90 protein-coding genes, 1 tRNA gene, 2 pseudogenes and 1 riboswitch (1 of these 94 running past the window's edge) are annotated in these 115343 nt (G+C 42.7%); of the genes and pseudogenes, 41 read left to right on the plus strand and 52 right to left on the minus strand.

Annotation, left to right across the window (positions count from 1 at the left end; genetic code table 11):
* The first annotated feature begins 145 nt into the window (after positions 1-145).
* Together IPM95_08980 and IPM95_08985 are read left to right on the plus strand one after the other, a co-directional pair.
* Positions 146-1654, plus strand: a complete 1509-nt coding sequence (locus tag IPM95_08980; protein ID MBK9329426.1) for a cellulase family glycosylhydrolase — start codon at positions 146-148, stop codon at positions 1652-1654.
* A 33-nt stretch (positions 1655-1687) separates the two neighbouring features.
* Positions 1688-2740 carry a helix-turn-helix transcriptional regulator gene (locus tag IPM95_08985; protein ID MBK9329427.1) on the plus strand — a complete coding sequence of 351 codons (1053 nt, stop codon included), beginning with the start codon at positions 1688-1690 and terminating at the stop codon, positions 2738-2740.
* Positions 2741-2803: 63 nt separating this feature from the next.
* On the opposite strand, the gene IPM95_08990 is transcribed toward IPM95_08985, so the two are convergent.
* Entirely contained in the window at positions 2804-4051 is a 1248-nt protein-coding gene (locus tag IPM95_08990) for a sterol desaturase family protein (protein ID MBK9329428.1), read from the minus strand.
* Between the two features lie 88 nt (positions 4052-4139).
* Between IPM95_08990 and IPM95_08995 the strand changes: the two genes are divergently transcribed.
* Positions 4140-4949 (plus strand): hypothetical protein, encoded by an 810-nt coding sequence (locus IPM95_08995; GenBank protein ID MBK9329429.1) that lies wholly within the window; start codon positions 4140-4142, stop codon positions 4947-4949.
* Here the strand turns inward: IPM95_08995 and obgE are convergent, their stop codons facing one another.
* The 3 genes from obgE to IPM95_09010 form a co-directional block, all read right to left on the minus strand.
* Positions 4950-5939, minus strand: coding sequence for a GTPase ObgE (gene obgE, locus IPM95_09000; protein MBK9329430.1), 990 nt, complete (start codon positions 5937-5939; stop codon positions 4950-4952).
* Positions 5940-6035: 96 nt separating this feature from the next.
* The gene (locus IPM95_09005) at positions 6036-6377 is read right to left on the minus strand and encodes a DM13 domain-containing protein (protein MBK9329431.1); all 342 of its coding nucleotides are present in this window, start codon (positions 6375-6377) and stop codon (positions 6036-6038) included.
* Between the two features lie 188 nt (positions 6378-6565).
* Entirely contained in the window at positions 6566-7144 is a 579-nt protein-coding gene (locus IPM95_09010; protein ID MBK9329432.1) for an adenylate kinase, read from the minus strand.
* Between the two features lie 178 nt (positions 7145-7322).
* Here IPM95_09010 and IPM95_09015 point away from each other — a divergent pair, with 178 nt between their 5' ends.
* Positions 7323-8144 (plus strand): universal stress protein, encoded by an 822-nt coding sequence (locus tag IPM95_09015; GenBank protein MBK9329433.1) that lies wholly within the window; start codon positions 7323-7325, stop codon positions 8142-8144.
* A 5-nt stretch (positions 8145-8149) separates the two neighbouring features.
* On the opposite strand, the gene serA is transcribed toward IPM95_09015, so the two are convergent.
* From serA to IPM95_09035, 4 genes are all read right to left on the minus strand, one after another.
* The gene (serA, locus tag IPM95_09020) at positions 8150-9382 is read right to left on the minus strand and encodes a phosphoglycerate dehydrogenase (protein ID MBK9329434.1); all 1233 of its coding nucleotides are present in this window, start codon (positions 9380-9382) and stop codon (positions 8150-8152) included.
* Positions 9383-9459: 77 nt separating this feature from the next.
* Positions 9460-9705 (minus strand): DUF2461 family protein, encoded by a 246-nt coding sequence (locus tag IPM95_09025; protein ID MBK9329435.1) that lies wholly within the window; start codon positions 9703-9705, stop codon positions 9460-9462.
* Positions 9663-10118, minus strand: a complete 456-nt coding sequence (locus IPM95_09030; protein ID MBK9329436.1) for a DUF2461 domain-containing protein — start codon at positions 10116-10118, stop codon at positions 9663-9665. Before IPM95_09030 ends, IPM95_09025 begins: the two co-directional genes overlap by 43 nt.
* Entirely contained in the window at positions 10105-10548 is a 444-nt protein-coding gene (locus IPM95_09035) for an Rrf2 family transcriptional regulator (GenBank protein ID MBK9329437.1), read from the minus strand. The genes IPM95_09030 and IPM95_09035 overlap by 14 nt, the downstream gene beginning before the upstream one ends.
* A gap of 157 nt (positions 10549-10705) precedes the next feature.
* Between IPM95_09035 and IPM95_09040 the strand changes: the two genes are divergently transcribed.
* Both IPM95_09040 and IPM95_09045 read left to right on the plus strand, forming a co-directional pair.
* Positions 10706-10981, plus strand: a complete 276-nt coding sequence (locus IPM95_09040) for a hypothetical protein (GenBank protein ID MBK9329438.1) — start codon at positions 10706-10708, stop codon at positions 10979-10981.
* Between the two features lie 80 nt (positions 10982-11061).
* Positions 11062-11823, plus strand: a complete 762-nt coding sequence (locus IPM95_09045) for an MBL fold metallo-hydrolase (protein MBK9329439.1) — start codon at positions 11062-11064, stop codon at positions 11821-11823.
* Here the strand turns inward: IPM95_09045 and IPM95_09050 are convergent, their stop codons facing one another.
* The 6 genes from IPM95_09050 to IPM95_09075 form a co-directional block, all read right to left on the minus strand.
* Complete coding sequence (locus IPM95_09050) at positions 11824-12228, minus strand: hypothetical protein (GenBank protein MBK9329440.1); 405 nt, start codon at positions 12226-12228, stop codon at positions 11824-11826.
* A gap of 104 nt (positions 12229-12332) precedes the next feature.
* The gene (locus tag IPM95_09055; GenBank protein ID MBK9329441.1) at positions 12333-12806 is read right to left on the minus strand and encodes a hypothetical protein; all 474 of its coding nucleotides are present in this window, start codon (positions 12804-12806) and stop codon (positions 12333-12335) included.
* A 5-nt stretch (positions 12807-12811) separates the two neighbouring features.
* Complete coding sequence (locus tag IPM95_09060) at positions 12812-14209, minus strand: redoxin domain-containing protein (GenBank protein MBK9329442.1); 1398 nt, start codon at positions 14207-14209, stop codon at positions 12812-12814.
* Between the two features lie 18 nt (positions 14210-14227).
* A complete protein-coding gene (locus tag IPM95_09065; protein MBK9329443.1) occupies positions 14228-16174 on the minus strand; it encodes a hypothetical protein in 1947 nt (648 codons plus the stop codon).
* 32 nt (positions 16175-16206) lie between these two features.
* On the minus strand, positions 16207-17964 hold the full coding sequence (locus IPM95_09070; GenBank protein MBK9329444.1) for a T9SS type A sorting domain-containing protein: 1758 nt from the start codon (positions 17962-17964) through the stop codon (positions 16207-16209).
* 93 nt (positions 17965-18057) lie between these two features.
* Positions 18058-19101: a hypothetical protein gene (locus IPM95_09075; GenBank protein ID MBK9329445.1), complete on the minus strand. Its 1044-nt coding sequence runs from the start codon at positions 19099-19101 to the stop codon at positions 18058-18060.
* Positions 19102-19239: 138 nt separating this feature from the next.
* Here IPM95_09075 and IPM95_09080 point away from each other — a divergent pair, with 138 nt between their 5' ends.
* Positions 19240-20889 (plus strand): NAD+ synthase, encoded by a 1650-nt coding sequence (locus IPM95_09080; GenBank protein MBK9329446.1) that lies wholly within the window; start codon positions 19240-19242, stop codon positions 20887-20889.
* Positions 20890-20892: 3 nt separating this feature from the next.
* On the opposite strand, the gene IPM95_09085 is transcribed toward IPM95_09080, so the two are convergent.
* Positions 20893-22092, minus strand: coding sequence for an acyltransferase (locus IPM95_09085; protein MBK9329447.1), 1200 nt, complete (start codon positions 22090-22092; stop codon positions 20893-20895).
* A 2-nt stretch (positions 22093-22094) separates the two neighbouring features.
* Positions 22095-23753 carry a hypothetical protein gene (locus IPM95_09090; GenBank protein ID MBK9329448.1) on the minus strand — a complete coding sequence of 553 codons (1659 nt, stop codon included), beginning with the start codon at positions 23751-23753 and terminating at the stop codon, positions 22095-22097.
* Positions 23754-23773: 20 nt separating this feature from the next.
* Here IPM95_09090 and IPM95_09095 point away from each other — a divergent pair, with 20 nt between their 5' ends.
* Positions 23774-24640: a hypothetical protein gene (locus IPM95_09095; protein MBK9329449.1), complete on the plus strand. Its 867-nt coding sequence runs from the start codon at positions 23774-23776 to the stop codon at positions 24638-24640.
* Between the two features lie 43 nt (positions 24641-24683).
* Here IPM95_09095 and IPM95_09100 read toward each other — a convergent pair whose 3' ends face one another.
* The 6 genes from IPM95_09100 to IPM95_09125 form a co-directional block, all read right to left on the minus strand.
* Positions 24684-27299, minus strand: a complete 2616-nt coding sequence (locus tag IPM95_09100; protein MBK9329450.1) for a zinc-dependent metalloprotease — start codon at positions 27297-27299, stop codon at positions 24684-24686.
* Positions 27300-27408: 109 nt separating this feature from the next.
* Entirely contained in the window at positions 27409-27744 is a 336-nt protein-coding gene (locus IPM95_09105; protein MBK9329451.1) for a heavy-metal-associated domain-containing protein, read from the minus strand.
* Between the two features lie 47 nt (positions 27745-27791).
* The gene (locus IPM95_09110) at positions 27792-28289 is read right to left on the minus strand and encodes a hypothetical protein (GenBank protein ID MBK9329452.1); all 498 of its coding nucleotides are present in this window, start codon (positions 28287-28289) and stop codon (positions 27792-27794) included.
* A 33-nt stretch (positions 28290-28322) separates the two neighbouring features.
* Positions 28323-29918: a TonB-dependent receptor gene (locus IPM95_09115; protein ID MBK9329453.1), complete on the minus strand. Its 1596-nt coding sequence runs from the start codon at positions 29916-29918 to the stop codon at positions 28323-28325.
* A complete protein-coding gene (locus IPM95_09120; GenBank protein MBK9329454.1) occupies positions 29915-30523 on the minus strand; it encodes a carboxypeptidase-like regulatory domain-containing protein in 609 nt (202 codons plus the stop codon). The genes IPM95_09115 and IPM95_09120 overlap by 4 nt, the downstream gene beginning before the upstream one ends.
* A 56-nt stretch (positions 30524-30579) precedes the next feature.
* Positions 30580-31017, minus strand: coding sequence for a hypothetical protein (locus tag IPM95_09125; protein ID MBK9329455.1), 438 nt, complete (start codon positions 31015-31017; stop codon positions 30580-30582).
* A gap of 123 nt (positions 31018-31140) precedes the next feature.
* Between IPM95_09125 and IPM95_09130 the strand changes: the two genes are divergently transcribed.
* Positions 31141-31632 (plus strand): 1-acyl-sn-glycerol-3-phosphate acyltransferase, encoded by a 492-nt coding sequence (locus tag IPM95_09130; protein MBK9329456.1) that lies wholly within the window; start codon positions 31141-31143, stop codon positions 31630-31632.
* Between the two features lie 30 nt (positions 31633-31662).
* The gene (locus tag IPM95_09135) at positions 31663-31959 is read left to right on the plus strand and encodes a hypothetical protein (protein ID MBK9329457.1); all 297 of its coding nucleotides are present in this window, start codon (positions 31663-31665) and stop codon (positions 31957-31959) included.
* Between the two features lie 27 nt (positions 31960-31986).
* Here the strand turns inward: IPM95_09135 and IPM95_09140 are convergent.
* From IPM95_09140 to lon, 5 genes and pseudogenes are all read right to left on the minus strand, one after another.
* Positions 31987-32378 (minus strand): annotated as a pseudogene (locus IPM95_09140) (DUF302 domain-containing protein).
* Between the two features lie 469 nt (positions 32379-32847).
* Positions 32848-34116, minus strand: a complete 1269-nt coding sequence (locus tag IPM95_09145; protein MBK9329458.1) for a glycosyltransferase family 1 protein — start codon at positions 34114-34116, stop codon at positions 32848-32850.
* Positions 34117-34118: 2 nt separating this feature from the next.
* Positions 34119-34736, minus strand: a complete 618-nt coding sequence (locus IPM95_09150) for a TetR/AcrR family transcriptional regulator (protein MBK9329459.1) — start codon at positions 34734-34736, stop codon at positions 34119-34121.
* Positions 34737-35193: 457 nt separating this feature from the next.
* The gene (chrA, locus tag IPM95_09155) at positions 35194-36513 is read right to left on the minus strand and encodes a chromate efflux transporter (protein ID MBK9329460.1); all 1320 of its coding nucleotides are present in this window, start codon (positions 36511-36513) and stop codon (positions 35194-35196) included.
* Between the two features lie 141 nt (positions 36514-36654).
* Positions 36655-39096: an endopeptidase La gene (gene lon, locus IPM95_09160; protein MBK9329461.1), complete on the minus strand. Its 2442-nt coding sequence runs from the start codon at positions 39094-39096 to the stop codon at positions 36655-36657.
* Between the two features lie 175 nt (positions 39097-39271).
* Here lon and IPM95_09165 point away from each other — a divergent pair.
* Positions 39272-39361, plus strand: a tRNA-Ser gene (locus tag IPM95_09165).
* 111 nt (positions 39362-39472) lie between these two features.
* Here IPM95_09165 and IPM95_09170 read toward each other — a convergent pair.
* The 5 genes from IPM95_09170 to IPM95_09190 form a co-directional block, all read right to left on the minus strand.
* Positions 39473-40621, minus strand: coding sequence for an acyl-CoA dehydrogenase (locus tag IPM95_09170; protein MBK9329462.1), 1149 nt, complete (start codon positions 40619-40621; stop codon positions 39473-39475).
* A 38-nt stretch (positions 40622-40659) separates the two neighbouring features.
* Complete coding sequence (locus IPM95_09175; GenBank protein MBK9329463.1) at positions 40660-41115, minus strand: adenylyltransferase/cytidyltransferase family protein; 456 nt, start codon at positions 41113-41115, stop codon at positions 40660-40662.
* Positions 41116-41149: 34 nt separating this feature from the next.
* Positions 41150-42157: a flippase-like domain-containing protein gene (locus IPM95_09180; GenBank protein MBK9329464.1), complete on the minus strand. Its 1008-nt coding sequence runs from the start codon at positions 42155-42157 to the stop codon at positions 41150-41152.
* Positions 42158-42246: 89 nt separating this feature from the next.
* Complete coding sequence (locus tag IPM95_09185) at positions 42247-42600, minus strand: aspartate 1-decarboxylase (protein MBK9329465.1); 354 nt, start codon at positions 42598-42600, stop codon at positions 42247-42249.
* Between the two features lie 99 nt (positions 42601-42699).
* Entirely contained in the window at positions 42700-43545 is an 846-nt protein-coding gene (locus IPM95_09190; protein MBK9329466.1) for a pantoate--beta-alanine ligase, read from the minus strand.
* Positions 43546-43757: 212 nt separating this feature from the next.
* Between IPM95_09190 and IPM95_09195 the strand changes: the two genes are divergently transcribed.
* The 6 genes from IPM95_09195 to IPM95_09220 all read left to right on the plus strand — a co-directional run bounded on the left by IPM95_09195 (position 43758) and on the right by IPM95_09220 (position 50716).
* The gene (locus IPM95_09195) at positions 43758-44564 is read left to right on the plus strand and encodes a glycogen/starch synthase (protein ID MBK9329467.1); all 807 of its coding nucleotides are present in this window, start codon (positions 43758-43760) and stop codon (positions 44562-44564) included.
* A 33-nt stretch (positions 44565-44597) separates the two neighbouring features.
* Entirely contained in the window at positions 44598-45989 is a 1392-nt protein-coding gene (locus tag IPM95_09200) for a DUF4270 family protein (GenBank protein MBK9329468.1), read from the plus strand.
* Positions 45990-46058: 69 nt separating this feature from the next.
* Complete coding sequence (gene glmS / locus IPM95_09205; protein MBK9329469.1) at positions 46059-47906, plus strand: glutamine--fructose-6-phosphate transaminase (isomerizing); 1848 nt, start codon at positions 46059-46061, stop codon at positions 47904-47906.
* Positions 47906-48379, plus strand: a complete 474-nt coding sequence (locus IPM95_09210) for a hypothetical protein (protein ID MBK9329470.1) — start codon at positions 47906-47908, stop codon at positions 48377-48379. Before glmS ends, IPM95_09210 begins: the two co-directional genes overlap by 1 nt.
* Positions 48380-48474: 95 nt before the next feature.
* Complete coding sequence (locus IPM95_09215; GenBank protein ID MBK9329471.1) at positions 48475-50283, plus strand: acyl-CoA dehydrogenase; 1809 nt, start codon at positions 48475-48477, stop codon at positions 50281-50283.
* Between the two features lie 100 nt (positions 50284-50383).
* Positions 50384-50716, plus strand: a complete 333-nt coding sequence (locus IPM95_09220) for a hypothetical protein (GenBank protein MBK9329472.1) — start codon at positions 50384-50386, stop codon at positions 50714-50716.
* A 90-nt stretch (positions 50717-50806) separates the two neighbouring features.
* Here the strand turns inward: IPM95_09220 and IPM95_09225 are convergent, their stop codons facing one another.
* A complete protein-coding gene (locus tag IPM95_09225; GenBank protein MBK9329473.1) occupies positions 50807-51298 on the minus strand; it encodes a GNAT family N-acetyltransferase in 492 nt (163 codons plus the stop codon).
* Between the two features lie 69 nt (positions 51299-51367).
* Positions 51368-51464, plus strand: a riboswitch (TPP riboswitch).
* Positions 51465-51529: 65 nt separating this feature from the next.
* On the opposite strand from IPM95_09225, the gene thiS reads away from it, so the two are divergent.
* The 6 genes from thiS (at position 51530) to thiE (ending at position 57074) form a co-directional block, all read left to right on the plus strand.
* A complete protein-coding gene (gene thiS / locus IPM95_09230; protein MBK9329474.1) occupies positions 51530-51733 on the plus strand; it encodes a sulfur carrier protein ThiS in 204 nt (67 codons plus the stop codon).
* A gap of 41 nt (positions 51734-51774) precedes the next feature.
* The gene (gene thiC, locus IPM95_09235; GenBank protein ID MBK9329475.1) at positions 51775-53634 is read left to right on the plus strand and encodes a phosphomethylpyrimidine synthase ThiC; all 1860 of its coding nucleotides are present in this window, start codon (positions 51775-51777) and stop codon (positions 53632-53634) included.
* Between the two features lie 211 nt (positions 53635-53845).
* A complete protein-coding gene (locus tag IPM95_09240; GenBank protein MBK9329476.1) occupies positions 53846-54973 on the plus strand; it encodes a hypothetical protein in 1128 nt (375 codons plus the stop codon).
* A 9-nt stretch (positions 54974-54982) separates the two neighbouring features.
* Complete coding sequence (locus IPM95_09245; protein MBK9329477.1) at positions 54983-55621, plus strand: thiamine phosphate synthase; 639 nt, start codon at positions 54983-54985, stop codon at positions 55619-55621.
* Positions 55618-56370 (plus strand): hydroxymethylpyrimidine/phosphomethylpyrimidine kinase, encoded by a 753-nt coding sequence (locus IPM95_09250; GenBank protein ID MBK9329478.1) that lies wholly within the window; start codon positions 55618-55620, stop codon positions 56368-56370. Before IPM95_09245 ends, IPM95_09250 begins: the two co-directional genes overlap by 4 nt.
* A gap of 83 nt (positions 56371-56453) precedes the next feature.
* A complete protein-coding gene (gene thiE, locus IPM95_09255) occupies positions 56454-57074 on the plus strand; it encodes a thiamine phosphate synthase (GenBank protein ID MBK9329479.1) in 621 nt (206 codons plus the stop codon).
* Here thiE and IPM95_09260 read toward each other — a convergent pair.
* The 5 genes from IPM95_09260 to IPM95_09280 are packed head-to-tail and all read right to left on the minus strand — an operon-like array spanning position 57049 to position 64530.
* Entirely contained in the window at positions 57049-58734 is a 1686-nt protein-coding gene (locus IPM95_09260; protein MBK9329480.1) for a hypothetical protein, read from the minus strand. The genes thiE and IPM95_09260 overlap by 26 nt on opposite strands.
* 4 nt (positions 58735-58738) lie before the next feature.
* On the minus strand, positions 58739-60373 hold the full coding sequence (locus IPM95_09265) for a hypothetical protein (GenBank protein ID MBK9329481.1): 1635 nt from the start codon (positions 60371-60373) through the stop codon (positions 58739-58741).
* Positions 60370-62010: a hypothetical protein gene (locus tag IPM95_09270; GenBank protein ID MBK9329482.1), complete on the minus strand. Its 1641-nt coding sequence runs from the start codon at positions 62008-62010 to the stop codon at positions 60370-60372. The genes IPM95_09265 and IPM95_09270 overlap by 4 nt, the downstream gene beginning before the upstream one ends.
* On the minus strand, positions 61997-63235 hold the full coding sequence (locus tag IPM95_09275) for an acyltransferase (protein MBK9329483.1): 1239 nt from the start codon (positions 63233-63235) through the stop codon (positions 61997-61999). The genes IPM95_09270 and IPM95_09275 overlap by 14 nt, the downstream gene beginning before the upstream one ends.
* A gap of 2 nt (positions 63236-63237) precedes the next feature.
* Positions 63238-64530, minus strand: a complete 1293-nt coding sequence (locus IPM95_09280; GenBank protein ID MBK9329484.1) for an acyltransferase — start codon at positions 64528-64530, stop codon at positions 63238-63240.
* A gap of 31 nt (positions 64531-64561) precedes the next feature.
* On the opposite strand from IPM95_09280, the gene IPM95_09285 reads away from it, so the two are divergent.
* Together IPM95_09285 and IPM95_09290 are read left to right on the plus strand one after the other, a co-directional pair.
* Positions 64562-66631 carry an NAD-dependent epimerase/dehydratase family protein gene (locus IPM95_09285; protein ID MBK9329485.1) on the plus strand — a complete coding sequence of 690 codons (2070 nt, stop codon included), beginning with the start codon at positions 64562-64564 and terminating at the stop codon, positions 66629-66631.
* Between the two features lie 18 nt (positions 66632-66649).
* Entirely contained in the window at positions 66650-67045 is a 396-nt protein-coding gene (locus IPM95_09290; GenBank protein MBK9329486.1) for a hypothetical protein, read from the plus strand.
* Between the two features lie 3 nt (positions 67046-67048).
* Here IPM95_09290 and IPM95_09295 read toward each other — a convergent pair whose 3' ends face one another.
* Positions 67049-67447: a lipocalin family protein gene (locus tag IPM95_09295; protein MBK9329487.1), complete on the minus strand. Its 399-nt coding sequence runs from the start codon at positions 67445-67447 to the stop codon at positions 67049-67051.
* A 109-nt stretch (positions 67448-67556) separates the two neighbouring features.
* Here IPM95_09295 and IPM95_09300 point away from each other — a divergent pair, with 109 nt between their 5' ends.
* Complete coding sequence (locus IPM95_09300) at positions 67557-68330, plus strand: thiazole synthase (GenBank protein MBK9329488.1); 774 nt, start codon at positions 67557-67559, stop codon at positions 68328-68330.
* A 20-nt stretch (positions 68331-68350) separates the two neighbouring features.
* Here IPM95_09300 and IPM95_09305 read toward each other — a convergent pair whose 3' ends face one another.
* Positions 68351-78316, minus strand: coding sequence for an autotransporter-associated beta strand repeat-containing protein (locus IPM95_09305; GenBank protein ID MBK9329489.1), 9966 nt, complete (start codon positions 78314-78316; stop codon positions 68351-68353).
* Between the two features lie 351 nt (positions 78317-78667).
* Positions 78668-82375: a lamin tail domain-containing protein gene (locus IPM95_09310; GenBank protein ID MBK9329490.1), complete on the minus strand. Its 3708-nt coding sequence runs from the start codon at positions 82373-82375 to the stop codon at positions 78668-78670.
* Positions 82376-82554: 179 nt separating this feature from the next.
* Between IPM95_09310 and thiH the strand changes: the two genes are divergently transcribed.
* The 4 genes from thiH (at position 82555) to IPM95_09330 (ending at position 86817) form a co-directional block, all read left to right on the plus strand.
* Entirely contained in the window at positions 82555-83667 is a 1113-nt protein-coding gene (gene thiH, locus IPM95_09315; GenBank protein ID MBK9329491.1) for a 2-iminoacetate synthase ThiH, read from the plus strand.
* A gap of 141 nt (positions 83668-83808) precedes the next feature.
* Positions 83809-84861 carry a type IX secretion system protein PorQ gene (gene porQ / locus IPM95_09320; protein MBK9329492.1) on the plus strand — a complete coding sequence of 351 codons (1053 nt, stop codon included), beginning with the start codon at positions 83809-83811 and terminating at the stop codon, positions 84859-84861.
* 86 nt (positions 84862-84947) lie between these two features.
* Positions 84948-85631 carry a (d)CMP kinase gene (locus IPM95_09325; GenBank protein MBK9329493.1) on the plus strand — a complete coding sequence of 228 codons (684 nt, stop codon included), beginning with the start codon at positions 84948-84950 and terminating at the stop codon, positions 85629-85631.
* Positions 85632-85731: 100 nt separating this feature from the next.
* Positions 85732-86817 (plus strand): fatty acid desaturase, encoded by a 1086-nt coding sequence (locus IPM95_09330; GenBank protein ID MBK9329494.1) that lies wholly within the window; start codon positions 85732-85734, stop codon positions 86815-86817.
* A 242-nt stretch (positions 86818-87059) separates the two neighbouring features.
* On the opposite strand, the gene IPM95_09335 is transcribed toward IPM95_09330, so the two are convergent.
* From IPM95_09335 to IPM95_09345, 3 genes are all read right to left on the minus strand, one after another.
* Positions 87060-87332: a hypothetical protein gene (locus IPM95_09335; protein ID MBK9329495.1), complete on the minus strand. Its 273-nt coding sequence runs from the start codon at positions 87330-87332 to the stop codon at positions 87060-87062.
* Positions 87333-87547: 215 nt separating this feature from the next.
* The gene (locus tag IPM95_09340; GenBank protein ID MBK9329496.1) at positions 87548-87847 is read right to left on the minus strand and encodes a type II toxin-antitoxin system RelE/ParE family toxin; all 300 of its coding nucleotides are present in this window, start codon (positions 87845-87847) and stop codon (positions 87548-87550) included.
* Entirely contained in the window at positions 87840-88091 is a 252-nt protein-coding gene (locus IPM95_09345) for a type II toxin-antitoxin system ParD family antitoxin (protein ID MBK9329497.1), read from the minus strand. The genes IPM95_09340 and IPM95_09345 overlap by 8 nt, the downstream gene beginning before the upstream one ends.
* A 166-nt stretch (positions 88092-88257) precedes the next feature.
* Between IPM95_09345 and IPM95_09350 the strand changes: the two are divergent.
* The 5 genes and pseudogenes from IPM95_09350 to IPM95_09370 all read left to right on the plus strand — a co-directional run bounded on the left by IPM95_09350 (position 88258) and on the right by IPM95_09370 (position 96987).
* A pseudogene (locus IPM95_09350) lies at positions 88258-89700 on the plus strand (IS1182 family transposase).
* Positions 89701-90380: 680 nt separating this feature from the next.
* Positions 90381-92270 carry a 30S ribosomal protein S1 gene (gene rpsA / locus IPM95_09355; GenBank protein MBK9329498.1) on the plus strand — a complete coding sequence of 630 codons (1890 nt, stop codon included), beginning with the start codon at positions 90381-90383 and terminating at the stop codon, positions 92268-92270.
* Positions 92271-92435: 165 nt separating this feature from the next.
* Positions 92436-94037: a phosphoenolpyruvate carboxykinase (ATP) gene (gene pckA / locus IPM95_09360; protein ID MBK9329499.1), complete on the plus strand. Its 1602-nt coding sequence runs from the start codon at positions 92436-92438 to the stop codon at positions 94035-94037.
* A gap of 426 nt (positions 94038-94463) precedes the next feature.
* Positions 94464-95045, plus strand: a complete 582-nt coding sequence (locus IPM95_09365) for a radical SAM protein (GenBank protein MBK9329500.1) — start codon at positions 94464-94466, stop codon at positions 95043-95045.
* A 61-nt stretch (positions 95046-95106) separates the two neighbouring features.
* The gene (locus IPM95_09370; protein MBK9329501.1) at positions 95107-96987 is read left to right on the plus strand and encodes an OmpA family protein; all 1881 of its coding nucleotides are present in this window, start codon (positions 95107-95109) and stop codon (positions 96985-96987) included.
* Here the strand turns inward: IPM95_09370 and kdsA are convergent.
* The 3 genes from kdsA to IPM95_09385 all read right to left on the minus strand — a co-directional run bounded on the left by kdsA (position 96984) and on the right by IPM95_09385 (position 99541).
* Positions 96984-97769, minus strand: a complete 786-nt coding sequence (kdsA, locus tag IPM95_09375; protein ID MBK9329502.1) for a 3-deoxy-8-phosphooctulonate synthase — start codon at positions 97767-97769, stop codon at positions 96984-96986. The two genes, IPM95_09370 and kdsA, sit on opposite strands and share 4 nt — an antisense overlap.
* A gap of 52 nt (positions 97770-97821) precedes the next feature.
* A complete protein-coding gene (locus IPM95_09380) occupies positions 97822-98223 on the minus strand; it encodes a GxxExxY protein (protein ID MBK9329503.1) in 402 nt (133 codons plus the stop codon).
* Positions 98224-98284: 61 nt separating this feature from the next.
* Positions 98285-99541: a replication-associated recombination protein A gene (locus tag IPM95_09385; GenBank protein MBK9329504.1), complete on the minus strand. Its 1257-nt coding sequence runs from the start codon at positions 99539-99541 to the stop codon at positions 98285-98287.
* A 71-nt stretch (positions 99542-99612) separates the two neighbouring features.
* On the opposite strand from IPM95_09385, the gene IPM95_09390 reads away from it, so the two are divergent.
* Positions 99613-100656, plus strand: coding sequence for a quinone-dependent dihydroorotate dehydrogenase (locus tag IPM95_09390; protein ID MBK9329505.1), 1044 nt, complete (start codon positions 99613-99615; stop codon positions 100654-100656).
* A 5-nt stretch (positions 100657-100661) separates the two neighbouring features.
* Here IPM95_09390 and IPM95_09395 read toward each other — a convergent pair whose 3' ends face one another.
* Together IPM95_09395 and IPM95_09400 are read right to left on the minus strand one after the other, a co-directional pair.
* Positions 100662-101423: a response regulator transcription factor gene (locus IPM95_09395; protein MBK9329506.1), complete on the minus strand. Its 762-nt coding sequence runs from the start codon at positions 101421-101423 to the stop codon at positions 100662-100664.
* A 26-nt stretch (positions 101424-101449) separates the two neighbouring features.
* Complete coding sequence (locus IPM95_09400; protein ID MBK9329507.1) at positions 101450-104575, minus strand: histidine kinase; 3126 nt, start codon at positions 104573-104575, stop codon at positions 101450-101452.
* 429 nt (positions 104576-105004) lie between these two features.
* On the opposite strand from IPM95_09400, the gene IPM95_09405 reads away from it, so the two are divergent.
* From IPM95_09405 to IPM95_09420, 4 genes are all read left to right on the plus strand, one after another.
* The gene (locus tag IPM95_09405; GenBank protein MBK9329508.1) at positions 105005-105589 is read left to right on the plus strand and encodes a TetR/AcrR family transcriptional regulator; all 585 of its coding nucleotides are present in this window, start codon (positions 105005-105007) and stop codon (positions 105587-105589) included.
* Between the two features lie 31 nt (positions 105590-105620).
* Positions 105621-108011 (plus strand): 3-hydroxyacyl-CoA dehydrogenase/enoyl-CoA hydratase family protein, encoded by a 2391-nt coding sequence (locus tag IPM95_09410; GenBank protein ID MBK9329509.1) that lies wholly within the window; start codon positions 105621-105623, stop codon positions 108009-108011.
* 31 nt (positions 108012-108042) lie between these two features.
* On the plus strand, positions 108043-109221 hold the full coding sequence (locus IPM95_09415; protein MBK9329510.1) for an acetyl-CoA C-acyltransferase: 1179 nt from the start codon (positions 108043-108045) through the stop codon (positions 109219-109221).
* A gap of 91 nt (positions 109222-109312) precedes the next feature.
* Complete coding sequence (locus tag IPM95_09420) at positions 109313-111100, plus strand: acyl-CoA dehydrogenase family protein (GenBank protein ID MBK9329511.1); 1788 nt, start codon at positions 109313-109315, stop codon at positions 111098-111100.
* A 108-nt stretch (positions 111101-111208) separates the two neighbouring features.
* On the opposite strand, the gene IPM95_09425 is transcribed toward IPM95_09420, so the two are convergent.
* Entirely contained in the window at positions 111209-111979 is a 771-nt protein-coding gene (locus tag IPM95_09425) for a response regulator transcription factor (protein ID MBK9329512.1), read from the minus strand.
* 77 nt (positions 111980-112056) lie between these two features.
* On the opposite strand from IPM95_09425, the gene IPM95_09430 reads away from it, so the two are divergent.
* The gene (locus IPM95_09430; protein MBK9329513.1) at positions 112057-114126 is read left to right on the plus strand and encodes a response regulator; all 2070 of its coding nucleotides are present in this window, start codon (positions 112057-112059) and stop codon (positions 114124-114126) included.
* 1 nt (position 114127) lies between these two features.
* Here IPM95_09430 and IPM95_09435 read toward each other — a convergent pair whose 3' ends face one another.
* Positions 114128-114916 carry a hypothetical protein gene (locus tag IPM95_09435; GenBank protein MBK9329514.1) on the minus strand — a complete coding sequence of 263 codons (789 nt, stop codon included), beginning with the start codon at positions 114914-114916 and terminating at the stop codon, positions 114128-114130.
* A gap of 66 nt (positions 114917-114982) precedes the next feature.
* On the minus strand, positions 114983-115343 hold the final stretch of the coding sequence (locus IPM95_09440) for a VIT1/CCC1 transporter family protein (protein ID MBK9329515.1). Its footprint extends 362 nt past the window's final position; 361 of the gene's 723 nt are visible here — the last part of the coding sequence; the start codon falls outside the window, past its right edge; its stop codon occupies positions 114983-114985.

The raw sequence follows: 115343 nt of genomic DNA on the forward strand, positions 1-115343 counted from the left end.
AAATTACATCCGTTTAGAAGTTCTTGCAATGTTGGATTGTGCAAAATGTTTAGCATTTTGCGCAATAATGAGACTATGTGTTAATAATTGTGTTGGTGTTTGTATGTTTATACTCAGACCTTTAAGACTGCTAAAATTGTAAAAAATGTATCATTTAAGACTTTCTCTTATTTCTCTAATTTCTCTTACTTTATTTCAGATTGGCTGTAAGAAAGATACTTTGAAGAATGAATCGAATGAATTGTTGCATGCAGAAAGGGGAAACAGAAAAGGCATTTTTGATCAGAAGGGAAGGTATGTTATTCTCAGAGGGGTGAATTATAACTGCTTGGGAGATTACTGGCAGGCTAATCCGGATGTGCCGCCCGTTAAGCACTATGCTGAACAGGACTTTAAAATGATGGCAGAGTATGGATTTAACTGCGTCAGACTATTATTTCACTGGAGCAGACTGGAACCCGAAAGAGGGAAGTACAATCAGGCGTATATCAATGAAATAAATACGGCAATAGAAGATGCCGCGAAATATAATATTTATGTTTTGCTGGACATGCATCAAGATGCCTGGGGCAAGTACATAGCGACACCTCCGATGGAACAGTGTTCTTACCCCAATAATGGCTGGGACGGCGCACCTGAGTGGGCAACCATTACGGATGGTGCTTCCACCTGTAAGGGAGATGGCAGCGGCGTTGGTGGCAGGGAAACCGCCCCGGCGGTATTTCATTCGTTTCAGAATTTTTTCGACAATAAGGACGGCATTCAGGACGCCTGCATCAAGGCCTGGACGGAGTTGGTAAAACAAACGGCTAAATATTCCAACGTAGTGGGATATGATTTACTGAACGAACCCAATTTAGGCTATAAGCCTATTCTGGAAGAGGCGGGGAAGCTGGGGAATTTCTACGGAAAAACAATCACCGCCATCCGTTCTGCTGAAAGGAGTGCAGGAGCGGATCAGCACATCATCTTTTTTGAAATGAGCGTTGCCTGGAATGGACAAGGTATCCCGTTTATTTCCCTGCCGAATTTTACGTCAGATAAGAATATAATCTTTGCACCGCATACATACTTTGAAGCGATAACCTATCTGCTTACAATAGAACAGGGCTATGATTTACTGACAACCCTGAGTAATCTCTACCAAACGGGAACATTCATCGGTGAGTACGGTTTTTTTGATAATGACATTAATGTGTCGGTAGCGAAACTGAAACGGTTTGCCATCAGGGAAGATAATAATTTCGGGGGTTCAACATACTGGCAATGGTGTCAGACAACCGGAGATCCTCATTCCATCAGCTGGGATGGAACAAGGTATGAAAACCTGAGCATGGCGCTGATAGAAACAGACAAGCAGGGCAATTACACAGGCAGGAAAAATAGCCCTATGCTGCAGGTCTTAAGTCGTCCTTATCCAAGGGCCATACACGGTAACCCTGCAAAATTGAGGTCTGATTCAGGGAATGGTACAATGTACCTGGAAGCCGAAACGCGGACAGAAGGCATTACCTCCCTTTGGATAAATAACCTGTTTGGAACACCAAAATTTGTGTTAAATAATGGTATATTGCAGCAATTAAAACCAATGAATGGTGGTTATATCGCTGAATTTAAGGTGCATGATACCTATTCTATCGAATTGCGCTATTGACCTGTTTTATTTTCATTCTAAATTTCTTTCAATGTGAAAATTAACATCTCCATTATTAAAGGTATCCTGAAATCTCTATTAAACAACAACATAGATATCCAAAAATATTCGTTTCTGGATACGGATGATCTGTTTGCACCCAAAAAAAACAACGAACAGTTGATTGACGGGCATATGCTGCTGCAGTTAATCACTGATATCAGAAGCGAATACGATTCACTGGAGGAATATTATCCTCTTTTTAAAGATATGCATGTGTTGGACATGGGTCTGCTGGGTCATTATCTTTTGTCCTGCAAGAACATATTTACCTCTTATGAGAAACTGATAGAGTATCAGTTGTTGTTTTCCAATTTTGTGGAGTTTAAATATAAAAGGGCAGATCAGGATATTTTGTGGAGTGTACAGATGCCGTATCAAATTTACAGGGAGAAATACGATATGGAGAGCTTGTCAGATTTTGAATTGTTCTTCCGTTTTAAGATTGTAGAGACCTTGTCCACCACCAAGGTGCTCCCTAAAAAGATTGAATTGTTCTACAATAAGAACAATTCAAAGGAACGCATTGATTTTTTTAGCGATACCTTCGGCTGTGAGGTTGTCTATACAAAGAGCCACAATATATTGCATTACGGAATATCAGACCTGAATCAGGATATACATTATCAGAATTACAATCTATATGTCAACCTGAAACCCCTGATGAATAAGAGCATGAAAGAGTTGTACAGTGAGAAAACCTATAAGAACACAATTAAGTCCATTCTGTTAAATAACGTCGATCTGTTTCCGCTTTCGATTCTTTTCGTAGCGAATAAGATGCATATGTCAACTCGTAAGCTGCAAACCATCTTAAACAGGGAAGAGACCAGTTTCTCCCAGATTGTAAATGAAGTGAAAGTGATTCTGGGTATTGAATATCTGAAGAGCGGCAAAAACATTAAAGAGATATCGGCAAGACTGGGTTATAAGGAACAAGGCTCCTTTACGAGACAGTTTAAACAGGTGACCAATATCAATCCGGTTGACTTTATGGGTTTAACCGCTGAGGAAAAATCCAGGTTGATTTCGAAGCTTTCCGCTTAAAAAGTGCAGAAAAATCTGCAGAAATCTTATCTTTTCTGATAATAGACGGTTCGTCACCCGATATTATTTCTTCACCGCCATTGTTTTCAGCAGATGTCTGTTGTGGGTGTTCATGGTGAACCATGCAATGAAATAGACCGTGATGATAAAGGAAGTAAACAACACGATATAAAACCAATTGTTGTAGTTGATATAGTAAAGTGAATTTAATCCGATAATTGCAAGCAGCAGCCGGAAGTATTCCGCATACTTCACCCATTGTTTTCGCTCCAACATGGCACTGCAGATGATGGTTGAAAGCATCAGTACAGCAAACGACAATACCCGAAAGAAAGCGGATAATTTTTCGAAGTGATATAAATATGCAGATAAGCCGATAATGATAAATGCAAACTGCACCAGAATGTAAATATTCAATCCTCTGCTTGCAGCCTGTACATCGTATTTGGGTTGTGATGTATCCGGTTCTGATACTGTCATCTGACCTCCTAGATAATCAGGTCTCCAGCCCGGCCGTGCGAAAATCAGTTTCAGTTTGTCTTTCATTCCTTTAAATTGTTTGCCCGACTGATACATTTCTACGTAGTAATGTACATTCGCCCAGGCCGGATTCCAGCTGTTCAGAGGTTTGGTAATACCATAGGTAGGTTCTTCTTCCTCTTCCTGAAACGTGCCAAACAGTTTATCCCAGATGATGAACATGCCGGCGTGATTCTTGTCGATGTATTTTGGATTGACACCATGGTGTACACGGTGATGTGCCGGTGAATTGAATACTGCTTCAAACCATTTCGGCATTCGCTTCACGGCTTTCGTGTGTATCCAGAACTGATAGAAAGAATTAAGGCTGGCCACAATGCCCAGTGTCAGGATATCCACTCCTAAAAAGGCAATCGGTAAAAAGAAAATAAAGGCCAGTAGGCTGTGTATCCACGATTGACGCAATGCAACAGTAAGGTTATATTCTTCGCTTTGATGATGCACGATATGTGCGCCCCAGAAAAGATTGATTTCATGCCCGAACCGATGCGCCCAGTAAAAACAAAGATCAAACAATACAAAAACAATGGCATAAGCCCAGAATCCCGAAAGATGCACCAGTGCAAAGTGTTCCTTTATCCAAACGTATGCACCGAGCATCAGTCCGGTTGTCAATAATTTAAACAACAAGTGGCTAACACCCACATTCAGGTTGGATAGTGCATCATTCAGCCGGTAATACTCCGGATGTGCTTTTCTGGTCGCAAAATATTCTACCAGAATCAAGAGTAAGAAGACAGGAATGGCTATTACCGTACTCAGGTGTTCCATATTTAATTTCTTATTTGATTTAAATTTAACTTAAGTTTGGTTGTTAAACAACGGAGATACCCTATTTTAACAATAGTTTATACAACCTATGGGCATACTGCAGAAAATAACAGACCTTATTAAGGCATACATTATCGCGAGGGCGTCAAAAGGTAAAATGATTGATATTGTGGAAGTGCGGACTAAAGAGATTGGGCTGACCAAGGTGGTTACCGAAACGGACATCCGTATACAAAATTCCTTTTTTTTACCCATTACGATTGTTTCCATTCAGACAGATTTACTGAATCGAGATGGATTAAAAGTAGGAAGGATGAGTTATACCCGTCCGAAAAAAATAAAAGGCAACAGTCATGAACTGCTGACCACAACATCGGAAATCAGCATCATCACTTCTATCTTTCAGGCTATTTCGCGCCTGCTGTCGCAGAATATCCTGATGCAGAGCGTTGGAAAGGCACAGGTCAAGGTTTTGTGGTGGATCGTTGAAATTCCGGTCAACGATTCTTTTGAAATTCATCCGGAAAAATTAAAAATCCTGAGAGAGGAAACGGAAGAGGAAAAAGCTGCCCGTAAACAACGGGAAGCGGAATGGAAGGAGAAATACCGCGAGATGAAAGAAACGGTAAGTGAACGCAGTGCCGAAAGAAAAGAGCGCCTCCTGAAACGCCGCTACGGTGCTGATTATATTCCCAAAGAAGAGCGGGACAAAGAAAAATACAAGAAAGAGGAAGAACATATCGGTTCGGCATCACCTGACCATATTGAAGTGAAACTGGATGAAACCGTCATAACAGAAATAGATGATTCTAAAACAGAATTGGAACATCCGGTTATTCCCAGTCCCGTAGAGGATATAGTTTCAGACACGGAAGAAAAAAAAGAGGATAATAAATAATTAAGCGTTCATCATCTTCCAAAGCATATCTTTCAGCGGCAGGATATTTTCGGAAGTAAGCGAAGAAAAGAAAACATGTGGAATCTTCTTGGGCAGTTCTTTCGCCAGCATCTTTTTCAGCTCATCGTCGAGCAGGTCGGATTTGGAGATGCCAATTACCCTGGGTTTATTGACCAATTCCTTATTATACAGTTTCAGTTCTTTTTCTAATATTTTGTATTCTTTTTTGATGTCGTTGCTGTCGGCGGGAATTACAAACAGCAGACAGGCATTGCGTTCTATGTGCCTTAAGAACCGGACACCCAGTCCTTTGCCGGCATGCGCACCTTCGATAATACCCGGAATATCCGCCATGATAAAGGAGCGGTTGTCGCGGTAAGCGACAACACCCAGATTGGGCACTAATGTGGTGAACGGGTAATTGGCGATTTCCGGCTTGGCGGCACTCACCACCGATAGCAGTGTGGATTTTCCGGCATTCGGGAAACCTACCAGGCCAACATCTGCCAATACTTTCAACTCCAGAATTTTCCACCCTTCGATGCCGGTTTCGCCCGGTTGTGCATAGCGTGGTGTCTGGTTAACAGCCGTTTTAAAGTGGTTGTTGCCTTGTCCGCCCCGTCCACCCGGCAGCCAGATGACTTCCTGGCCGTCTTCCAGGATTTCAAATTCTTTTTCGCCCGTCTCTGCATCTTTGGCTATAGTCCCGAGCGGTACTTCCAGTATGATATCTTCACCCTGTTTGCCGGAGCGCAGGCCGCCTTCTCCGCCGTTGCCGTTGTCGGCATGTATATGCTTTCTGTATTTTAAGTGTAATAGGGTCCAGAGTTGTTTATTGCCCCGTAAAACAATATGTCCTCCGCGCCCGCCGTCACCACCGTCCGGACCACCTTTGGGTACATATTTTTCCCTGCGGAAATGAACGGAACCTGCCCCGCCGTTGCCGGAACGGACAAAAAGTTTTACGTAGTCAATAAAATTGGAATCCATATTGGCATATCAATTTAAAGGAACAAAGATAGCTTTTAATAAAGACCGAAAAGGGCTTAGAATATAAAGAATTCATTATCAGTGCTGACTGAAGTTTTAAATCGTAAGTGCGTGACCGAATTTAACGTTGAAATCTGAGCACCAGACTATGATATAACTGTAAGATGCCGTATTATTAGTACGGTAATAGAAATTGCCATCGATTCCTTTTAAAGGTCCCAAATCCATATATCCACCGGATATCACATTGTCCAGATCATTCACCAGATACACATCCAGATTCGGACCATCATCAGTCTTAAAATTCTTAAATTCGTAAACAATTGAGTCTGATTTTGTCCAGACTAACAGCTGCCCTGTCGTAGGATGAGCATCAGATTCAAAAGTTCTTGTAGAGAGGAGTGTAAAACCTGTTGCATCAAACGGGTCTGTTACCACGGTGCTATTTGCATCTTTTTTGCAAGATGTTAAAACAAACGTTCCCAATAATAGAATGAGAGTTGAAACAAGAAATGATTTGCGCATGTTATTTCTTGTAAAAGTCAAGATAAAATTGACAAATATCAATAAGTAGATTGTTATTAAATGTTAGTTGATGTCGAGTTTTACACCAAAGGGGGCATATGTTAGATGCTATTCTTTACCACGGTCTTCAGTGCTTCGAAAATCTCATCAATAGTGCCGACACCATCCAGTTCGACTACCTTATCCGATTTTTTGTAGTGATCTGCGACCTGAGCAGTTTCTTTTAAGTATACTTTAAACCGATTGCGAATGATTTCATCGTCCAGGTCATCTGCCCTGCCGGAGGTCTTGCCCCGCTCCTTAATGCGTTTTACAATCTCATCTTCCGGAACATCCAGTGCCAAAACCAGCGAAATGGAGGTGTCTTTTAAATCCAATAATTTATCGAGCGCTTCCGCCTGTGGTTGTGTGCGGGGAAATCCGTCAAAGATGAAACCATCCACCTTTCCGGCATATTCATCCAGCTTATTGGATAGCATGCCGATGGTGACTTCATCCGGTACCAGCTCGCCCTTATCCATGTATTTTTTGGCTTCCAAGCCAAGTGGCGTTTCATTTTTCAGTTCAGAGCGAAACAGGTCGCCGGTGGAAATATGCAATAAATTAAATGCTTCTGCAATCTTCACCGCCTGTGTGCCCTTGCCGCTTCCCGGCGGACCAAATAAAATAAGATTGATCATTATAGTTAAAATTCTATGCTCAAAGATAACTAAAAGCAAACGCTCTGTTATTTCGATAAGATTAAGGAATTGTTTTATGAAATAAGCCTGAATTTTCATTAAAGCAGTTACAGTATGATAATAATCATTTGAAAAGGATAAAAAATGATATAACTTTACTTGTAAATAAAAATGGATTATGAAAACGATCTTAGTTCCTGTTGATTTTTCAGAAACGGCCAATAAAGCGCTGACCATAGCAAAAGATATAGCAAAGAAGACCAATGCGTCCCTGCATCTGGCTAATTTTTATTCCATACCGGTAGCGGACTATTCCTATCCGGATATCAGTATGCCGGGAGAAATCATGGAGCAGATAAGGATTGCTGCGCTGAAAGGTATGGAACTGCTGACAGACGGATTAAAGGAAGAAGGCGTACAGGCGGAGTCTACCGTTAAGATGGGATTGGCAACAGATGGGATAATAGATATCGCGGAGGAGTTAAATGTCGATTTGATTGTGATGGGCACCACCGGTGCCAGCGGAATATTGAATAAATTAATCGGCAGCAATGCTTCCAGCGTGATGCAACGTACGGAGAAGCCTATCATTTTAGTTCCTAAAGAATTTACGTTTAACGGAATTGCCCATATTGCCTATACGGACAGTCTGCATGAGGATGATACACCGGTGCTGAAACAATTGTTTGACTTTGCATCCGTTGTTGGTGCCGGGCAGGTGTGTATCGTCAATATCAATACAACCGGACATTATGAGCCGGTAGATGCTAAATTATACGATTCTATCAATAATGCATTCGGAACAGAAAAGATTAAATGGGATTTCATCGACGCAGACAACATCAAAGAAGGGTTAGACAGTTATATCGATAACCATCAGATAGATTTGGTGGCCATGTCTACTCATAAGAAAACATTAATGGAGCGTATCTTCAGCAAAAGCAATACCCGAATGATGGCATTGTATTCCAAAGTACCTGTACTGGTATTCCATAAATAAACTAATTAGTACAGGATTCTGGTCTTAATCGTATTGTTTACCTTTTTCAGGTCTTCCATCATTTCCAGATCTGCGTTGGCATCCACATCTAATACGACATAACCTATAGTCTCGTTCGTTTTCAGGTATTGTCCTAGAATGTTGACATTGTGTTTGGATAAGATAGAGTTCATCTCACTCAATACACCCGGAACATTATGATGGATGTGTAAGACACGTCTGGTGTTGTGTTGTATCGAAAGACTGATTTCAGGAACGGTTTTGGACCCGAGAGTGCTGCCGTTGTCCAGGAATCCCGTCAGCTTTACCGCCACTTCCGTGCCTATGTTTTCCTGGGCTTCCTGTGTGCTTCCGCCTACATGTGGCGTCAGTATCACATTGTCCAATCCTACTAACGGCGACTCAAACCCTTTGCCGTTTTGCTTGGGTTCCGAAGGAAAAACATCAATTGCGGCGCCGCCTACTTTTCCGCTGACAACCGCATTTCTTAATGCGTCTATATCGACCACCGTACCGCGTGCGAGATTTTGAAAGATCACGCCATCTTTCATCAGCGCAAATTCCTTCGCGCCTATCATATTTTTGGTTTGTGCCGTAGCCGGCACATGCAGTGAAATGATATCGGCTTTTTCCATCAACTCCTCTAATGTGTCAACGGAAGATGCATTGCCCAGCGGAAGTTTCGGCTCAACGTCGAAATAAATTACTTTCAATCCCATGCCTTCCGCCATTACAGATACCTGTGTTCCGATATGTCCGTAGCCGACGATGCCAATCGTTTTACCGCGCAGTTCATAGCTGCCTTTAGCTGTCTTCTGCCAGTTGTTTTCATGCATGTATTTGTTCTTTTCCGGAATACGGCGAAGCAGCATGATGGAATTTCCGATGATTAATTCAGCAACGGAGCGTGTATTGGAATAAGGGGAATTAAAAACAGGGATGCCCAGTTCAGTAGCTTTTTTCAAATCCACCTGGTTGGTGCCGATACAGAAACATCCGATGGTCATCAGTTTCTTTGCCTTTTCGAGCACCGGTGCGGTTAAGGTAGTTTTGGAACGAATGCCAATAATATGATACTGTTCAATACAATTCAGCAGCTCTTCTTCCGTCATGGCATCTTTAGAGCTGACGATGGAGGTGTATCCTTTCTTATGGAACTCATTGAAGGCGCTTTGATGTAATCCTTCGAGCAGGAGGATTTTAATTTTGTCTTTAGGAAATGAAACTTCTTTTGCCATAATCAAAAGTAGGGAAGTTTTAGGACTTTAAATGCTGTTAAACAGACGGAGCCGTTTATTTAAGGATTTATTAAAAGTTACTCAATCGCGGCATTCAGGAAATCGACAAAAGGTCTGGACAACAGGCAAAGTTCCGTACTTTTTCTGACCAGTTCATTCGACAGGAAAAAATCATCGTCTAGTTTTTTAAATACAGTAAAACCTTTCAGTTTGATGTATTCAATCGCTTCATTATGCTCGTCATACCCTTTGGGCGGTCGTTTCAGTTTGCTTTCGGCAGTTAAATCACCGAAGCTGTCTTTGAATTTTTTCGAATGGATGATTTTTTAAAATCTCCGAAATTATAATCAATTTCCTGTCTTATTTTCTGGAGGTCTTCCGGCAGGGGCATGTAATACCCTGCGCCGAAGAAACAGTTGCCCGGTTCAAGGTGGAGGTAGTAGCCGGCGTTGCTGCCACTTTTCCCGCTTTTGCTGAGATAGGCGCCCAGGTTGTTTTTGTACGGGCTTTTATCAGAAGAAAACCGCACATCGCGGTGAATGCGGAACAGGCATTTCTTGGGATCCAGCTGTGCAATGGACGAATCCTTCTTTCCCAACATGTTGATCCATCCGGCGATAAAATTCTTTATTTCATTCTGTGCATTTTCGTAACGCTTTCTGTTTGCTTCAAACCAGGGTTTGTTGTTGTTCTTCTTTAACTCTTTTAAGAATTTCAGCGTATCATTTGACAGCATGTTTCTTCAGTTTCAGTTCATTTTTAATCAGCACCTCGAGGGTGTCTTTTTTCAGCATCTCTACCGTTTCATTCCGGATGGCGAGAAACGCATGCCGGATACCGCACGTGATTTCATCCTTGCATTCATCACATTTTTCATAGTATTTATGGGTGACGCAGGGCAACAGGCCGATGGCTCCGTCAAAATATCGGATGATTTCCGCCAGGTTGACTTCCGAGGGGTGTTTAATCAGGTAATAACCTCCTCCTTTGCCTTTTTTGGAATTTAAGATTCCGGCGTTGCGCAAATCGAGCAGGATGGTTTCCAGGAATTTTTTCGGGATGTGTTCCTGCTCGGCTATCTCACTGATTAAAACCGGCTCCCTGGCCGGCTTTTTCGCGAGATACACAAGAGCGTTGATGGCGTATTTGGTTTTTTTAGAGAGCACGACAGTAATTCTTTGAGAGTGAATCTATTTCACCATGCAATTTACTAAAAATATACTTCTTTTAGTCTATATGCTGGGTATTCTTTTATTGTTGATATATCGGAGAATGTGTAAAAATTAATCGTGTTTATACCTGCTTACTTACTACTTTTGACCCATGAGTTTTAAGTACAACCTAACCACACTGACGAATCTTGAATCTATCTTTAAAGAAAATCACTATGTGATCCGTTATGAAAAAGGAAGATTCCAATCCGGTTATTGCATCCTGCAGGATAAAAGAGTGGTGGTGGTCAATAAATTCTTTGAAACGGAAGCACGCATCAATGCCCTTATAGATATTTTGCAGCAGATAGAGGTGGACATCAGTCTGTTGGATGAAAAACAACTAAAACTCTATGATCAGCTGGCACAACAAAAATTGGAGTTGTAGGCTACTTTTCAATGGCGTCTTGTCATACAGGTATTTTCAGAATTTCATAATTTTACGCTAACACATCAACCTTGCAACCGATTCGTTTTATATTTTTAGGTACCGGCACTTCACAGGGTATTCCTGTCATTACCTGCCATTGTGCTGTATGTGCCTCTTCGGACAGCAGAGATAAACGCACCCGTACGTCTTTGTTGATACAATCTGCGACCACTTCTGTTGTAATCGATACCGGCCCCGATTTTCGTCAGCAGATGCTCCGTGAAAAAGTACAGGATTTGGATGCCGTCGTGTTCACACACGGGCATAAGGATCATGTCGCCGGTTTGGATGATATCCGTCCGTTCAATTATTTGCTCAATAAAACCATTGACGTGTATGCGGAGGATGCCGTTCAGGAAATACTGAGAAATGAATTTTCGTATGCATTCAAACCGCAGGATTATCCGGGAGTGCCGCAGATTGCTTTAAAGGCAATGGGTGAAGAACCCTTTAGTATCGGGGACATTCATTTCATCCCGGTTCGGGTGATGCATAAACAGCTTCCTGTTTTAGGATTCAGGATAAATGATTTTACCTATATCACGGATGCCAATTATATTGCTGCAGGTGAACTGGAGAAAATTAGAGGAACGAAAATTTTAGTACTGAATGCATTGAGAAGGGAAAAGCATTTTTCGCATTTCAATCTGCAGGAAGCATTGGATAAAGTGTCAGAGATAAAACCGCAACAAGCCTATTTTACGCATATTTCACATCATCTTGGCTTACACGAAGCTGTGGAACGCGAATTGCCGGAAACCATACATCTGGCTTACGACGGATTGTCGATAAGTTTATAATTATTCCTGTTCGTGATAATCTTGCGGCTCTTCGCCGGGTAATTCTTCAGACATCTCTTTTCCTCTTTCGTTTTGCTGTGCCAGCGACCAGTTATCCGTCGTGATTGTCTGCAGCCATGCCATACCGGACTTTCGGAATACCTGTGCGCTGATGCCTGTCTTTTCATGAAAACTGGTTTCCAGTTCTGTTACCGTCATAGAGGGATCAATCTTCCATTCAACATCAACAGCCTCGGCATTTAATTCCTTCAGGGAATAATTCAGATGCAGTAAAGTGGAGTTGGAAGTGCCTTCACCGCTTTGGTGTGATTTGCCGTAAAATTCCAGTTTTAAAAACGGAAAATGCGCGCTGAAGTCAGCTTGTATGTCTTTGAGTTTTCCGGCAGATAGAATGTGTATAGTCATGGTGAATTTTAATGCCTAAATATAGTCAGGAAATCAGAAACTGAATATGATAAAAGTCAGATTATTACATTGCAATAGTAAAATTGTATTGCAGATAAATTAAATCATTTATTTTCCCAGTTATAAAATATAGGTGAACTTCCGCCACATTTCGAAAATGCTCTCAGTTCTATAATGTATTGTCTCTTTTCTGAAATTTGGTCTATAATTACCGGTGAGACAGATGATTCAAGATTGATGGATGTCTGCTGAATTGCAATGTTATATTTTTGCTCTGAAACGGCACCAAAATAAATGTAGACTTTTTCGTTTTTGCTGACTACAGAATCTATAGAAGGCGTGGAGGTTTTCGGGTAGCATTCACCTTTCATGGCATACCACTGATTTCCGGAATAATAATAAATCATTCCTTCGCCTTTGATCAGTACAATATCACCTTCGTTCGCTTTAGCTGAAACAGCATTAAACTCTGCTCTGGAGATGGGTTTAATGCTTGAAATATTGACACTGTTGCTCTGTGCTTTAAGTCCTGATAAGAGTCCAAAAAACAGAAAGATAATAATGCATACAAATTTCATAGCGGTTATTTTAGCAGTTGGTTAAGCATGGCCTGTAAATCAGATCCGAACACATCTTTTGCAATAATTTTTCCGGTATTGTCAATAATGAACAATTTTGGCGTTGTACGGATGTTTAATTTTGGAATTACCGATGATTCCTGAACAGGTTTTAGCTCAGCAACGTTTATCCATCTTTCAATTTTGTATTTCTGGATAGCCAGCAGCCAGTTTTCTTTTTTTTCGTCCAGCGAAACAGATAAAATCCCTACACCTTTCTTTTGAAACTGCGCAAGCATTTCCATCAACTGTGGAGTTTTAGTCTGACAGGCATGACAGGAAGACATCCAAATGTAAACGACGGTGAATTTATTCTTTTCCGCTTCATTATATAAAGAACGTATTTCATTTTTTGCATCATATGAAATTACATCTGGAATTTTAGCGCCGGTCTGTGTTTGTATGATACCTGAAAATTCTTTTAATTTTTCAGTCGAAAGCTTTATCCCGCAGCCATCAGCGTATTGCTCATTCAGATAGGCAACCTCAGGGTCATTATTGCGTTTCAGGAAGTAGTCAACAAGAAAATTAAAGACATAATTTCTCACCGTCTCATTAGCCTGACTTTTTTTCATCAGGATATCAATTCCTTCATTCAGAGAAATATTGGAGTTGTCGCAGTAATCAGAAAAGTATTTGATTATTTTGGCGTTAAATACAGGATGATTCAGAATTAGCGGATTTTTGAAGTCAATATAATCAAAATAATGCCAGTGCAGCATGGCATCATAGTTGTCGAAATATTTCTTTAATTCAGGAGTAGTCGCAGCAGAGGGTATTTTCAAAAAATCTGCAAGCACAGAAGCAAATAATACAGCATTATCTTTGGATGCAGAGTCGCACATCAGGTTCATGGCATCGTGCAGTTTTTCTCGCTGTCTCTCGAACCCGAGTGATTTGTTCAGGTATAAAGAGTCAAACCGGCTTAGGGTAGCTGCATTATACTGGATTTTATTCAGTGCCTCGTAAATCTTATTGGATATATCAATTAGTTGATTTCCGATAATATTATCCAGAGAATTGGTAATTATCAGTTCTTTTTTTTCCAGCACAATTTTTAATTCAAGTTTGACATTCTTTTCAAGCGGATTGAATAAGAAGCCCAGTCCATCTTTGTCATTTTTTTTGTAGTGTAGCTCGCAGTAGCCTTTATAATTGGCCATATCAAATAAAAGACTATCCTTATTCTCATTGCTGACCAGAACAGAATCTTTTGTGGAAAGTATACCGTTTTCGTAGTATTTAATCCAGAGGTATGCCGGTTTAGTGAGTAAACTGTCAGAAATGCTGATTCGTAATTTTTCAGCCTGAACTGAAAGGAAACTAAAAAGGGTAATTGCCCACAGCAAGAAATGTTTTATCATAGATAACCGTACATTAAACTAATCAAAATTGATGCAATTTGCGGCGCAGGTGACTCCGTTTGAGTCTTCATAAGCTTCATAATACATGTACCACGTTGGTCTGGAATTATAAGCATGTGAATAGGTGTTGTTGTAGTAGGATTGTTCACCTACACCATATGTACTTGGGTAAACACCGCACTGTACGTCATCGTCTTCGTCCGCCGTACTTTGGTTGTTTTTAAACCCAACATGTGCAACTGCACAAAAATCCCAGGCTCCCAGGTTCGCAGAACCACTTCCAGCTCCGAAGCAGTTGCAATATTTGTAATTCTGATAGTACAGATAATTCTTGTTCATACGGATACCACCATCTTGTATATCAATCCCAGTAGTGCCAGATGCACCACCTGCAGACCTGTATGTTGAATTGACAACCACTCTTGAACCACCAGGAGGCGAAAGATGCAGATTGCTGTTGGTAGATAATACTCTTCCCTGAATAACCAGGTCGCCCCAATCTGCAGTGCCATCTATGGTAGATGTAGAACCGCAATCATTACAATTGAATAATACGCCTCTTCTGACATCAACAGAAAGATCCGGGTCGATGAACATAGCCGTAGCACTGGAATTATTTCTGAGGTTTAGACCTGCAGAGCCGTAGTTCATGTACATTACATTATCGCTCCATCGTGGCCAAAAGTAAGTCTCATAGGTGCCTGCGGAATTTTTTGCTGCGAAATTGGCTGTGTTTTCAACTCCGAAAACGGTGCCGCCAGCTCCAAGTGTAAGCTGATACCCTGGTGCTTGTGTACCAATTCCTACATTTCCACTGTGATACGCCATGCCATCGCTTGCTCTGACACTGTAAAGAAGTTGTTCCCCGGAATTTTCAAATACGAAGCCTTGACTTGCACTGTTATTAACTCTGAATCTGATGGCATGTTGTGTAAATCCGGCACCGGCAACTGCAGTACCGGCTGCCATAGACCTTCCTGCTCCAGATTGTCCCATATAGATTCCCCAGTTTGCATCACCGGCAGACCACATTCTGATGCCCCGTGTGCTTCCGCCATCAACTGAATTCTGAACAATTAACCGACCTTCCGGGTGAACATCACCAACGATATGCAGTTTGAAACCCGGTGCAACTGTGCCCATTCCCACGTTTCCGTCATCACGAACAAACAAAGCAGAAGTTCCGTTGTCCTGCACATCAAAATCTCCTGTAGAAGAAAGGTTTATAGTGGTATTTGCCGTGCCGTTATTCGCTATGGTGAATAAGTTACTGCCTTGTGTAATGGTAGTCGCACGCACCAAAGTTCCGCCTAATTCAACATAGGGATCAGCAGCTGAAGCATTTGGAGCAGCCGTCTGAATGTTTACTCCATTTTGCGCTTTTATGATGGTTGTCCCATTCACCCAGCTTGGTGCTGCTGCTCCGTTAGTTCTTAATATCTGACCACTGGTACCTGCAGCAAGCCGAACCCAATCTGTACCGTTATAGTACATAATATCTCCATTCGTATCGGAACCAAGTGCAATATCTGTTCCATCCACCGCATTATCCTGAATGGTGGCAACACCGGTGTTGGAAATCGCCACATCACCGCTTAAGGTTTGTTCAGCCGGGTCATTTGATGCATTTCCTATCCAGACTTTACCGTTACTGAGTTTTGCTGTCGTACCTGCCACAATTTTTGTCCATGTACCCGTCCAGAAGTAAAAACCTGCACCGGAGCCACCGGTTACTGCAGCATTTGTATTGTATACCATCATGCCTGTAGTTCCGGTACCTGAAGCCAAACCCCAGGTTGCAACATTAGATAAACTAACTCTTGGTATAAGCATACCCATGTTCGTAGAAGAAATATCCAGTTTTGCACTGGCATCAGGCGTATTCGTTCCTATTCCGACATTGTTCTGGCAAAACGCGGAATGACAAATTAATGCGATGGCCGCTAGCGTGTATATTCTTTTCATGGCATTTGATTTAATGACAGAGTTCGTTTAAATTATCGTTTAATTATTTTCTTAGTAAAAACTTTATTTGCTGTTTTAAATTCTGCAACATAAGCAGCATTTGGCAGAGCGGATAAATCGTATGTCAGTGTATTAAATCCGGCTGAGATATTTCTTTGCATTCGTACTACAACCTGACCTAAGATGTCATATACATCAAGAATGAGTATCGTCTGCTCAGGAGAAACTATTGTTAACGATGAATAGTCGGAAGTAGGATTTGGAAAAAAATCTGAAATTAGATAGCCTTGTACTTCGTATAGCTTACCTTCTAAAATTGGAGAATATGAAAATTTATTATTGATATCTACTTGCTTTAGTCGGTAGTAATAGACCACTCCGGCGTGTACATTCTTATCTTCCAGTGAGTAAGAATTAATATGATTGGAATTTCCATTGCCTGCTATCCAACCGATAGTTTCAAAATCTACGGCATTTGTACTGCGCTGTACTTCAAAACCCAGGTTGTTGAATTCTGAAGCAGTGGACCAGTTTAATAAGAATGATTCATTGTTCAGAATGGTAAGGGTGAAATTAATAAGTTCTACCGGTAATAACGTATTCGCATCAACAGCACCCCATAATCTGTAGTTTGAGAAAGATGTCTGGCTTGGAAGCGTTTTACCTGTAGGTCCCATGAAATAACCCAGTTCATTCTGAAATCCCGCTGCCGGCTGATAGGTAGCTAAATTGCCGCCTGGTATTCCGTTTCTGGCAATGTATTGCATTTTGTAGTTTGGAGAACATGGAACGGAGTAATAATTGGCAGATCCTTCTAAATTCGAGCTTGGAAACACTGTAATGGAATAATTGTAAGAAGTGGCATTATCAGGAGTGATATTCCATTGGTGTGAAATTTTTTCTGTCAATCTCGCCCAGTCTGTTATGCCATCCGGAGCACCGGTACAGGTAGAAAAATAGTTTATGCTTAACGGGTTGTTGTCTACTTTGGCCACATCGGTAAATACATCCGGGTCAATAAGATTCTGACTGCCAATCTCCAGATAAGACAATATACCGGTTGATGCAGGAGCACTTGTGAAGGAAAGTGAAAATGCGTTCATGCCGCCTAAATAGGATTTATTTACGCCAACAGGGAAGAAATAGATAGTGGCTGCATTCACCTGACGTTTCAGTTTCCCTTCAATATATCTTGTTACTGCACCGCTGCCCGTACTGTGGCCTGTTATAGCTGAAGCAGACGGGTTCAAAATATATAAATAGTTGGAGTAATTACCTGTATAAGTTATATCGCTGGTACCAACAGAAGCTGACTGAGTTCTTATTATGCCATTGCTGTTTTCAAATGTCAGCAAGCCAGATGCATTGATATGTACATCATTCAACAGGCTGACGTATTCACCTGTCGAACCGGACTTGTCAATATAGAGATTATAAAACTGATTATCATTTCCTGCAGTACCATTCATCACGCCTGAAATTGTTTGATCTGATGTTCCGGAGAATCGTTCAGCACCCGTACTTTGATATTTGTTATTTCCACCAGGCTGATTGTTTGCCCAGTTTCCGGTTAACTCAATACCATTTGTTGTTCCACCGGTATTTACAAATAATGCATCCTGCATTGTGATATCTCCGTTTACATAAATGAGAGCTCCGTTATTATACAAGGTTGGTGTTGCAGAAGATATGGCTGGAGTCTGTCCTTTTAGATATAATTCATTTGCTGCATTAGCATTTCCTAACCAGACAATAAGCCAAAAGGACAGGTAAAATCGAAGAATGGTCATTTTATTCTAAATGTAATGACTCTAATATGATTTCTCAGGAAGTTAGTACGGCAATATGAAGTTAACCAATAATGTGGATACTTAATATTAAATTTATTTTACCTTCGGTTTATACTTCGAAGCGGTTAAAATCTTTTGCCCGTCTGAAACTGCAAAGAGTTCTTTCAGGGTAGTGTCGGGATTTTCTTCCATGTATTTTTGAACAATCTGCCAGCCCAGCCAGGCTCCTGCTTTTCCCGGGCTTTCCTTAGGCATGCCATAGGTGGTGGGGCCTTCCTTCACATATTTGAATTGTTCGAACTTCGTATCATACAGTAAATTCTTTTCCAGAAAATATGCCCAGATCTGCTGTTCATTATCCTTGCACCATTTCCATTGTTTTTCGGTATATTTGATGATGTCGTTTTCTTTCTCTTGCGGCAATAAGCTTTGGATAAAGAACAGGATTTTTCCTTCTGCGACCATCTTGTCCAGAAGGGTGGATTTGTCATCCGGCACCGGAACGATATTGGCACCTAACACATTGGCACAATCGATTGCCATATATTTCTGGTCAAAAGTCGGAATCATGAAGGTGTATTCCTGAAAGACAGCAGGATAATAAATATAGCCCGGACCCAGGTATTTATCCAGTGAAATTCCGAGTATGGAATCCGTGGCGGTGAAAACAGAATAGGAAAACTCGGAAATGCAGGTGATGACTTTGGGTGTCGGTTTTTCCGGGAAATAACTTTTGTAATTGGCAAAAGCGGTTTGCAGATCCTCTTTTAAAAAAGCGATATCTGCGAAGCGTTGCTGCACGGTGTCGTACAAACCTCTCATGGCCTTTTTGGTGAGAAAATCCCGCATCACCTGCAGCTGCATTTCTTTGTTTCCGGTAGCCGGAATATTCAGCACCTGATGGTAAAATATCTTATAAAACAGAGGATATTTCGCATCCAGCCTTGCTAACTCATTTTCCAGCTCGTCCGGGTTGCAGGCAAATAACTCTTTCTCAAAGCGGATGATGTCCACCTGTACTTCTGACTTCTTCACGACCTTTTCCTTTTTGGGTGGAGACTTTTGTTGCTGGCAGGTACAGGAAGAAAAGCAGGATAGGATTAAGGCAGTTAATAGGATGGGGGTATATTTTTTCATTCTACTGGAAGTTGTTGCCAAAAATAAGACTTTGGATACAGATAGTTGAAGATGTTTAGCTAAATTATGATTTGAGCGAAGGTTTTAATTTATATCCTTACTTTTCTCTTTTCGAGTTTAACTTATACCTTTACATACATGAAAATCGGTTTAGCACAGCAAAACTATAGGATTGGTGATTTCAGAGGTAACTTTGAGAAATTGAAATCTGCCATTGAAGAAGGAATACGGGCAAGAGCAGACTTGATTGTATTCAGTGAGCTCGCTGTTTGCGGTTATCCGCCCCGCGATTTTCTGGAGTTCAGGCATTTTATCCGGGAATGTGAGCATGTCATACAGCAACTCGCCTCTTTAGCGGGGAATAAGATTGCCGTAGTGGTGGGGGCGCCTTCCAGAAACCCTAAAAAAGATGGAAAGGATCTGTATAATTCTGCTTTTTTTCTGGAAAACGGTTCGGTCAAATATATTGCGCATAAAACATTGCTCCCCACGTACGATGTATTTGATGAATACCGGTATTTTGAACCCTGCCATGATTTTGATGTTGTGGAATATAAAGGCAAAAAAATCGCACTGACCATTTGCGAGGATATCTGGGATACGGGAGCGGAGAATCCATTGTATAAAATAAACCCGGTGGCGGAGTTGTCAAAATTTCAACCGGATATCCTGATTAATCTGTCTGCCTCGCCCTTTTCTTATGGGCAGGCAAAGAAGCGCATAGAGGTGGTGCAGTGCAATGCCACTGCATTTAATCTGCCGGTCTTTTATTGTAATTGTTCGGGTGCACAAACAGAATTGATTTTTGACGGCGGAAGCCTGGTTGTGTCACCGGATGGTACCATTGTTGATGAGATGCCTTATTTTGAAGAGTGTATTCGATTTTATGATCTGGAATCGGTGCTGGAAGGCCAACGTATGACAGAGTACCCGGAACAGGATAAAAATCCGACAAGATTGATACACGATGCATTGGTGTGCGGAATCAAGGATTATTTCCAGAAACTGGGATTTAAAAAAGCGATTCTTGGCTTGTCGGGCGGTGTCGACTCCGCACTGACCTTAGTTTTAGCGGTTCGTGCACTTGGGAAAGAAAATGTACTGAGTGTATTGATGCCTTCTCAGTTTTCAACTCCCCACTCGGTAGATGATTCACTGAAACTATTGGAGAATCTTGGTTCCCCGCACAAGATCATTCCCATTAAAGATGTTTTTGATGTATATGACAACGTTTTGCAGCCGCATTTTGATAATAAACCGTTTGATGTGACCGAAGAAAACCTGCAGGCTCGCATCCGCGGCAATTACCTGATGGCGTTGAGCAATAAATTTGGTTATATTCTACTCAATACCACCAACAAGAGTGAAGCGGCAGTAGGTTATGGAACACTCTACGGCGACATGTGCGGAGGGTTGGCAGTGCTGGCTGATGTGTATAAGACTCAAATTTACCGGGTTTGTCAGTACATTAACAAAGATCAGGAAATTATTCCCGAAAATATTCTGACGAAGGCACCCAGTGCAGAGTTGCGGCCAGGACAAAAAGACAGCGACTCATTGCCGGATTATGACGTGCTGGATAAGGTTTTGCTGGAATATATTGAACACCATCAGGGACCGGATGAGATAGAAGCAATGGGATTTGACGATGCACTGGTGACGCGCATCCTTCGTATGGTCAATCGCAATGAATTCAAGCGCCATCAGACCCCACCGATTTTAAGGGTATCTCCCAAAGCTTTCGGCTCGGGAAGGCGATTGCCGATTGTGGGGAAATACCTGGAATAACGGTTAGCGCAACGCCAGTATTTTCTTCTCGAATTTTTCATAAATCAATGCAGCAAATCCAAAACTTACTATCCACGTAAAGACGTATTGGAGGATATTAAAAGCCAGCAGACTTTTTTGCGGAATGTGCAGCTGCTCCAGTACATACATTACCAGTATGATGGAAATGAAGTGAAATAAATAGACACTATAGGTAATTTTTCCCAGGTAAACGATAAACGGGTGTTCCAGTATTCCGTACTTCTTACCGTCTTTTATCAGGTACAGCATAAAGACGGCGAAACAGGTACAGAAGACCTCGCTTAGAAAGAATGGGAATTCAAACCCGCTGAACATCAATCCAAACATGACTATCATGCATGCGATGGTCAGCTTTTTGGTTACGTATTTTTGTACAATATCCAACCGGTACAGGAATAAATAAATGGCGATTCCGCCAATAAAAAAACAGTAGGCATATGAAAATAAGACACTGAACAGGATAACACGCGATACATACCGGGAAGTATCGGTATGGAAGAATTTTCTGCAAAACAGGTCAATCAGCAGGCACATAATCAATGCACCGTAATACACTAAGAAACATTTTACGATGAACTGTTTGAAGTTCCTGAATTTCCTCCATAACAGCGGCCAGAAAAGATAAAAGATTTCTTCCGTTCCGATGGTCCAGTGGTGAATGCCGTATATCCATACGCCGCTGTTCACATAAGACAACAACATCGCGATGTGCGGCATTAATCCGATACTGAGCGAAAACAGAAACCATTTGGGTATCTCAAATAAATCCAGGTAATTCGCATGATTCAGCCACGGCAATGCTTTAAAGAAGATCGTATTGGCATACTCTCCTAAAAAGGAATACGGCATTACAATCCAGTAGACAAACATGGACAGGTAAAAAACCGGCCATATCCGGAATATTCTGTTTCTGTAAAATCTTTTAACGGAAACGGTCTGGGTCTTGAATTTCTCCACTTCCAGCTGGTAGGTGATTAAGAAGCCGCTCATCGTGAAAAACATCAGCACCGGATAGAAGCCGATGGAATGGGTGCGGTGTTCATTGAAAATGGCCGGCAGTATATTCCGTATTTGCTTTATCTCTTCGAGATGGCCGAATATGATGGTATTGGCCATCCAGAATCTGAATCCGAGGAGGTTCGGAAAAATATGTCTTCCCTGTAAAGCCTTGTCGTTGCGCATAATCAGATTTTTATCAGTAAATAGGCCTGCAGATTTATGTCAATGATTGTTTTTCGGTATCCCATCTTCTCCGGTTCGTTCAACAATATCTTTCCTTTATCTCCCAGTGTCTGTTTTACCAGGCTTTGCAGTTTCTCATTCATAAAGATAATACCTACATTCTTATCCGTGAAAAACTGTTGAATGTCTATATCGCCGTTTTGGATATAAGGACGCACATCATCCTGTTCCAAAAATAATTCCTGATAATTCTTTGGAAGATACGCATTGAAACCACGCTCCGTTGTGAATAATACAACCGGCTTCTTCGAATTGTGTTTTTTTAAATAGTTGACTGTTTTCAGGTTAGGCTGCTGGTCTCGGTCAGTCAGCATATTGTGGTAATAACGGATGGATTTGGCAGTCGGAGTAGTGAGGATGATCAATAAGATAATCGGATAAAATACCAGTTTGTTATTCAGCCAGGTGACATGTCCTTTTAAAAGCAACGTCAGCAACCCTATCCACCAGCAGAAATGAAGAATGATGTAATGTCGTTCAGGAAAAATGAAGAAAACGGCGAAATAGCTCCATCCCCAGAACAAAAGGATAATGACAGAAGTGGAGGAATATTGCCGAATAAAGTCCGTCACATTTCTGGATGCCCTCTTCCAAAAAATCAGGTATAGAAGGAATCCGTTGAATAAAAGATACAGGATATGTTTCGCCTTGCCCAAAAAATGGAAGATGGGGGGCGGCAATAAGAAGTCTTCCGTGTATTTAAACATGCCTAAAAAATAATTTAGTATGTTCGTGCCCATGTGTTTGAAAAACATTGGTGGATTTGCCTGCAAACACTGCAGCATGGTCTTACTGCCCCTGAAGATATCCAGCCGGTCAAATTCATCTACGGTTAACACCTCCTTCGTCCAGAATACATAGTTGGTATAGAAATGCTGCTTAAAGGCAAAAAGGCTTCTGTCGATTCCCTGTGCCTTGAAAGAAATAAATCCAAAAACAACATAAAGCAGTGCCATGAAAAATACCATAACCAGATAAGCCTTGCTCCAGCTGATTTTTTTCTGATAGATTATCAGTAACAGCCACAATAACGACAGCGATGCGGTAATCAGCAGGAACTCCTGCCTTGCGTACAGGCATATATAGGAAGCGGTAAAAGCAGTAATGATTTTTGTTTCAATGCGACGGGACTTTGCGACGATAATGAAGGCAAGTAAAATGACGCACAAACAAAAGTGGCTTACATAGGTAAAATTAGATACAAGCAGAGGGTGCATTAAAAATGAGAGTGAAAGCAATAGTGCCAGATTTTTCTCTGTCTGATAATGGATTAGGAATAAAAATAACAAGGCGGGAATCAGCACCATCAGGATGCAGTAATTATGATAAAAGGTCTGTACGGCATCTGCCGAAAATTTAGAAACAATGAAATACCATAGGTTGTAGGAAGGCCCCCAGTCGTTAAAGATATGCTGAGGGATATGAATGCCCTTTTGCAGGTATTCCGTTTCATCGAAAAACGGGATGTCAAGATGCTGCTGTACACCATGAAGTTGTTTGAAGGCAGCCAGCACAATCACGAATAAATAAAATAAAGTTTGTACATTTATTTCAGGCGGCGGCAGACTGTCTTCTTTGAATATCTTTTGTAGAAACGACATAGAGTAATTAGAGCGAAATTATGAAATTAAAACTGTTGCGCAAAGCTGTACTGGATTATCCTTCCGGTTCGGCATTAGAATACCATAAGGACAGTTTATATGTCATCGGCGACGATGTGCATTATATCTTATGCCTGGATGCTCAGTGGAATGTCATCCGGCATATACAGCTGTTTGAATCGGCTCTGGAACGTATTCCCAAGCCGGATAAGCCGGACATAGAATGTGCGGCGGTCATAGATGATGTTTTGTATCTGTTAGGCTCCGGCTCCAAATCACCGCAACGGGATGTGGCATTCATTGTGCAGTTGTCAGATTATACTGTGAAGAAAATCAATACCGCTGCATTTTACGGTATTTTCAGAGACCGGAATCTTCTGGGTGAAATGAATATAGAAGGATTTACAGTTTGTAAAGACAAATTATTGCTTTTCAACAGGGCCAATACGAGTCAGCCTAATAGTTTGATCATTACAGACAGGAAAATAGTAAAAAGGCAGTTTCCGGACCGATTTAAGGTGATGCCTGTTGAAATAGGCAGCCTAAACAATATCCCACTCGGAATTTCCGGAGCCAGTTATTGTGAGGTAAACGATATCTTATTCATAACAGCTTCTGCAGAAAATACCGATAACACCTATGATGACGGCGATATTATCGGTAGCGTGCTCGGAATAGTATATAATGCTTCTGTCGCATTGAATGCCCCTTCGTTCATAATAGAACATATCATTGAACTGGATAAAGTGGAAAAGGTTTTCTCCAAACAGAAAATGGAATCTGTCTGTATCACCAGGCAGGAAAACAAAAACTACACTTGTGTCCTTGTCGCGGATAATGATGACGGGAAATCCGTTTTGTTTGAAATGGACATACAGCTTGTATAAAAAAGAGAGGGTCAGGGCACGCTCTCTTTTTACCGGATGAACTTTATTTGTTGTCTTCCAATGCTTTGTTAATCATAAATGAAATATAAGCTCTGTGCGATTTTGTGGCAGCATCACCCGCTACATTCGCTTTCATCCAGGCCAAGATGCGTTTTATTTCACCAAAGGAGGCAGACTTGGAAATGTGAGAATAAGAATTGTTTTTCAGGTCAATAATGCCAAGCAGACGCATGACATATTCTCTTTGAATATTCTGCCGAATGGTAGATGCGGAACCTGCCAGGTCTTCCGTAAAAATGCTGTTGGTCAGGTCCGTCAGCATATCCGTCAGCTCGTATTTATTGCCGTATAATCTAGAATCTGTCAGGCGCTGCATGACAGTCGCATTCAACAGGTGGTCTAATACTCCGCGCTGCATGTTTACAATTCGTTCATGGATTTTCGGGTCTTCATTCTCTTTTCTGAAATCAAATCCTCGTCGCTGCATTTGCAGGTATGCAAAAATATCTTCAGGTGTCTTAAAAGCGTTTTTTGAAAAGGCATACTTAGCCAATGCCGCCATAGCCTTTTTTTGTTCGGTTACGGTTACAGGGGTTAATGGTTTTTCCGTAGGAGCAGCCCCGGCAAAGTTTCTGTTGACATAGATGCCGCCGATAAAACGGGTAATGGTATTCAAACTCCTGGAATAATGACCGGATAATATCAGATAGGCGTTTCGTAATTCATGAAAAGACCGGTTGGGTAATGTATATTTCTGGATTAATTTTGGTAGTGCATTGTTTACCATTTCTATGTTACTGATTGCGTAAGCGATGGCATCATCTGACATGTCAAACAAATTAGCACGAGGGTCAATTCCTCTGCCTGGAGAACGCATGTCGTCTGCATCGTTGAAGAATCGGTTTTCTCTTTTTGAAGACTCCGATAATATTTTCTGCAGCATTTCAGTTTCTTCATATTCAGATTTTGCAGGTGTGTAACCGTATCGGATTGCCCAAATATCATAGGGGCCGGGTTTGATATCGAAGAATACACCTTGTTTGTTCTTGTCAGGGGATATGTTTGGTATGGTGTAATCCATGACAGAAGCAGTTAAGCCAACGGTAGAACCCAGTTTGGTGTCCTGCATCTGGTCAAAGGTGTGCAGCTGGGAAGCGATAAAGTTGTGATTTAATCCAAAGGTATGCCCCACTTCGTGCAGCACCAGGTCAAATAATGCCTGTTTGATGAATTTATCCTTGTCTATATCGCTGAAATCATTGGCGGTTAACAACTGGTTGCCGTACAAAATATTCTGATGCATCGCTTCACCGTACAAACAGCCATCATAGTTCATTTGTGCCGGTTCCTGCATGTTATCCAGTGCAGCGATATCATATAATTTTTCCAGTTTTAACCGGTTGGTCAGAAATACCAGTTCCAGCATGATGTCTGCGCCGATAATTTCTCCCGTTCTCGGATTCACAAAGCTCGGACCGTAGCCGCCGTAAGGAGGACGCGGAGATGACGTAAAACGTATCACGTTGTAGCGAATGTCTTCGGCTTCCCAGTTAGCAGTATCCGGTTGTATATAGCATTCCACGGCATTCTTGAATCCGGCGGCTTCAAATGCTTCATTCCAGGCTAAAACTGCATCCTTGATGATTTCTCTGAATTCCACGGGGGTGGTTTTCTCCACCCACCACACAATTGGTTTTACCGGTTCTGAAATTTTGGCTTCCGGATTCTTTTTCTGCAGGTTCCATCGGTGTATCAGGTCTTTCCAGGGAGTTGTGCTCGCGGAAGTCTGGTCCGTAATCTTTTCCATAAAATAACCTATTCTCGGGTCGTCTGCCCTTGGAATAAAATTGTCTGCCGGAACTTCTATGATGCTGTGCTGTAACTTAACAGAAACGAAACGGGCATCGGTTACTTCATCGGAGCCATTGTTAACCGGGGATGGATTTTCATAAATATATTCAACGGAAACATCCGTGTTATTCGGAAAATTCTTAATTGCCAGGTATTTAGATTTTTTGCTGCTCAGAGAACCGAGTGAAAAGGCATCCGGTTTGTCGGCAGGCATCTTTGTCGGCTTGATTTGAGTGAGACTTTCTCCTAAAAATAAATTGTCGGCTTCTATCAGGTAGGTTTTTCCGGTAGTTGCCGCAATTTTCTCCGATAAAAATAAGGGTTGGTTGATATTGGCATTTTCCGCTTTGCTTAATGCATTGTTTTTGTCAAAGTAAAAGCTCGTATTTTGTAAAACGAAGTCGATACGGTCAAAGTACCTGACGATTTTAAAAATAGAGTTGTCCTTATAGCCGCCTCGTGCGTAACCGGCATCTATGATACCATCCAGCACATATGCAAAATAGATGTACTCTTTGCCAATTTTATCTTCGGTTATTTCCAGATAGGTTTTACCGTTGATGGTATCCTGATATAAGTTGAATAACCCACTTGTCTTTCTGCATTTTTCGGTCACTTCCTTAATAGACTTGAACGGCTCTTTCTTCGTGTCTTTTTTGGCTGTGGTGTCTTTGACTGCCGTTTTGGCGGTATCTGTAACAGTTCCAGCAACTGTATCCAGTTTCTTCTTGTCTTTCTTTGCATATATATTTGAAACCGAAAGTATTGCAAGTGCAATTAAAAATGAGATGGAGAAAAATGACTTCATGATAATAGATTAATGTGAACAAAAATACCAATTTTTACCAATTTTAATAAAATAATAAACCATCCTGTATAAGTAGGATGGTTTACGGTATTATTACAGTCTGACCGGATTATCTCTCATACTGGCAGCATTGCGGCAATTGATGATAGGCGGAATCACTGGCTTTGTATTTTTCTGTATCATAACCGCTATTGGCTATGTTTTGTTGAATCTTATCGACGGAAATTTTTGCAGGAGCGAAACTGATGGTTACTATTCCGTTTTCCTCATTCCAGACGGCGGACTTCACCCCATCCGCTTTGGCCGCCTTTTCTATACGTTTTTTACACATATCACAGTTGCCCCAGACCTTAAATGAAGTCTTTGTGAGGTCCTCTTTAGCAAAGGTATTTACAGATAAAAAGGTACAAAAAATGGTCAGGATGACAAGAGGCGCATTTTTCATTTTATTTCTTTTAAACGGTTACAGATAATACAGCATATTTCATGCCGTTATTTCGGCTTCTCTAGATCCATTCCACATTCGGAGCATTTGCCGGGTTTGTCAGAATTGATGTCTTTGTGCATAGGACAGGCGTACAGGGCAGTTCCTTTTTCTGCGTCTTTCTTGCAGCAGGCTTTTCCTTCTCCTTTCTTATCAAAGGCGGCGGAATCTTTCTTGCAGCAGGCTTTCTCTTCGCCGGCTTTGCATTTATCGCAGCATTTTTCTTCCCTGGTGCAGGTGCCGGAACATTTATCGCAGCATTTCTCCTCTTTACAGCAGCCGGGTTTTTTGCTGCAGGCTTTCTCTTCGCCGGCTTTGCATTTGTCACAGCATTTTTCTTCCCTGGTGCATTTATCTGAACACTTGTCGCAGCATTTCTCCTTTTTGCAGCAACTCGCTTTTTCGCAGGTTCCATCTTTTTTACAACAGTGTTTGCAGGCTGTTGCGCCAAGTAAGGTAGCCACTAAGACCATCATAATGACTACGATTGATTTGATTTTTTTCATGTTGTGTTTGTTTTAATAAGTTGTATAATGTGTTTAATTGATAAAAATTCGGAATCCGCCATAAGCGGTTACGCCCATAACGGGAGCATATACCTGATATGTGTCAAAAAAGGAGGTATACGGCATGCCTAAGATAACGGATTTCTGCCGATAATTTGTAATGTTTTCGGCACCGATGAACAGCTCGGCATGTTTAAAATATTTCATCACCTGTACATTCAGCAATACATACCTGGGTGAATACCTTTTACCGGCATCGCCGGCAAAGCTGTTCGGCAGCCTTCGCCTTCCGTTGATGCTGGTATTCACATCAAACTGCCATTGCTGATTCGGTGTCTTATAGCTGAGTGCTACCAGCCCTTTGTGCATGGCCTGTAATGGCTTTTGCAGCAGAACACCGTGATACGTCAGCCGCACATCTTCCAGGCGGTAAGCGGCTTTCAGGTCTAATCCCTTCAATACCTCAAAAGCAAACTCCACCAGCAAACTGTTGGAGAATGATTTGCCTTTCAGGTTGGAGATAACGGCATCCCCATCGGCATTGTCTATATCCACCACAGATTGACGGATGAAGTCAGTCCGGAAGAAATCTACCGAGAAACTTCCTTCCCGGTTCCATAAGTTGAATTTCTGTGTTAAACTTAACCCATAGTTCCAGAGAATTTCCTTCGAAGGGTGTTCCTGAAAGATGATATTCCGCGAACTGGCTAATAAAGATTGGTTTTCTGTCAGGATGTTGGGTACGCGGAACCCGCTTCCGGCTGCCACACGAAGGATGGTTTTTTCATGCCTGTCCAGCACAAATCGTGCATGTACTCTCGGGTGAAACTGGAAACCCGCACGTGTGTGGTAATCTCCCCGGAAACCCGCCACCACTGTTATTTTTGTTCCGTATTTATACGTGTATTCGGTAAAAAATCCTGGTATGATATCGCTTCTCCTGAACTGCAGGGAGTCGAGTCGCTCGTTGAGATGGTCATACACAAAATTGAACCCGCTGACCATGCTGTGCGCATCATTCCTGATGGTTGTCTGATAGAGTAGGGTTCCGGTGAAAGAGGCCTGCCGGGTGTCAAATAGTTTGGTGCCATACCCAGACTTTTGCTGATGGTACACCCCTGAGAACTGGCTTCCGATACTGCTTTCTTCATCGAAGATATAGCCTGTCTTTGCAAAGCCTTCCACGCGCCTGGTGTTGATGTTGATGCCGAACAGCGACAGCGAATCCGTGCCGTGTTCATGAATATGGCGGATTTGCCCTCCCTCCCGGTTTTCACTCAGAACTTTTACCATGTATTGCCCTTCCACCTTCTCGCCGTGGTAGTCCCAGCGGTTCAGCAGGTTGTATTGCTTTATCACAGGCTGGTCCAGAAAGCCGTCGTGGTTCATGTCCTGTTTGACGGGTGTAAATGCGCCGTTCGCCATCAGCACGGTTCCGAGCCTTGGATTGATTTTGTGATTGATCAGCAAGTTGGTTTCAATACGTGCATTCTGATTGCCGAACAGGTCAAAGAATAATCTGGTAGAATCATTGAAACTGCTTTTAAATTCCACATTCATGGAACCGGTAACGCCTTCATAACTGCTTTTGACAGATGGTATTCCTTTCGATACGGAAATGGATTTCATCCAGGAGCGGGAATATGGTCCAGCCCGAAGGTGGATGTAAGGCCGCGCATAAATGGAACACCCTCCAGCAGGTTTTGCACATACAGTCCGCTAAGACCTAACAGTTTGATTTCTTTGGCGCCGGTCACCGCGTCCGAATAGTTTACATCTACGGAGGCATTTGTCTGAAAACTTTCTGACAGGTTGCAGCACGCCGCTTTCTTGATTTCGCCGCTTTCTATCTTTTCCGTTTTCATCGGGTTGATGGTAGAGATAAAGCTGGTTTGTCTTTTTGCCTTTATGCTGACTTCCTTCAGCTGGATTTCCGGCACCAGTTTTACAGTGATATCCTTTAATGCAGTGATTAAAATCGTATCACTGAAATACCCCACATAGCTTATCAGCAGCAAATGTGGCAGGCTGTCCGGTTGTTCCAGAATGGCGATTCCATACTCGTTGGTGGTTGCGCCGATGTTGGTATTTACCCATTGTACATTGGCACCCATTAAAAGCTCATTTGTCTTCTTATCGGTAATTTTTATTTGTATGCTTTTGGCGTTCTGGCTGAATGCAGGATGAAAAAACCATACATTCAAGCTCATCAACACCAATAATAAATGTTTCATGTATTTTTATTAGAGATGAAATAATATCGTTACTGTTTGAACAATATCAATATCTGCTAACAACGGAAAACCTGCAACTCGGAACGTTCAGGTAAAAGAAGGGGTTTTAATTGAAGAAGTTTTTCCGGGGGAGATAACCCGGATGAATAATAAAATGTGTAGGCGTTTTGGGTATATGTATTGTTAGTGAAACAAAAGAAACTATCCAGAATTTTTTCAATCGGTTTTATAACCATCGATTTGGACAGGAATCCTTCGACCGTCAGTTTGTTGAAAAACTGTTTGTGTTCACAACAATTCTTTTTGCTGGGTACGGGTTTTTCATTACAGCAGGATCCAGCCGGTTTTTCCATGTCACAGGTTGGCTGGGTAACCATGGAAAAACTGCGTGTTTTGGAAATAGTGCAGATATGTTCGAATACAAAAACGCCACTCGTGGAGAATAAGACTACAAATGCTATGATTAAAGCGGATATATTAGTTTTGTATTTCACGTTGTTACCAACTTCAAAGTTAGCATGTATTCGCTTGTTTTACCTGATAAAATTGTTTAAATAGCGTTAATATTTATCATAAGATAGCAATAGTTTAAAAATGGAATGAGTAAGTTTGGGTAAATGGGATTAAAAGATATTATACAAAATATGACCAACCCTAAGGATGCGGACATCTTTCTGAACCGTTTTCCCAATAAGGTGGGCTCATACGGCTACGACCCGTGGGGGTTCAATATCAATGGCATCAAGCCGTTTGTAGGTGCCGGTAAGTTTTTCTATGAAAAATATTTTCGGGTGGAGGCGCACGGACTGGAGAATATACCACAGCAGGGAAGGTGCCTGATCATTGCCAATCACAGCGGGCAGCTGCCGCTGGACGCCATGATGCTGGGCTACACGATGGTGACGAACGAGCATGCTCCGCGCGCACCGAAAGGCATGTACGAACGTTTTGTGCCGCAGGTGCCGTTTATCAGTTCCATTTTTTCACAATGGGGTGGAACGGTGGGTGATCCCGAGAATTGCATCAAGATGCTGGAAAATGAAGAAGCCGTGATGGTATTTCCGGAAGGCGCAAGAGGAATTTCCAAACCGTTCAAGAAACGATATTAGCTGCAGCAGTTCGGGCTCGGATTTATGTATATGGCATTGCAGACAAAATCACCGATAATCCCTGTCGGGATTGTGGGCTGCGAGGAGTCCATCATCAATTTCGGCAATATGGATTTTTTACAGAAACTCATCAAATTTCCGGCAGCTCCCGCCCTGATACCATTCGTGTTCCCGACCAAAATTATCATGAATATCGGCAAACCCATGCTGTTTGAAGGCGACGGCAGCCGCGAATATCTGGTAAAAGAAATGGTGGAAGAGGTGAAACGGGAAGTAAAACACCTCATGGATATCGGCTTGCGCCAGCGCACAGGAATTTTCAGTTAAGGCAGCACGTTTACTTTCTGAAATGTTTTAATGTAAGTTCTCCATTACCTTCATCAGTTTTTCAGTCACCTCTCCGGCAAGGCTGCCCAGGACTTCATTATGAACGGCACTCATCGTTTCGTTGGGATTGATGGCTGAAACTTCCACAGCTCCATTCTCCTTTTCCTGTACCACCACATTACACGGCAGCAATACACCAATTTTGTCTTCGCACTGCAAAGCCCTGTACGCAAAGGTGGGGTTGCAGGGCGCAGTATCGTGTATTGTTTATAATCCACGTCGATTTTCTTTTTCAGGGTATCTTTCATGTCAATTTCGGTAATGATACCAAACCCTTCTTCTTTCAGGGCTGCCTTCACGATTTCGATGGTTTCTTCAAAATTTCTGCCAAGGAGTGTTTTGTCAAAGGAATAGCTCATATTGTTTCTTTTCACTAAAGTTACAGATAATTTTGTTAACCTATTCCAGAATAAAATAACTCCATGGCCCACCAAACGATGGGTGGTGTCTTTTCATTTTAGATATAATGATGATAATTGTAGTAAGTCTGCACTATCCACCCCTGAATCCCCTCCGGGAGAGGAAATGCGGACTGTAGTTAACAAAAAAGAATTACCGGGTTATTGTAAAAGTAAATACAAGAAGAATATCATTGTACACATTTCCCTCCTTGAGGAGGGATTCGGGGAGGTGATTTTAGGGTTTGAGATGCATAACGAAAGCTGCAACGATGCAGAATTTGGCTTTATTTGTATTTGGCTTTAAGAGTGGATGCTAAGTATAATTTGGAGATTATTTCAGTAGGGTAGTTCGTTGGTTACAAACCAACGATGGCAGAGGCGAAACACTAAAGCCATGAGGAGATTAGGTGGAATTTAGCCAACTGATTTATTTCATTTCCTCGTGTCTACATAAATCGTTTATGAGCGACACAGCCCTGTTTTTCCTGTCTTCCGTCAGGATATCTTTTTGGAAGTTGCGGGCATTCTGTGCAAATGTAACATCGTCTAACACACGGACAACCGCTTTCCGGATCCTGCCTGCACCTGCATTCGGACTCAGATGCATGCCTAGTTTATGGTAGGCTACTTTTACGGCATTATCATTTTGGTCGCGCCCCATTGGCAGACAAATCAAGGGTAACCCATTCGCCAATGCCCGCATGATGGTGCCGTGCCCTGCATGGGTAATCACAAGACTTGCGTGGGGAAACACTTGTGAATGCGGTGCTGAGTTGACGACCACTACATTGTCCGGAACATCCAGGCGGATATCCTTCATGGACATACCCAACGTTACCAGGCCTCTGATTTCGAGCCCCTTCAGCGAATGGATGGCATTCTGTATGCTTTGTGCCTGATTTTGAAATGTGGAGGATAAGGAAATGACGACCAAAGGACGTTTATCATCTTTCTTCCATGGATTATCCCATGTTTCCGTCCAGTCCGGATCATCCAGTACCGGGCCGGTATACCTGACATTGGCGGGTGCCGGCTCCAGCGGAAAATCAAAGCCGCTTAGTGTCTGCATCAGCCTCAAATCAGCCTGATGTACCAGTTCCGTCATGTCACGGAGCTTGGGAAGTCCGTAATTTACCCTGATTGAATTGATAAAGGAGAGATGTTTATTGAAAACGCCTTTAAAAACAAGACTCACAAGCCGGTCCCTGAGTTTTCCGAAAAATCCTTTTCCGGGCAACAGGCCCATTACGCCCGGAGGGCGGTTGGCACCCGGCAGGTATTCCGGAAAATGAAAGGCAATGACACGAGGAATGTGCAAGGCCTCAGCGGCAATAAGTGCGGGCAGCAGCAGGCAGTCCGCTATTAACAGGCTGGCATGAGTTGCTTTCAGTGCATCCAGTGTTTCTTCCACTACTGTTTCCGCCGGCCCGAATACGATTTTATCCAACGTGGGATTGTTCAGTGTGGAGGCATTCCAGTCGTTGATCAGGTCTTCGTTCCGGTTGGTTCGGGTAAAGTATTTTTTAAACGGAATGAATTCGAAACCATATGACCTTACTGCAACCGCCATACAGGGTTCTGAAAGTACATGAATTCGATATCCCTGTTCCCCCAGTTGCCGGGCTAAGCCCATAACAGCCGGTATGTTTCCGCCGCCGTCTATCGTGACCAGCAGTATGTTAATGGATGCATTCATGGTTATATCATTTTTAATGGTTTATTGTTTGATATCAATCCCTCCAGCAGTTCCTGCATAACTGCACGTGTCTGTTTTTCGCTGTGGTTTAAATCCTTTCTGAGCAGTTTCCAGAGATAAACATCCGTTGCGGCAACAAAGGACATCAGCCGGGTGGTGTAATTTTTTGTTTTGGGATTGGGTAAAAATCCTTTAAACACCCTTGTACACCAGGCGCGGTGATATGCCCTTCCGGATGCCAGGATTTCCCGTGCAATCGAGACTTCCTGTTCAGCGGAAAGTGTGCGGATGACCGCGTCGCCGCTTGCTTCGTATTCCGCCAGCAGGTCATTCAGAATACAAGACATATCGCCGGCAGGTGTTTGGTCGCGTGCTTTCATGATGCTCGCTGCGTCGTTCTTTATGCAGGCACTGAACAGTTCTTCCTTGTTGCCGAATTTCCGGAGTATGGTGCGGACGGTTACACCGGACTTTTCAGCAATTCTTTCCAAAGAAATCTCGTGAATGGGTATCTCCCGCCATAGGGCAGCAGCGGCTTCCAGGATGTTCCGGTCGTTTTCCGCAGCCTGCCTTGCCCTGTTGGTGAGTGTGTATGTTCTCTTGTGCATGTTAGAGTTCATATCACAAAGGTAGACATTAAATAAATTAATGTCAATAGGTATGACATGAAAAATGCAATATAGCCGGATACAGTGGATAAGCAGCCGTTACAAATTTCCGGCTTTTCGTTAAATGAAGGGTGGTGTCTTTAGTTTCAAAAAATAAATGTAGTAAGCCTACCCACCCCTTAATCTACTTCGGGTAGGGGAAATACGGACACTGGATAGCAAAATAGAATTACTGTTTAATTTTAAAGGTAAATACCGGAAGAATATCACTGTCCGCATTTCCCTCCTTGAGGAGGGATTAAGGGAGGTGTTTTTTGTTCGATGCAGAAACGAAACGTGCTGCGTGCGGTTATGAGCTATGTGTGATACCAACAGACGTTGCTTCGCTGCGCTCGCAGGACTGAGTTTTTTACGGTGGAATTAAAAGCGGGACGCTTCTGCATTTTTTTGTCTCAGCGGGACCGGGACGCTAAGACCAGAGAGGGGTTGTCAGATAATAAACCAGTCCAAAAATTGCACTAATGCCAATCCAAGTTATCATTCCAATCTTGAAACGATACATTGCCATGAATGAAATAATTGTCCAACCGAGAGTGATATAGTCAAGCCCTGCAAATGAAAAGACCTTTGGAAAAATTACTACTCTGCCAAGATAAATTGTCAAGTTGAGAATTACACCAACAACTGCTGCTGTAACAAGTGCAAGAATTTCTTTTACTCTTTTATTTTCTTGTGTCCGATCCATGATTGGTGCTCCTATAAGAATGAAGAGAAAGCAAGGAAGAAATGTATAAAATGCTGTTGTAACAAGGCCAAGTGTCCCCATTGCAAGTGAACCACCAAAATGATTATGTCCTGCCATAAAACCAACGAAAACAAGAACCATAATTAATGGTCCAGGAGTTGTTTCTCCAAGTGCAAGTCCGTCTAACATTTGTAGGTTGGTCAACCAGTTAAATTTTTCAACACTCACTTGTGCTACATAAGGTAACACAGCATAAGCACCACCAAATGTTACAAACGCTGCTTGTGTAAAAAAAAAGGATAACTTTTTCCAAAACTCAAAGTCGCTCGTCAGAAAGTAAAATGCAATCAAAGGAATTGTCCAAATTAATACTCCAACACTTACTTGTTTCAAAAAACGTAATGGTTTAAAGCCGATATTAGGTATAATCGTGTGCTTATTTATGTAATATTCATTTTCGTCAATTTCTTTTTGATTTGTCCTGTTGTTACTCGTTTGAAATAGTTTTGGGAAGAACTGTCGGGATATTGCTGCTGTAATAATTGCTCCAACTATAATTAGTGGAAACGGAATGTTTAAAAAGAAAATGCAAATGAAAGCGGCACCCGCAACAAAATAGTGAAACGGACTTAGTAAAGATTTTTTGCCGATTTTGATTAGCGCAAGGATGACAATCGCAATTACGGCAGGTTTTAGTCCGCTAAACATTGCAAAAACCCAAGGAAGATTGCCGAATGAAACATAAATTGCACTCAGTCCAAGCAGAATGAACATTGAAGGAAGAAAAAACAATATTCCTGCTGCAAGTCCACCCATAGAGCCATGAAGCATCCAGCCAATGTATGTTGCTAACTGCTGCGCTTCGGGTCCCGGCAAAATCATACAGTAATTCAATGCATGTAGAAATTTACTTTCGCTTATCCATTTTTTTTTGTCCACTAGAAACTCGTGCATTATTGCAATTTGTCCGGCAGGTCCGCCAAAACTTATAAAGCCAAGTTTTGTCCAAAATTTTAATGCTTCTTTGAAAGTCGGTTTCTCCATCCGCACTTTAGTTTATTGTTGCTCGGTTGTTTTTTTAAGGTTGCATATAACTTAGTTATAGAGGAAGTTTTAATCTTAAGAACTTCCTCAAGTCTGCCAATATGTAAATATAGGTGGAATCTTTTTTATTCCTCTTTCCGCTTATTTCTCCTCCACAAACCTCAGCGCTTCTTTCACTTTTTTCTTTTCCAGTGCCAAATCCAGCACTTCGTCCATGGTATCGACATAGTGGAATTTCAGCCCTTTGATGAAATCTGCCGGCACCTCTTCCACATCTTTTTCGTTCTCACGGCACAGGATGATCTCCTTGATGCCGGCTCGTTTGGCTGCCAGTATCTTTTCCTTGATGCCGCCCACCGGCAATACCTTGCCGCGCAGCGTTATCTCACCGCTCAGCGCTGTAAACGCTTTTACTTTGCGTTGGGTGTACAGCGAAGTCAGTGCAGACAATATCGCAACGCCCGCACTAGGCCCGTCTTTGGGTATCGCCCCTTCCGGCACGTGGATGTGCAGGTTCCAGTTCGTGAACGCTTCTTTCGGAATCTGCAGCTCATCCGCTTTGGATTGCAGATAGGTGAACGCCGTATTGAACGATTCTTTCATCACATTGCCCAGGTTCCCGGTAATGGTCAGGTTGCCCTTGCCTTTGCTCACCGTCGATTCGATGAACAGGATATCACCGCCCATGGGTGTCCATGCCAGCCCGATGGCCACGCCGCACGGATTGTTTTCCGAATATTTGTCGTGGTTGTATTTCGGTTTGCCGAGGATGCGGGTAATGTCTTCCACCGTGATAGCCGGATTATAGTCTTCTTCTATTGCCACGCTCTTGGCTACATTCCGCATGATGGAAGCAATGACCCTGTCCAGTTCGCGTACTCCGCTCTCATAGGTATAGTGATGAATCAGGTGCTGGATGGCCTTGTCGTTCAGCTTCACCTGTGATGCTTTCAATCCGTGCGCTTCCCGTTGTTTGCTGACCAGATGTTTTTTGGCGATTTCCGTTTTCTCTTCCATCGAATAGCCGCTCAGGTGGATGATTTCCATCCGGTCGCGCAGGGCGGGCTGTATCTCGCCCAGGTTGTTGGCCGTAGCGATAAACAGCACTTTCGACAGGTCGTATTCCAGCTCCAGGTAGTTATCGTAAAAAGTGGTGTTCTGTTCAGGGTCCAGCACCTCCAGCAGGGCGGAAGACGGGTCACCTCGGTGGTCTTTGCCCACCTTGTCGATTTCATCGAGGATAAAAACGGGATTGGACGACTGCACTTTTTTCAGCGACTGGATGATGCGTCCGGGCATAGCGCCGATATAGGTTTTGCGGTGTCCGCGGATTTCACTTTCGTCATGCAGGCCTCCCAAAGACATGCGCACATATTTTCGGTCCAGCGCCCGTGCGATGCTCTTTCCCAAAGAGGTTTTTCCGACTCCCGGAGGGCCGATGAAACAGAGAATCGGCGATTTCATATCGCCTTTCAGTTTCAGTACCGCCAGGTATTCCAGAATCCTGTCTTTGATCTTATCGAGGCCGTAGTGGTCTTCGTCCAGGATTTTTTTACTTCTTTTTAAATCGAAGTTGTCTTTGGTGGTGTCATTCCACGGCAGTTCCACCATCAGGTCCAAATAGTTCAGAATGACGGAGTATTCCGCCGCTGCCGGGTTGATGCGCTGCAGTTTCCCGATTTCCTTGTCGAAGGATTTGGCAATCGCCGCGCTCCATTTTTTCTCTTTGGCTTTCTCTTTCAGACGGTTCACTTCCTCCTGATACATGTCGCCGCCGAGTTCTTCCTGGATGGCTCGCAGTTGCTGATTGAGAAAATAATCCCGCTGCTGCTTGTCGATATCCGTCCGTGTTTTGTGATGGATATTGGCTTTCAGCTCCTGCAGCTGCAGCTCCTTCGACAGAAATTTCAATACCTGCTGGATGCGCTCATTCGCGTCATTCGTTTCTAATATCTGTTGTTTCTGGTTTAATTCGATATCGAGGTTGGACGTAATGAAATTCGCGAGGAATTTGATGTTGTTGATATTGTTCAGGACAATCTTCGCTTCATTGGGAATGTTGGGCGACAGCTCGATGATCTTATTTGCCATGTCTTTCAGGTTGTCCATCATGGCCTTTTCCTGTTGTTTGTCTGTCATCGGAATATCCGTCAGGTAATCCACTTCCGCTTCGATGATGGGTTCGGATGCAATATTTTGTTGGACGATGAACCGTTTGACACCTTGCAGGATGACCGTGTTGCCGCCGTCGGGCATGGACAGCATCTTGATGATCTTGGCGGTGCAGCCGATAGTGTACAAATCACCCGGCTCGGGTTCTTCCACCTTGATATCGCGCTGCGCGATGACACCGATGTATTTGTTATCCTTATAGGCTTTTTTGACCGCTTTGATGGATTTTTCCCTTCCCACGGAAATGGGAATCACCACACCAGGGAATAATACATTGTTGCGCAACGGCAGTATCTGGAGTTTTTTGGGTAAATGATCGCTGTTGGTGTTATCATCTTCTTCTATGGACAACAAGGGCACCATTTCCACATCCTCTTCGATAATATTGGACAATTCAATTTTCTGGAACATACTTAAATATAGTTGAAATTCGACAAAATGACATGAAACCTTATTCCTGATAAGGAATTTTAATAAAGACAAGATGTATGCCGCAGTTTTTATACGGTGGATACATGAAATATTGTCATAATCTCAATTAGTTTTTTAAAACAAATTTTATTCTTACTTTTGCGACTCAGTTTTTGGAAACGTGTCCGAGTGGCTGAAGGAGCACGCTTGGAAAGCGTGTGTATGGGAAACTGTACCGTGAGTTCGAATCTCACCGTTTCCGCCAACAAAAGAGAGGTGCAAATCATTGCACCTCTCTTTTGTTCTCTTGTCTTTGTCGGTATTCTTCACCAATAAAGGCGGTAGGCACCTCTTTTTAATCTTGTCGTATCTGTTATTATATTTTTCCTGTTAACACCCCTCTTGAAATCACGATGCGCTGCACTTCGGAAGTGCCTTCATAAATCTGCGTGATCTTGGCATCGCGCATCAGGCGTTCCACATGGTATTCTTTCACATAGCCGTAGCCGCCGTGTACCTGAACCGCTTCAGTGGTAACCTTCATGGCCACTTCGGAAGCAAATAATTTCGCCGTTGCTGATGCAATCGCATATTCCTGATGCTGGTCTTTCAGCCAGGCTGCTTTATATACTAAAAGGCGGGCAGCTTCTATTTCCGTTGCCATATCCGCCAGTTTGAACTGTATGGCCTGATGATTGGCGATTTCCGTTCCGAATGCTTTACGCGTTTTTGCATATTCAACGGCCAGTTCATACGCACCGGCGGCAATACCCAATGCCTGAGCGGCAATACCGATACGGCCGCCTTCGAGCGTTTTCATTGCAAATTTGAATCCAAATCCGTCTTCACCGATTCTGTTTTCTTTGGGTACTTTGACATCGTTGAACAGCAATGAATGTGTATCCGAAGCACGGATGCCTAATTTATCTTCCTTGGCCCCGATTTCAAAACCCGGCATGCCCTTCTCCACTATCAGCACATTGATACCGCGGTGCCCTTTTTCCGGATGCGTTTGTGCAATGACCAGGTAAGTATCGGCCTTACCACCGTTGGTAATCCAGTTTTTGGTGCCGTTTAATAGATAGTAATCGCCTTTATCCTCAGCCGTTGTTTTTTGAGAGGTTGCATCGCTTCCGGCTTCCGGTTCACTCAATGCGAAGGCACCCAGTTTTTCCCCTTTCGCTAATGGCACCAGATACTTTTGTTTTTGTTCTTCCGAACCGTATTCTTCCAGCCCCCAGCAAACCAACGAATTATTGACCGACATCGCTACCGAGCAGGATGCATCCAGTTTGGAGATTTCTTCCATCGCTATGCAATAGGATAATGCGTCCATACCGCCGCCGCCGTATTTCGGGTCCACCATCATGCCCATAAATCCCAGTTCACTCATCTGTTTCAGAAACTCGGTCGGATGTATCATATCACAGTCGCGTTCGATGACACCCGGTTTCAGCACTTTTTGGGTGAAGTTGCGTGCCATCTCACGTACTTGCAGGTGTTCTTCGGTCAGTTGGAAATCCATATTAGGAGGTTTATTTTGAGAATGCTAAAGTACGAATTTTAATTTTTATTCGATTCAATAATTTTAGTGGTCGAGTAGTCCCCCGGCAACGAGATAATAACCACTTCGGATTCCAAATGGCTGCCAGCAACCGTTTCTTTCTGGTAGTCGCCGCCTTTTACCAAAATATCAGGTTGTACTTGGTGAATGATAGATAACTGAGTTTCCTCTGAAAAGGGAAGGATGTAATCCACTTCTTTAATCTTGGTGAGTTTAGCCATCCGCTTTTCCAGCGGTTCCACAGGCCGGCTGTTGCCTTTCAGCTTTTTTACGGAATCATCGGTATTGACTGCCACGAACAGCATGTCGCCCCGTTTTCTAGCTTCGCGAAGCAGGTGCAGGTGCCCTTCGTGCAGTAAATCAAAGCAGCCGTTGGTAAAGACAATCTTCTTATTCTTTCTGTTAATGGAAGACAGAAAGAATGCAAGATCGGTTATGATTTTTTGTTCAGGCATACTTTGTCAGGTGTTGTTGCCTATGGATGAAAGATTAAACAGGTTCACTTTCTTTATTGTATACGGCAAGGAATATCAAGCTTAAGATTCCGCCTATTATAACGAAGAAAGTCTGAACACTCCAGGAGATCCAGCCGTAAGACAAACCGATAATGGAGGATATGCCGTAAGTGGCCAGCAGTTTTTGCATGGCAATCTGGAAAGCGCCGATTCCGCCTTGGGTAGCCACCATGGCAAAACCACCGAAGAACACGGCAGCCATAGAAGGTACAACCCCAAGATGGGCCGTTTCCTCCAGGCATTTGAATCCGAAGTAAGGCATGAGGATGTAGCAGATGAAGATGCCGAGCGTGTGGAACAGGAACTCCCATTTTCTGTCTAAATCCTTAATGGAGACAAGCCCCTGCCACAATCCTGTCAGTTTTTCTTTTACGACAGCAGCGATTTTCTCAAATCCGTGTTTTTTATTCAGGATAAACAAACCGATAATGACAATAATGGCAAAGGCACCAAAAACAAGGTATTTAACCGGACCGGATTCTTGTGAGGCAGCGGATTGGTTACCACCGAATAATTCTACGAAGAATTCATAAAAACGCTGGTATTCCAGTAAAAGCAATAAGCCGCCGATGATTAAGATGCATACCAGGTCCACCACCCGCTCGAGCACCATTGTTCCGATGGATTTTTCCACGGGCACCTTTTCATATTTGGCAAGGATGCTGCAACGAAGGATTTCACCTAATCTTGGAAATGCCAGATTGGCAAAAAACATAATCATCACCGCTGAAAAGGTATTCCAGTAGTTGGGTTCATAGCCTAAGGGTTTGAGTAATAATCTCCAGCGTTGTGCGCGGAAGAAATTACTGGACAATCCAAAAAATATCAATAATAAGAGCCACCAGTAATTTGCCTTATTAAATGCTTCTGCTATCATCCCTCTTTGTTCGGGAGTGACTCCGCGCAGAGACCAGTATACCAATCCGACCCCCAGCGCTAGGGAGAATGAAAATTTAATGATATTGCCAATATGTTTCTTCATGGGTGTTTTCCGCTTTTACAGATATTAAAAAGTCAAAGATGAAATCTTTGGAGAATCAATCGCATTAAAAATGACGGACGAAAATAGGATTAATTTTTTACTTGCAGGTTGTTTTCATCCACATAAACGGCAGCAGGTGTGAAGATTTTGGCTTCTTCCAGAGTCATCATGCCATAGGCAATGACGATTAATTTATCTCCTAACTGAACCTTACGGGCAGCAGGGCCATTTAAGCAGATTTGTCCGGAGCCGCGTTCCCCTTTGATGACATAGGTTTCAAATCGTTCGCCGTTGTTGATGTTCACCACCTGAACCTTTTCATTAGGTAAGATCCCGGAAGCATCCAGCAGATTTTCATCTACGGTGATGCTGCCCATGTAGTTAAGGTTGGCTTCTGTGACGACTACCCGATGTAGCTTGGCTCTGAAAACGTGTACAAACATATTGAATTGTTGGGTGCAAATTTATGGATATTTGTCCATATATAAATTACGGAAGGATTAAGAATAAGACGGTAGTGGCGTTACGGTAATGTAAAGTATTTAGTTAACTATCAGATTATCAATCAGCCGTATGTTTCCAACTTTGGCAGCTATCAATATCGTGGTGGGTATGTCTTCACTGAATGTTGTAACCGGTTCCAGTGTTTTTCCGTTTACTGCCGCTAAATATTCAATGTTGATTAATTCATCCTGAGACAGCCATGCGTGTTGTTCCCTCAGAAGTTGTTCCAATGGTGTTGTTTTACAATTCTTTTTGATGGTGAACAGCACTGCAGATAACTTAACTGCTGAAATCCGTTCTTCCGGAGACAGGCGCATATTGCGGCTGCTCATCGCCAGTCCATCCTTTTCGCGCATGGTTTCCACAATTTTCAGCAACACGGGAAGCCGGTAATGTTCTATGAGACGGGCAATGACCATGCATTGCTGATAGTCTTTTTGCCCCATCAGCAATACATCCGGCTGGACGATGTCCAACAGCCGTTTCACTACCTGCAGCACCCCCTGAAAGTGACCTGGGCGATGTTGGGCCTCTAAAGTAGTGCCGATAAAACCTAAATCCACGTCCGTTTGCAGGGTTGTACCTTGTGGGTATATTTCCTCGACAGATGGCATAAAAACGGCATCACAGCCGGCTGCCAGCAGCATCTCCAAGTCGTGGTCGATCCGGATAGGGTATTTTTCAAAGTCAGCCTTATCGTTGAATTGGGTCGGATTGACAAAGATACTGCATACCGTACAGTTTGTCTTTGATTTGGAAGCTTCAATCAGTGAAATGTGCCCTTCGTGCAAGGCGCCCATGGTCGGAACGAATCCGACCAGATTTTTGTCCAATCCATTGGTTTCCAATAGGTAATTTTGAAGATCATGAGCTATATGAAAAATCCGCACGCTTATTCTTTTTTTTGTAATTTTTTATAATATGTTCATCTTGTAGCAGAGATGGAGAAAACCGTTCCGAAAGGACTTAATCTCAAGTGTAAAGAATACTTAAAATCAGATTTTCTGTCGGTTTCTTAAACAATTATACCACTTTAAATGCGTACCTTTGCACACTAATTGACCATAATAATTTAAAATTAACGAACAAGCGGCGCATGGAAAAGAAAAAATTGTTGTACGTAACTCAGGAAATGGACCCCTATCTGGTGCTTTCCGAGGCTGGAAATATTGTAAAGAGATTAGCTCCCTATATTAATGATAACGGATTGGAAGTTAGAGTGTTGATGCCCAGATTTGGTCTTATCAACGAGCGTAGAAACCGTCTCCACGAAGTAGTGCGTCTTTCAGGAATTAACATTATCATCAATAATGATGATTATCCGTTGATTATCAAAGTGGCTTCCCTGCCGGGCGCCCGAATTCAGGTGTATTTTTTAGACAATGAAGAGTTTTTCAAAAGAAAAACCGTTTTCAACGACGAGAGCGAAAAATTCTATGATGATAATGCGGAGAGAATGGTATTCTTCTGCAAAGCCACTTTAGAAACCGTTAAAAAGTTCGGCTGGCATCCGCACATCATTCACTGTCATGGCTGGATGACGAGTCTGATTCCGCTGTACATGAGAACACAGTTTGCAAAAGATCCTGTTTTTTCCAATACGAAGATGGTGTACAGCGTTTATGAGAAATCTTTTACGAGTAAGCTGAATAAGAATTTCCTGAAAACATCCCTGATTGGAGATGACATCAAGGAAAAAGATTTGTCCGTGTTCAAGGATTTGACCAGTGAGGCATTGACACTGGGTGGCGTTCAGTATGCCGATGCAGTTGTGCAGGGTTCTGAAAAGATCAAAGACCTGGCGGTATATAAAAAAGCAGCGGGTAAGAAACCTTTCCTTGAACATCAGGATCAGGATAATCTGCTCCAGAAGTATGCAGAGTTTTATCAGAAATTATTATAATCATTCCGTTTCAACAACCATACAGTACAAACAATGAGGAAAATCCATTTACTTTTTTTAGTTGCTCTGCTAACCTTTATATCTGCCTGTAAAAAAGATTCCACCATCGGGGCAGATTTGTTGCCCCCTGAAGATTTGTTGAATGTCCGGTTTACAGATACGTTCTCTTTAAATGCAAAGACGGTATCGGATACGTTCATGAGAACGGATAAGCTGGCTAAAAATTATTTAGGTGTCATCAATGATTCTAAATTCGGCTTCCAGCGTGCGGGCATTGTTATGGAGCTGGATAAGCCTGCCAGTGTATTTGATGATACATTGGGACCCTTTACACTGGATTCAGTGGTTTTGCTTTTAAAATATACCACTGTGTATGGTGATACAACAGTACCTCAGAGTTTTAATGTAAGTACCATATCGAATAAGATAAATGAAACACAGACTTATTATTCCAATACGACTGCCTTTCCGGCAACGAATCTGATTGGTGCTGTCAGCGACTATTATTTCAGTCCAACCAACCGTGTGGTAACGTCTACGTCTGACACAGCAGGTGTCAGCGGTATCCTGAGGATTAAACTTAATTCTTATCTGGGTTTTGCCGTATTGAATCTTGGCCAGAAAACATTACGTGACTCCGCACTATTTAAAAATTCATTTCCCGGGATAATAGTAGAAAATGCTTCCACCTCAGGCAAAGCAATGGCGGAAATTGATTGCGGCAGTATTTACTCCGGAATCGTTATCTACTATAAGGATAAATACAGCAACAAGAGGGAAATGAGACTTTTTTCCAACTTGTTAAAAATTTCTGCAGGTTCCTTATCCAGCAGACAGAACGGCATTAATATCTTTTCCAATACATTCTCTTCCGCCGTTCAGAATGTCATCAGTTCAGGATTGCCGTCTGACTCAGTCAACTATATATTGTCACAATCAGGTACCACCCTGAAGATATCACTGCCTACCATCGGTAATTTAGACAAGGTTGCGGTAAACAGGGCAAGGTTATTGGTAACACAGGTAGAGCAAAACGCTCAAATAGAATTTCAACCGCCTACTTTTATGTTTCTGCTCAAAAGAAACGCTGACGGCTTATTGGATGTTCTGCCGACAGGTGACGGGGTAGGTTTAATCGACTCAACCGGCGTGGATGATTTGGGGAATAAAATCTCCAGATATTCATTTGACATTACAAAATATATTCAGAAAATTTCAAAAGGGGATGAACCTAACACGGATTTGTATGTCGGCTCTTATCGTTCTGCAGGAACAGACGTTACGGTCAATGCCCTGAATACGATTACCAACGGGAATACAGTTAATTTCGGATTTTCACCATCCCGGATCATTGTCGCAGGTCCTAATTATTCAGATTTGAGGTATAAGATGAAATTAAATCTGATTTATACCTTGATTAAATAAATTTATTTTCTTACTTTTTCATTCTAAATTGGTACGTCATTTGCATGATTTTACACTAATTAAACAAATATGTGCGGTATTGTAGGATATATAGGTAAGAAGCAAGCCTTTCCCATCATTATTAACGGACTGAAACGACTGGAATACAGAGGGTATGACAGTGCCGGTATTGCTTTGCTGAGCAGCAGCAATCAGTTAAACATTTACAAAAAGAAGGGAAAAGTGAAAGCACTGGAAGATGTGGCAGCCGGCAATGACGTTTCCGGTACCATTGGTATCGGGCATACGAGATGGGCCACACACGGCGAAGCGAATGATATCAATGCACATCCTCATTTCAATTCCAATGAAAAACTGGCTGTGATACACAACGGCATCATTGAAAATTATTATTCGTTAAAAACAGAGTTACAATCGCGCGGCTATACCTTTCGTTCGGAAACGGATACGGAGGTGCTGGTGCATCTGATTGATGACATCCAGAAGAATGCTGAAGTGGATTTGGTAGAAGCCGTTCGGCTGGCACTCAATGAGGTGATTGGGGCGTATGCCATTGTCGTGATTTCTAAAGACAACCCGGATAAATTAATTTCAGCAAAATTGAGCAGTCCGTTGGTAGTCGGTTTTGGCGACAATGAATTGTTTGTGGCTTCAGATGGTTCGCCGCTCATTGAGCATACCAAAAAAGTATCATATCTGGAAGACGGACAGATGGCGGTCCTGTATGAGAACGGTACCATCGATGTGAAATCCATCAAAGATAATACAACCCATGTTCCTTATATTGATGAACTGCAACTGAAACTGGAGCAGATAGAAAAAGGCGGATTTGATCATTTTATGATGAAAGAAATCCATGAACAGCCTATCGCCATTAAAAACAGTATCCGCGGCCGCATCGACAGCCAACAGTTTTGGGTCAACCTCGGAGGTGTGCGGGAGCATGAGCTGCGATTCAAGAATGCGCAGAAGATTACGATAGTAGCCTGTGGCACCTCCTGGCATTCCGCACTAATCGGCGAGTACCTGATTGAAGACCTCGCCCGTATCAATGTGGAGGTGGAATATGCATCAGAGTTCAGATACAGAAATCCTATCATCACGGAAAACGATGTGGTCATCGCCATTTCACAATCGGGAGAAACAGCCGATACAAAGGCGGCCCTAGAGTTGGCAAAATCGAAAGGAGCTTTAACCTATGGAATCTGCAATGTGGTAGGTTCCAATATTTCCAGAACGACCGATGCCGGTTCGTATACACATGCAGGTCCTGAAATCGGAGTGGCTTCTACCAAGGCATTTACCACGCAGGTAAGCATTCTGATATTGATGGCATTGCAGCTTGCAGAAATTAAAGGCACGTTATCTCAATCCAAATTCCATGAATATATTACAGAGCTGGAAACGCTGCCGGTGAAAATTGAGAAAATTTTAAAGGCGGATTCGTATATACAGGAAATCGCGGAGACCTTTCAGGATGCCACCAATTTCCTGTATCTGGGCAGAGGCTACAATTTTCCGGTAGCGCTGGAAGGAGCATTGAAACTGAAAGAGATTTCCTATATCCATGCGGAAGGATATCCCGCCGCTGAAATGAAACACGGCCCGATTGCATTAATCGATGAGAATATGCCGGTGGTTGTGCTTGCGCCATATACGCAACATTACGAAAAAGTATTATCCAATATAGAAGAGGTCAAAACCCGTAAAGGACAGTTGATTGCCATTGTTACGGAAGGAGATGCAGAAATCAGCAAACTGGCTGAATATGTTATACAAATTCCGGGAACAGTCGAAGCATTCACCCCGATTTTATCTGTCATACCACTGCAGTTACTGGCGTATCATATCGCCGTACTAAGAGGATGTGATGTGGACCAGCCCCGTAACTTAGCTAAATCCGTAACAGTAGAATAATGAGGAATTTTTATTTAGTTGCCTTCCTGACAGCCTTCGCTTTCCTGACATTCGCACAGCCTGTCCCATACAATGTCAACAAGAAGAAATTTCCATTAGGAGAGGATTATCAAAAATTGTTGCCCCTTAAAATAGGTACATGGAAACGCTTTTCCTTCCATGATTTTCTGCCCGGCCAGGAGCGCGGCAGTGTCTATTATCAGCTGGAAAAAAAAGAAATATTTGTTCAGTTTGGAAAGGCGCTCAATCAGGCTAATATGGCCATAGAATGGTCAAAACTTTGCGAAGACGCGATGGATGGGAGGCAGTATAAAGTGCTGCAGCAAAACAATACCAATGTCAATACAAAGTTTCTGCTGATGGAAGGCAAATCCGGATATTATTACGCATGGACGAGAAACCTCTATTATTTCAGCATCCGCACCAAAGTAAAAGCAGACGCGGATGATTTCATGAAAAGTTTTCCATGGTAGTTATTTGAATCGGTATGCTTTATGGTATTTCTTGAATCAGTTATCTGATTTCCCAATCAAAATAAAATCCTTATCTTAGAAAAAACTTTTTCCTAATGACCAATTCTTCTGTTTTTCTTGGCGATAAATTCTACAACCGCGAGCATTTGAATTTTATCCTTTTTGATGTCCTTAATGCAGACGGCATTACGCAGTACGATTACTTTTCCGACCATGATAAGGATGCCTTACAAATGTATATCGATGCTACCGAACAGTTTGCCAAAGAGTACCTGTTTCCGCATCTGGTAGAGATGGACCGGAAACAACCGGAGCTCATCGACGGCAGGATTCGCGTGCATCCCGTCCATCGGGAGATTATGCTGAAGAGCGGAGAAAACGGCTGGATCAGTATCCTTGCATCGAAAGAAGCAGGCGGACTGCAAATGCCTGCCGTGTTCTCAACAGCGGCCAGCTTTATTCTGGGTGCAGCCAATTATTCCGGTTGTGTTTTTGTCGGACTGACGATGGGCGCGGCGCATCTTATCGAAACATTTGCCGATAAAAAATACCATAGGGTGTATTTGCCAAAGATGTTTGCCGGTGAATGGCAGGGCACCATGGCGCTCACAGAACCGGGTGCAGGCAGTTCACTGAGTGATGTGGTGACTACAGCGGAAAAACAAGAGGATGGCACTTATAAGATTCTCGGCCAGAAGATATTCATTTCCTGCGGCGACAGTGATGCCGTGGATAATGTTGTGCACTTGCTGCTGGCGCGTGTGAAAGGTGCACCCGCAGGTACCAAAGGTATTTCCATGTTCATCGTGCCGAGGGAAAGGATTCAGGAAAACGGAAGTTTGGAATGGAATGATGTCACCAGTATCGGCGTATATCACAAAATGGGTTATAAGGGTGCACCGATTGCTCATTTAAGTTTTGGAGAAAATAACGATTGCAGAGGATGGCTGGTCGGTGAGGAAAATAAGGGTTTGTCTTACATGTTTCAGATGATGAACGAAGCGAGGATTTCAGTAGGATTGCACGCCACGTCTATTTCATCCGCAGCGTATTATGCGAGCCTGAAATATGCCAATGAACGTTTGCAGGGAAGGAATATCGCGGAGAAAAATCCGGAGTTGCCTCAAACGCCGATTATCAACCATGCAGATGTGAAACGCATGTTGCTGTTTCAGAAAACATTTATCGATGGCGCCTTGTGCCTGGAATTGCAGTGCAGTTATTTCTCCGATCTGGCGCGTGTCACGGAAGGGGATGGGCAGGAAAAATACCATCTGTTGCTGGAGTTGCTGACGCCGGTGGCAAAATCCTATCCGGCGGAGATGAGTAATTTCTCCACATCCGCAGCGATACAGATTTTTGGCGGGTATGGATTTACGAAAGATTTTATTGCGGAACAATATTATCGCGAAACCAGAATACATACCATCCACGAAGGCACGACCGCCATTCATGGGTTGGATTTGTTGGGAAGAAAGGTGATGATGAAAAACGGCAAAGCCGTAATGTACCTGATGCAGGAAGTGATGGGCGATATTACGAAAGCTAAACAACACGACAATACGAAAACACATGCCGTCACCCTGGAGAAGAAATTAGGTCAGTTGCAGGAGTTGTCCATGCACCTGATGGGCGTAGCGCAGAAAGAAGGTGTGGAGGCGTATTTAAGCGATGCCACGTTGTATCTGGAACTGTTCGGCACGCTGGTGCTGGGCTGGCAGTGGATTAAGATGGCTAACACCTGCAATGAAAGTTCAAGACTGGATGCTGATTTTAAAGACAGCAAATTCTTATGCTGCCATTATTTCTTCGAATATGAATTGCCGAAAGCAGAAGGTTTATTTACCCGACTGGAAAGTACGAACAGGGTAACGGTAGGCATTGACAGCAAATTGATTGATTAATGTTAACCGCGAAGGCCTAAGCGCACTAAGTGTTCTCTGTGTCTTTGAGGTTTTATAAATATAAAACATGACCACACTACAGCAACTATCACTTTATGCAATGGCGTTTTTGTATGCCGGTGCCGGTATCAATCATTTCATCAATCCGAAATTTTATTTAGGCATCATGCCTAAATTTTTCCCGATGCCGAACCTGTTAAATCAGTTGAGCGGTGTTGCAGAGATTATACTGGCTATCGGTTTGCTGGTTGCATCTACCCGGCAAATTTCGGCGTACCTGATTATTGCTATGCTGATTTCTTTCTTTGCTATACACATTTCCCATTTGTTCCAGCCACCTAAACTGGCGATAGGGAAAGAATGGTTCTTGTATGTAAGACTTGCCCTGCAGTTTGTGCTGATTTACTGGGCATGGGCGGTGAGTAAGTATTAATTAAGCAGCATGTCATTTCGAACGGAATGCAATGAAGAGAGAAATCTTCTTGGATTTAACAAGATCTCTCACTGTGTTCGAGATGACAGGTCAGAGTAACGGCTTTCTCAAAATATAATCATTCAGCCAGAACGGGCCGTAGGCGATGTCCGTTTTTTCAAATAATTCAAAACTCATTTTTTTGTAGAAATACATCGCAGGGTTTTTTCGGTTGACATTCAGTTCAAGATGCGTGCAGTTATTCCTGATGCCGATTTTAACAACTTCCTCGATGAGTTTTTTCCCGATGCCGGTTTTCTGTTTATCCGGCAATACATACAATTTTGGAATGTATAGGATTTTATCTTCACGGATTTCATAAGCAATGAATCCGAGTATCTTTTCATTTTCCAGACACATAAGAAATGTTATGCCGTTCTGCATTTGTTCCTTCAGAGCTTCCTCACTGTACATTCGTTCGTACATGTACTCAATCTGTTCCTGCGAAATAATCGGTGCATAGGTTTGTTTCCATGTCGCATCCGCCACGTCAATGATTTTAGGAATATCAGGAATAAATGCAATTCTGATTTTCAGGCTCATGCGGCAAAAATACGATTAAAAATCGTTTCGCATTTAGTTTGACTTTTGCTGCCTAAATCTTTAACTTTACTCCAACTCTGGGGGTGTTCCGTAATCCGGAACTGAGAAATACCCTTTGAACCTGATACAGTTCATGCTGTCGTAGGGAAGGAGTGCATTTCTCACTATTTTCCCCCTGGTAAAATTTATGATAGATTTAATGGATGCTGATTCATCCGGAATATAATTTTTATGGAAATAACAGTCAATAACCAACCCTATCAATTCGAAGCATCCACTACGGTAATGGATGTGCTGGAAAAGTTAGGGTTAGAGGGCAAAACCGGGATAGCTGTTGCCGTCAACGAACAAATCATTTCACACGGCGAATGGCAAAACACCATTTTAAACAATGAAGATAAAATCATCCTCATCGGTGCCGTTGCCGGTGGATAAAATTCTAATTACTATTTACAAATATCTAATTACGATAAATAATGAAACAAGATAAAATACCAACACAGCAAGTGATCTCTACGACGCCTTTTCCGAATTCCAAAAAGGTATACGTGAAAGGAACGCTGAACGATATAGAAGTGGCCATGCGCGAAATTTCCCTGTCGGATACCAAACTGAACGGAAAAACATTGCATAAAAATCCACCGGTAACCGTATATGACACATCCGGCCCGTACACCGATGCCAGCATAGAAATAGATGTAAAAAAAGGTCTGCCGCGTTTGCGCGAGAAATGGATACTGGAACGAGGGGACATCGAACGCCTGTTTGAGTTTTCATCTGAATACGGCACTCAACGAATGGCGGATGAGAGTCTGGATGCCTTGCGCTTTGAACACATCAAGATGCCGCTCCGCGCTAAGGAAGGCAGAAATGTGACGCAACTGCATTATGCGAGAATGGGCATCATCACCCCGGAGATGGAATACATCGCCATCCGCGAAAATCAACGCATTGAAGAATATAATGCGTCGCTGAACGGACAGGCGGGTATGTTGTGTCAGCAGCATGCTGGAGAGAGCTTCGGAGCGAATACACCGAAATCATTCATCACACCAGAATTTGTAAGAAAGGAAGTGGCGGAAGGCCGTGCCATCATTCCGTGCAACATCAACCATCCCGAAACGGAACCGATGATTATCGGCAGAAATTTCCTCGTGAAAATAAATGCGAACATCGGCAACTCTGCCGTGACGTCGAGCATAGAGGAGGAAGTGGAGAAAGCCGTTTGGGCGAGCCGTTGGGGTGCAGATACGATTATGGATTTATCGACCGGAAAAAACATACACGAAACCCGCGAATGGATTATCCGCAATTCGCCCGTGCCGATTGGAACGGTGCCGATTTATCAGGCACTGGAAAAAGTGAACGGCAAAGCGGAAGATCTGACCTGGGAAATTTTCAGGGATACGCTGATAGAGCAGGCAGAGCAAGGCGTGGATTATTTCACCATACATGCCGGCGTGTTGCTGCGCTATGTTCCGCTCACGGCAAAGCGTGTCACCGGCATCGTGTCGCGCGGCGGCAGCATCATGGCGAAATGGTGTCTGGCGCATCACCGGGAAAGTTTTTTATATACGCACTTTGAAGAGATTTGCGAAATCATGAAACGCTACGATGTGGCCTTTTCATTGGGCGATGGCCTGCGGCCGGGTTCCATTGCGGATGCCAATGATGCGGCGCAGTTTGCTGAACTGGAGACGCTGGGTGAGCTGACAAAAATTGCATGGAAACACGATGTGCAGGTGATGATAGAAGGACCGGGACACGTGCCGATGCACCTGATTAAAGAAAACATGGACAAGCAACTGAAGGAATGCCACGAAGCGCCGTTCTATACGCTGGGTCCGCTGACAACGGATATTGCACCCGGCTACGACCATATCACGTCTGCAATCGGTGCGGCGATGATAGGCTGGTACGGTTGTGCGATGCTTTGTTATGTAACACCGAAAGAACATTTGGGTTTGCCGAATAAAGAAGATGTGCGTGTGGGTGTGATCACGTATAAACTGGCGGCGCATGCGGCAGATTTGGCGAAAGGACATCCCGGTGCGCAGTACAGGGATAATGCGCTGAGTAAAGCGCGTTTTGAGTTCCGCTGGCAGGATCAGTTTAACCTGAGTTTGGATCCGGAGAAAGCGCTGGAATTCCATGATGAAACCTTACCGGCCGATGGCGCGAAGATTGCGCATTTCTGTTCCATGTGCGGACCGCATTTCTGCAGTATGAAAATCTCGCAGGAAGTGAGGGATTACGCCGCCAATGAAGAAGCGGAAAAAGGCATGCAGGATAAAGCAAAAGAGTTTTTAGAAAAAGGAAGTGAGATTTATCTGTAGCAGGTTAAACACACCCCTTAATCCCCTCTCAAGAGGGGAGGTCTGGACAGTGCTGTTTTATAGGTAAGTGCAATTGTCAATCTGGAATGTAAATTCACTTTCCATAGAGATTTGCATACACGCTCTCTCCTCCTCGGAGAGGATTAAGGGGTGGGTGGTTTTGTTAAAAATGCATTTAAGTACAAAGTAAATAGTATCGTATATTTATAGTATGGCTGAAAATAAAAGAGTTACTTATTTAATTGGAGCGGGAGCTAGTGCAAATGCATTACCTGTGGTAAATAATATGAACGACAGAATAGAGTTATTTATAAACAGAATCGGCTCAAAAGACAAAGATAATAGAGATAGGTATATTTTCAAAAGTAATACAGTTGAAAACCCACTCGCCTTATTTAAAGAGATAAAAGATCACTATACAATAGATACTTTAGCTAAGAAATATTTTCTTAAATATAGTTCAGAAGAGAATACTGCTTATCTGAAGAATTTTCTAGCATCATATTTTTATTTTGAACAAGTTGATAATCAAAAAGATAGCATATTAAGATTCCTGATGGCTGAGGCTATAAAGAATAAGCCAGATGATTCAGATAAGATTAAAGATTTGTATCTAATGGTTAATAAAAATTTAGATTATAGATATGATTCCTTCTATGCATATTATTTGCAAAAATTGAGTGGAATTAATCATCTTGTATTGCCAAATGAGATAAACATAATATCATGGAATTATGACTCTCAATTTGAAATTGCCTATGGAAGATATTGTTCGAATAATGAAACTTTAACTGATATCCAGAAAAAATTGCAAGTTTATCCCAATCAGCAAGGGGCTAATATTGATGAGAAGAATTCATGTATAATTAAGTTGAATGGTAGTGCTACATTTAGATCTGACATCGGTTTAAACAAGGATGATACAGACCTGTTGAATACTAAGCCTATAACTTCCTTTTTATCGAACTTGTCATTGATTGTGAATAATAAAGAGGAGATAAACAGAACTAATATAAAATTTGCATGGGAGAACGATACAGAGTCAATTAAAGCAAGAGAAATAGCATCAAAGATACTTGCACGCTCGGACGTTGTTGTTGTAGTAGGATATTCATTTCCAAGCTTCAATAGAAATGTAGACAGACAAATATTCCAGATATTCAATGAAAATTATAATAAACAGTTATACAGCAATGCCAAAAGGAAAATTTATATCCAAGATACAGAAAATAATGCCCCTAAAATTAAAGATCGATTAAAAGCAGTAGGCAGTAATCTATTTGATGTAGCAGAAATCTATGATGATGTTGATCAATTTTTTATTCCGCCAGAATTATAATTTTAATAAATGAAAACCATTATCTACACACCTGAGCAGGAAGTCGAAAACGAAATTGGCATCATCACGCAGTTGCTGGATGCCGGTGCGGATTATCTGTATATCCGTAAGCCGGAACTGGATGATTTTTCACTCGTGGATTATGTAGAAAAGATTCCGGAGCAGTACTGGAAAAAATGTATCTCTACTTCATTGATCATTGCCAAGGAATTTGACCTGGGCGGGTATCATTTTACCAGAGATATCGTACAGCGAAATGCCTTGTACAATCATAAGGTATTGGATTGGCTGCATGAAAATGATAAGATAAGTTCCGTTTCAGCTCATTCCACAGATGAACTGAAAGACTATGCCGGGAAGTTCAGACATGTGATGGTGTCGCCTTTATTTAAAAGCATTTCCAAGGAGAATCATCAGCATGATTGGGATTACGAGAATTTACAATTGCATTTAAGAGATTGCCACGCTTCGCTAGCAATGACGGCATGCTTCGCTGTAGGCGGCATTGATTTATCGAAGATAGAGAGGGTAAAAAACCTTAATTTTGATGGTATCGGATTGTTAGGTACGATTTGGAAAGAACCCGACAATGCGATGAGTAATTTTAACAAGATTCTTCACTTTATTCAGAACGACTGCAAGGAATGACTAAACCAAGACCATCTGTATTGAGTATTGCAGGTTATGACCCGAGCGGAGGCGCCGGCGTATTGGCTGATGTGAAAACGTTTGAGCAAATCGGAGCATATGGTTTTGCCGTCACCACCTGCATCACCTACCAGAACGACCATACGTTTGAGGGAGTTCATTGGTTGTCTGTCAAAAAAATTAAGAAGCAAATCTATCCTATTTTACAGCGTTATAAGATCAAGTATGTCAAAATTGGCTTGATGGAGAACCTTATTGTGCTGAATGAAATCATTGAATTGCTGGTGGCATACCATCCGGGCATAGTGATTATCTGGGATCCTATTTTGCGTGCCAGCGCCGGCTTTGATTTTCATAAAAAACTATCCCGAAAGAGATTGCAGTACATCTTTGAGAAGATAACACTGATTACTCCAAACTGGAAGGAAATCCAGGCATTATCCGGTGAAAAAGACGAAGTGAAAGGTGCGGAGAACATCGCTGCCTGTTGCGATGTCTATCTTAAAGGCGGACATAATATTGAAACACCTGCTACCGATATGCTCTGGATAGGAAAACGTCTGGATATCCTGCATCCCGCCGGGATTTCTGAATGGAGTAAACATGGTACAGGCTGCGCGCTGTCTGCTGCTGTCACGGCTTATCTGTCTTTGGGAAACGGAATGCACTCTTCCTGTGTGATGGCAAAGGACTATACCTACCAGTTTATCATGAGTAATCCCTCCAATTTAGGTTATCATTCATCATAAACATCATTGCGGGTGAAACGAAGCAGTATGTTTAATGAATATAGAGTGGTTCAAGACGTTCACCAAGACGTAAAAAATTAAGAATGCAGATTTCAAGATTTCATTATCTCACTCAGGACTTACCGGATATCTCTCACCCGGAATTGACGGAAATTGCCTGTAAAAACGGCATACGATGGGTGCAGCTTCGTGTAAAAGACAAGCCAGTTGACGAATGGCTGCAAATAGCCCGTGAGGTTAAGCAGATTTGTGATTATTTTGGCACGACTTTAATTATAAACGATAATGGCGAAATTGCGAAAGCCATTGGTGCCCACGGTGCGCACTTAGGTAAAAGCGATATGTCTGTTCCGGAAGCCAGATTGATACTCGGTCATGATAAGGTTATAGGCGGTACTGCCAATTCGATGGAGGATGTGTTGCGGCTGGTTCAGCAGGGTGCAGACTATATCGGTTTGGGTCCGTATAAGTTTACCCATACCAAAAAGAATCTGTCACCCGTTTTAGGAATGGAAGGTTATGCCGCTGTTTTGAAATCGTTGCCTCATGATGTTACCATCCCCATCATTGCCATCGGCGGCATTCAGTTGGAAGATGTGACACCGCTGTTCCATACAGGAATATATGGTGTTGCCGTCTCTTCTGCCATCAACCTGTCGGATGACAAAGACAAAACAATTACAACCTTTCTGCATCTTCTTTAACCAGCAGATAGGTTTCGCAGTCATTGAACTGTTCCTTCCTGAAATGATATTGCCCGTAATTTTTTATGAAATCTGTCCAGGTGGAATCCGATAAGATATGCGGATCCCGGAAGGTGGAAGGCGTGAGGATGACGATGTCTATTTGGGCAGAATCCATATAATGACGGAAAGGGATTCTTTTTTTCTTATCGAAGATGGTATTGATTTCATGGAAATTCAGCGGCAGCATACCTCTCACAAATGGCATGTTGGTAAACAAGGTGTGCGGCTTATCCGCATATTTTTTTTCAAGGTGTTTCACTAATTCTTTGTTGCACAGTAGGGGGGTATCGTTGTTTACTTTTAAAAACGAGTAGTTTTTGATATTGGGCGTGGAAAGAAATAACAAGAGGCCGAATGATGCAACTATAATTGGCCTGAATGAAAACTGCTCCAAGACAGGCTGAAGCAGGCAGGTCAATACGAGCAGGAAAAATGGCATTTGCAGATAGACATAATGTTCTCTTGGAAATACCACCACACAGGATAATATCGTCGGGGCAATGAACAACAACAGAATGAAGAGATAAAATTTAAGTTTGGCTGCCTGCTGTAAAAATCCGGAACGGCTCTTTTTCCTGAAAATCAGATACGATATGAATACGGTCAGCAACAGCAAGATGCCTGACTGGATTTTCCTGCCCTGAAAAAGATGTACCGGGAAGATATAGGTGTAGCTGTTCAGCAAGGTGCTGAGGAAATAATTTTTGATATTAAAGAGTGTGTTGCTCAGTACTATCAGAGGTTGTGTTTTGATGACACACCACATGGAGTTGCAGTCGCCGAATTGTTGTTTGCATATTTCCTCCCAGTAGAGCCAGGAATCTATGTTGGCGTGCGTCCTTACTTTGTAGTTGAAGGCATAATGCTGATAAAATGCGGCAACGCCTCTGTTGTAACCGAAGAAATCATTGGACGGAAAACGGAAGATGTAATGGAGTGCTGCAAACAGAATGAAGAAGGAAAGAAAGCGGAGGTAATCCTTAGAGGAGAAGTTGTTTCTGTTGTAGAGGAAAGAGATAAACGCGGCTATGATGGTCAGCAGAAAAGAGATGTAGAACTCCGGACGAGCATAAGATGCGATTAAACAAAATAAGGAAAACACCAGAAATTTATAGGTAAGTTGCCGGATGTAAGTAATGATAATCAGGAAAAATAAGAGCAGTGCGATACAAAAATGAGAGATTCTCGGCCACACGGCAATATTTAAATCGCTTATCAGGATGCTGAATGATACCATCAATGCCAGCATCGGAGCGACAGAGATACGGAGCAGGAAAATGTACAGGAGTACCCCAATCAAAACAGAGGTCAGCGCATAATTCAGATAATACAGTTGTATCGTGTCGGTAGTAATCCAGGATAAGCATTTATACCAGATGCAGTACATGGGTCCCCAGTCCTTATTGAACTTGCCGAACATATCCAGCCCGAAGCGCATATAGGCGCTTTCATCCGCAAACTGAATATCCATCACACCCTGCAGTCCGTTGTATACTTTCCACCCGCACAGCAGCAACAATATAATACCAAATACGTAGGTCCGGATATTCTTATTGGATGTAACTTTGTCGTCGGGTTGAAAAAAATCAGCAAAAGATGTGGGTATAATTTTCAGCATACGGTTATTCTTTTATCAATAAATAGCTCTCGCAAATATCGCTATACTTTACCGTTCTAAAGCTATACTTTTCCGGGTGTGCTATCAGATCATTCCACGTGGAGTCGGCTTTCAGGATAGGATTCTCGAGGATATTGCTGCTGACAAGTATAATGTTGATGTGCTTCTTTTCTAAAACAGACGAAAATGCCATGCCGTTCTTTAGTTCGAACTCTGTGCTGAATTCCGAATAATTTTCAGGCAGGATATAGGTAATATTGAGGTAGTTGGTAAATACCACATATTGCTCCTCCTTTTTCGATTCCAGGTAACGGATGAGTTTCTGCTCACATAAATTATCCATATCTTTTCCGAACTGCATGTAACTGTAGGCTGAGGACCTGGGTGACAGCAGCAACAGCAGCAACCCAATGCCGCCGGATTGCCAGTACTTAATTCGCATTCCGTGAAAAATGCTTTGAAGCATCATCGCGAGTATAAATACCAATATCAGACTATGCAGCAACAGGTAGTGCGGGCGAGGAAAGATGATAGTGCTCATGCCGATACTTGGCAGCCCAAATACAAACAAAAAGAACAGTAGCAGTTTATGTTCATTCAGCAAGTGGATGAAATGGTTACGTTTCTCTTTATGGAGAGAAATAATTCCGATGACCGAAAGCAGCAGTGCCGCAGCAATCAGCAATGCCTTCCTGCCGGTAAAGATACCCGTAGGAAAAATAAATGACAGGATGGTGGTCAACAGGAGCAGCAGGTAGTGCTTGATATTGAAGAACAGATTGGTCGCAAATTCATCCGGATGCTTTCTTAATACATCTGCAATAGTTGTGCAGTCTGGAAACTTGTCTTTGCAGAATTCTATCCATTCTGTGACAGCATCAAAGTGTACGCCCGTCCTGTATTTGTAGTTCATGGTATAATGCTGGCAGAAAGCGCTGTATAGCCTGTTTAATCCGCCTTTGTAGGTGGGGGAGGGAAATCCGAAAATGATCTGAAAAAATAAAACGGCAGCAATTAACAGAAGGAGGTAAGGAAGGAATTGTTTCAGTTTTTCTCTTTCCTGAAACATAAAAAACAGACTCACGGACAAAACTATCAAAAATGCTATGAACAAATCCGGTCTGGCGTAAGAGCTGATGTAAAGCAGTATGGAGAAGGTGATGCCTTTCTTCGCATTCGATCTTAGTTTGCTGATGAAGAGTATACAGGATAAAACAAGTATCAGCACAAAGTGCGAGATACGCGGCCAGGAGTTGATGTTCAAACTGGATACGAAAAAGCAGAAACTGAGATAGAATGCTGTCAGGTAGTGTATCCGCATAGAGGCCAGGGCAAGAAAGAGCAAAACGGCAACAGCTATACCACCCATAATGTAGTTGGCATAATACAACTGAATGGTATCCGAAAAGAAAAATGAAAGGAATTTATACCAGATATTATATGCAGGCCCCCAGTCATTGCGGATGATGTGAAATAAATCCAATCCGTTTCGCATATATTCCGCTTCATCGCCAAACAAGATGTCCATGTGCTGAGGAAGGCCTATGCTCCATTTGATACCGATGGCAAGGAGCAGCAGGGCGCCCAGTATTTGCGGCACCTTTCCTGAAAATGCAGTATGCGGAAATGTTTCTTTCACTCTTGATTTTTGATTAACAGATAGCTTTCACAGGAATCACAATAAATGGTTTTTGAAAAACCCTGTGCCTCAGGATTTTTTACGAAGTTGAGCCAGGTGCTGTCGCCGTTGAGCAGTTTTTCCTGCAGCAGAATAGGCCTGATGACGATATAATCTACTTTCTTTTCTTTTACAATCCCGTCAAACCGCATGCCTGGTTTGTATTCATATTCCGTATTGAAGTCGCTGAAATTCTCCGGCAACAGCATGCTCAGACTTAGGTGATTGGAGAATACGGTATGCGGTTTCCGGTCGTTATGCTGTGCAATATATTCCACCAGTTTTCGGTTGCATTGATTCTTGCTGTCGCTGTCGGTCTGATAGTAGGAGTATTTTTTCGCATCGGGTGATTTCATCAGCAAAAGCGAGCAAAGCAGGATAGCCGTTAAGGGATGTATTCGCCTGATGAGCGATATGGAATTCAACAGAAGGGCCAGGATATAGATAATCAGCAGGCTGTGCATCAGCAAATAGTGCTGTCTGGGAAAAATCAGGATGGAGGCACCCATGCTCGGCAATCCGAATAAAAATAAGATGAACAGTAAAAGTTTATGTTGGCGTGCCTGCTCCAAAAAACGCTGGCGTGATGATGGGTGAAAAGATACCAGCAATACAACAGCCAGCAAGGATAACAGCACTGCGAATTGAATGATCTTTTTACCGGTGATAACAGTAGGGAAAAGTATATTGATGATAAACTGCAGCAATGTCAGCAGGTATTTTTGCAGATTAAGGATTGAATGGTGCAGTACCGCTTCCGGATGTGTTTTCAATATACATCCGAAGTTCGTACAATCGCCAAAGGTTTTATGCGCAAAATCGATCCATTCCGAGATGGGATTGAAAGCCGCCTTGTGTTCTATCACATAATTGATGGCGTAATGCTGTGAAAACGCTATGTAGGTCCTGTCGATTCCTTTGTAGGAATTGGCGGGCAGTTGATAAATGAAAAAGTTGATAAGAATGATGAGGGCAACCACAATTAAGACAGGCAGCCAGCTCTTAAATTGGCTTCGTTCTTTAACCAGAAAATAAGCGGTTACCAAACTTATCAGGATAAAGGAGGAAAAAAGTTCCGGCCTTGCGTAAGCGGCAATGTAAAAGGCTAAAGAAATCAGCAGCAGTTTTCGGGCATTGGAGGAACTTTTTCTGACAGCAATCAGAAAGAGCAGCAGTACAATTACAGCAAAATGGGAAACGCGCGGCCAGGTATCTATTACCGCTGCAGAAAATAAAAAACAAAACGACAGCCACAAGCTTATAACGGATGATATGGAATAGCGTATCAGAAAAATATACAGGACAAGGGCAATCAGGATACCGGTCACCTGGTAATTCAGGTAGAATAATTTTACAGGATTGGATTGAAAAAGCGACAGACACTTATACCAGATGTTATAGCTGGGTCCCCAGTCTTTTTTTATGACATGAAATAAATCGGTGCCGTAACGCAGGTACTGGGCTTCGTCACCGAACGTAATATCCATCGTACCCGGCAGATGCCACGCCCATTTGATGCCCCCTATGAACAGAATAATAACACCTACTATATAGGATGGAGAGGTGAATGGTCTTTTGAGAGTCTCAGGCGTTTTCATTTTCCTCCGCATATACTTTTTTCAGGTAATTATCCTTCCATCTGACAATAGGCATTTCCATCTTTTCGTAAATAAAGGAAGAAAAGTAATAGTTCATCAAAACATAAACGCTGACACCAATCATGTCACAGAGGAGCATGGGGATATGGAATCTCGAATGAAGGAATGCCGCTAAAATCAGGCCGATGGGAAGGAAAAGAAATTGAAAGATATACAGTCCGTAAGTCAATTCACCGATCCGAACGATGATTCTGTTCGTGAGCAGCTTGAATTTTTCAGGAAAGTACAGCACACAAAGAAACCAAAGCACACAGAAGAAATTAACAAGGCTGTCCATAAACAGGTAGCCGTAATTCCGGTAAAAATATTTATCATCGCGCAGGGAAACCAGCATGCTGATTCCATCTGTCTTTGCACTGAGATAAGCATTTATGAATCCAAAGCCTGCAATCAAAATAAAAGAAACGGCAAACAGATACAGGTATACCTTTGATTTCTTAAAATCAAAGACAGTCAGTGCGATTCCGTAGAAGAATGCATCAAACTGGAATAACGGCAGGTGCCAGAGTAATAATGTTTTCAAATGTTCATCATTTGTTTTAGTGCCTATCCACAGATAGCCGATTATCCTGAAAACGGGCATTGTAATGATAAACACAATGGTCAGTATTTGTAAAACCCTTTTATTGGCAAGCCAGGCTAAAAAGATGATTACGATGTAAAACTGCTCTTCCAGCGATAATGACCAGAGGTGCGGATAATACAGACACGACATATAATTCTCCATACCGTTATTGAACACCCACCAGGATTTAAAGTTATAGGTAAATGTCAGCAGCATGGCCCAGAAATTTTTCAGTTCCAGGTCCATGAAAAAGGTATTATGCAGCACTTTTTTATAAAACACAAACAAGACCAGTGTAAGCGCCATGTAGAAAAAATACACCGGCATGATACGGGCCGTTCGCTTGATATAAAATATTCGGAAGCAATGCCAGAAATTGTTGGAGCGTTCTTTGTCGCGCAACAAATTCTTGGTAATCAGAAATGCCGACATGATAAAGAAACAATGCAGCCCGATGTATACGATGGAGCTTGGCAGGTTGAATCCTGAAAATTTATAATGAACGAGCAATACCATCAGGCAGCAGGTACCCCTGATGCCATCAAAGGAGGTAACATAATTGGATACTTTCTTTTCTATGTTGGACGTTTTCTGCGACATGATTATTTCTTGTATTTGGCCAGATACTTATCTTTCTTTTTCAGGAAATGACTCTCCAGGCTGTTGTAGCTGAAATGTGACAACAAGAGCAAGCAAGATATGGATAAAAGAATGGAAACCAACTCATAGGTGAACTGAACGATGCCGTGTGTACTGTCAATATAGGGTTTAATGAATATCAGCACGGGAATAATGAATATGTACTGATAAACGTAGGAGCTGTAGGTGATTCTAGCTCCCACATCGACAATGAACCTGTTTTTGAAGAAATTAAAACGGGTTTCGTCCTTGAAACAGATATAAAAGAAGCTGACACAAAGCAGATTAACCAACGTATCAATGTAAATATACTGGCCGTTCCGGGTCATGAATTCATAGCTGGTAATGATATGGATAAAATTCTCTCCTGTACGCTGATGCAGTATCCAGCCATTTACGGGGACTGTCAGTATGAAGATGAAGAGCAGCAGGTAAAATACGCGGTTCATCGTGATATCACTCCATTTGACATCAAATAATGCCAGGGCGGTGCCGTAAAAGAACGCATCATACTGGAAGATGGTGCAACGGTATAAGATAAAAGAGCGGTGCATATTATCATCCGTCAGTGTTCCCAGCCAATTAAAGCCGATGATGCGGATGATCGGGAACAGGATAATCATGGCTATGCACAGCCGCTTGATGGCTTTCTCGCTCATAAAATAGATCATAAACGGAACTATGATGTAAAACTGTTCCTCCAGGGATAAGGACCATAAATGCGGAAATACCAGTGATTTATTATAGATATCTCCGGTAAACAGACAATATAAATCCTTAAAGTTATACGTAAATGACAACAGCATCCATCCGAAATACTTTATTTCATAGAAAATACCTAAGATAGGCTTATACAGCGTTCGCGCTGTCAGTAGTGCAATAAAAACCGTAAACGCCAGATAGGCAAAATATACCGGAAAAATCCGAAGTGTCCGTTTGATGTAAAATTTCACAAAAAAGGTCTTGAAACTGTCCGATCGCTTTTTGTCTATCATCAGTGTTCTGGTTATCAAGAAGGACGACATGATGAAGAAGCTGTGCATCGTAAAGTATCCGATATTGGATGGGATATTTACGTAATAGAAATGATGGTGGATGATCAGGATGGTAAAACAAAAGAAACCCCTGAACCCGTCAAATTGCGGCAGATAGATATTCTTTAAACGGTAGTCGCTGTTGCCCATCAAAAACAGAATTGCAATGGTTACGAATATAGCTAAATTTAGTGCTAAAATAACTGCTTCTTTCCACTCCACTTAAAAATTACTTCTATCTTTGCACCTGCTTATGCCAAAAGCGATTGTCACCGGAGCTGCAGGACACATTGGATACAATGTGGCTAAACTCCTATTGTCTAAAAACTATGATGTACACCTGCTCATACGGAGCAGCAATGTGAATATTGCGGAGTTGGAAGAACTTGGCGCAAAAGTATTTCCCTGCAATTTATTTGAGGTAGATTCCTATGCGCCTGTCATACAGGATGCGGATGTCTTCTTTCATCTGGCAGCGGAAAATACCACGTCCATGAGTAACGTGTCCCGCATTTTAGAAAATACGGATAAGCTGACACAGGTCGTGTTAAATGCCTGCCATGAATCTCAGGTGAAGACAGTTATCTATACCAGTTCGGTTGTGGTGATTGGCAGGAGCCCGGATGCTCATAAATTATTGACGGAAAATGATGTCAATGCATTTGCGGAAAGCCCGTATGTGCAGGGGAAATTGCAGGCGGAACAATTTGTAGAACGGTTTATTCAGGATAAGAATGCAGACATACGCCGAGTCTATCCTTCCTGGGTGGTGGGCAGCGGCGATGCCAGACTGACACCGCCACATAAGGTCATTAAGGATTTCTTACAAAAGGGCACACCTGTCTATTTTGACGGTGGCATTTCCATTGCTGATGTGGAAGAGGTTGCAAAAGGGCATGTAGCAGCTTATGAAAAAGGCCGTCCCAAAGAAAAATATATCCTTTCCGGTGAGAATATCACGTTCAAGCAATTTTATGAATTGCTGTCTGCCAACAGCCGACAGAAGATGCCCAGGCTGAAACTGCCGAAGTGGATGATCTTTACCGCATCCTGGATATTCAGCAGGTTGTTTAAACTGATGGGAAAAGAATTTCCAATCAGTCCGCAGTATGTCCGGTCTGTGGTGGGCACTTTTTCCTGGTATGATTGCCGCAAGGCACAGCAAGAACTTGGCTATCAGATAAAGCCGGTATCAGAAATATTGAGATATGCCGTGGCAGATGTCAATAAAAAAATCTTAGGCGTGCATTCATTGGGTAAGAAGACACGTCATTGCGAACGAAGTGAAGCAATCACATCAGATGGCTTCGTACCTCGCCATGACGAGGGTTCAGGAATTCTTCTCATCACAGGCGTTCCGGGTTGGCTCGGAAACCGTATGGTTGACATCCTGATTAACGGAGACCGATTCGGCAACTGGCAAAGTAATCGAAAGGTGCGTGTCATGCTGGAGCCCAGGTTCAAAGGATTGTTATCCCTTCCGGCGAATTATGAAATTGTGTATGCGGATATCACCCGGAAGCAACAGGTGTCGGAAGTTGTCAAAGGCGTGACTGCTGTCTTCCATCTTGCCGGGGCCATTTATCCCAAACAGGTGGACGTGTTGTACAAGGTAAATGAACTAGGCACTAAGAATTTGGTGGATGCCTGCATAGAAAACAATATCCGCCGATTTGTCTTCATGTCTACAGATTCCACCTGCGGACACGGTACTAAAGACAAACGTGTCTTTGATGAACATACACAGCCAGTACCTTACAAGAATTATGGTAAGAGCAAATGGCTGGCAGAGGAATATATCTTAAAGAAAACCAGGGAAGGGAAGTTGGACGGCACTTCACTCCGTGGCTTCTGGTTCTTTGGGCCTTTTGCGCCGGATCGTCAGCTGAACTTCGTCCACATGTTTTACTGGCCGAGACAGATTGTATTCGGCAACGGCAAAAATCTGCGCAGCATTTCTCACACGGATAATATCATCGAAGCATTTTTTCAGGCTGAAAATAATCCAGCCACATTTGGTCATTGGTACTGGATTGGAAATGATACACCGCATCCTACAGTGGATGCCATCTATGGTGCGATAGCAAATGCGCTGCATGTTCCGTATAAGCCACTGTATATTTCCAAAACCCTATGCCGATGTTTCGAATGGCTGGATACGGTTTTAGGTAAATTCAATTACATACATCCAACCGTACAGGCTGCCGGTAAATTTGATTATGACATTGCAGGAGATAGTGATAAGGCCAAACGCGATTTTGGTTACCACCCAAGAGTGACACTGGAAGACGCCGCAAAAGAATTGAAAGAGATGACTTCTTAATCGTTTAAATCCTGAGAGATGTACCGTAGAAGTTTTTTTGTTTGGATACTCTTGATGCTGGTCGAATCCATTCATGGGTTTTTGCGTATGGTGTGGCTGGCGACTGCTGTAGGTGATTTTACTGCCCGTCAGATTGCAGTTTTCAACGGAGCCCTGCTGATTTTTATGATTACCTACCTTCTTATCCAAAAAATGAAGGTTAAAACCACTCAGGAGTGTATCACCATCGGAATCAGTTGGGTGATCCTCACGTTTTTTTTTGAAATGGGATTGGGTCGATTGGTTTTTTACGCAAGCTGGGAGCGTATCTTTTCTGATTATAATCTAGTGCAGGGAGGTTTGATGCCGGTAGGCTTGTTGTGTATGCTGTTCACACCGCTCTTTGCCGCCAAACTGAAAGGGGTGGTAAAGTAGTCTTTAATCCATTCGCTGCATCCCATATATGACGGGCACACCCATAAACTTGGTTTTCATGCGCAGTTTATCGTCTGAAATATCCACGATAGTATGCAGTTCGGTCCCATCTTTATCTACTGTCGTAACGGTTAGTTTGGAATGGTCGTAAGTCCAGGTTCCTTTATACGCTTTGTCACCTGCCTTTTCCTGCAGTGTTCCGTTCGATAAAAAATGCAGGATGACTTCCGGAGAAGAGGCGGGAATATCCATCTTCTTGCCTTTACCTTCCAGTGTGGTAAGTTTCCATTTATGACAAAGCAGGGTCTTGATTTGCTGTTCCGATAAATTATCAACAGACGATTTGGCTAACCCGGATACGGTGATAAGGCAGAGTAAGAAAGAGAAAATTAGATTATTCATAATGGCATTTTCAGCACATTAAATGTACGGATTTTTTCCGAATTGAAAAAATACTAAAGAATCAGTGTCTATATTTTAAAATCTCGCTTCTACCGTTTACTTTTACATCGTGCAAAAGAATTTACAAATTGCAGGAAAAGATTTTTCTTCCCGCCTGTTTCTGGGTACCGGTAAATTCGGCTCTCCGCTAACCATGCAGGAATCCGTAATCGCTTCGGGTACGGAGCTTGTGACGATGGCATTAAAACGCATCGACTTAAAAAATCAGTCCGATTCTATTTTGACGTATCTGAAGAACACTACGGTGAATCTGCTGCCGAATACCAGCGGTGTGCGAACAGCCAAAGAAGCCATCTTTGCGGCGCAGGCGGCGCGTGAGGCACTGGAAACGAACTGGATTAAACTGGAAATACATCCCGACCCCAGATACCTGATGCCAGACCCGATTGAAACCCTCAAGGCCACCGAAGAACTGGTAAAACTGGGTTTTATCGTCTTACCTTACATTCATGCAGATCCCGTTCTGTGCAAACGGTTGGAAGAAGTCGGCACACATGCCGTGATGCCTTTGGGTGCGCCTATCGGCAGCAACAAAGGACTGGCATCTCTGGAATTCTTAAAAATCATCATTGAACAAAGCAATGTTCCTGTCGTGGTGGATGCCGGTATCGGAGCACCCTCGCAGGCTGCACAGGCTATGGAACTGGGGGCAGACGCCGTTCTGGTGAATACAGCCATTGCAGTAGCCAGTCATCCGGTTCAGATGGCGGAAGCCTTTAGACTAGCACTGATGGCTGGACGAATGGCCTATGAGGCTAAGTTGGCATCCGTTGCATCCGCTGCACATGCCAGCAGTCCGCTGGATGCCTTATTAGACGGATGATACGGGATGATTTCTGCTCATTAATGTACTAACACCTTGTCGGAAAATATATTTAATCCGTCTGTCAACTGGATGATGTACAGCCCATCTGCCAGTTTGTTTTTAATGTCTAAGTTAAAACGGTTATAGCCCCTGGTAACTGATTTTGTTTCCAGATGCAGCAGTTTTCCTGAAAGTTCAAATACATGGACTGCAACGGATTTATCTTTGTCTGAATTGACTTCCAGAACTATTTTCGGGTCGTTGTAGAATACGTGTACACCATTCACTTCCCGACATTTCACCAGGATAATGGAATAGATGGTTGAATTCCCTTCATTATCCAATTCCAGCAAACGGTAGTAATTTACACTGGAGATGACACTTGAATCTGTTATGGAATAACTTCTCGGTTGGTTGGAGAATCCGGCAGCTCGCATAACAGCAATATTGTCAAAATGAACGCCGTCTGCGGAACGCTGTATTATGAACTGTTTACTGTTGTTTTCACTGGCAGTCGTCCACTGAAGCTGAGCAGTTCCATCTTCCAGACAAGTACCAGTGAAGCTGGTAAGTTCGATTGGTAAAGGATTAGGAGGACCGCCTCCGAATCCGAAGTTGGAGAAACCGCTGATACCGCTTCTTGAAACGGTTGGCAATGCCATTGTTCCGGTTGGCTGCAAATGAGTTCCAGGAGTTGTCCAGTTGCCGCCGCCAACTCGTTTCAACAATGTCAATTGACACATATTGTTGATAGAAGAAAATCCTTCGCCCGTTGCGGATGCAGTATAGGTTCCGGCAGATAACTTAGAACTTTCGGGTGTGGCAACCCAGTAACCCTGATCTTCGGTGGATGTCACATCAAATGGATTGGCACAGGTGCCTGCCGCAGGAATACCGGTGATGGGAATGCCGGCTAATCCCATTGGAGACCTGTTGAAATTGATATCCAGGTAACCGGCGTCAGTGCCGGTAAGGGTACTGAATTCCATCAGGAAGAGGCGGTTATAAAAATTGGTTCCGGACGTATCACCTATCGGAAATAATCCACTGGCGTTTCCGGTATTTGAGCCGTTAAACCAACGTCTCATCTTTCCGGCAATGTACCCAGCGGTATAACTAAGGCTGCCTGTTTCACCGGTATTTATTCCTTTTCCCAATTCAAGGATATTGGATGCACCGGTAAGGATATGCCCGCTGTACATTTTCAGAATGCTGTCTGCACGGGTAGTGTTCGTTAGGGTAACCTTGTCAGAAGTATTTGATTTATATACATACAGACCTTTGACGGTAGCAGGCAAACCATTCCCAGAAACCATGTTTCCCGGACTAACAAAGCCATAACTTGCATCCGAAGAAAAAGTTCTGTTGCTGGTACGTATATTACCGACAGTTACACCTGTACCGGCAGCTGCCGTTGTGATACCATTGCTGTTTCCATAAAGCAAACCCGCATTGGCATTAATATTAACTATTTCCGCTCCGGCACCAGACAGTGGAGCATAAATAAAATCAGATTCATCCATACGTAAAACAGCAGGATAATTTACATTCATGACATTTTTAAGATAAAAACTGGAAGTAAGGTCAACATTACCAGCTTTATCTAAACCGGAAGAAGTGGAGTAATTTGCGGCATTCGCATTCACTTCAATGTTATAATAAGAGATTATTCTGTCAAGTGTATCCATCCCTCTGATTTGCTGCTGGCTGGTACTGCCGGTACCGTAAAACTCCACTACTCCGCCGGTTAAAGTATAAGGATTGTTGTACCCATCTAACATAGGATTGGCTTCATTGAATTTTTTGATTCTCAGTCTTCCACCATCCATCTTAAGACCACCCCTGCCAATAAAAGAAGTAGCAATTCCAACATTGTCTGAGACACAATCAACGATTGCATTACCGGTGATGTATAATAGGGAGTCAATCGTTGTCTGATCATTTAGATTCTTATAGTTGGTGCCCAAAGTGTTGCTTCCGCTGAATTTTATATTTATATAGTTAAAGGCAGCAGCATCAGCACGTAACCGTTGGAAAGCATGATTACTGCCAGTTCCTGCCAGTTCTATTGTGCCTCCGGTTAATACATACGGAAAAGAACCCGTTCCGCAACCGCACATTCTCGGAATGTCATCATTGGTAACAAAGGAACTGTTTCCTCTGGGTATTTTATAGAAAGTACCCGGAGACATATACAGCGTTCCGTCGGTTCCTGAAATATATTCATTTTCCGTCTCTATAAACTGTCCTTTTCGAATATCCAGTCTTCCTCCACCGGGAAATGTAGTTGAATCATTTGTCAGAGCAAACGTTACAGTAGGAGTAAGTATCTTATTATTGTCTGATAAATCACATATAACGATTTTGCCAAATCCGTTTGAGGCACCTGTTTGATTAATACCATCGCCGGTATAATGTGTACCGCCATTGCTGGTGGATTTGCCGGTATACCAATATCTGGCCACTTGATTAAAATCTCTGTTTCCAGTGGCAAAACCTGTCACATTTCCGGTACTGCTTCCATAGGTGGCGGTATTCTTTATAATTCCGTCAGGGGAGGAAATTTTTAATGTTCCTCCTGAAGCTAGTGTAAATAAATTTATGGTAGATGCGCCGTTAACAGTTAATGGTGTACCATCCGTTTTCCAGTTAAAATCCAATGTGCCGCCAGAAGCAACAGTTAAAGTAGTCGGATAACCTGAAAGGGCGGTTGTATAGGTAAAGTTGTTGTTTTTTAATTGTACGGTTGCTCCATTCTTTATGGTAAAAGTTATACCCTTGCCGGAAGGAGCGACTACTGATGCAACATCTACCAGCTGTGGACCGGTTCCTGTAAAATTGAATTCCGCATCAGTAGGAAATACGTTATTTTGGACGGTAGAAGTTGAGGCGACTGTTAAATTACCTTTTAAATTTAAAACAGCCTTTTGTCCGTTAGCAGCATTAAGGCTTGATGGATTTAAGAATAGGGAAGTTGTTCCGGTCATGGTTAAATTGCCGGCTATATTCATCGTATTAATTCCATTGTTGGTAGAAGTTGAATTCTTTACACTCAAGCTGCCACCATTTATATCGACATTTCCATCTACATTCAGGGTGTAATTGCCATCGGTTGAAGAAACTGCCGACCCTTCCCAGGTATTCCTTAATACTAAATTTCCATGTATATTCACAACAAAAGTTCCGGTTTCATTACCCATTATACGAACACTTTTATAACCCGGAGTACCGCTGCCACAGGAACAGGAACCTGAAGTGTTTTCCGGGCTTGAAACCAATTCCAAGTTTCCATGTGTAAGGTTAATGGTATCGCCATTATTGGGACCCACCATGTCCCAGTTACCACCGCCAAAGCCATAATCATTATAATCTGCCATGACAGAATTGGAAACACTACCTACAGTTAGTTTCCCATCTATGTACAGGTTCCCGAAATAGGCATTATAGCCATTGTGGGTATTTGCTGTTACATCACCATCAATTAGGTAAGTCGCTTCTCTCCAGTTATAAATATATATATTAGACTGCGGATAAAAGTTTTCGGCACCTTGCCAAACACTTGAACTGGGATTCGTGTAATCCCTGTTTAAATGCACCTCAGCATTGTCTTCAACGGTAAACGTTGAGGTTGAGTAAGTAAGTTCAAAGACACAATTATCATTGACATGTAATTTTCCGCCTGATTTAACTGTGATGGAATTGGCAACAGGAAAATTGGATGAATTTAGCACAAGATCACCACCCGATAAAATCGTGGCATTCGTTACACCAATAGATAAACTGCTGTACGTTATTGTTCCCTGAACAAAGACAGTACTTCCCGCAACAGGTGTTTGTGTATTGGTAGTAGGATCACCCCAACCTCCACTATTGACGGTAAGACCTGAACAGCCGCCTGTATTTCCGCATTTACACCAGCTGCTGTTGCTGTTGTAATTACCTGAACCTGTTTTGGATAAGAAAGAACCGTATGGATATAAAACTGTAGCGATAATATATGTGGTACTGGTAGTATCTCTTAATCCTGCAGCAGAGGCTGTTAGGGTATAGGTGCCGTTGGTATTGTGCACTAAGGCACCAATGGTCGTTACACCTTGCAATATAGTGCCGCCAACAGGATTACTGTTCAGGGCTGAAGGCGTAGAACAGGCTACACTGGCAGCTACACTCCAGTCTTTGTCTACATTATTATTATTATCAGCAGCATCAAGCGTAACGGTTGGTGACATGGTTGAACCATTTGCTGCGTCAGAAGGCTGCTGGCTGAATTTTAATTTAGTAGCTACTACTTCTATCTGGTTTTTAGTATTGGCACCGTTATCAGATTGTGCCCCGCCGCCATTAGCTGTTCCAAACTGGGAATAGGAACATAAATCACCGCTGGTTACAGATGAAACGGTGAACACTAATTTGTCATTATCTGTGACAGTAGAATTAAAAGTAACTCTCAATATTACCTGTATACTTGAATTGTCACCCGGTGTTTTTAAGGTAACCGTATCCGGCAAATTAGTAAAGGTGATAGTATTTGAACCTATGCTTGTCGCAGGTCTTATTCTTGAATTGGTAGTGGTAAACAATGCTGCACTTCTAACCGTGTTGGCAGTACCGGTATAGGTAAAGGTAATGCCTTTTAAAAGGGTGGGAAGATTGTCCCCGTCATTTGAACTGCCGTTACCGTCCTGAATGATGATATTATGAACACCTACACTTTGCGATGCAGAGGTTGGAACTGGATTGCTTTGGTAATTGGCATACAATATATCTTGTGTGTAGCTGTAAGTAGCATCGGTGGTAACCACAGATGCTGTGCTTGTGCCTGTCAATAACGTTGTCGTATTGGCACCTAAAATGGAGCCATTGGTTTTATAATTAAAGGTTTGTGCCGTAGGCGTACTGTTTGCATTATACGGAATCAATGTAAAGTAATATTGCACACCTGCATTTAATCCGCTTATAGTTATAGAAGAGGTAGCCGTACTGCTTATAACTGCAGCTACCGTATCACCGCTGATATTGGCGTTTACGGAATATGCCTGACCATCCGCTGGCGAATTAGTCGGAGCACTGCCAGCATTCATCATAACTATATATCCATCTGCATTGCTGACGCCGGCACCTGTAATAGATGGAAATGTCAAATCAATCGAATTAGCCGTACAGGTAGCAGCAGTAAAACTGCCGGTCGGTTGTATAGAAGGTTCTGTACTTAAGGTATAAAAATTCAGCGTTGGAGGTGAAGTTAAATTATAACAATTTGTACTGCTTCTTTCATAAGCGGTTAAAGTGTATTGTGTTTCCGGGCTGAGACCTGTAATACCTGTTACCGATACTGTTGAAGTAGTTGCAGCGGTTGAATTAGCCACTACCCTGTTGTCTGTATTTATCTGCGCTGCGGAAGCCCAGTTTACATTAGGTGTGTAGGCAGTATTTTGTACTGGTAGTACGGTCGTTTGTGCAGTAGGTTTTATGACCAGTATTGTTCCCGTTGCAGAACCACGTGTAAATCCTGCATCTGATCCGGTGGAGGAAATATTTGTGGTGGTAACAGAAGTAGCCTGACTGGTTGGCAAAGTACAGGTTGGTGTTACATATCCTTTTACTATTACATCATCCAAACGGAAAACACCTGTACCTGCAGATGAACGGGATCCATTTAACCACCCTTGTATTAAAACAGGTAATGTAGTTTGTGCAGTTACGCCGCTTACCGTTTGGTTTACGGTAACTAAAGAACCATCCGGTGCATTTGTAGTGTATGTAGCTAATCCCGACCCAATATCATAGGAAAAAGCAGAAGGACCGGCAGAGGTTGCATACGCATTGAATTCCATACTGGTAACCTGAATCTGATAACCGGAGTTGGCATTAATGGTAAAATTAAAATTTTTGGCAGTAGCTTGTGAAGTAGCTGTCCAACCACCGGATTCTTCTACATAAGGTTCATTTGGAAAGTAAGTACCGGTTGTAATATTGGTTTCAATGGTACCTGCTGACAGTGCCATATCTGTTACTGTTACATTGGCATCTTTTGTAGTAACCTGTAAATATGGAGATGCCGTAAAATCAAATTCAGCAATTACTGATGCCGCAACATTCACCGTCAGGGTAGCAATACCGGAGGTATCATCCGCACATGGAGAAGTACCGAAAACAATACATTGATATTTATTTCCTGACATGCCGGCTGATGTGGCAGCTGTAGTATAAGATGCAGAAGTTCCACCGGAACCTGTACTCACATTATTCCACGTGCTACCACCATCTGTAGATACCTGCCATTGATATCCTGAAACAGTTCCTGTCACACTTGATATGCTAAAAGTTGCAGTTGCGGGTTCCGTAACGGTAGCATTGTTTGGCGAAGTCCCTATGCCAACGGCAGTATTAATGGTAACTGTTCCAGTGTTAATGGTATTGGCACTCCAGCAGGTGCCATTGTAGGCTCTTACATACATGGTGCCTGTAGTGTTTAAAGTATAATCAGTGGCAGTACCTCTGCCTGACGTAGTAAAATCGCTCGTAGATGTTTCCCAATAATAGCCTGTGGTATAACTTAATGTTGCCGGACCACACGATGGATTTGATGGAGAAACTGTAATGGATCCTGTTGGATCAGCCGGTAATGAATTAACAGTTACCGTCACTTTTTGTCTGGCCAAACTGGAGCACAATGCCGCATTTTCCGCCTGCACATAAAAATCATAAGTGCCTCCGGCTAAACTGCCTGGTGTGGTTAAATTTCCGCCGGAGACGGTATAACCGGCAGGACTTCCGGTGGTAAACTGAGTTCCGCCTGAAGCAGCTGTCCAGTAAGTATAGGTAGTGGCACCGGTACTGCCCGCACCGGTTATGGTGACGGCATTGCCCTGACATACCGCGCCTGGTGTAGAACAGGAAGGAGTCGTAGGGGTTGTATTAACAGCAATATCACTGCCATTATCTCCTGAAGAAAAATAAGTAGGTGTATTATTTACCACTCGAATACGATAGCCTGTTCCTGCAGTAAAACCCGAAGGAATAGTAGCTGTAACGGTTGTGGAGGTGTTGGATACGTAAGTTAATAACTGAGTAGTAGCATCGGAAGGGAAATTTCCGGAAGCATCAGAAATCTGAATATTGTATTGTCCTGTGAAAGTTCCTGTCTTTGAAAAAGTTAATGTTACATTGTTATCAACTCCATTACAAAACGGACCAAAAGAACCGGCTGAAGTGGTGATAGAATTTGAAGGCGCGTTAATAGTAAACGTTTGTGTAGATGGGGTTGTAACACATCCGTTGGTGACACCAACTTGTACAGTGCCTGCCGTTACAAGGTCGGCAGTAAGAATAGATGCCGTTAGCTGAATATCACTTACAAAAGTGGTGGCACGTGCTGAGCCGCCCCACGTAACGGTAGATACTCCGTTTGTAAAATTAGAACCATCTACTGTAATGGTAAATCCCGGATCACCGGCTGTTGCAGAAGATGGTGTAATAGCCGAAATGGCAGGTGTTTTTACCGGTACCAGTTCTCCGTCAGATTTTAATGATGCGGCATAATATGTTGTTCCGTCAAAAAACTGTATTTGTCCAAGCATAGTACAATTCAGTGATGTGGCGGAAGAACCAATATATATTTTAGCGATGCTACCTGTATTGCTTACGCCGTAAGTTCCCTGCCAGCCGGTAATGGTAAGCATTTTGCCTGAAGAAAATGCGATGCCAGCTGAGAACGTTAATGTATGCGCATTGGTATTATCCAGATTAATTGCGGCATTTTCAAAAAAATTTATTTGGCTGAATGTGATGGCTCTGCCTGAAGTAATACCAGAGGTAGATAAGGTGGCACCTGTTCCATTAAAAGACAATGCTCCGCTACTGAGTGTTGCAGATGGATTAAATCTAAGTTCTCCAGCAGTAATAATGGTTGAATTATAAGTATTTGCACCAGATAATATCAATGAACCATTCCCAACTTTTGTTAAAATATTTGGACCCGAAATATTACCTGAAAGTGTAATATTTCCTGTTGTTCCGATACTGCTGGCGTTTCCTAAAGCTATGTTGCCGCTATAGGAAACTGCTGTACCCGAACTGTTAACTAATGCGCCTCCGCTGGAAATTCCTGTGCCGTTTAAGGTTAGTCCTTCCGCAGTAGCTAAGGTATAGCCATTCAAATCCAATACTGCTCCTGCTGAAACAGTAGTACCTGCACCGGTAGTTCCTAAAGGGGAATTGGCCCCGCTGCCCGCAGCACCTAACTGCAAAGTACCTGCGGAAATGGTCGTTGCACCCGTGTAAGTATTGGCACCGGCTAATGTTAATGTGCTGGTTCCGTTTTTAGCCAAAGCACCGCCGCTGCCGCTGATGATACCTGAATACGTAGTGGAGGTTGACCCGTTTACAGTTAAAGTACCTGCACCTAATGATACAGTTCCACCCGTGCCACCACCGCCAGCCAGAGAAGCAATGGTTTGTGTTTTACCGTTTACATCTAAGATTACTCCGGATGTATTTGCAATTGTAACTGCCGTTGCGGAAGGCAAAGTGCTGTTGACACCAAGCTGGAGTGTACCGCCATTAATGGCAGTAGTGCCTGAATATGAATTTGAACCGGAAAGAATAGTAATTCCTGAACCGCTATTATTTACTAAAACCCCACCTGTACTTGAGATAACACTGCTAACAGTAGTTCCGCCGGAACCTGTATTTGCTAAAGTAAGCGTTCCACCATTTGTAATACCACCAGTACCGATTGTTAATAAATTAGCTGTTGTATTGGTAATTCCGCCACCACCGGCATTTACCGTAAACCCGCGGGTATACGTTGCCGCTGCACCGGCATAGCTTAATGTACCTGCCGTAGATGCACCACCCAATACTACGGCACTGGAGGCATTTCCCAGATTACTGGCACTGCCGGAAACTACTATAGTGGATGCTGAAAGTGTTCCCTGACTGATAGTGGTTGTACCAGTATACGTATTGGCAACGCTTAATGTTGTGGTACCGGCACCATCTTGAGTGATTCCACCAGCACCACTGATTACACCTGATAGTGTAAGTGTTGTTGATGTTACAGGTGCTGTGGTTAAAGTATTTGAGTTTAAATTTACAGGACCTGATAAAGTACCGTTAGTGGCAGCAGCCGTATTAAAAGTAGCAGCTGCATTTAGAATTACATTGTTTGGTGCTACGCTTATGGATGTGGGAACTGTCGCAATACCGCTTGCAGCTGCGTTAAAGTTAGCATTGTAAGAGCCTGAACCAGGCCATGCGGTAGTTGCACCGCTTGATGTGGTGGTACCCCATGGTGTACCGGTTGTCCATGTACCTGAATAAGTTCCTGTTGTTCCGCCCCAATACAAGTTGGTGGAAGAATTACCGGTTACTAATACATCGTCCATTACCCATCGTTCATTTGCAGAATTATTTAATAAAGTAATTCTAATTCTCATATTACTTGTTGCAGGTAAGTCCGTTACAGTAACCGTACTATACCCATCTGTTGTTCTTGAACCGCCACCAGTTGGTGCATAATCAACTGGAGTTGCATTGCCATCATAAGCAGTTGTTGCATTACCAGTTCCAGTTGAATAACCCCAATAAGCATTTGAATTTCCTAAGACCCTGACGGTACTGTAATAATTAGTACCTCCATCCGGACTTATTTCAACGGTGACTATATCAATGCCATCAGCACCATTACCAGTACTTCCAATAGAAAAGGACGCCAACCTAAATGTCAATTGGATACCTGTATATCCAGAGGTGCTAATATCTGATGATGTTAAGGTTGCTGTTGCACTAGAAACACCTCTTGAATGCGATCCTTCTGATGCAAATGGTGATGAAGCAGGTCTGTCACCACTTGCTGAATTTCCGGTATAATATGCACCATTACTGAGCGTAAAAAGTGAAGATGAGTTGTTGAGTCCATCGGAAGTAATGGTTGCTGCTAAACTATTTTCCGCAAAAAACAATAAAAGAACCGGTGCTAAAAACGAATAATTTTTCTTCATAAATTCAGTTAGTCGGATATAAAAGGACGCAGGCTTTCTGTTTCCTGTTCTTGTATTCAATGTTTTTGTAAGTATTGTTATGGGAGTGTAAAGTTCAATCATATAATTCGCTTATGGATTACTTCTCTTTTTTTAAAAATACGGCTATTCAAAAATAGGCTATTTTCGTCAAAACCGCCTGATTTGTTATGTTAAGGTAGTATAGATTTTAGCTGTTTTTTTCTACAATAAATTAGATTATCCACCCTTTTTTGTTAATAAATAATCTGAAATAGCAGCATCTTAGTATGTTTAGGAGTTTTATATGTTAAAAAATCGAAAAATGATTGATGTATATCAAAAGATCCTGCTTTAGTGAACTAATATCTTAATAGAAGTAATTTGTGCACCGTTGATAATCCTGACAACATAAATACCGTCAGCTAGCTTGTTCGGCATAGTCAGCGGGATTGCCGTGTAACCACTGTTCATCGTTTTAGTTTCACTGTAAATTAATCTTCCTGAAATTTCATAAAGATTAAACAACATATCTTTGGTGCTTCCTGAATTTAGGCACACCATAATTCCTGTTTCAGAATTATAAAATACCTGGGTTGCGGTATTAGTTGCTGTACATTCCGTTTGAATAATATTGGAATAAACCGCGGATACATTTCCAATATCCTGTTGTTTCAGCCGGTAATAATTAATTCCCCTTAACGGATACTCATCCGTATATTGATAATGTGTGACTTGATTGGATTTGTTAGCAGCCTGTATTCTTGTTAAAGATGTAAAATGGATGGCATCCGAAGAGCGTTCCACTTCAAAATATGCGGAATTCTTTTCGGATGCGGTTGTCCAGTTTATAGTCACCGCATCATCATTACAGACGGCATTAAAATGAGTCAGTTCCACCGGTAATCCAATATCGGGCGTTACAATATCGCCCAAAGCATAACCGGAAAATCCCGTAAATCCGTCAAATTCAAAAGTGGTGTAAGGTCCGTAAGTACCGATAATAGGTGTTACAATCTGAACCTGCCCGTCCGCCGTTACCGTCCAGGCTCTGTCGGTCGTCGAGGTTCTGTAAATTTTCAGATGAAAGATGATTTCACCCGGTGTATGATGATGGCTTGTATAATAACCCGGAATGGAATCGAGGATTGGATTGATGTAATCACAGTAATCCTGCAATTCCTGGGTGGAAACATAAAACCGGATCTTATAATCTGCCGGAGTCGCCGTATCCGGAGTCGCCGCAAATGTTTTTTGCATAAATAACGGTGTTCCTGTCAGGAACGAGTTTTGAAATCCCTTACCTGTTAGCGCGGTATTGTGCAGAATCGTTTGTGCCGTAAGCGGTCCGTGGTCCGTGGTGATATTGTTTTTGATATAGAATATGATCTTGTCGCTGTCATCCAGATAGTATCGGCTTTCCAGACCTCTCAGGTTGCAGGTGTATGACTGATCATCAAGCACCGCGGCAAAATCTCCGCGAAGAGACAATATCCAGTTTTTATTAGTGGATGCATCGTTGAATGTACCCGGCGTTTCCAGTGCATTCGGAGACGCAGAGGTGGTTTTTGACCAGTTGCTGAGCTTTCTGTAATCATTGTCAGTCAGATTATTATTGGCATATGTAACATTGCTTCCTCCTGAAAAATAAAGTGCATTCATTCCATACACGGAATAATCGGGATGGTTCGGCTGATTGATGGCGCAGCCCGCGCAATCGGATCCGCTGCCTTTGGAACCGTAGGATAAGCCATGGAAAAAACCTCCTGCCGGACTGCGAATCTGCAGGGCATCTCCGGCATTTCTGAACTGCATGGCATTCCAGTCTACATTGGTGTATACCGGCGGCGTATAGATATCATAAGAAGTATTATTCGGTTTGACACAGTCGGAAGAAAAATACAGATTAGATGTTGGCATGGCGGCACAGGTACTTCCTGATGTTTCAATACCTATCACGTACACATAATCCAAATCGGCATCCGTAGGGTCATCCGGCAGTGTGATTGTAGTATTCTTATCGCTGGCATTGTACAGCAAAATTATGGAACCTACCGGTACTTTTTCCCAGGTGCAGGCGTTCGAAAATTTCACGTGTCCGGGAGCAATTCCTAACTGTGTCCCGTAGCCGCCGCTGAAAATACCGCTGTTGTCGTCAATAATCCAGCCACGCAAATCTGCGGTGGTTGCCGGTGTTCCGATGACAACAAGTTCCAGGTACTCTTTGCTTGCCGAGCCCTGACTGAATTCATTGATGACAACACCATTGGGTATCTCATTGTCTACGATGGTGAGCGAATACCTGTTATTGCTCAGCAGTGCGCCGCATTGCGCATCGACATCCAGTACCACATTTTCATTGGATTCCGAGAGAGCATCATCAAAGATGGTAATGGTGACGGTTTTGGTATTGGGATAGATTTCAGCAGGTAGAAATGTCAGCGTTACCGGCGTAATCGAATAATCTGTTCCCGCCGCGGCGGTTCCTAAAAGTGCATCGGTGATAAGGGCATTTACAGTGGTTACCGGCGCCGAGTTCATGGTAACGGATACCGTCACGGTTGTATTCGATTCATTGACGATATCTGTAGCCACCGTAAAGCCGATGCTGGTAGAAGTATAGCAACTGCTCACATTGCAGCTGACATTGGATAAGGAGTAAGGCCGCACAATCCATTCGGCGTTTGCGCTGGTGGAACCCGCAGAGGAATTCCAGTCGGTATTTGGAATGCTGACAGAAGACTTCCGCACCAGCGTATGGTTGACGGTGGCATTGGAAATGCCGGCAACTGACCAGCCCGAACCATTCGGCAGCGTAGCTGTATCACCGACGGCATCTGTCAGCACCCAGGAGGTTCCAATATATTTTGCCAAACCTACCGCATCGTTTCCATTCCAGTTGCAAAAGGTCGCATCATATAAATTCGCGCCAGGAACGTCTGTTGAATTATTGGCAATTAAGTAGGTGGTGTTTGGAGCCAGTGTTCCACTCAATGTAAGTGTACTGCCGGGCCAGTTGCCGCCGTTGCTTATCTTTTGCAGCTGGTAATCCGCTAAATTTACAGAACCCGAAGTGCCATTATAAATTTCCACATATTTTCCGTTCCCGGCTACAGGCTCTCCATATTCGGAAAGGATTAATTCGGTACAGGATGCATAATTTGCCGTTCCAGTCAGATAAACGATACAAGCGCTCTCATCCGTATCATCAGAGTTAATCGTTAAGACAGCCGTTTTCGTGCCAGGCAATCCCGATGAAAAGCGGATGACCATATCTGTAGAATCACCGACCGGAACCGGAGATGAAGGTGCGGAAAATACCGAAAATTCGGAAGCATTCGTACCTGTTATCGGTGTGGAGGCAATGGTCAGTGACCCTGTACCGAGATTCTTGATTCTAATGCTTACGTCGGTGTTGGTACCAATGATTTGTGTACCGAAATCATAGGTAAAACCACAGGCTGAATCGCTTCCCGCAGGTTGCTGCAATTGTATTTCAGAAGCGGTGCCGGTAGAATAATCAGTTATGGAAAAGTCATCAAAATTACAGCGGTTGTTATTGGTTTCTTTAATAATTTTCACACGCACACTGCCCGACAGGTTTGCCGTCCAGGTAAAGGATGTCAGGGTGGTGGAAGAAACCGTAAAGGTGGAGGAACTGTTCGGCCAGGTGCTTCCCCCGTCGGTGGAGGCTTCAAAATGAAAATAGGAAGTTGCATCTCCGCCATATTTCGCGGCATATACTTCCACAACGCCCGCGCCGTTTAATTTATCAAAATTCATTTCCAGAACCGCCCGCATTGCACCCGCACCGCTGCCACGCACCCGCACCGACTGCGTGCCGTTAAACCGGTCGCTGCCAACTGTATTACCCCGTATTCCTTCATAACATCGCCACGAACCGGATGAAAGGATTATATTGTCTTCTGTTCCGCTGCCTGCCGGGAGGACATCATAAGTGCCTTTGGAAAAAGCGGTAGTATCAAAATGCTCGGAAAGGACAGTTGCTTTGGAAGAAATCAGGAATAATGAAAAGAATAAAAACAGGTAGACTTTACTCATATGTAAGAATATATTTCCTCCTGCCTCAAAAGATATTGAAAAGAGTATTTAAAATTACCTATTAAGTTGCATATTTGCCTGTTAATTTATCCATAGAAAAATGTGTAGATTATATGTGTGAATCCGGATAATAAACCGTTTGTTGTTAATTCTCTTATATTGTTGAATATCAGATAAATATGTCTTCCCAGCCACAAGAATATAAATTACTCGCAAACGATTATACTTCGTCAGTTGATTTACATCAAAAGTATGCAGACGGCATATCAGGTGAAAATGCCAAGAACAGGGTACTTTTGGAGGATTTTTCCACCCTGATTGCTGTTGAATCATTGCCGGATCTGGGAAAAATGATGCAAGAAAGCGGGCAAATCACCCGCGAACGTTTCGGAAAGAACATACAATTGTTTGCGCCCTTATACCTCAGCAATGAATGTCAGAACATTTGTACCTATTGCGGGTTCAGTCTCGATAACAAGATTAAGCGGAAAACACTGACCGACGAAGAGATTATTCAGGAGGCAAACGTCTTGAAAGAACAAGGATTCGAATCGGTGTTACTGGTGACAGGTGAAGATTACCGGGTGGATACCGGCTATCTGCTGAATGCGGTTTGCTTGCTGAAACCATATTTTATGCAGCTTTCCATTGAAGTACAGCCGCTCGAAGAAGCCGATTACCGTTTGCTGAAGGAAGCGGGCGTTTATGCGGTGCTGGTATATCAGGAAACCTATGATAAGAAGGTGTATAAGGAAGTGCACCCCAAAGGCAGGAAGTCAAATTATGCCTATCGGCTTGCTACACCTGAAAGAATCGGCAGGTCAGGGTTCTATAAAATCGGATTAGGTATACTGCTCGGACTGGCGGAGAACTGGCGGGAAGATGCGGTGCAACTTGCGGAGCAGCTGGCCTTTCTGCAGAAGAAATACTGGCAGAGTAAATTCTCTGTTTCCTTTCCCAGGATCCGTCCGCATGAAGGGGAATTTCAGCCCAAATGCCAGTTGTCTGAAAAGGAATTGCTGCAACTGATTTGTGCCTTTCGTATATGCTTTCCGGATGTGGAACTCACGCTTTCCACGCGCGAACGGGCGGCATTCAGGGATGTGGCCATACAGTTTGGCATCACCACCATCAGTGCCGGCAGCAAAACAGAACCCGGCGGCTATTCCAATTCCGAAGCGCTGAAGCAATTTGAAATTGATGATGTGCGGACCGCATCCGAAATGGCTGCCGTGATTCGTTCCATCGGCTATGAGCCGGTCTGGAAAGACTGGGATGCCGTATTGGTTTAACCCCTAAATCCCCTAAAGGGGACTTTGCGCAGGAATCAAAAATATACTGCATAATTTATTTATTAAATGTATTCCCCTTCAGGGGTTAGGGTAAAAACAATTTGATATTCTAAATTTCTTACCTTATTTTGTACAACTATTGTGAAGAAATCAATTGCCATATCATTTGCTTATTTTCTGATACAAGTCTCATCTGCACAGATTGGCGGTAAAAACATCTATGATTTCCTGCAATTTCCAACATCCGCGAGGATGGAAGCTCTGGGCGGCGGATTGCAGAGTATCAAAAACAATACAGATGCGGACCTTACGCTGGCCATATCCAATCCGTGTTTCCTGGACAGTTCATTTCACAAACAATTAGCCGTCAATACCGCCTTTTACATCGATAATACCAATTTTGGCAATATCTCCTTTTCCTATTATCACCCGAAAATAAAATCGACGCTGGCCTACACCATGCAGTATGCGTACTACGGAAAGTTTGACGGACGGGATATCTCGGGAAACCCGATCGGAACCTTCCGTGCAGGCGATATCAATATGCAGGTCGGAGTCGGCAGGCACTGGAATAAATTCTATTACGGAGTCAACCTGAAGCTGATTGTCTCCTCACTGGAGTCCTACCATTCCGTTGGCTTTGCCGCCGATGTGGCGCTGGGTTATCACAATCCCAAATCCAACTGGACGGCAGCGGTGGTGTTGAGAAATGCCGGTGTAGAATTAAAGCCATACATCAAAGGCGATGCACGTCAGCGAACCCCGATTCAGCTGGATCTCTCTTTCTCCAAACGATTCAAAAAACTGCCTGTGACGATTTCGGTGACGGCGCACAACCTGCAGGTCTGGAACCTGAAATTTCCGGAGGAAGAGACACAGAATATATTTTTAGGAACCACCAGGAAGAAAAATAAGGCACTGGAAGTGATGGATAATATTTTCAGGCATTTTTCCTTCGGAGTGGAAGTGCAGGCAGGAAAGCCGGTGCGTCTGCGTTTAGGGTACAATCACCTGCGCCGGCAGGAGCTGGGGTTGGCAAAGGTAAAAGGGTTCGCCGGTTTTTCAGTTGGATTAGGGCTGAATATAAAACAGTTCGCGCTCGATTACGGCTTTGCGCAATACCACAGAGACGGATTCGACCACCAGCTTTCGTTCAGGGTAAAACTGGATGAATTCGGTAAAAAAGCAAAGTAGATAGTCGTAAGCAAAAAGTCGTGAGTTGTACGTTTTTATAAATTTATACTTGCAATTATGAACTCACGACTCATGACTCACGACTTATGACTAAAAAAATCAACATAGCCATTGACGGATATTCTGCCTGCGGGAAGTCATCTACAGCCAGACAGGTGGCGAAAAGATTAGGCTATCTGTATATTGACTCCGGTGCGATGTATCGCGCCGTTACCCTTTATTTTCAGGAACATCTCATCGACCTGGACAATGCGGAAGGCATTGAACGGGCACTTCCTTTCATCGATATTGAATTTATCAAAAGAGGAGATTCCCATCATACCTTTCTGAACGGTACCGATGTGGAGGAATTCATCCGTCAGCCGGAAGTGGCGGCACTGGTTTCGGAAGTGGCCGCCATGAGCAATGTGCGCAGGATGCTGGTAAGGCAGCAACAGAAGATGGCTGTCCAGAAAGGGGTGGTGATGGAAGGCCGCGATATCGGCAGTGTGGTCATTCCGGATGCCGAATTGAAATTTTTCATGACGGCGGATGTGGACGTGCGCACCCAAAGAAGGCAGGATGAACTGCTAAAGAAAACGGGGAAATTATTTCCCCTGGAAGAACTCAAGGCGAATCTGCAGCACCGCGACCGGATAGATTCCACCCGCGCCGATTCCCCCCTGACCAAAGTGCCCGAAGCGATGGAGATAGATACCACACATCTCACTTTAGACGACCAGATTGAATGGATCTGCCGAAAGGCGGAGGAAGAAATTAACAAGGGTTAATTTTCCGGCTGTTTGTTAAACGTAACAGGACCTCATTGCAAACTTTGCGCTGAAGGGAATGTTTTTTCCTGAAAAAGGTTGTAATTTTATAGCTATGGAAATGACAGCGGACGATATAAAGATCAAAAATTCGGCGGACGAGCAAAAGACAAAAATCATCCGTCGGGAAGTGCAGCTGGCAAGCAAGGCCATTCGTGCCAAATACCCGATTTTGCAGCATCAGAATGCAATCGGGTTTTTTATCTTTTCCTTCAGCATCGCTATGATTGTGCTGTCAGCAGCATTGTACCTGCAGGGAAAAATCTCTACGTTCTGGGTGGTGGTATCCGTAGCGTTCTGGACATCCTTTTTGCACGAACTGGAACACGACCTGATTCATTACATGTACTTCAAGAAAAACAAATTCATGCACCACCTGATGATGCTGGGCGTCTGGGTATTCCGCCCGATGACCATCAATCCGTGGTTCCGCAGGGATTTGCATTTTCACCACCACCGGGTTTCCGGCACCAAAACGGATATCGAAGAGCGCGGTGTGACCAACGGGGAAAAATGGGGTTTTAAGCGTTTCATCACCACGGCGGATATCCTTTTGGGCGGCGTGCTGCGCGGCGCGCTTATCCGGAAAGACATCATCGAAGCGGTAAAAAACGGAGAGCTGCCGAGAGAGCAGGCGCTGGTGTTCAAAAAAACAAAGATCTACGGCATGATGCCGTTTACATTACTGTTGTATTTCGTCTGGTATTTCTTCCTGATTCATTATGCCATCCACGGCATAAGTGCTTTACTGCACCTGAATTATCAGAGCCCGGCACTACTGGAAGCGCAGTTTACGTGGATCAACCCGCTGGTGGCGATACTGATTTTCCCGAACCTGCTTCGCATGTTCTGCCTGCATTTCATCACGTCCAATATGCACTATTACGGCGATGTGGAGCCGGGCAACGTCATGCAGCAGACGCAGGTGCTGGACAAATGGTATTTCCTTCCCATGCAGCTGTTCTGTTTCAATTTCGGCAGCACCCATGCCATCCATCATTTTGTGGTGAACGAGACGTTTTATGTCCGCCAGCTGACCGCTTCCAAAGCCCATCAGGTCATGCGGGAGCAGGGTGTCCGCTTCAATGATATCGCATCCATCAAACGCGCCAATCGTTTTTATGAGAAAGGGTTGAAGGTGGCGTAGCGATCATTCCACTTTCTTTGAGCGGGAAAGCCCTGTGAACCGGCGAAGCCGGACTGCTGCTTAAATGCTTTTTAATGCGCAGCATGGATAAACCGCAAAAAAAACAGAAATTAAGTATTAAAGGTTTCGGGCCTGGCATTGGTGGCTAAACGCAACTATAAAACTAAACATTTTTAGCCACTTGTGCTTATGCGCTGTTAGCGGTTGTAGTTATAGTAGATAATAATTTTTATTTCCATTTATTATTTAGTCGCTGTCATTGCGTCATTATAAATAATAGATAAAATTTCGTCGTTAAAACTATATTTCGTCGAAAACTCTTTTTCAAATTTTGAACGCGTTAAGAACCAACTATTGTGCAGTTTGTTGCATATAGTTTCAGCGAATAACATGATTTTATGGATTTCAGCAATAATTTCCTTTTGAATAATAGGATCTTGGCAATATTTATCTATCTGTAGATTGTATTCTTCTCTATTCTCAATTATTGATTCTATTATTTGTCGATTTTTCATTGTCATTTATTAGCAATTACCACTAATATGTATGTTATTGTCTGCCTCATTGTCGTTGTTGTGGTCGTCCTGCCATTACCGGTAACGTTTCGGGCTTGCCGAAATGGCGATTTCGGTAAGCTTGAAGAATAAATATACCGAAAAGATTTTAAGTTGTAATTGTTTAGATTAAGAAAAATGCAGCCATTGTGGCAAGCTGGTGTTAGCTGAGGTTTTTACTCTTGGATTCTACTTTTTAGATCCATTCTTCCATGTAAAATCCTGACTATTTCAATTTTTTCTTTACGAATATTTCTATAGAATAGTATGTGCTGGCCTGCTTTGAATCCAAATATTTGAATATCAATTTCCGGATAATTTTTGCCTGCTACTTTGCCATCTGCTAAGTCTTGGCAGGAGTCTAAAAGCATAAAGTAATATATGTCAGCTTGTTTCTCCGACCAAGTATCCACGGTATAATCCCAAATGGAGGATAAATCTTGGACTGCCTTGATAGTTAAGGTAAAACTAGCCATTTTTCCTTCTAGCAGCTTTTAATTTCTCAAGATGCTTTTTGGGGTTGAAGTTTTTAGCTGCGCCACTTTCAATACCTTCTGTTATGGCTTTTTTGAGAGCAGTTATTTTAGTTTCTTCTTCTTCTAGTAGTCGAAGACCAGCTCGAATAACCTCACTTGCATTTTTAAATCTTCCAGCTGATACTTTATCATCAACAAACTCTTCAAAATAATTTCCTAGTGAAATGGAGGTGTTTCGTCCCATGAGCTTAAATTTATACAAAGTTACCAATATTTGGTAACTTTATCAAATCTTGAAGTGTTAAATAATCACCGCTAACGTCAGACTGTGAAAAAACGTCACGATCTGTTTATAAAAATAAATATAAAAAAGAATACGAACAAATATTTTTGTTTTTGAAAAATAGATTATGCAAATAGTTTCATCACAACATCGTCATCAATTATCGTTCGGCTGTTTGGAAGACAAGATAGATCAAGATAATCCGGTTCGTTTTATTGAAGCTTTCGTGGAGCATATCGAGTTGGAGAAATTGGGATTCCAAGCTCGTGCTACGAAACAAGAAGGTCGTCCGGGATTTGATGCGAAACTGTTTCTGAAGATTTATTTTTATGGCTACCTCAATGGCATTCGCTCTAGTCGCCGCTTAGCAAAAGAATGCAGCAGAAACATAGAATTACAATGGCTTTGTGTGCAACTGCAACCCAACTATCATAGCATCTGCGACTTTAGGAAAGACAATTCTAAATCACTGAGCAACACGTTTAAATTATTTGTTTCGTTTTTAAAGAATGAACAATTAGTAAGTGGCGAAACCATTTCGATAGACGGCACCAAAGTACGTGCGCACAACAGCAAGAAACAAAACTATAGTGCGAAGAAATTGGAACGTCATTTAGCGTATATCGAAATAAAAACCAACGAATACTTAAATGCTTTAGCAGAAAATGATTTGCAAGAAGATGCCATAAAGGTAAGTGATGTTGCGCAAAAGATAGAGCGATTAAAAACCAATATAATCTACTACGAACATTTACAGGAGAAGTTAGCCGAAAGTGGCGACACTCAAATCAGCATAACGGATGCTGATGCACGCGCACTGCTGGTGCAAGGTCAAGTGGTAGAAGTGGCTTACAACGTACAAGCTGCGGTAGATGCCAAACATAATTTAGTAGTAGCCACACACACCAGCAACAAGAATGACCGCAATGCTTTGAGTGCTATAGCAAAAGAAGCCAAAGTAAATTTAGAAGTAGAAACCTACACTGCATTAGTAGATAAAGGCTACCATAACGGCGGGCAAATACAGCAATGTCAGGATGCAAATATTACGACGATAGTAGCAGCACCGACACTGGTCAACAGCAATGAATACGGTACTACAGCAGCCTATATGGTCACCCAATTTACGTACAACAAAACAACGGATACGTACACATGTCCTCAAGGCGAAACACTCAGTACCACAGGTACGTGGCACAAGAAGACGAGAGAAAGAGACAGCTATCAGTTTAAAAAATACAGAACACCGAAATGCAAAACATGTGCGGTAAAACATTTGTGTACCGGACGACAAAAAGGTGGCAGAGAACTGGATAGAAGTGAATATGCAGAAGCGGTAGAGATTAACAACACGAACTATAAAAACAATGCAGCGTTATACAGAAAACGACAGGAGATTAATGAGCATATCTTTGGCACGATAAAGCGAAAATGGAGTTATTATTATACAGATTTGAAAGGCTTGGAGAAAGTGAATGGTGAATATAGCTTGATCATGCTGGTGTATAATATGAAACGATGCTTTAAGATAGTAGGAATAGAAAACTTGATTGCAAAAATCAAAAATTGGCAACCGGAATATCCTAAACCTATACTATTTGCAAGTATTTTGGCTTTAAAAGAATCGATTTACTGTATGATTTATTTTAGCAAGAAAAATAGTGCAATAAAAACGGCAGACTAAAAGGGAAAGTATCGCTGTTTGGTAGAAATGTACGCAACAGAAAAAACGATTTTTTTCTAAAACATCAGTTTTTTCACAGCCTAACGTTTCGGGGCTTTGCGTTAGGCGGGAAATCGAAGCACAAAAGCTGATATTATTACTAAAGTTCAATTGAAAAACTACTATTGAATTTTGCACTTCAGCCCGCCTGACGCAAAACCCGCTATGCATGTTGCACAACTAAACTACAAATGTTTTACAAAATAAACGAATGTTTATATAAAAAATAATATAAAAGTTATTTTATAATTATTTTTGTATCATGCAAGGACGAAAAGAATATTCACCAAAAATGATTTATCAGGTTCATCTCCATGATCTGGTTTAGATACAAAATCTTACGTAATTCCATAATATTATAGGTCTTTTTCTTGTTAAAAACACATTAATTTGCCTAAAATCAGTCATTATTTCATCTTCAGACTTTCAAATTACCTAATAATCAAGTATCTTCGCAGTCCGAATTTTTGAGATTTATCCCCGGAATTTGGCGAGAAATTAATATTGTTAACCTTTAAAATGAGTCAATTTTGACAGAACAACCAGAAATTCCGGCATTAGATGCAGTAGACGACATCATTCCGGTACACAAAGAAAAAGAAGTAATCGAACAGGAAACGGTGGACTTGAAAATCCCTGTTATCAAAGCGGAAGAGTTCGATTGGAACATCAGCAAACGCGGTGCCAACAAGTACAGCAAAGAGAAAATCGCGGAGCTGGAAACCTTGTACGACCAGACCTTCAAACAGGTGGAAGACAACGAAATCGTGAAAGCTATCGTAACGGCTATCACGGATTCAGATGTGATTTTGAACATCGGCTTCAAATCAGACGGTATGATTCCGAAATCGGAATTCAAGGACATGACCGATCTGAAAGTGGGTGACGAAGTGGATGTGTACGTTGAAAACAAAGAAAACAAGAAAGGACAATTGATCCTGTCCCGTAAAAAAGCCAAATTAACCAAGGCATGGGATTACATCTGCGAAGCCAACCAGAATGACACGGTGGTGAAAGGCCGTATCATCAGCAAAACCAAAGGCGGCCTGATCGTGGACTTATTCGGTATGGAAACATTCTTACCGGGTTCTCAGATTGATGTGAAGCCGATTACCGACTACGATCAGTTTGTAGGTAAGACGATGGAATTCAAGGTGGTGAAAGTGAACGAGGCTATCAAGAATGCAGTCGTTTCCCACAAAGCACTGATTGAAAGCGACCTGGAATCCCAGCGTCAGGAAATCATCGGCAAACTGGAGAAAGGACAGGTGCTGGAAGGCACCATCAAAAACATCACGGACTTCGGTGCATTCATCGACTTAGGCGGTGTGGACGGTTTATTGTATATCACGGATATTTCATGGGGACGTATCAACCACCCGAATGAGGTGTTGAAAATGGATCAGAAGCTGCAGGTGGTGGTAATCGATTACGATGACAACAAAAAACGTATCTCTTTAGGTTTAAAACAATTACAGCCGCATCCATGGGATTCATTGCCGGAAGGAATTGAAGTGGGCGCTAAGGTGAAAGGCAAGATCGTGAACATCGAAGATTACGGCTCTTTCCTGGAAATCACACCGGGCGTAGAAGGCCTGATCCACGTATCAGAAGTTACCTGGAGCAACCAGCCTATCAACTCACGCGATTACTTCAAGCTGGGTGATGAGTACGAAGCGGTGGTGGTGACGCTGGATAAGGACGAACGCAAAATGTCATTGAGTCTGAAACAGATGGGAGAAGATCCTTGGAAACACATCTCAGAAAAATATCCTGTCGGAACCAAAATGAAAGGATTGGTGAAAAACATCACGCCTTACGGTGTATTCGTTGAACTGGACGATGTCATCGGCGGTATGGTACACATTTCCGATCTATCCTGGACGAAACGTTATAACCACCCAAGTGAATTTACCAAAATCGGTAATGAACTGGATGTAGTGGTATTGGAGATAGATGTGGACAACAAGAAAATCGTACTGGGTCACAAACAACTGGAAGAAGATCCTTGGGATACATTCGAGTCATTGTTCCCAATCGGGTCTATCCATGAAGCTACCGTGCTGAAACGCGAAGACAAGGGAGCGGTGGTTCAGTTGCCATACGGTATTGAAGCATTTGCACCTACCCGTCACATCAAGAAAGAAGACGGTAAACTGGCGGAAGTGGATGAAGTATTGCCGTTCAAGGTGCTGGAGTTCGACAGAGATGACAAACGTATCATCGTTTCTCATACCCGTGTGAACGAAGACAAGAGACTGGACGACAAGAAAGCCGTTGAAGGCGAGAAGAAAAAGGAAGCTAAGAAAACGAAAGATGCCGTGAAGGAAACCAACAGCAAGATTGAAAAATCGACGTTGGGAGATATCGACGCTCTTTCCGATCTGAAAGCTAAAATGGAAGGCAAAGGAGAGTAATTTCCCCTTTCAGGTATATTTTGAAGCCCGTTCTGTACAGAACGGGCTTTTTTATGCACAATGGTCTTAAACTTTAACATTACCAAAACTTTAATCATTTTCTTTCAAAACAAAAATCCGTATTTTTGCACCGATTCTACGATTTGTTACACTAAACACACAAAAATGAATGATAAAGGTGTCAAGAACCCTTCTGCGGATTTGACAAAATCAGGTTTCCACCACACATCAGCGAATTGGAATTTAACACGTGAAGAACTGATACAAAGAACCCTCGACCTCAATCTGGGCGTTTTAAATGATACAGGCGCCCTTTGCATCGATACCGGCGAATTTACCGGCCGGTCTCCCAAAGATAAATTTACCGTAAAAGATGCGCTGACCGAAAACGCGGTGGACTGGAATAACATCAACCAGCCCTATTCTCCCGAGCATTTTGACAGATTGCAGGCAAAAGTGATTGCACACCTCGACAACCAAAAGGAAATTTATGTCCGTGATGTGTTTGCCTGTGCCGACCCGCATTATCAGCTGAATATCCGGGTGGTAACGGAAACGCCGTGGGCGAGTTTGTTCGCGGATAATATGTTCATCCGCCCTTCAGTAGAAGAGATACAGTCGTTTGTACCGGAATGGACGATTCTGTGTGCGCCTCAGTTTTATGCCAACCCGGCGGAAGACGGCACGCGTCAGCACAATTTCTCTATCATCAACTTCACGAAAAAGGTGATACTGATAGGCGGCTCCGGCTATACCGGCGAAATTAAGAAAGGCATCTTTACCGTACTGAATTTCGAATTGCCGCACCTGAAAAATGTGCTGAGCATGCACTGTTCCGCCAACATCGGCAATGACGGTGATACCGCCTTATTCTTTGGCTTGTCAGGAACCGGTAAAACCACACTATCCGCTGATCCGAACCGGAAACTGATAGGCGACGACGAGCACGGCTGGAGTGCGGAAGGGGTATTCAATTTTGAAGGCGGCTGTTATGCAAAATGCGTGGACCTGACGGAAGAAAAGGAACCGGATATTTTCCGGGCCATCAAACCGGGCGCCATCCTGGAAAACATCCGTTTCTTTGACGGAACCAACAAGGTGGATTTTGAGAATGTCAGTGTGACGGAAAACACGCGTGTTTCCTATCCGTTGTATCATATCAACAACATAGCCGTTCCGTCTGTCGGAACAATTCCCAAGAATATTTTCTTCCTGAGTTACGACGCATTTGGTGTGCTGCCTCCGATAACAAAATTAACCGAAGCACAGGCGATGTACCTGTTCATCTCCGGATATACCTCCAAAGTGGCGGGAACGGAAGCCGGTGTAACGGAACCACAGACGACCTTCTCCGCTTGTTTCGGCGCGGCATTCTTACCCTTGCATCCGACGAAATATGCGGAAATGCTGGGTAAAAAATTGAAAGAAAGCGGTGCCAATGTTTGGCTGATCAATACCGGTATGACCGGCGGCGTTTACGGCGTCGGAAGCCGGATGAGTCTGAAGATTACTCGTGGATTGATTACAGCGGCGTTAAATGGCCAGCTGAATGAAGTGGAGTATGAAACGTTACCGATTTTCAACTTCCGGATTCCTGTCAGTTGCCCGGATGTACCAGGCGAAGTGCTGAATCCGAGAAATACCTGGTCGGACAAGGCGGCATACGATGCGAAGGCGGCGGAACTGGCGGTGAAATTCAACGACAACTTCAAGAAATATGCTTCACAGGCGAATGAAGAGATCTTAGCGGCTGCGCCGAAAGTTTAAACTCATGCCAAGATATTCGTAGCAGGATATAATTATTAAAGAAATTCCCGCGAAAGCGGGAATTTCTTTTTTTTAAATAATTTAATATGTACCGGTTGTCGTAGTGGGTTCAATCAACAGCACGTGGCGAAAAAAAACTGTACGACCTGAATTGTCGTGCGCACGGGCAGTTTTGCAAGGTGTATTTGATGATTGGGAATACAGACATTCATGATGGACTTGCATGTTAAGACAATTTTACGAAGTCAGATTTTTGAGCTGAAGGTAAGTGCGCGGCTAAAGTGCCTTTGATTGGACTTGACTTTTTTGTTTCTTTTTGTGTCAAGACAAAAAGAGAATACAGTTAATTCGTTCAATAATGATAAATTTACAAATCATGAATTGCTGTTTTTAATGGTGTATGATAAGACTACACATATTCCAGTGATGGAACACTTCTACACCATCCAGGGGGAAGGGTTCTACACAGGCCATGCCGCCTATTTTATCCGGCTGGCAGGCTGTGACGTGGGTTGTGTCTGGTGTGATGTGAAAGCATCCTGGACAGTGGAGGAGAGTCAGCTCCTGCGGATAGAGGACCTGGTGCAGGAAGCCCTGAAATATCCCGGTCGGCTTATCGTTCTTACCGGCGGAGAGCCGCTGATGTATGATTTGTCTTTCCTGACCCAAAAGTTAAAGGCAAACGGATTTCAAATCAATATCGAAACGTCCGGTGCGTATCCGTTAAGCGGAATAGTGGATTGGATATGCGTTTCTCCTAAAAAATTTAAGGCACCTTTGAAAGAAGTAGTAGAAAAAGCAAACGAATTAAAGTGCATTATTTTTAATAAATCTGATTTTGATTTTGCTGAACAAAACTGCTTACTGGCTACTAAAGACTGCTTACTATATTTACAAACAGAATGGAGCAAACAGGAACAAATGATGCCCCTGATGATAGAATATGTGAAAGCGCACCCTGAATGGTCTTTGTCGCTGCAAACACATAAATATTTAAATATTCCGTAGAAACCAGGGGAACAGTTTATGTATCATACGTTGTAGCATGGTTTTTGTATAAAGAAAAGCAATGAGAAGATTATTCATTCTGATACTGGTGACGAGCTTCACCTGTCACCACTCGGTGGCCCAACAGGTTTCTGAGAAGGCGATGGCGGGCTATTTAAAGGCAAAGGAATACGGCAGCAGGACACAGTGGGAAGAGGGGATAACGGAACTGGAAATGGTCATTAAACTGGAACCCGATTTTACACCCGCTAAAACCATGATGGCGGAATATTTATATGCACTTCGCAGGTATCAGGAGTCTGCAGCAATACTGGTAAGTTGTGTAAACGATAAAACTTTTCCTGCCAAATCCATTTTCTTTTTATCGGAAACCTATCTGAAGCTGAACAATCCGGATAAGGCGAAATTATATGCGGAACAATACCTCGCCCAACCTGTGAAAAATCCGACTGCTGCCCAGAAAGCGGAACAGACGGTTAGGAATGCCAACTTTGCTTCGGAAGCCAAAAAGCATCCCGTTGCGTTTAACCCGAAAAATCTGGGTGCTGACATTAATACGAAAAATCTGGAGTACTTTCCGTACATGACGCCGGATGGCAGACTGCTGGCGTTTACGAGGCTGGATGGCCGTGAAGAGAACTTGTACCTGGCACAAAAGACGGATACGGGTTTTGCTGCGGCCGTTTCTTTTGGTGAGCCGATTAACACAGAAGAGAATGAAGGCGCCGAAACCATGAATGCGGATGGAACACTTTTGTTCTTTACCGGATGTAACCGTCCGGATGGCTATGGAAGTTGTGATATTTATTTTTCGCAGAAAATCAATAATAGGTGGACCTCGCCTGCGGGCATCGGGAAACCCATCAATGCGGGTTCGTGGGAGGCGCAGCCGAGTTTTTCTTCGGATGGAAGAGCCCTGTATTTTGCAAGCAACCGCAAAGGCGGTTTTGGCGGGAAAGATATCTGGGTAAGCTATCTGGACAATCAGATGAAATGGAGCGAACCGCAGAATCTGGGCCCGGGTATCAATACGTCGTTTGACGATCAATGTCCGTTTATACATGCCGATAACCAGACCTTATATTTTACATCCAACGGATGGCCGGGCATGGGCGGCGGTGATATCTACTTTTCCAGAAAGACGGATACCGGCTGGACAAAGGCGGAAAATCTGGGATATCCGATTAACACCGAGAACGATGACAATGGCCTGACCGTTTCCTTTGACGGCAAGACTGCCTTTCTGGCTTCCAGCAGGGCGGGCGGTTTCGGCGGACTGGATATCTATAGTTTTGATTTGCCTGAAACAGCGCAGCCAAAGAAGATTACCTATATCAAAGCTGTTGTGAAAGATGCCGTCAGCAAACAGTTGCTGGTGGCCGATTATTCCATCATTGATTTAGAAACCAGGAAAGAGATTTACAAAGGCGCCTCTGTGAACGGAACCTTTTTTGTGAGTATGGAAGCGGACAAGAATTATGCATTGCAGATTCAAAAGGAAAAATACCTGTTCTACTCGCAGAATATAAACCTGAAAGTGGCCGCTTCCCAGCTAAAACCCTATGAACTCGAAGTGTTGCTGGAGCCAATAACGGCGAACAGTAAAATTGTACTGAATAATGTATTCTTTGACTTTGATAAGAGTGAATTGAACATAACTTCTTCTGTTGAGTTGGACAAGGTGGCGCAGCTGCTGCAAAAAAATCCGGCGGTGCGGATAGAGATAGCAGGACATACCGACAATAAAGGGGATGATAGATACAACCAGCAGCTTTCCCAACAGCGGGCGGAAAGCGTTGTGCTGTACCTGATGCAGAAAGGCATTGATAAAACGCGATTGACAGCAAAAGGATATGGTGAGGCGCAGCCTGTTGCCCCGAATGATACGGAAGAAAATAAGGCGAGGAACAGGAGAACAGAACTGAAGGTGTTGGGCAACTAGATGGCGCTTCGGATCTTTAATAGTTTTTCAAGCAAATTTCTCACTTCATCCAGCTTCAGCATGTTCGTGCCGTCGCTGAGTGCTTTTTCCGGATTCGGATGTGTTTCTAAAAAGATACCGTTTGCACCGGCGACAATGGCACATTTGCTTAAGGTTTCAATGAATTCAGGCTTTCCGCCGCTGATGCCTTCACTTTTGTTGGGCTGCTGTACGGAATGCGTGGCGTCGAATATGACCGGAAACCCTGTTTGCTGCATCAGGGAAATATTCCTGAAATCTACGATTAGGTCGTTGTATCCGAACATCGTTCCGCGCTCTGTCAGAAGTATATGGTTGTTGCCGGTGGATAATACTTTCTCTACGGCAAACTGCATCATCTCTGCTGAAACAAACTGACCTTTCTTGATATTGACGGCCTTTCCTGTTTTTCCGGCGGCAATCAGCAATTCGGTCTGACGGCACAGGAATGCGGGTATCTGGATCACATCCACGATATCTTTCACCTTATCGCAATCGGTCGTTTCATGCACGTCCGTTAAAACGGGAATCTTAAAATGTGATTTTACATCCGCCAAAATCTGCAGCGCTTTTTCTTCCCCAATCGTGGTGAAGGAATCCAGCCTGCTTCGGTTCGCTTTTTTAAAGGAGGCTTTGAAAATAAAAGGGATGGACAGCTCAGTGGTGATGGTCTTTAGCTTTTCCGCAGTCTCAAAGCAGCCCTCACTCGACTCCACAACGCATGGCCCGGCTATCAGGAAAAATGTATCAGTGTTTATTTTCATATTTTTACCACTAAGAATTTTACCACTTAAGGCACATTAGAAACTAAAGATATTACAATAAATCTGAAAAATATTGATTGACCAAAGAAGTCGTGTTGCTGACAATATTATCTGAATTAAAATTAATGAGTAATCCTTTGGGCTTTTTCAATAGTTTCATGTATGTTAATAATTGCGCATTATATAAAGGGAGCATAGTTTCTACCGCTTTTAATTCCACAATTATCAAATCTTCCATGAGAATATCTAATCTTAAATCGCAGTCAACTTCTATGTTCTTATATTTTACAGGAATCTTTAGTTGTGAAAGAATATTGAAATTCTTATTCCTTAATTCTTCTTCTAAACATTTTTGATAAATGGATTCCAGTAATCCTGGCCCCAATTCTTTGTGAACTTCTATAGCGCAGCCTACAATTTTATAAGCTAAATCATTTACGTATTTCTGTGTTATATCCACGATTGATTTGCCTGTTTTTTATACTTAAGTTACTCAGTGTCCTCAGTGGTTTCAATCAGTAATTGTATTTCTCTTTCCATCGGTCTTTCAGGAATTTTCTCAACTCATTTTCACGGGCATTATTGCCGGGTTCATAAAATTTCGTTCCTTTGATTTCATCCGGCAGGCATTCCATTTCTGTAAAATTGTCTTCGAAATGATGCGCATACTGATAGCCCTTATGGTAGCCCAGTTGCTTCATGAGTCTGGTCGGCGCATTGCGCAAATGCAGCGGCACGGATAAATCGCTGGTTCGTTCTGCCAGCGCCAGCGCATCGCCGACGGCCATGTAGGAGGCATTGCTTTTGGGGGAAGAAGCGAGATAGGTCACACATTGCGACAATATAATCCTGCATTCCGGATAGCCTATTTTCTCGACGGCATCAAAGGTGGCATTCGCCAGCAGCAGTGCATTCGGATTGGCATTGCCGATATCTTCGCTGGATAGAATCAGCAGGCGGCGTGCAATGAACTTCGGGTCTTCTCCGCCGTGTATCATGCGTGCCATCCAGTATAAGGCGGCATTCGGGTCACTGTTGCGGATGGACTTGATAAACGCGGAAATGATGTCGTAATGCTGTTCACCGCTTTTGTCATAACGGGAAATATAGGTTTGTACGATTTCTTCCACAAAGACATTGGTAATGGTGCGGTTTTCTTTCAGGTTCTCGGAAACCAATTCCACCACGTTCAGCAGTTTTCGTGCATCTCCGCCGGAAAAATAAAACAGCGCTTCGTATTCTTTGACGGTGATGTTTTCTTTCTTTAAAATTTCATCTTCCTGCAAAGCGCTGTCGATAATCTTTTTCAAATCCTCCCTTTCCAGTGATTTGAGAACATACACCTGGCAGCGTGATAACAGTGCCGAGTTGACTTCGAACGAAGGGTTTTCGGTGGTGGCGCCGATTAAAATCAAGGTGCCGTTTTCGACAGCGCCCAGCAATGCATCCTGCTGCGATTTATTGAAACGGTGAATCTCATCGATAAATAAAACGGTCTGCCCTATTTCTTTGGCGTTTTCAATAACACTCCTGATTTCTTTCACACCTGCGGAAATGGCACTCAACTGTTCAATGGGTAAATTCGCATGACTGGCTAACACCCTCGCTAAAGTGGTTTTGCCCACACCCGGTGGCCCCCAGAAAATCATCGAATGGAGCTTGCCTTTTTCAATCAGTTGTCGTAATGCCTTGCCTTTGCCCAATAAATGCTCCTGACCTGCAATCTGGTCTATCGTTTTCGGGCGCATTCGTTCGGCAAGCGGTCTTAGCATGGAAATGTAAAATTATAATTATAAAACTACAAAATTCGGAATTCGTTATTCGGAATTCGTAATTTTATTTCATGTACAAACTCCTTCGCTGGTTTTTATTCAAGATGGATGCGGAAAAGGCACACCATTTCACACTCCAGTCGCTTCGCCTGTTGATAAAGATTCCATTCGTAAGATGGATAATGGCAAGACTGTATGCTGTTGAAGATAAGCGGTTGGAACGCAACGTGTTCGGACTGACTTTTAAAAATCCGGTAGGATTGGCGGCAGGGTTGGATAAAAATGCGGAATGTATCGAGGCTTTTTCGGCGGTTGGTTTCGGATTTGTGGAAATCGGAACCGTCACTCCGCTGCCGCAGCCCGGTAATGAGAAACCAAGGCTGTTCCGTTTGACAGAAGATAAAGCCATTATTAACCGGATGGGTTTTAATAATGAAGGGATGGATGCCGTTAAAGACAATATAATTAAATCTCCAGTCTCACATCTCCAATCTCAGATTATCATCGGCGGGAATATCGGTAAGAATAAACTTACGCCCAATGAACAGGCAGTTGATGATTATATCAGGTGCTTTGATACATTGTATGATGTGGTAGATTATTTTGTGGTAAATGTCAGTTCGCCGAATACCCCGAATTTACGGGCCTTACAGGAGAAAGAACCCCTGAAGCATATCCTGTTTTCCCTGCAGGAAAGAAATAAACTACAGAAAAAACAAAAACCCATCCTCTTAAAAATTGCGCCGGATTTGACGGAAGAACAACTCGATGATATCATAGAGATTGTGTCGGAAACAAAACTGGCGGGTGTGGTGGCTACGAATACCACCGTTTCACGCGATAATTTATCGGCAGATAAGAACAGGGTAGAACAAATGGGAGCAGGAGGATTGAGTGGAAAACCATTGACTCAAAAATCAACGGAAATTATCCGATATATACATCGTAAGTCAGCAGGCCGAATTCCGATTATTGCCGTGGGGGGCATTATGAATGCGCAGGATGCACTGGACAAACTAAATGCAGGGGCTGCCTTGGTGCAGTTGTATACCGGCTTTATTTACGAGGGACCGGAGCTGATAAAAGAAATCAATCAGCGGTTGTTGGAAGGGTAAGTGCCTTACAGTGTGTCGGAAATCTTATCCAGCAGATCTTCTTTTTTTCTGCGTGAAACTTCTATTTCAGTACCGTTCATCATGATGACCTGCCCGCCATCGCCGCGCACATAACGGCGGATATGTTTCAGGTTGATGATATGTGACTGATGTACGCGCACAAAATCATAATCTTCGAGCAACTCTTCGAAATATTTCAATGGCTTGGAGGACATGATCATCTCGCCGGTGGTGAGGTAGATTTTGGTGTACGATGAATCTGCATCCACATGTATGATTTCATCCAGTGAAGCGAAGTAAATGCCTTCCAGCGTGGAAATGGCCAGTTGTTTTTTGCTTAATTCCTTATGGTTGATTTTGTGTTCCAGCAATTCAAACTGCCTGTTTTTGATTTCTTCCGATTTCCTGATGGATAAGCGATGTACCGCACGTACCAGTTCTTCCGGGTCGACGGGTTTGAGCAGATAATCCAGTGCGCTGAAACGGAATGCCTTAACGGCATACTGACTGTATGCAGTGGTAAAAATCACTTCAAAAGGACAGTGGTAATTGTAGTGTGCCAGCAGCTCAAAACCATTTTTGCCCGGCATCTCCACATCGAGGAATACCACATCCGTGCCTTCTGCCTCTATGGCGGCAATGGCACTGTCCACGCTGTCGCATTCCTCCGTTACGGTAACCTGCGGACAGAATTTTTCTATCAGTTTGTGCAGCGCCAAACGATTGTTTTTTTCATCATCTACCAGAATGGCATTTATCTTTTCCATACTTATTGTTTGTGTCGGTGAAAATGTTAACTCAATTCCATTTTAATAATCACTTTTGTCCCGGAAGGCACATGAGCATCATCATACAAATCTATAATTTCTACCTCATAATGGGTATCCTTGATTTTGTGTAATGTTTCAAACATTTCTTTTGTAATAAGGGTACCCAGCGATTTGTGTTTCTTCGACAGGTTTAATTCAAATGCTTTAACACGTCCTATTCCGTTGTCTTCTATCTCGCATATGCAGCTGTTGCTTTCTTTGTAAAACCGGATATGAATGTTTTTTCCCCCTTCCTTTTTAATCAGGCCGTGCCAGATGGCATTCTCCACATACGGCTGTATCAGCATGGACGGCATCTCTACGGAATACACATCTATGTTTTCAACGCTGATGTCGTAATTAAACTTCTGGTCGAAACGCAGGGATTCCAGTTCTAGGTATAATTTAAGGTTATCAATGACGTCATTCAAGGGGATGAACGTTTTTACTGAATTTTCCAGGACAGAACGCACTAACCTTGATAATTTGGTAAGATAGGTGGATGCCTGCATATTCTGGTCGGAAAGAATCATAGCCTGAATCGAGTTCATGCAGTTGAAGATAAAATGCGGATTCATTTGTGCCACCAATGCTTTCAGCTTGATCTCTGCCAGTTGCTTCTCGTACTCCGTCTTTTGTTTAACTAACTGCATTTTTTCCTTCTCTTTTTTTCGTGCCATCTGGATGCGGTTGGTGATAAACCGGTAACTGAAGATAAGCGATGCTATCACCGCAATGATTTTAAACCACCATGTTTGCCATATCATCGGTTTAATCCGGAAGGAAAAAGAGGCGGTATTGGAAGACCAAACACCATCATTATTGCTGGAACGAACATAAAATATATAATTGCCCGGAGGTAATTTCGTATAGGAAACATAATTCCGTGCTGTTTGAGTCCAGTTTCTGTCATATCCTTCCAGTCTGTATTCAAACCTGTTTTTTGGTGTGTTGGAATAGTCACTCGAGATAAATTCAAAAGAGATGTTGTTTTGCTTATTCTCCAGTTTTATTCGTTTGGACTGTGTGCTATATGCATCGTAATCCAATAGCTGGTCATCTATTCGTATGCTGGTAATATTTGCAGTCGGTTTAAAAGAGTTAAACGGGATTTTGTCGGGTTCTACGATGTTAAATCCGTTCATACCCCCGAAAAGCAGGTCATTTTTTCCGGTCTTGAAATAAGAGCCTCCGTTAAATTCGTTGCTCTGTAACCCATCGTTGACGTCATAGTTTCTGAATTGCTTGATTGAAGGATCAAAGACAGAAATGCCGCGGTTGGTGCTCATCCAGAGTTTTCCGGAATTATCTTTCAATATACCATGTATGAAATTATTGCTGAGTCCGTTTCTTTCGGTGAATATGACATCTATTTTTTTCTTCAGCTTGTTAAAAAGGAACAGCCCGCCATTACTGGTACCTATCCAGATGTGTGTCTCATCTTCCTTCAGCAGACAGTTTAGTTGGTCCGTCTTAAAGTATTTGTCGTTGATAATTCTTAATTCCTTTTCATTCAGCAAGCCATCTGACAATGAAATATGAAATATTCCGGATGATGTGGCTATCCACCAGGTACCGTCATCATTTTCCAGGATATAGTTTGGAAAAAAAATATTCCAGTTGATATTGATGTTAATTGGTTCAAATCCGTTCTTCAGCGGATTAAAATGGTGTAAATTATGTTCGTCAAAGGCGTATAATTCACCCGCTTTCGTTTCAAATAATCGGATATTGTTGTAAGCCGGTATTTTTAAGTTGTCATTCCTCTTGTTAGGACTCAGAAAATAACGCCTAAAGGCATTGGTGTACGCATCAAATTTGCAGATGCCATTCAACGTGCCCGCCCACAATTGACCATAGTGGTCAATGAGCAGGTTTTGTACTATGTCATTCGTCAATGAATTTCCAAATCCGTTATTTCTCCAGTTAGAAAAGATGTTGTTTTTGATGTCATATTTATACAATCCGCCACCATCCGTTCCAATCCAGATGTTTTCGTTGTTGTCTTCCGCAAAACACAGTACATATTTATTGGTTAGCCAGGTTGTCTTGAATGGTTCTTGTGTAATGAGTTTGAACTTGTATTTATAGTGGGAGTGAACCGCCACACCGGAACCTTTTGTTCCAGCCCATAACGTACCTCCGTTGTCAATCAGCAGGCTCATTATCTTGTTGTCCGGAATGGAGTTTAAATTATACGGGTCACTCTGATATTCTATGAACCTGCTTCTGTTTACATCATAAATCAATATACCGTGCTGCAGCGTTCCTATGTATATATTTCCAAGTTTCCCAACCGCTATTGACGTTATCTTATCCTGAATACCCTGAAATAAGGGCCTGAGAGCTGAAAAGGAATCAATAACCGTTAAATCCTTATCAATTGAATATAAGCCTTCATTTGTGCCAATCCAGTACCTGTCAGATTTATCTCTTACTATACCATTTATTTTTTTAGGTACAAGTTTGCCAAGCAGGTCGTAGTTGTTTTTATTTCGAATAAGCTTTGTGCTGATATCATAGGTATAAAGATTATTATCCCGTCCGGCAAGCAAGAAATGATGTATGTCACACTTGCAGATAATCTCTTTATAGGCATTCATGGGTTCAACACTTACCGTATAATCGTTGTTTTCCCTGTCCCGTTCTACCAGTCTCATTTTATAAAGACTGTATGGGGTTTGTACCCATACCGTAATACTGTCTTCCGTGACTAATTTTTTTATCTGGGCAGGATTCTCAAGCGTTATATACTTTTTCGATTCGAAAAAATATATACTTAAGCCTTTTTCAGTACCAATCCAAAACACTCCCGGAGAAGATTCGGTAACGCAGGTGGTGAAATTGGATACCAAAGAATTCTTATTTTCATTGTCCTTGGATAATTTGAGAAAGTCATATCCGTTATAGCGGTTCATGCCTTCGTCCGTACAAAACCAGATGAAACCCTTGCTGTCCTGATAGATATTGTGGATGCTGTTATGAGATAATCCGTTCTTTATATCGATGACTTCAAAGCGGAGTTGTTCGATATCCAATGCATGCAGGAGGTTGTTTTTGCTGCAGATGACCAATCCTAAGAATGCGAAATATCTGAAAATACGTTTCACAGACAAACAATATACAAAATATTGGAAGATAAAACAGCCGGGAATTCGGTAAAAATAAAATGGGATGCATCATCTGCACCCCAAATGCAAGATAGAAACATAAAAACCCACTACTTCATAACATATCATTCTTGTTTGAGAACTTTATTAATGAATGATACGAAGGGTTAAACGTGAATTTAACCTTTCAAAGTTAGTATTTGTCAATTGTTTTAATAGGGGGATTAGTATTTGGCTGTGATATCCGATTGTTTGGTATAGGCAGATTGGAATTTGGTAAAGCTAGTTTACTTGAAACCTGCAATGGATTTGTAAACGCAGATAATATTTCAATGCATGCATTGAAATATTATCAAATCATTACTTACCAAACAAACGTTTGATAAAATCTGCCCGATTGATTATTTTTAGTCTCTTAATTCCAAGAAAGTGCCTAAGCAAAAAGTAAGTGTCGAAGATATTTTAAAACAGTCGCTGAAGCTTTTTCGTCAGAAAAGCTATCACAACACTTCGATAGCTGATATAGCTGCAGCCTGCGGCCTGCTCAAAGGTAGTTTGTACCATTACTTCCCCAGTAAAGAGGCACTGATGAGTGCAGTCATTAAATATGCACATGAGTTTTTCCAGAAAGAAGTTTTTTCCATTGCCTATGACCAAACCCTGACGCCGCAGCAACGCATGGAAAAGATGTTCAAAAAATCTGAAAGGGCCTTGTTGTCCGATGGAAACATTATGGGAAACATTGGAGTGGAAACGGCGCGTGCCATACCTGAATTTGCAGAGCATATCCGTGATTTTTACAAAGAATGGATGAGTGCGGTGGAATACGTTTTCAAAGAAATCACCAATGAGGACGATGCCAAGAAACTGTCGGAACAGACCGTGGCTGAATTTGAAGGGGCGGTTATGATGACCCGCATCTTTAAAGATGCCAGGTATATTAAAAATGCTTATGACCGCTTATTAAGCCGATTTGCCGCATATACTTTGGCAGATCTTAAACAAAATAACTAATCATTTCATTATATAATTATACAAACTGAACATGGAAGCAAAAACACAAAACAGAGCTATTAAAAAAGTAGCCGTATTGGGTTCAGGCGTCATGGGTTCAGGTATCGCATTGCATTTAGCCAATATCGGCCTTGAAGTGCTGTTGCTGGATATCGTACCATTCGACCTGAAAGAAGAGGAAAAGGCAAATCCCAAAATGCGGAATAGAATCGTGAATGACGCATTCGCATTTGCCTTGAAGTCAAAACCGGCACAGGCATACAGTGCAGCCTCTGCAGCGAGAGTAACGTTGGGCAACTTCGACGACGACATGCCGAAGATTAAAGATTGCGACTGGATCATTGAAGTCGTTATCGAACGCCTGGATATCAAACAGCAGGTGTTTGAAAAAGTTGATAAATTGAGAAAGCCGGGAACACTGGTAACCTCCAATACTTCCGGTATTCCTATCCATCTGATGACGGAAGGCAGGAGCGAAGATTTCCAGAGACATTTCTGCGGAACGCACTTTTTCAACCCTCCCAGATACCTGAGATTGCTGGAAATCATCCCAACGGCCAAAACAGACCAGAGCGTAGTGGATTTCCTGATGCACTACGGTGATGTGTTCCTCGGAAAAGAAACGGTATTGTGTAAAGATACGCCGGCGTTCATCGCGAACCGTGTCGGTGTATACGCGATGGCAAAAGTATTCCAGTTGACTCAGGAGTTAGGATTGACCATCGAAGAAGTGGATGCGTTGACAGGTCCGGCGATCGGTCGTCCGAAAACAGGCACCTTCAAATTGTCTGATTTGGTGGGTAACGATACCGGTACGAAAGTAATGATGGGCATCAAGGAAAATTGTCCGAACGACGAGCAGGCAGGTGCATTCGAAGTGCCGGCCTATGTTCAGTTCTTACTGGATAACAAATTTTTTGGTAACAAATCCAAGAAAGGATATTACTACAAAGACGAGAAAAGAAATTCATTCTCCCTGCGTTTAGATACCTTGCAGTACGAGCCAACCGGAAAACCGAAATTTGCATCACTGGATGCCTCCAAAAAAGTGGAGAGTTTAAGTGAAAAAGTAAATGCATTCATCAAAGCGGACGATAAAGGGGCACAACTGGTGAAACGTTCTTTGGCAGGTTTATTTGCGTATGTTTCCAACCGTGTTCCTGAAATCTCAGATGTGTTATATGCAGTGGACGATGCGCTGCGTGCAGGTTTTGCATGGGAAATCGGTCCGTTCCAGTACTGGGATATCGTAGGTGTTCAGAAAGGGATAGAACTGGCGGAGGCAGATGGCTTAGCCATTAGCCAGTGGGTTAAGGATTTTGTGGATGCAGGAAATACGTCTTTCTACAAAGTGGAAAACGGTGTAAAAAAATATTACGACCAGGCTTCTAAAGCTTACAAAACGATTACGGGCGCTGAATCATTCATCATTCTGGATAATTTACGCGGCAACAAACCGGTTTGGAAAAACAGCGGCGGCACCTTACACGATATCGGCGACGGTGTGTTGAATCTGGAGTTCACATCCAAAATGAATTCATTGGGCGGTGATGTATTGCAGGCTATCAACAAATCCATTGAAATCGCGGAAGGCGGATACAAAGGATTGGTCATTGGAAACGATGCGCCCAACTTCTCCGTAGGGGCCAACCTGATGATGATTGCCATGCTGGCGATGGATCAGGAATATGATGAACTCGATATCGCGGTCCGTCAGTTCCAGCAAACGACCATGCGTTGCAGATATTCATCCGTTCCGGTCGTTTCAGCGCCTCACGGTATGACATTGGGCGGCGGTTGTGAAGTGACCATGCACTCTGATGTGGTGGTGGCATCTGCTGAAACCTATATCGGTTTGGTGGAAGTGGGTGTTGGTTTGATTCCTGCCGGCGGCGGAACGAAAGAACTGGCATTGCGTACTTCGGACAGTTTCAAAAACGGTGACCCGATGTTGCAATCCTTACAGGATAATTTCTTAAACATCGCGATGGCGAAAGTGGCTACATCCGCTGCTGAAGCGTTCGATGCGGGTTTGATGAGAAAAAATAAGGACAGAGTCGTTATCAATGCAAAACGCGTGATTGCGGAAGCGAAACAGGAAGTGTTGCGCTTAAGCGAAGAAGGATATTCACAGCCTGCTCACAGAAATGATATACAGGTTTTGGGTAGAACCGGTCTGGGTACATTGACTGTAGGTGTGGAGTCATTCATCGCTGGGGGGTATATTTCACAGCACGATGCAAAAATCGCCCAAAAAGTTGCCTACGTAATGTGCGGTGGTGATTTATCGGCGCCAACGACTGTGAATGAGCAATATTTGCTGGATCTGGAAAGAGAAGCATTCCTGTCACTTTGCGGTGAAAAGAAAACACTGGAAAGAATTCAGGCGATGCTGACAACCGGAAAGCCATTGAGAAATTAATCTAATTACTAAAATTTAAATTTAAAATACAATGCAAGAAGCATATATAGTAGCCGGTTACCGTTCAGCAATCGGCAAAGCTAAAAAAGGCGGTTTCCGCTTTTATCGTCCGGATGATTTAGGTGCGGACGTGGTAAAACATCTGGTCGCCTCTGTTCCGGGATTGGATCCGGCAAGAATCGATGATTTAATCTGTGGAAACGCCATACCGGAAGCGGAACAAGGGATGCAGATCGGTCGTATGATCGTATTGCGTGCAGGATTGCCATTGTCTGTTGGTGGTGTAACGGTGAACCGTTATTGCGCATCAGGATTGGAAACCATCGCAATGGCGACGGCTAAAATCAAGGCAGGCATGGCAGACTGTATCATCGCAGGTGGTGTCGAATCCATGTCCTTACTGCCCATGACAGGCTGGAGAACGGTTTTGAATTACGGTATCGCATCTACCACGCCTGATTATTACTCTTCGATGGGATTGACGGCAGAAGCGGTGGCCACACAATACAATATTACCAGAGAAGACCAGGATTTGTTTTCATTCAACTCCCATCAGAAAGCGATGGCTGCAATTGAAGCTGGAAAATTCAAGGATGAAATCGTTCCTGTAACGGTGGAAGAAGTATATCTGCAGAACAATAAAAGAAAGACTCGTTCTTACGTGGTAGATACCGATGAAGGTCCACGTAAAGACACTACCGTGGAAGGACTGGCAAAACTGAAAGCCGTATTTGCAGCCAAAGGTTCTGTAACGGCAGGTAACTCTTCTCAAACATCTGACGGTGCGGCATTCGTCATCGTGATGTCAGAAAAAATGGTGAAAGAACTGAACATTGAACCGATTGCACGTTTGGTAACAAGTGCAGTGGTGGGTTGCGAGCCACGCATCATGGGGATAGGTCCTGTGGTGGCCATTCCGCGTGCATTGCAATTAGCCGGCATGAAAATAGAAGATATCGATATGATTGAATTGAACGAAGCATTCGCGGCTCAGTCCCTGGCGGTTATCCGGACATTAGGATTGAATCCGGATATCATCAACCCGAATGGTGGTGCAATTGCATTGGGCCATCCGCTGGGTTGCTCCGGAGCGAAATTATCCGTTCAGTTGATCAATGAAATGCGTCGTCAGAATAAACGTTATGGTATGGTCTCGGCTTGTATCGGCGGTGGCCAGGGTATTGCAGGAATTATTGAACGATTGAAATAGGAAAATAGATTTGAGAACAGAGAAGTGAAATAATTTTAATCACTTTCCAAATCTCATAATCTCACATAACATCACTCAAAATCCAAATAAAATGTCAACAACAGAAAAAGTATTAGCATTAAAAGGGGGTGAATTCATCATCAAGGATTCCACAACCGAAATGGTGTTCACACCGGAAGACTATACGGAAGAGCAGCAGATGGTACGATCCATGGCTTCAGATTTCGTGGAGAAAGAAGTTATGCCAAGATGGAAAGAGTACGAAAAACAAGAGCCTGGTTTGTCGAAAGAATTGCTGGCAAAAGCCGGTGAACTGGGCTTGTTGTCAACGGCAATTCCGGAGGCTTACGGTGGTATGGAACAGGACGTGATCACAGGTTGTATCATTGCTGAAGAATACGGCCGCACCGGTTCATTCGCGACTACGTCTATCTGTCATATAGGTATCGGAACGTTGCCAACCTTATATTTCGGAACAGAAGAACAGAAGCGCAACTATTTACCCAAATTAGCCAGCGGCGAGTGGGCGGCTTCTTACTGTCTCACAGAGCCGGGTTCAGGTTCAGATGCTTTGGGAGCTAAGACTACTGCAACATTGAGTGAGGATGGGAAAGAATGGATTCTGAACGGTCAAAAGATGTGGATTACCAATGCAGGTTTCGCAGACTTATTTACCGTGTTTGCAAAGATCGACGGCAAAGAATTCACGGCATTCTTGGTAGAAAAAGGCACACCCGGCTTAACATTGGGTGCGGAAGAAGATAAAATGGGTATCAAAGGTTCTTCTACCCGTCAGGTGTTTTTTGAAAATTGCAGAATACCGGTGGAGAATATGCTGGGCGAGCGCGGTAAAGGCCATTTGATTGCATTTAATATCCTGAACATCGGACGATACAAACTGGGTGCTACTGCTTTAGGCGGTGCGCGCGAAACATTCAATATGGCAGTGAACTACGCTATCGAAAGGAATCAGTTCAATAAATCCATTTCCACATTTGGTGCCATTCAGCATAAAATTGCCGAAATGGCCATTCGTATCTTCGCATTGGAAGTCGCGACTTACCGTTGTGCCGATGATATTGAAAACACGGAGGTGATTCTGAAAGAACAAGGTGCTGACTTCGCAAAATCACTATTGGGTGCTGCGGAAGAATATGCCATCGAGTGTGCTATCATCAAAGTATACGGTTCTGAAGTGTTGGATTTTGTGGTGGATGAAAACGTACAGATACACGGCGGTATGGGCTTTTCTGAAGAGACCGGTGCACCGCGTGCTTACCGTGATTCCCGAATTGCCCGTATTTACGAAGGTACCAGCGAAATTAACCGGCTGTTGTCCATTGATATGTTATTGAAACGTGCAATGGGTGGTAAAATAGATTTGATGACACCCGGTATGGCCATTCAGAAAGAACTGATGAGCGTTCCTGATTTCGGGGATGAAAGCGATAGCCGGTTTGCAGCAGAGGAAAAGGCATTGAAGAATGCAAAGAAGGCATTCTTGCTGACAGCAGGAGGTGCCGTGCAAAAGCTGATGGCTAAGCTGAAAGATGAGCAGGAAATCATCATGAATGCCGCCGATATGCTGATTGACATTTATGTAATGGAATCCCTGTTGTTGCGTGTGAAAAAAATCTTTGAAAAAGGCGATAAGGCAGAGCAGGTGTATGTCGATATCCTGAAAGTATTCTTCAACGATGCTCTGAATCGCATTAATATAAATGGTAAAGATGCCTTACAGTCATTTGCTGAAGGGGATGAACTGCGCATCATGCTGATGGGCTTGAAACGTTTCACCAAATATGAACCGGTGAATGTAAAAGAAGCACGCCGGCATATAGCTGCAAAAATTATTGAAGCAGGAAAATATAATTTATAAAAAAAGGACAAACAGTCGAATCAAAAGAAAGCCATGCCGTTTATCTGACATGGCTTTCGTTGTTTTTTAGAGACTGACGATGGAGTGGTGCAAATGAACGATTTATAACTACGCTATTGTCGAATTACTCTTCCCCAATGAATCTAAGAATTCTTTCTTTTTCCTTTTGGAAATCTCCACTTTGCTGCCATCTGTCATTAAAGCAAAATTATCGCCGTGGTCTATCTCTTTCATGTGTGCCAGATTAATCAGATGTGACTGATGAATACGCATAAAATTATAGGGTAGTAATTTATCTTCAAAATTCTTAAGCGTCTTGGCAACCAGAACTTTCTTGTTGCCCGTTAAATAAAACAACGTATAGTTACTTTCCGACTGCAGGCGGATGATATCACCGACCTTTATAAAAATCATGCCGTCTTTTGTCGGTACCATGAGTTTGGAATCCTGCTGTTGTTCCGATTTAATTTTGTCCAGATAGGCCTGTATCCTGGATGCTTCTTTCAATGTCTCTTTTTCTTCCAGCCGCCTAACGACTTTCTCAATTGCCTTTTTTAATTCTTTCTCTTTTATGGGCTTAAGGAGGTAATCCGCCGCATTATTCTTAATGGCGTTAATGGCATATTTGTCATGTGATGTGGTAAATATAATCTCAAAATCAGTGGACTCCAATTCATTCAGTAAATCAACCCCTTTTCCATCTGCCAATTCCACATCCAAAAAGACCAATTGAGGCTGTATGGCAGGCAAAACCTTTTTAGCCTCTCTTTTTGAGTTGCAAATACCATCAATTCGGATGCTCAAACCTGTTTGAAGGATAGCTTTCTTGAGTATTTCCTGAAAGATAGGCTCGTCTTCAATTATAACGGCACTTATCATAGCTGCTTGTTGTGTGTATTAAATGTAGTAAATTATACTTAAATTTAATAACTATAAACAAGTTATCTTACCCGGAAATGACCATTAAGGTAAAAAATACCATACCGGATACGCAACGTGCCGAGTTTGAGGCGATGTACCGGAAAGCCCTGTCCCTTAAAAATAATAAGGAATATGTGAAAGCTATTGAAGCTTATTCAGATATCATTACCCAAAAACAAGATGTGAAGGATTGTGTGGAGTGCGCGAAGTTATATGAAGATATTGGAGATATCTTTTACGAATTAAAGGATTTTTTGCATGCTTTTGAAAATATGGAAAAGGCACTGCATATTTATGCGGATAATGAAGAATATGATTTACAGCTGACCCAGTATAAAAAAATCGGAGGATTGCAGCAAAGTATCTGGCAGTTTAAGAAATCCATGGAAATCTTTCAGCAGGGATTGTCGCTTGCCACACGCCTGGGGAAGAGGGATAAAATAGTAGAGTTTGAATTGTTGCTGGGAAATGTATTTAACTGGGCAGATCAGCTGGAGGATGCAAAGAGATATTTAATCAGCGCTATTGAGAAGGAACGCAAAATTAATCTTCCGCTGATAAAATTACGAGCGCATGTAAGTTACGCCATCCTGATGCGCAAGATGAAGAAATACAAGGAAGCCGAAAAGTATTTCAAACTCGGCATGAAATATTCCCGGGAAAATGAGGGAGCCTATCTTTCTGATATTACTAAAAGCTACGGCATCATGCAGTTTGAAATCGGGAATTATGAACAGGCGGAAAATCTGCTGTTAGATTCGGAACAAAAACTCGTTACGGAAGGTAATAACACTACACGAGCTGTTGTGTTTGAGTACCTGGCATTGTTGTATGAGCATAAGAGGAACTATGAGAAGGCATATTATTATGTCAAGAAATATTATGACAATAAGCTGGAACTGCTGGAAAGAGGGTATTCGGATGATAACAATATCCTCCATGCAAAGATAGGATTGGAAGATGCGAAAAGAGAAAGGCTGGTGGCCGAAGAAACGGCTAAAGCAAAAAGTATATTCATTGCCACCATCAGCCATGAAATCCGAACGCCGATGAATATCATCTTAGCAACTTCTTCCCTGATGCTGAACGATGAACCCAAACCGGAGCATATCCGGTATCTGCATACACTCAAAAAATCAGGTGAGAATCTGCTGGGGATCATCAGCGATATTTTAGACGTTTCCAAAATGGAAGCCGGCAGGCTCGAAATCGAATACGAACCGGTATGGCTGAATGATGTCTTTGAAAGTATACAGTCGACTATGGAACAGTCGGCTGTATCCAAGAAGCTATTACTGTCCTGTAAGGTGGATGAAAAGATTAATTTTCCGATCTTCTCTGATCCTTTAAGGCTTACTCAGGTGTTGACTAATTTAATAGGAAATGCCATCAAATTTACGACACAGGGGACGGTCCATTTTGCTGCAAAATTAAAAAATAAAAATACGCTTCGACTGGAAGTGAGTGATACCGGTATCGGTATTCCCCAAAATAAACTGCATACCATCTTTGATGAATATGAACAGGTGAGAACCAACGTGCAGAAGAAATATAAAGGAACCGGACTTGGTCTGGCGATTTCTAAAAAACTGGTGGAGTTAATGAATGGAACCATCACCATAAAAAGTAAGATTAATGAAGGAACCCGTTTTATCATTTCTCTGCCATTTGAAAAAGCACCCGTGCAAAAAGAAGCAGATTTTTCTGCAATCCTAAAGGATGCGGTTTTCCTTAGCGGTAAGTCTGTCTTGATTGCAGACGATTTCGAGGATAATCGGTTTGTATTGAGTGAAACGCTTCGGTTCTTTAACAAGGAAATAAACATACATCAGGCGGAGAACGGATTGAAGGCGCTTGAGATATTAAAACAGGAGCGTGCAGACCTCGTTATCATGGATTTGGATATGCCGGAGATGAATGGCTTTGAGGCCTTGTCAGCCATACGAAAAGATAAGAAGTTAAAAAAGATTAAGGTTATAGCCAGTACGGCCAGCCTCATTACGGACGGGGACAATGAATTCCTGTCTTTCGGTTTTGACGGGTATCTGCCCAAGCCATTTGATGTGGAACAGTTTTTTGTTTTGCTGGACAAGATGCTGAAATAGGTTAATCTCTCAGATTTAATCCTACCACATCTTCATAAGCCACGTATAATGCACAGATACTGCTGGGTATCGTTACCAACAGGCCAACCAGCAGGCAGATTGCTCCGGCAACATTAAACAAAACAATTAAAAATAAGAAACCCACCCAATTCAGGAATTTCTTCCCGATAATTTTTCTGCTGATATCCAGTGCTTTTACAGGCTCAAAGTTTTCGAATAAAACCAGAAAGGTACCGAAGAGGAACAGAACGGATATGACCGCTGCAATAAGTCCGGCCAGTCCGGATCTGCCTGCAAATCCATACAAGGAGCTATAGGAGAAATTCATACCGCTGAAGTGATTTATATCGAACGCCGGTTTAATGCCCAGGAATGCAACCTTAAAGTAAGACCATCCTCCAATTACTAAAAAGATGGCAGCGATGATAACGGTAGGAATCAGTGTGACGATGGCCAGCGGAGTATATTTATTGGTGCCGTCAAAAAAATTGGAGAAAGAACGGGCCTCCTTCTGATCTATCATCCTGGCAACAATAAACCCACCTGCCAGAATCGGTGCGATAACAGCACTGGCAAATCCCTTCACAAACGGAATTGAACTGATAATGCCCTGTGCAACGGCTACAATAAGAATAAAACCGATAAATGAACCAATGTCCTGCTTGAAAAGTTCAATTCCCTTTTTAATATATTCTATGGAATTGGTTTCATAACCGTTCTCCAATAAGGAGCGGAGTGATTTGCCGTTTTTCTGATTCAGCAGTTCGTTGTCTAATTCTTGATTTTCCATAGCATGGTTTTATACTTGAAATTAATTAAGAATTGCCAACAATGCATATTAATTTTTCAAGAACGGTTATTCTCCGAATAATCTGGCAATTCCATAGGCTGCTGCTGCTGCGATTGCGCCTATGGCCATTACTTTAAGGGCGCCTTTAAATAATGGCTGACCGGTTAATTTGGATTTAAAATATCCGAATATGAATAAACTGATGAGTGTGACACCGGCTGAATATAACAGCCCATCCGCAGGATGGGATACAAAGAAATAAGGGGATAACGGAATGATACCCCCGGCAATATAGGAGAAACCTATTGTTAAGGCGGAATTGCGGGCACGTTTCGGGTCTGGTGTTTCCAGATCCAATTCATACTTCATCATGAAATTGACCCACTTGTCTTTGTCAACGGAAAGCTCCTGTACTGCCGCCTTTACG

It is taken from the genome of Sphingobacteriales bacterium (assembly GCA_016719635.1).
Taxonomy (GTDB): Bacteria; Bacteroidota; Bacteroidia; order Chitinophagales; family JADIYW01; genus JADJSS01.

Coding starts and splice junctions, on each gene's coding strand:
- IPM95_08980 (MBK9329426.1), top strand. CDS start 146: ATGTATCATTTAAGACTTTCTCTTATTTCTCTAATTTCTCTTACTTTA.
- IPM95_08990 (MBK9329428.1), bottom strand. CDS start 4,051: ATGGAACACCTGAGTACGGTAATAGCCATTCCTGTCTTCTTACTCTTG.
- IPM95_08995 (MBK9329429.1), top strand. CDS start 4,140: ATGGGCATACTGCAGAAAATAACAGACCTTATTAAGGCATACATTATC.
- obgE (MBK9329430.1), bottom strand. CDS start 5,939: ATGGATTCCAATTTTATTGACTACGTAAAACTTTTTGTCCGTTCCGGC.
- IPM95_09010 (MBK9329432.1), bottom strand. CDS start 7,144: ATGATCAATCTTATTTTATTTGGTCCGCCGGGAAGCGGCAAGGGCACA.
- IPM95_09015 (MBK9329433.1), top strand. CDS start 7,323: ATGAAAACGATCTTAGTTCCTGTTGATTTTTCAGAAACGGCCAATAAA.
- serA (MBK9329434.1), bottom strand. CDS start 9,382: ATGGCAAAAGAAGTTTCATTTCCTAAAGACAAAATTAAAATCCTCCTG.
- IPM95_09030 (MBK9329436.1), bottom strand. CDS start 10,118: ATGCTGTCAAATGATACGCTGAAATTCTTAAAAGAGTTAAAGAAGAAC.
- IPM95_09040 (MBK9329438.1), top strand. CDS start 10,706: ATGAGTTTTAAGTACAACCTAACCACACTGACGAATCTTGAATCTATC.
- IPM95_09050 (MBK9329440.1), bottom strand. CDS start 12,228: ATGACTATACACATTCTATCTGCCGGAAAACTCAAAGACATACAAGCT.
- IPM95_09055 (MBK9329441.1), bottom strand. CDS start 12,806: ATGAAATTTGTATGCATTATTATCTTTCTGTTTTTTGGACTCTTATCA.
- IPM95_09060 (MBK9329442.1), bottom strand. CDS start 14,209: ATGATAAAACATTTCTTGCTGTGGGCAATTACCCTTTTTAGTTTCCTT.
- IPM95_09065 (MBK9329443.1), bottom strand. CDS start 16,174: ATGAAAAGAATATACACGCTAGCGGCCATCGCATTAATTTGTCATTCC.
- IPM95_09070 (MBK9329444.1), bottom strand. CDS start 17,964: ATGACCATTCTTCGATTTTACCTGTCCTTTTGGCTTATTGTCTGGTTA.
- IPM95_09075 (MBK9329445.1), bottom strand. CDS start 19,101: ATGAAAAAATATACCCCCATCCTATTAACTGCCTTAATCCTATCCTGC.
- IPM95_09080 (MBK9329446.1), top strand. CDS start 19,240: ATGAAAATCGGTTTAGCACAGCAAAACTATAGGATTGGTGATTTCAGA.
- IPM95_09085 (MBK9329447.1), bottom strand. CDS start 22,092: ATGCGCAACGACAAGGCTTTACAGGGAAGACATATTTTTCCGAACCTC.
- IPM95_09090 (MBK9329448.1), bottom strand. CDS start 23,753: ATGTCGTTTCTACAAAAGATATTCAAAGAAGACAGTCTGCCGCCGCCT.
- IPM95_09095 (MBK9329449.1), top strand. CDS start 23,774: ATGAAATTAAAACTGTTGCGCAAAGCTGTACTGGATTATCCTTCCGGT.
- IPM95_09100 (MBK9329450.1), bottom strand. CDS start 27,299: ATGAAGTCATTTTTCTCCATCTCATTTTTAATTGCACTTGCAATACTT.
- IPM95_09105 (MBK9329451.1), bottom strand. CDS start 27,744: ATGAAAAATGCGCCTCTTGTCATCCTGACCATTTTTTGTACCTTTTTA.
- IPM95_09110 (MBK9329452.1), bottom strand. CDS start 28,289: ATGAAAAAAATCAAATCAATCGTAGTCATTATGATGGTCTTAGTGGCT.
- IPM95_09115 (MBK9329453.1), bottom strand. CDS start 29,918: ATGAAATCCATTTCCGTATCGAAAGGAATACCATCTGTCAAAAGCAGT.
- IPM95_09120 (MBK9329454.1), bottom strand. CDS start 30,523: ATGAAACATTTATTATTGGTGTTGATGAGCTTGAATGTATGGTTTTTT.
- IPM95_09130 (MBK9329456.1), top strand. CDS start 31,141: ATGGGATTAAAAGATATTATACAAAATATGACCAACCCTAAGGATGCG.
- IPM95_09135 (MBK9329457.1), top strand. CDS start 31,663: ATGGCATTGCAGACAAAATCACCGATAATCCCTGTCGGGATTGTGGGC.
- IPM95_09145 (MBK9329458.1), bottom strand. CDS start 34,116: ATGAATGCATCCATTAACATACTGCTGGTCACGATAGACGGCGGCGGA.
- IPM95_09150 (MBK9329459.1), bottom strand. CDS start 34,736: ATGAACTCTAACATGCACAAGAGAACATACACACTCACCAACAGGGCA.
- chrA (MBK9329460.1), bottom strand. CDS start 36,513: ATGGAGAAACCGACTTTCAAAGAAGCATTAAAATTTTGGACAAAACTT.
- lon (MBK9329461.1), bottom strand. CDS start 39,096: ATGTTCCAGAAAATTGAATTGTCCAATATTATCGAAGAGGATGTGGAA.
- IPM95_09170 (MBK9329462.1), bottom strand. CDS start 40,621: ATGGATTTCCAACTGACCGAAGAACACCTGCAAGTACGTGAGATGGCA.
- IPM95_09175 (MBK9329463.1), bottom strand. CDS start 41,115: ATGCCTGAACAAAAAATCATAACCGATCTTGCATTCTTTCTGTCTTCC.
- IPM95_09180 (MBK9329464.1), bottom strand. CDS start 42,157: ATGAAGAAACATATTGGCAATATCATTAAATTTTCATTCTCCCTAGCG.
- IPM95_09185 (MBK9329465.1), bottom strand. CDS start 42,600: ATGTTTGTACACGTTTTCAGAGCCAAGCTACATCGGGTAGTCGTCACA.
- IPM95_09195 (MBK9329467.1), top strand. CDS start 43,758: ATGGAAAAGAAAAAATTGTTGTACGTAACTCAGGAAATGGACCCCTAT.
- IPM95_09200 (MBK9329468.1), top strand. CDS start 44,598: ATGAGGAAAATCCATTTACTTTTTTTAGTTGCTCTGCTAACCTTTATA.
- glmS (MBK9329469.1), top strand. CDS start 46,059: ATGTGCGGTATTGTAGGATATATAGGTAAGAAGCAAGCCTTTCCCATC.
- IPM95_09210 (MBK9329470.1), top strand. CDS start 47,906: ATGAGGAATTTTTATTTAGTTGCCTTCCTGACAGCCTTCGCTTTCCTG.
- IPM95_09215 (MBK9329471.1), top strand. CDS start 48,475: ATGACCAATTCTTCTGTTTTTCTTGGCGATAAATTCTACAACCGCGAG.
- IPM95_09220 (MBK9329472.1), top strand. CDS start 50,384: ATGGCGTTTTTGTATGCCGGTGCCGGTATCAATCATTTCATCAATCCG.
- IPM95_09225 (MBK9329473.1), bottom strand. CDS start 51,298: ATGAGCCTGAAAATCAGAATTGCATTTATTCCTGATATTCCTAAAATC.
- thiS (MBK9329474.1), top strand. CDS start 51,530: ATGGAAATAACAGTCAATAACCAACCCTATCAATTCGAAGCATCCACT.
- thiC (MBK9329475.1), top strand. CDS start 51,775: ATGAAACAAGATAAAATACCAACACAGCAAGTGATCTCTACGACGCCT.
- IPM95_09240 (MBK9329476.1), top strand. CDS start 53,846: ATGGCTGAAAATAAAAGAGTTACTTATTTAATTGGAGCGGGAGCTAGT.
- IPM95_09245 (MBK9329477.1), top strand. CDS start 54,983: ATGAAAACCATTATCTACACACCTGAGCAGGAAGTCGAAAACGAAATT.
- IPM95_09250 (MBK9329478.1), top strand. CDS start 55,618: ATGACTAAACCAAGACCATCTGTATTGAGTATTGCAGGTTATGACCCG.
- thiE (MBK9329479.1), top strand. CDS start 56,454: ATGCAGATTTCAAGATTTCATTATCTCACTCAGGACTTACCGGATATC.
- IPM95_09260 (MBK9329480.1), bottom strand. CDS start 58,734: ATGCTGAAAATTATACCCACATCTTTTGCTGATTTTTTTCAACCCGAC.
- IPM95_09270 (MBK9329482.1), bottom strand. CDS start 62,010: ATGAAAACGCCTGAGACTCTCAAAAGACCATTCACCTCTCCATCCTAT.
- IPM95_09275 (MBK9329483.1), bottom strand. CDS start 63,235: ATGTCGCAGAAAACGTCCAACATAGAAAAGAAAGTATCCAATTATGTT.
- IPM95_09285 (MBK9329485.1), top strand. CDS start 64,562: ATGCCAAAAGCGATTGTCACCGGAGCTGCAGGACACATTGGATACAAT.
- IPM95_09290 (MBK9329486.1), top strand. CDS start 66,650: ATGTACCGTAGAAGTTTTTTTGTTTGGATACTCTTGATGCTGGTCGAA.
- IPM95_09295 (MBK9329487.1), bottom strand. CDS start 67,447: ATGAATAATCTAATTTTCTCTTTCTTACTCTGCCTTATCACCGTATCC.
- IPM95_09305 (MBK9329489.1), bottom strand. CDS start 78,316: ATGAAGAAAAATTATTCGTTTTTAGCACCGGTTCTTTTATTGTTTTTT.
- IPM95_09310 (MBK9329490.1), bottom strand. CDS start 82,375: ATGAGTAAAGTCTACCTGTTTTTATTCTTTTCATTATTCCTGATTTCT.
- thiH (MBK9329491.1), top strand. CDS start 82,555: ATGTCTTCCCAGCCACAAGAATATAAATTACTCGCAAACGATTATACT.
- IPM95_09325 (MBK9329493.1), top strand. CDS start 84,948: ATGACTAAAAAAATCAACATAGCCATTGACGGATATTCTGCCTGCGGG.
- IPM95_09330 (MBK9329494.1), top strand. CDS start 85,732: ATGACAGCGGACGATATAAAGATCAAAAATTCGGCGGACGAGCAAAAG.
- IPM95_09335 (MBK9329495.1), bottom strand. CDS start 87,332: ATGAAAAATCGACAAATAATAGAATCAATAATTGAGAATAGAGAAGAA.
- IPM95_09340 (MBK9329496.1), bottom strand. CDS start 87,847: ATGGCTAGTTTTACCTTAACTATCAAGGCAGTCCAAGATTTATCCTCC.
- IPM95_09345 (MBK9329497.1), bottom strand. CDS start 88,091: ATGGGACGAAACACCTCCATTTCACTAGGAAATTATTTTGAAGAGTTT.
- pckA (MBK9329499.1), top strand. CDS start 92,436: ATGAATGATAAAGGTGTCAAGAACCCTTCTGCGGATTTGACAAAATCA.
- IPM95_09365 (MBK9329500.1), top strand. CDS start 94,464: ATGGAACACTTCTACACCATCCAGGGGGAAGGGTTCTACACAGGCCAT.
- IPM95_09370 (MBK9329501.1), top strand. CDS start 95,107: ATGAGAAGATTATTCATTCTGATACTGGTGACGAGCTTCACCTGTCAC.
- kdsA (MBK9329502.1), bottom strand. CDS start 97,769: ATGAAAATAAACACTGATACATTTTTCCTGATAGCCGGGCCATGCGTT.
- IPM95_09385 (MBK9329504.1), bottom strand. CDS start 99,541: ATGCTAAGACCGCTTGCCGAACGAATGCGCCCGAAAACGATAGACCAG.
- IPM95_09390 (MBK9329505.1), top strand. CDS start 99,613: ATGTACAAACTCCTTCGCTGGTTTTTATTCAAGATGGATGCGGAAAAG.
- IPM95_09395 (MBK9329506.1), bottom strand. CDS start 101,423: ATGGAAAAGATAAATGCCATTCTGGTAGATGATGAAAAAAACAATCGT.
- IPM95_09410 (MBK9329509.1), top strand. CDS start 105,621: ATGGAAGCAAAAACACAAAACAGAGCTATTAAAAAAGTAGCCGTATTG.
- IPM95_09415 (MBK9329510.1), top strand. CDS start 108,043: ATGCAAGAAGCATATATAGTAGCCGGTTACCGTTCAGCAATCGGCAAA.
- IPM95_09420 (MBK9329511.1), top strand. CDS start 109,313: ATGTCAACAACAGAAAAAGTATTAGCATTAAAAGGGGGTGAATTCATC.
- IPM95_09425 (MBK9329512.1), bottom strand. CDS start 111,979: ATGATAAGTGCCGTTATAATTGAAGACGAGCCTATCTTTCAGGAAATA.
- IPM95_09430 (MBK9329513.1), top strand. CDS start 112,057: ATGACCATTAAGGTAAAAAATACCATACCGGATACGCAACGTGCCGAG.
- IPM95_09435 (MBK9329514.1), bottom strand. CDS start 114,916: ATGGAAAATCAAGAATTAGACAACGAACTGCTGAATCAGAAAAACGGC.